General features: G+C 51.2%; 107 protein-coding genes, 1 tRNA gene, 2 pseudogenes and 2 riboswitches (2 of these 112 only partly in view). Of the genes and pseudogenes, 60 read left to right on the top strand and 50 right to left on the bottom strand.

Annotated features, from left to right (window positions below; genetic code table 11):
- Window positions 1-167: the final stretch of an aldo/keto reductase gene (locus PAEVO_RS23585; RefSeq protein WP_100539953.1), read on the top strand. 658 nt of this gene lie to the left of the window's left edge; 167 of the gene's 825 nt are visible here — the last part of the coding sequence; its start codon lies off the left edge, out of view; its stop codon occupies window positions 165-167.
- A 107-nt stretch (window positions 168-274) separates the two neighbouring features.
- Here PAEVO_RS23585 and PAEVO_RS23590 read toward each other — a convergent pair whose 3' ends face one another.
- The 4 genes from PAEVO_RS23590 to PAEVO_RS23605 all read right to left on the bottom strand — a co-directional run bounded on the left by PAEVO_RS23590 (window position 275) and on the right by PAEVO_RS23605 (window position 5,760).
- Window positions 275-856 (bottom strand): PadR family transcriptional regulator, encoded by a 582-nt coding sequence (locus PAEVO_RS23590; RefSeq protein WP_100539954.1) that lies wholly within the window; start codon window positions 854-856, stop codon window positions 275-277.
- 4 nt (window positions 857-860) lie between these two features.
- Window positions 861-2,363, bottom strand: coding sequence for an MDR family MFS transporter (locus tag PAEVO_RS23595; RefSeq protein ID WP_100539955.1), 1,503 nt, complete (start codon window positions 2,361-2,363; stop codon window positions 861-863).
- A gap of 246 nt (window positions 2,364-2,609) precedes the next feature.
- Entirely contained in the window at window positions 2,610-3,017 is a 408-nt protein-coding gene (locus tag PAEVO_RS23600; RefSeq protein WP_100539956.1) for a VOC family protein, read from the bottom strand.
- 274 nt (window positions 3,018-3,291) lie between these two features.
- On the bottom strand, window positions 3,292-5,760 hold the full coding sequence (locus PAEVO_RS23605; protein ID WP_100539957.1) for a UvrD-helicase domain-containing protein: 2,469 nt from the start codon (window positions 5,758-5,760) through the stop codon (window positions 3,292-3,294).
- A 290-nt stretch (window positions 5,761-6,050) separates the two neighbouring features.
- On the opposite strand from PAEVO_RS23605, the gene PAEVO_RS23610 reads away from it, so the two are divergent.
- Window positions 6,051-6,245: a hypothetical protein gene (locus PAEVO_RS23610; protein ID WP_100539958.1), complete on the top strand. Its 195-nt coding sequence runs from the start codon at window positions 6,051-6,053 to the stop codon at window positions 6,243-6,245.
- Between the two features lie 202 nt (window positions 6,246-6,447).
- On the opposite strand, the gene PAEVO_RS23615 is transcribed toward PAEVO_RS23610, so the two are convergent.
- Together PAEVO_RS23615 and PAEVO_RS23620 are read right to left on the bottom strand one after the other, a co-directional pair.
- Window positions 6,448-7,695 (bottom strand): anti-sigma factor, encoded by a 1,248-nt coding sequence (locus tag PAEVO_RS23615; protein WP_100539959.1) that lies wholly within the window; start codon window positions 7,693-7,695, stop codon window positions 6,448-6,450.
- Window positions 7,692-8,192: a sigma-70 family RNA polymerase sigma factor gene (locus PAEVO_RS23620; protein WP_100539960.1), complete on the bottom strand. Its 501-nt coding sequence runs from the start codon at window positions 8,190-8,192 to the stop codon at window positions 7,692-7,694. Before PAEVO_RS23620 ends, PAEVO_RS23615 begins: the two co-directional genes overlap by 4 nt.
- Before the next feature lie 167 nt (window positions 8,193-8,359).
- Here PAEVO_RS23620 and PAEVO_RS34705 point away from each other — a divergent pair, with 167 nt between their 5' ends.
- Complete coding sequence (locus PAEVO_RS34705; RefSeq protein ID WP_279300475.1) at window positions 8,360-8,488, top strand: hypothetical protein; 129 nt, start codon at window positions 8,360-8,362, stop codon at window positions 8,486-8,488.
- A 50-nt stretch (window positions 8,489-8,538) separates the two neighbouring features.
- On the opposite strand, the pseudogene PAEVO_RS34935 reads toward PAEVO_RS34705, so the two are convergent.
- The 6 genes and pseudogenes from PAEVO_RS34935 to PAEVO_RS23650 form a co-directional block, all read right to left on the bottom strand.
- Window positions 8,539-8,589 (bottom strand): annotated as a pseudogene (locus PAEVO_RS34935) (hypothetical protein); the annotation flags it as partial.
- Window positions 8,590-8,734: 145 nt separating this feature from the next.
- Window positions 8,735-9,361: a phage tail tape measure protein gene (locus PAEVO_RS23630; RefSeq protein ID WP_100539961.1), complete on the bottom strand. Its 627-nt coding sequence runs from the start codon at window positions 9,359-9,361 to the stop codon at window positions 8,735-8,737.
- Between the two features lie 173 nt (window positions 9,362-9,534).
- Window positions 9,535-10,662 carry an ArnT family glycosyltransferase gene (locus PAEVO_RS23635; protein ID WP_100539962.1) on the bottom strand — a complete coding sequence of 376 codons (1,128 nt, stop codon included), beginning with the start codon at window positions 10,660-10,662 and terminating at the stop codon, window positions 9,535-9,537.
- Window positions 10,663-10,813: 151 nt separating this feature from the next.
- Window positions 10,814-11,044, bottom strand: coding sequence for a hypothetical protein (locus tag PAEVO_RS23640; protein WP_100539963.1), 231 nt, complete (start codon window positions 11,042-11,044; stop codon window positions 10,814-10,816).
- Window positions 11,045-11,143: 99 nt separating this feature from the next.
- Window positions 11,144-13,000, bottom strand: a complete 1,857-nt coding sequence (locus tag PAEVO_RS23645) for a bifunctional diguanylate cyclase/phosphohydrolase (protein WP_100539964.1) — start codon at window positions 12,998-13,000, stop codon at window positions 11,144-11,146.
- Between the two features lie 268 nt (window positions 13,001-13,268).
- Window positions 13,269-13,886: a DUF5317 domain-containing protein gene (locus PAEVO_RS23650; RefSeq protein WP_100539965.1), complete on the bottom strand. Its 618-nt coding sequence runs from the start codon at window positions 13,884-13,886 to the stop codon at window positions 13,269-13,271.
- Window positions 13,887-14,184: 298 nt separating this feature from the next.
- Here PAEVO_RS23650 and PAEVO_RS23655 point away from each other — a divergent pair, with 298 nt between their 5' ends.
- The 3 genes from PAEVO_RS23655 to PAEVO_RS23665 all read left to right on the top strand — a co-directional run bounded on the left by PAEVO_RS23655 (window position 14,185) and on the right by PAEVO_RS23665 (window position 15,892).
- Window positions 14,185-14,388: a cation transporter gene (locus PAEVO_RS23655; protein WP_100539966.1), complete on the top strand. Its 204-nt coding sequence runs from the start codon at window positions 14,185-14,187 to the stop codon at window positions 14,386-14,388.
- Window positions 14,389-14,576: 188 nt separating this feature from the next.
- Window positions 14,577-15,317 carry an oxygen-insensitive NADPH nitroreductase gene (nfsA, locus tag PAEVO_RS23660; protein ID WP_100539967.1) on the top strand — a complete coding sequence of 247 codons (741 nt, stop codon included), beginning with the start codon at window positions 14,577-14,579 and terminating at the stop codon, window positions 15,315-15,317.
- Between the two features lie 215 nt (window positions 15,318-15,532).
- Window positions 15,533-15,892 carry a hypothetical protein gene (locus PAEVO_RS23665; RefSeq protein WP_100539968.1) on the top strand — a complete coding sequence of 120 codons (360 nt, stop codon included), beginning with the start codon at window positions 15,533-15,535 and terminating at the stop codon, window positions 15,890-15,892.
- 576 nt (window positions 15,893-16,468) lie between these two features.
- Here PAEVO_RS23665 and PAEVO_RS23670 read toward each other — a convergent pair.
- On the bottom strand, window positions 16,469-18,784 hold the full coding sequence (locus PAEVO_RS23670; RefSeq protein ID WP_100539969.1) for a helix-turn-helix domain-containing protein: 2,316 nt from the start codon (window positions 18,782-18,784) through the stop codon (window positions 16,469-16,471).
- A gap of 379 nt (window positions 18,785-19,163) precedes the next feature.
- Here PAEVO_RS23670 and PAEVO_RS23675 point away from each other — a divergent pair, with 379 nt between their 5' ends.
- From PAEVO_RS23675 to PAEVO_RS23690, 4 genes are all read left to right on the top strand, one after another.
- Complete coding sequence (locus PAEVO_RS23675; protein ID WP_100539970.1) at window positions 19,164-20,144, top strand: ABC transporter permease; 981 nt, start codon at window positions 19,164-19,166, stop codon at window positions 20,142-20,144.
- 30 nt (window positions 20,145-20,174) lie between these two features.
- Window positions 20,175-21,059, top strand: coding sequence for a carbohydrate ABC transporter permease (locus PAEVO_RS23680; RefSeq protein WP_100539971.1), 885 nt, complete (start codon window positions 20,175-20,177; stop codon window positions 21,057-21,059).
- 66 nt (window positions 21,060-21,125) lie between these two features.
- Entirely contained in the window at window positions 21,126-22,679 is a 1,554-nt protein-coding gene (locus tag PAEVO_RS23685; RefSeq protein WP_100539972.1) for an extracellular solute-binding protein, read from the top strand.
- A gap of 183 nt (window positions 22,680-22,862) precedes the next feature.
- A complete protein-coding gene (locus PAEVO_RS23690; RefSeq protein ID WP_100539973.1) occupies window positions 22,863-23,039 on the top strand; it encodes an aspartyl-phosphate phosphatase Spo0E family protein in 177 nt (58 codons plus the stop codon).
- A gap of 31 nt (window positions 23,040-23,070) precedes the next feature.
- On the opposite strand, the gene PAEVO_RS23695 is transcribed toward PAEVO_RS23690, so the two are convergent.
- The 6 genes from PAEVO_RS23695 to PAEVO_RS23720 form a co-directional block, all read right to left on the bottom strand.
- Window positions 23,071-23,886 (bottom strand): TatD family hydrolase, encoded by an 816-nt coding sequence (locus tag PAEVO_RS23695; protein ID WP_100540249.1) that lies wholly within the window; start codon window positions 23,884-23,886, stop codon window positions 23,071-23,073.
- 79 nt (window positions 23,887-23,965) lie between these two features.
- Window positions 23,966-24,799 carry an ABC transporter ATP-binding protein gene (locus PAEVO_RS23700; RefSeq protein ID WP_100539974.1) on the bottom strand — a complete coding sequence of 278 codons (834 nt, stop codon included), beginning with the start codon at window positions 24,797-24,799 and terminating at the stop codon, window positions 23,966-23,968.
- 54 nt (window positions 24,800-24,853) lie between these two features.
- Complete coding sequence (locus tag PAEVO_RS23705) at window positions 24,854-25,609, bottom strand: ABC transporter permease (RefSeq protein WP_100539975.1); 756 nt, start codon at window positions 25,607-25,609, stop codon at window positions 24,854-24,856.
- Window positions 25,606-25,899 (bottom strand): MTH1187 family thiamine-binding protein, encoded by a 294-nt coding sequence (locus PAEVO_RS23710; RefSeq protein WP_100539976.1) that lies wholly within the window; start codon window positions 25,897-25,899, stop codon window positions 25,606-25,608. Before PAEVO_RS23710 ends, PAEVO_RS23705 begins: the two co-directional genes overlap by 4 nt.
- 80 nt (window positions 25,900-25,979) lie before the next feature.
- Window positions 25,980-27,011: an ABC transporter substrate-binding protein gene (locus PAEVO_RS23715; protein ID WP_100539977.1), complete on the bottom strand. Its 1,032-nt coding sequence runs from the start codon at window positions 27,009-27,011 to the stop codon at window positions 25,980-25,982.
- 115 nt (window positions 27,012-27,126) lie between these two features.
- Window positions 27,127-27,238: riboswitch (TPP riboswitch) on the bottom strand.
- 178 nt (window positions 27,239-27,416) lie between these two features.
- The gene (locus PAEVO_RS23720) at window positions 27,417-27,800 is read right to left on the bottom strand and encodes a VOC family protein (RefSeq protein WP_279300476.1); all 384 of its coding nucleotides are present in this window, start codon (window positions 27,798-27,800) and stop codon (window positions 27,417-27,419) included.
- 259 nt (window positions 27,801-28,059) lie between these two features.
- Between PAEVO_RS23720 and PAEVO_RS23725 the strand changes: the two genes are divergently transcribed.
- Together PAEVO_RS23725 and PAEVO_RS23730 are read left to right on the top strand one after the other, a co-directional pair.
- Window positions 28,060-29,595 carry a GGDEF domain-containing protein gene (locus tag PAEVO_RS23725; RefSeq protein WP_100539979.1) on the top strand — a complete coding sequence of 512 codons (1,536 nt, stop codon included), beginning with the start codon at window positions 28,060-28,062 and terminating at the stop codon, window positions 29,593-29,595.
- A 209-nt stretch (window positions 29,596-29,804) separates the two neighbouring features.
- A complete protein-coding gene (locus tag PAEVO_RS23730) occupies window positions 29,805-30,851 on the top strand; it encodes an EAL domain-containing protein (RefSeq protein WP_100539980.1) in 1,047 nt (348 codons plus the stop codon).
- A 229-nt stretch (window positions 30,852-31,080) separates the two neighbouring features.
- On the opposite strand, the gene PAEVO_RS23735 is transcribed toward PAEVO_RS23730, so the two are convergent.
- The 3 genes from PAEVO_RS23735 to PAEVO_RS23745 form a co-directional block, all read right to left on the bottom strand.
- Complete coding sequence (locus PAEVO_RS23735) at window positions 31,081-33,384, bottom strand: glycoside hydrolase family 65 protein (RefSeq protein ID WP_100539981.1); 2,304 nt, start codon at window positions 33,382-33,384, stop codon at window positions 31,081-31,083.
- A 90-nt stretch (window positions 33,385-33,474) separates the two neighbouring features.
- Entirely contained in the window at window positions 33,475-34,125 is a 651-nt protein-coding gene (gene pgmB / locus PAEVO_RS23740) for a beta-phosphoglucomutase (RefSeq protein ID WP_100539982.1), read from the bottom strand.
- Window positions 34,126-34,246: 121 nt separating this feature from the next.
- On the bottom strand, window positions 34,247-35,281 hold the full coding sequence (locus PAEVO_RS23745) for a LacI family DNA-binding transcriptional regulator (protein WP_100539983.1): 1,035 nt from the start codon (window positions 35,279-35,281) through the stop codon (window positions 34,247-34,249).
- A 605-nt stretch (window positions 35,282-35,886) separates the two neighbouring features.
- Here PAEVO_RS23745 and PAEVO_RS23750 point away from each other — a divergent pair.
- Window positions 35,887-37,584 (top strand): alpha-amylase family glycosyl hydrolase, encoded by a 1,698-nt coding sequence (locus PAEVO_RS23750; RefSeq protein WP_100539984.1) that lies wholly within the window; start codon window positions 35,887-35,889, stop codon window positions 37,582-37,584.
- Between the two features lie 114 nt (window positions 37,585-37,698).
- Here PAEVO_RS23750 and PAEVO_RS23755 read toward each other — a convergent pair whose 3' ends face one another.
- Window positions 37,699-39,963 carry an ATP-binding cassette domain-containing protein gene (locus PAEVO_RS23755; protein ID WP_100539985.1) on the bottom strand — a complete coding sequence of 755 codons (2,265 nt, stop codon included), beginning with the start codon at window positions 39,961-39,963 and terminating at the stop codon, window positions 37,699-37,701.
- Window positions 39,964-40,065: 102 nt separating this feature from the next.
- Between PAEVO_RS23755 and PAEVO_RS23760 the strand changes: the two genes are divergently transcribed.
- From PAEVO_RS23760 to PAEVO_RS23790, 6 genes are all read left to right on the top strand, one after another.
- Window positions 40,066-41,010: a helix-turn-helix transcriptional regulator gene (locus PAEVO_RS23760; RefSeq protein ID WP_100539986.1), complete on the top strand. Its 945-nt coding sequence runs from the start codon at window positions 40,066-40,068 to the stop codon at window positions 41,008-41,010.
- A 247-nt stretch (window positions 41,011-41,257) separates the two neighbouring features.
- The gene (locus PAEVO_RS23765) at window positions 41,258-41,932 is read left to right on the top strand and encodes a response regulator transcription factor (protein WP_100539987.1); all 675 of its coding nucleotides are present in this window, start codon (window positions 41,258-41,260) and stop codon (window positions 41,930-41,932) included.
- A complete protein-coding gene (locus tag PAEVO_RS23770) occupies window positions 41,929-43,317 on the top strand; it encodes a sensor histidine kinase (protein ID WP_100539988.1) in 1,389 nt (462 codons plus the stop codon). Before PAEVO_RS23765 ends, PAEVO_RS23770 begins: the two co-directional genes overlap by 4 nt.
- A gap of 602 nt (window positions 43,318-43,919) precedes the next feature.
- The gene (locus PAEVO_RS23780) at window positions 43,920-44,840 is read left to right on the top strand and encodes an ABC transporter ATP-binding protein (RefSeq protein ID WP_394058340.1); all 921 of its coding nucleotides are present in this window, start codon (window positions 43,920-43,922) and stop codon (window positions 44,838-44,840) included.
- Window positions 44,837-45,553 (top strand): ABC transporter permease, encoded by a 717-nt coding sequence (locus PAEVO_RS23785; protein ID WP_100539990.1) that lies wholly within the window; start codon window positions 44,837-44,839, stop codon window positions 45,551-45,553. The genes PAEVO_RS23780 and PAEVO_RS23785 overlap by 4 nt, the downstream gene beginning before the upstream one ends.
- 1 nt (window position 45,554) lies before the next feature.
- Entirely contained in the window at window positions 45,555-46,289 is a 735-nt protein-coding gene (locus PAEVO_RS23790; RefSeq protein ID WP_100539991.1) for an ABC transporter permease, read from the top strand.
- 119 nt (window positions 46,290-46,408) lie between these two features.
- Here PAEVO_RS23790 and PAEVO_RS23795 read toward each other — a convergent pair whose 3' ends face one another.
- The 5 genes from PAEVO_RS23795 to PAEVO_RS23815 form a co-directional block, all read right to left on the bottom strand.
- On the bottom strand, window positions 46,409-47,248 hold the full coding sequence (locus PAEVO_RS23795) for a Gfo/Idh/MocA family protein (RefSeq protein WP_100539992.1): 840 nt from the start codon (window positions 47,246-47,248) through the stop codon (window positions 46,409-46,411).
- Window positions 47,249-47,282: 34 nt separating this feature from the next.
- A complete protein-coding gene (locus PAEVO_RS23800) occupies window positions 47,283-48,365 on the bottom strand; it encodes a Gfo/Idh/MocA family protein (protein WP_071222181.1) in 1,083 nt (360 codons plus the stop codon).
- A 150-nt stretch (window positions 48,366-48,515) separates the two neighbouring features.
- Window positions 48,516-49,463, bottom strand: coding sequence for a helix-turn-helix domain-containing protein (locus tag PAEVO_RS23805; protein WP_100539993.1), 948 nt, complete (start codon window positions 49,461-49,463; stop codon window positions 48,516-48,518).
- Between the two features lie 212 nt (window positions 49,464-49,675).
- The gene (locus tag PAEVO_RS23810; protein ID WP_100539994.1) at window positions 49,676-50,260 is read right to left on the bottom strand and encodes a TetR/AcrR family transcriptional regulator; all 585 of its coding nucleotides are present in this window, start codon (window positions 50,258-50,260) and stop codon (window positions 49,676-49,678) included.
- A 7-nt stretch (window positions 50,261-50,267) separates the two neighbouring features.
- Window positions 50,268-50,774, bottom strand: coding sequence for an alpha/beta fold hydrolase (locus PAEVO_RS23815; protein WP_100539995.1), 507 nt, complete (start codon window positions 50,772-50,774; stop codon window positions 50,268-50,270).
- Window positions 50,775-51,001: 227 nt separating this feature from the next.
- On the opposite strand from PAEVO_RS23815, the gene PAEVO_RS23820 reads away from it, so the two are divergent.
- From PAEVO_RS23820 to PAEVO_RS23830, 3 genes are all read left to right on the top strand, one after another.
- On the top strand, window positions 51,002-52,981 hold the full coding sequence (locus PAEVO_RS23820; RefSeq protein ID WP_100539996.1) for a peptidase U32 family protein: 1,980 nt from the start codon (window positions 51,002-51,004) through the stop codon (window positions 52,979-52,981).
- Window positions 52,982-53,096: 115 nt separating this feature from the next.
- Window positions 53,097-54,395: an aspartate aminotransferase family protein gene (locus PAEVO_RS23825; protein WP_100539997.1), complete on the top strand. Its 1,299-nt coding sequence runs from the start codon at window positions 53,097-53,099 to the stop codon at window positions 54,393-54,395.
- 20 nt (window positions 54,396-54,415) lie between these two features.
- A complete protein-coding gene (locus PAEVO_RS23830; protein ID WP_100539998.1) occupies window positions 54,416-55,291 on the top strand; it encodes a UbiA-like polyprenyltransferase in 876 nt (291 codons plus the stop codon).
- A 65-nt stretch (window positions 55,292-55,356) separates the two neighbouring features.
- Here the strand turns inward: PAEVO_RS23830 and PAEVO_RS23835 are convergent, their stop codons facing one another.
- On the bottom strand, window positions 55,357-57,105 hold the full coding sequence (locus PAEVO_RS23835; protein WP_100539999.1) for an alpha-glycosidase: 1,749 nt from the start codon (window positions 57,103-57,105) through the stop codon (window positions 55,357-55,359).
- A gap of 345 nt (window positions 57,106-57,450) precedes the next feature.
- On the opposite strand from PAEVO_RS23835, the gene PAEVO_RS23840 reads away from it, so the two are divergent.
- From PAEVO_RS23840 to PAEVO_RS23845, 3 genes are read left to right on the top strand one after another with little or no spacing between them, the layout of a single operon-like run.
- Window positions 57,451-57,711 carry a metal-sensitive transcriptional regulator gene (locus tag PAEVO_RS23840; RefSeq protein WP_012818820.1) on the top strand — a complete coding sequence of 87 codons (261 nt, stop codon included), beginning with the start codon at window positions 57,451-57,453 and terminating at the stop codon, window positions 57,709-57,711.
- Window positions 57,712-57,743: 32 nt separating this feature from the next.
- Complete coding sequence (locus tag PAEVO_RS33955; RefSeq protein ID WP_165789743.1) at window positions 57,744-57,884, top strand: hypothetical protein; 141 nt, start codon at window positions 57,744-57,746, stop codon at window positions 57,882-57,884.
- A gap of 56 nt (window positions 57,885-57,940) precedes the next feature.
- Entirely contained in the window at window positions 57,941-58,954 is a 1,014-nt protein-coding gene (locus PAEVO_RS23845; protein ID WP_100540000.1) for an NADP-dependent oxidoreductase, read from the top strand.
- 168 nt (window positions 58,955-59,122) lie between these two features.
- Here the strand turns inward: PAEVO_RS23845 and PAEVO_RS23850 are convergent, their stop codons facing one another.
- From PAEVO_RS23850 to PAEVO_RS23860, 3 genes are all read right to left on the bottom strand, one after another.
- A complete protein-coding gene (locus PAEVO_RS23850) occupies window positions 59,123-59,614 on the bottom strand; it encodes a cytochrome c biogenesis protein CcdC (RefSeq protein WP_100540001.1) in 492 nt (163 codons plus the stop codon).
- A gap of 110 nt (window positions 59,615-59,724) precedes the next feature.
- Complete coding sequence (locus PAEVO_RS23855) at window positions 59,725-60,300, bottom strand: TetR/AcrR family transcriptional regulator (protein ID WP_100540002.1); 576 nt, start codon at window positions 60,298-60,300, stop codon at window positions 59,725-59,727.
- On the bottom strand, window positions 60,297-61,016 hold the full coding sequence (locus PAEVO_RS23860; protein WP_100540003.1) for an MBL fold metallo-hydrolase: 720 nt from the start codon (window positions 61,014-61,016) through the stop codon (window positions 60,297-60,299). Before PAEVO_RS23860 ends, PAEVO_RS23855 begins: the two co-directional genes overlap by 4 nt.
- A gap of 229 nt (window positions 61,017-61,245) precedes the next feature.
- On the opposite strand from PAEVO_RS23860, the gene PAEVO_RS23865 reads away from it, so the two are divergent.
- From PAEVO_RS23865 to PAEVO_RS23875, 3 genes are all read left to right on the top strand, one after another.
- Window positions 61,246-61,437 (top strand): hypothetical protein, encoded by a 192-nt coding sequence (locus tag PAEVO_RS23865; protein ID WP_071222164.1) that lies wholly within the window; start codon window positions 61,246-61,248, stop codon window positions 61,435-61,437.
- Window positions 61,438-61,581: 144 nt separating this feature from the next.
- A complete protein-coding gene (locus tag PAEVO_RS23870; protein WP_207797521.1) occupies window positions 61,582-62,109 on the top strand; it encodes a sigma-70 family RNA polymerase sigma factor in 528 nt (175 codons plus the stop codon).
- Complete coding sequence (locus PAEVO_RS23875; protein WP_100540004.1) at window positions 62,102-63,505, top strand: DUF4179 domain-containing protein; 1,404 nt, start codon at window positions 62,102-62,104, stop codon at window positions 63,503-63,505. The genes PAEVO_RS23870 and PAEVO_RS23875 overlap by 8 nt, the downstream gene beginning before the upstream one ends.
- 2 nt (window positions 63,506-63,507) lie before the next feature.
- On the opposite strand, the gene PAEVO_RS23880 is transcribed toward PAEVO_RS23875, so the two are convergent.
- From PAEVO_RS23880 to PAEVO_RS23895, 4 genes are all read right to left on the bottom strand, one after another.
- Window positions 63,508-63,720, bottom strand: coding sequence for a DUF6199 family natural product biosynthesis protein (locus tag PAEVO_RS23880; protein ID WP_100540005.1), 213 nt, complete (start codon window positions 63,718-63,720; stop codon window positions 63,508-63,510).
- A 200-nt stretch (window positions 63,721-63,920) separates the two neighbouring features.
- Window positions 63,921-64,331 (bottom strand): hypothetical protein, encoded by a 411-nt coding sequence (locus PAEVO_RS23885; RefSeq protein WP_100540006.1) that lies wholly within the window; start codon window positions 64,329-64,331, stop codon window positions 63,921-63,923.
- A 159-nt stretch (window positions 64,332-64,490) separates the two neighbouring features.
- On the bottom strand, window positions 64,491-64,862 hold the full coding sequence (locus tag PAEVO_RS23890; protein WP_100540007.1) for a cytochrome-c oxidase: 372 nt from the start codon (window positions 64,860-64,862) through the stop codon (window positions 64,491-64,493).
- A 161-nt stretch (window positions 64,863-65,023) separates the two neighbouring features.
- Entirely contained in the window at window positions 65,024-66,184 is a 1,161-nt protein-coding gene (locus PAEVO_RS23895) for a copper amine oxidase N-terminal domain-containing protein (RefSeq protein ID WP_100540008.1), read from the bottom strand.
- Between the two features lie 237 nt (window positions 66,185-66,421).
- Here PAEVO_RS23895 and PAEVO_RS23900 point away from each other — a divergent pair, with 237 nt between their 5' ends.
- Complete coding sequence (locus tag PAEVO_RS23900) at window positions 66,422-67,495, top strand: lactonase family protein (protein WP_100540009.1); 1,074 nt, start codon at window positions 66,422-66,424, stop codon at window positions 67,493-67,495.
- Window positions 67,496-67,677: 182 nt separating this feature from the next.
- Here the strand turns inward: PAEVO_RS23900 and sleB are convergent, their stop codons facing one another.
- A complete protein-coding gene (sleB, locus tag PAEVO_RS23905; RefSeq protein ID WP_100540010.1) occupies window positions 67,678-68,337 on the bottom strand; it encodes a spore cortex-lytic enzyme in 660 nt (219 codons plus the stop codon).
- Window positions 68,338-68,696: 359 nt separating this feature from the next.
- Between sleB and PAEVO_RS23910 the strand changes: the two genes are divergently transcribed.
- The 4 genes from PAEVO_RS23910 (at window position 68,697) to PAEVO_RS23925 (ending at window position 71,907) form a co-directional block, all read left to right on the top strand.
- Window positions 68,697-69,773: a sulfate ABC transporter substrate-binding protein gene (locus tag PAEVO_RS23910; RefSeq protein WP_100540011.1), complete on the top strand. Its 1,077-nt coding sequence runs from the start codon at window positions 68,697-68,699 to the stop codon at window positions 69,771-69,773.
- A gap of 38 nt (window positions 69,774-69,811) precedes the next feature.
- Window positions 69,812-70,660, top strand: coding sequence for a sulfate ABC transporter permease subunit CysT (gene cysT / locus PAEVO_RS23915; RefSeq protein WP_100540012.1), 849 nt, complete (start codon window positions 69,812-69,814; stop codon window positions 70,658-70,660).
- A 12-nt stretch (window positions 70,661-70,672) separates the two neighbouring features.
- On the top strand, window positions 70,673-71,539 hold the full coding sequence (cysW, locus tag PAEVO_RS23920; protein ID WP_100540013.1) for a sulfate ABC transporter permease subunit CysW: 867 nt from the start codon (window positions 70,673-70,675) through the stop codon (window positions 71,537-71,539).
- Window positions 71,540-71,685: 146 nt separating this feature from the next.
- Entirely contained in the window at window positions 71,686-71,907 is a 222-nt protein-coding gene (locus PAEVO_RS23925; RefSeq protein WP_100540014.1) for a YezD family protein, read from the top strand.
- A 297-nt stretch (window positions 71,908-72,204) separates the two neighbouring features.
- Here PAEVO_RS23925 and PAEVO_RS23930 read toward each other — a convergent pair whose 3' ends face one another.
- Window positions 72,205-73,116 carry a hypothetical protein gene (locus PAEVO_RS23930; RefSeq protein ID WP_100540015.1) on the bottom strand — a complete coding sequence of 304 codons (912 nt, stop codon included), beginning with the start codon at window positions 73,114-73,116 and terminating at the stop codon, window positions 72,205-72,207.
- A 149-nt stretch (window positions 73,117-73,265) separates the two neighbouring features.
- On the opposite strand from PAEVO_RS23930, the gene PAEVO_RS23935 reads away from it, so the two are divergent.
- Window positions 73,266-74,249: an alpha/beta fold hydrolase gene (locus PAEVO_RS23935; RefSeq protein ID WP_100540016.1), complete on the top strand. Its 984-nt coding sequence runs from the start codon at window positions 73,266-73,268 to the stop codon at window positions 74,247-74,249.
- A 21-nt stretch (window positions 74,250-74,270) separates the two neighbouring features.
- Complete coding sequence (locus PAEVO_RS23940) at window positions 74,271-75,023, top strand: MerR family transcriptional regulator (RefSeq protein WP_100540017.1); 753 nt, start codon at window positions 74,271-74,273, stop codon at window positions 75,021-75,023.
- A 384-nt stretch (window positions 75,024-75,407) separates the two neighbouring features.
- Here the strand turns inward: PAEVO_RS23940 and PAEVO_RS23945 are convergent, their stop codons facing one another.
- A complete protein-coding gene (locus PAEVO_RS23945) occupies window positions 75,408-76,301 on the bottom strand; it encodes a hypothetical protein (protein ID WP_100540018.1) in 894 nt (297 codons plus the stop codon).
- Between the two features lie 361 nt (window positions 76,302-76,662).
- Here PAEVO_RS23945 and PAEVO_RS23950 point away from each other — a divergent pair, with 361 nt between their 5' ends.
- A complete protein-coding gene (locus PAEVO_RS23950) occupies window positions 76,663-77,295 on the top strand; it encodes an NAD(P)-dependent oxidoreductase (RefSeq protein WP_100540019.1) in 633 nt (210 codons plus the stop codon).
- A 66-nt stretch (window positions 77,296-77,361) separates the two neighbouring features.
- Window positions 77,362-79,110 (top strand): NAD(P)H-hydrate dehydratase, encoded by a 1,749-nt coding sequence (locus PAEVO_RS23955; protein WP_100540020.1) that lies wholly within the window; start codon window positions 77,362-77,364, stop codon window positions 79,108-79,110.
- A gap of 65 nt (window positions 79,111-79,175) precedes the next feature.
- On the opposite strand, the gene PAEVO_RS23960 is transcribed toward PAEVO_RS23955, so the two are convergent.
- Both PAEVO_RS23960 and PAEVO_RS23965 read right to left on the bottom strand, forming a co-directional pair.
- Window positions 79,176-79,631: a hypothetical protein gene (locus PAEVO_RS23960; RefSeq protein ID WP_100540021.1), complete on the bottom strand. Its 456-nt coding sequence runs from the start codon at window positions 79,629-79,631 to the stop codon at window positions 79,176-79,178.
- A 56-nt stretch (window positions 79,632-79,687) separates the two neighbouring features.
- Window positions 79,688-80,596 (bottom strand): SDR family oxidoreductase, encoded by a 909-nt coding sequence (locus PAEVO_RS23965; RefSeq protein WP_100540022.1) that lies wholly within the window; start codon window positions 80,594-80,596, stop codon window positions 79,688-79,690.
- Window positions 80,597-81,262: 666 nt separating this feature from the next.
- Here PAEVO_RS23965 and ssuE point away from each other — a divergent pair.
- Both ssuE and PAEVO_RS23975 read left to right on the top strand, forming a co-directional pair.
- Window positions 81,263-81,808: an NADPH-dependent FMN reductase gene (gene ssuE / locus PAEVO_RS23970; RefSeq protein WP_100540023.1), complete on the top strand. Its 546-nt coding sequence runs from the start codon at window positions 81,263-81,265 to the stop codon at window positions 81,806-81,808.
- Window positions 81,809-81,866: 58 nt separating this feature from the next.
- Window positions 81,867-82,457, top strand: coding sequence for a P-loop nucleotide/nucleoside kinase family protein (locus tag PAEVO_RS23975; RefSeq protein ID WP_100540252.1), 591 nt, complete (start codon window positions 81,867-81,869; stop codon window positions 82,455-82,457).
- 63 nt (window positions 82,458-82,520) lie between these two features.
- Here PAEVO_RS23975 and PAEVO_RS34940 read toward each other — a convergent pair whose 3' ends face one another.
- Both PAEVO_RS34940 and PAEVO_RS34945 read right to left on the bottom strand, forming a co-directional pair.
- Window positions 82,521-83,774, bottom strand: coding sequence for a hypothetical protein (locus PAEVO_RS34940; protein ID WP_481856504.1), 1,254 nt, complete (start codon window positions 83,772-83,774; stop codon window positions 82,521-82,523).
- Window positions 83,775-83,792: 18 nt separating this feature from the next.
- A pseudogene (locus tag PAEVO_RS34945) lies at window positions 83,793-85,117 on the bottom strand (choice-of-anchor A family protein); the annotation flags it as partial.
- Between the two features lie 83 nt (window positions 85,118-85,200).
- Between PAEVO_RS34945 and PAEVO_RS23990 the strand changes: the two are divergent.
- The 8 genes from PAEVO_RS23990 to PAEVO_RS24015 all read left to right on the top strand — a co-directional run bounded on the left by PAEVO_RS23990 (window position 85,201) and on the right by PAEVO_RS24015 (window position 92,131).
- On the top strand, window positions 85,201-86,514 hold the full coding sequence (locus PAEVO_RS23990; RefSeq protein ID WP_100540026.1) for a glycosyltransferase: 1,314 nt from the start codon (window positions 85,201-85,203) through the stop codon (window positions 86,512-86,514).
- A 160-nt stretch (window positions 86,515-86,674) separates the two neighbouring features.
- Window positions 86,675-87,418, top strand: a complete 744-nt coding sequence (locus PAEVO_RS23995; protein WP_100540027.1) for an AAA family ATPase — start codon at window positions 86,675-86,677, stop codon at window positions 87,416-87,418.
- Between the two features lie 324 nt (window positions 87,419-87,742).
- Window positions 87,743-88,156: a MarR family winged helix-turn-helix transcriptional regulator gene (locus tag PAEVO_RS24000; RefSeq protein WP_100540028.1), complete on the top strand. Its 414-nt coding sequence runs from the start codon at window positions 87,743-87,745 to the stop codon at window positions 88,154-88,156.
- An 82-nt stretch (window positions 88,157-88,238) separates the two neighbouring features.
- The gene (locus PAEVO_RS24005) at window positions 88,239-89,657 is read left to right on the top strand and encodes an MDR family MFS transporter (RefSeq protein ID WP_100540029.1); all 1,419 of its coding nucleotides are present in this window, start codon (window positions 88,239-88,241) and stop codon (window positions 89,655-89,657) included.
- 17 nt (window positions 89,658-89,674) lie between these two features.
- Entirely contained in the window at window positions 89,675-89,821 is a 147-nt protein-coding gene (locus PAEVO_RS33960; protein WP_165789744.1) for a hypothetical protein, read from the top strand.
- Between the two features lie 143 nt (window positions 89,822-89,964).
- On the top strand, window positions 89,965-90,762 hold the full coding sequence (locus tag PAEVO_RS24010; RefSeq protein WP_100540030.1) for a DUF817 domain-containing protein: 798 nt from the start codon (window positions 89,965-89,967) through the stop codon (window positions 90,760-90,762).
- Between the two features lie 159 nt (window positions 90,763-90,921).
- Window positions 90,922-91,056 (top strand): hypothetical protein, encoded by a 135-nt coding sequence (locus PAEVO_RS34710; protein ID WP_256720505.1) that lies wholly within the window; start codon window positions 90,922-90,924, stop codon window positions 91,054-91,056.
- Between the two features lie 133 nt (window positions 91,057-91,189).
- The gene (locus PAEVO_RS24015) at window positions 91,190-92,131 is read left to right on the top strand and encodes a GNAT family N-acetyltransferase (RefSeq protein WP_100540031.1); all 942 of its coding nucleotides are present in this window, start codon (window positions 91,190-91,192) and stop codon (window positions 92,129-92,131) included.
- 115 nt (window positions 92,132-92,246) lie between these two features.
- Here the strand turns inward: PAEVO_RS24015 and PAEVO_RS24020 are convergent, their stop codons facing one another.
- Complete coding sequence (locus PAEVO_RS24020) at window positions 92,247-93,278, bottom strand: ribonucleotide-diphosphate reductase subunit beta (protein WP_100540032.1); 1,032 nt, start codon at window positions 93,276-93,278, stop codon at window positions 92,247-92,249.
- 872 nt (window positions 93,279-94,150) lie between these two features.
- Window positions 94,151-96,484 (bottom strand): ribonucleoside-diphosphate reductase subunit alpha, encoded by a 2,334-nt coding sequence (locus tag PAEVO_RS24025; RefSeq protein ID WP_100540033.1) that lies wholly within the window; start codon window positions 96,482-96,484, stop codon window positions 94,151-94,153.
- Window positions 96,485-96,679: 195 nt separating this feature from the next.
- A riboswitch (cobalamin riboswitch) is annotated at window positions 96,680-96,912 on the bottom strand.
- Between the two features lie 361 nt (window positions 96,913-97,273).
- Between PAEVO_RS24025 and PAEVO_RS24030 the strand changes: the two genes are divergently transcribed.
- Together PAEVO_RS24030 and PAEVO_RS24035 are read left to right on the top strand one after the other, a co-directional pair.
- Entirely contained in the window at window positions 97,274-97,579 is a 306-nt protein-coding gene (locus PAEVO_RS24030; protein ID WP_100540034.1) for an MTH1187 family thiamine-binding protein, read from the top strand.
- A 108-nt stretch (window positions 97,580-97,687) separates the two neighbouring features.
- Window positions 97,688-97,759 (top strand) — tRNA-Thr (locus PAEVO_RS24035).
- A 237-nt stretch (window positions 97,760-97,996) separates the two neighbouring features.
- On the opposite strand, the gene PAEVO_RS24040 is transcribed toward PAEVO_RS24035, so the two are convergent.
- Complete coding sequence (locus PAEVO_RS24040; RefSeq protein WP_165789745.1) at window positions 97,997-99,805, bottom strand: LamG-like jellyroll fold domain-containing protein; 1,809 nt, start codon at window positions 99,803-99,805, stop codon at window positions 97,997-97,999.
- Window positions 99,806-100,706: 901 nt separating this feature from the next.
- On the opposite strand from PAEVO_RS24040, the gene PAEVO_RS24045 reads away from it, so the two are divergent.
- On the top strand, window positions 100,707-101,435 hold the full coding sequence (locus tag PAEVO_RS24045) for an N-acetylmuramoyl-L-alanine amidase (RefSeq protein WP_100540253.1): 729 nt from the start codon (window positions 100,707-100,709) through the stop codon (window positions 101,433-101,435).
- Window positions 101,436-101,698: 263 nt separating this feature from the next.
- Here the strand turns inward: PAEVO_RS24045 and PAEVO_RS24050 are convergent, their stop codons facing one another.
- Window positions 101,699-102,031: a hypothetical protein gene (locus PAEVO_RS24050; protein ID WP_100540036.1), complete on the bottom strand. Its 333-nt coding sequence runs from the start codon at window positions 102,029-102,031 to the stop codon at window positions 101,699-101,701.
- A 246-nt stretch (window positions 102,032-102,277) separates the two neighbouring features.
- Between PAEVO_RS24050 and PAEVO_RS24055 the strand changes: the two genes are divergently transcribed.
- The 7 genes from PAEVO_RS24055 (at window position 102,278) to PAEVO_RS33965 (ending at window position 108,824) form a co-directional block, all read left to right on the top strand.
- Window positions 102,278-102,880: a DUF4352 domain-containing protein gene (locus PAEVO_RS24055; RefSeq protein WP_243390913.1), complete on the top strand. Its 603-nt coding sequence runs from the start codon at window positions 102,278-102,280 to the stop codon at window positions 102,878-102,880.
- Window positions 102,881-103,110: 230 nt separating this feature from the next.
- Complete coding sequence (locus PAEVO_RS24060) at window positions 103,111-104,856, top strand: ABC transporter ATP-binding protein (protein WP_100540037.1); 1,746 nt, start codon at window positions 103,111-103,113, stop codon at window positions 104,854-104,856.
- Window positions 104,853-106,658 carry an ABC transporter ATP-binding protein gene (locus tag PAEVO_RS24065; RefSeq protein WP_100540038.1) on the top strand — a complete coding sequence of 602 codons (1,806 nt, stop codon included), beginning with the start codon at window positions 104,853-104,855 and terminating at the stop codon, window positions 106,656-106,658. The genes PAEVO_RS24060 and PAEVO_RS24065 overlap by 4 nt, the downstream gene beginning before the upstream one ends.
- Before the next feature lie 142 nt (window positions 106,659-106,800).
- Entirely contained in the window at window positions 106,801-107,358 is a 558-nt protein-coding gene (locus PAEVO_RS24070; protein WP_165789746.1) for a hypothetical protein, read from the top strand.
- A gap of 211 nt (window positions 107,359-107,569) precedes the next feature.
- On the top strand, window positions 107,570-107,845 hold the full coding sequence (locus PAEVO_RS24075) for a phage holin family protein (RefSeq protein ID WP_100540040.1): 276 nt from the start codon (window positions 107,570-107,572) through the stop codon (window positions 107,843-107,845).
- 113 nt (window positions 107,846-107,958) lie between these two features.
- A complete protein-coding gene (locus tag PAEVO_RS24080) occupies window positions 107,959-108,477 on the top strand; it encodes a DinB family protein (protein WP_100540041.1) in 519 nt (172 codons plus the stop codon).
- A gap of 191 nt (window positions 108,478-108,668) precedes the next feature.
- Complete coding sequence (locus PAEVO_RS33965) at window positions 108,669-108,824, top strand: hypothetical protein (RefSeq protein ID WP_006208027.1); 156 nt, start codon at window positions 108,669-108,671, stop codon at window positions 108,822-108,824.
- Window positions 108,825-108,875: 51 nt separating this feature from the next.
- Here PAEVO_RS33965 and PAEVO_RS24085 read toward each other — a convergent pair whose 3' ends face one another.
- The gene (locus PAEVO_RS24085) at window positions 108,876-109,106 is read right to left on the bottom strand and encodes a hypothetical protein (RefSeq protein ID WP_071222107.1); all 231 of its coding nucleotides are present in this window, start codon (window positions 109,104-109,106) and stop codon (window positions 108,876-108,878) included.
- On the bottom strand, window positions 109,107-109,682 hold the full coding sequence (locus PAEVO_RS24090; RefSeq protein ID WP_071222106.1) for a 5' nucleotidase, NT5C type: 576 nt from the start codon (window positions 109,680-109,682) through the stop codon (window positions 109,107-109,109).
- Window positions 109,683-109,972: 290 nt separating this feature from the next.
- On the opposite strand from PAEVO_RS24090, the gene PAEVO_RS24095 reads away from it, so the two are divergent.
- The 3 genes from PAEVO_RS24095 to PAEVO_RS24105 all read left to right on the top strand — a co-directional run bounded on the left by PAEVO_RS24095 (window position 109,973) and on the right by PAEVO_RS24105 (window position 114,760).
- Complete coding sequence (locus PAEVO_RS24095) at window positions 109,973-112,225, top strand: ATP-binding cassette domain-containing protein (protein ID WP_100540042.1); 2,253 nt, start codon at window positions 109,973-109,975, stop codon at window positions 112,223-112,225.
- A 289-nt stretch (window positions 112,226-112,514) separates the two neighbouring features.
- Window positions 112,515-114,191, top strand: a complete 1,677-nt coding sequence (locus PAEVO_RS24100; RefSeq protein ID WP_100540043.1) for a glycoside hydrolase family 13 protein — start codon at window positions 112,515-112,517, stop codon at window positions 114,189-114,191.
- A 41-nt stretch (window positions 114,192-114,232) separates the two neighbouring features.
- Complete coding sequence (locus PAEVO_RS24105; RefSeq protein WP_100540044.1) at window positions 114,233-114,760, top strand: alcohol dehydrogenase catalytic domain-containing protein; 528 nt, start codon at window positions 114,233-114,235, stop codon at window positions 114,758-114,760.
- A 130-nt stretch (window positions 114,761-114,890) separates the two neighbouring features.
- On the opposite strand, the gene PAEVO_RS24110 is transcribed toward PAEVO_RS24105, so the two are convergent.
- Window positions 114,891-115,343, bottom strand: partial view of a hypothetical protein gene (locus PAEVO_RS24110; RefSeq protein ID WP_100540045.1) — the 3' portion only. Its footprint extends 396 nt past the window's final position; only the last 453 of its 849 coding nucleotides appear in the window; its start codon lies beyond the right edge, outside the window — the gene reads right to left on this strand; it ends in the stop codon at window positions 114,891-114,893.

Consider the following 115,343-nt stretch of genomic DNA (forward strand, 5'->3'; position numbering starts at 1 on the left):
ATATTCAAAACGGTGTCATCGTCATTCCGAAATCGATTAAAGAGCATCGTATTCGCGAAAATGCAGGCATCTTCGATTTTGAGCTTTCGGCGGAGGATATGGCAGCTATTGACGGCTTGAACCAAAACAAACGTTTTGGCTCCAATCCGGATGAAGTCCTGTTCTAAATTTCGTTTCCCTATAAAAAGAGCGAGCACAGCCCGGAATGAGGGAAGTGCCCGCTCTTTTTTTACGCATTCAGAGATTTCATTATCAGGATGGAGGGCTCTTACCGTTATCTTTCTTCGGGTCCATCCTCCGGAAACAAAGGTTCACCAATCGTACCGAGCTTTCCCTGTACTAGATCTTCGTGCAATCTTTTCAGCCAGTTCAGGTCGGTCTTGGCATGTTCATACATCCCGATCATCAGATGCTGGGCGCTGCGGGGTACGATATGTTGGTGTTCCACGTATAATTGATATGCCTGGTTCACCCGATGCTCTGCCTCCCGGATACGGGACTGCAGGATCGGGGCCAGAACGGCCGGGTCCGCGTGTCGCGAGAACGGCAGCGCAATATAGAGCGGGTGGTGCACGGGCTCGATGTCCCTGAATTTTTTGAGCAGCAGCTGCTCAAAAAGCTTTCGTCCGGCATCCGTGATCCGGTAGATGGTTTTGTCCGGGCGGCTATCGCTCTGTATGGTTTCCACTGCTTCAATATATCCGTCCTCGGCAAGCCGGTCTACCGCGTAATAGAGAGAGCCCATCTGGAGCTTCGTATACTGATCCATGCCGCGATCCTTCATCTTGATCCGGATCTCGTACGGATGATGGTCTCCTTCCAGCAGCAAGCCCAGGATGGCCAGCTTCATTGACATGCCATTAGGCTCCCTTGGCCTTGGCAGGAACGGTCACCCGTTCGTTGCCCATCATGAGCACGAACACCAGAGCCAGCACCGCCGGCACAAGCGCCCACAAGAACGTATTCGCAATGGAATCCGCCAAGGAAGCCGTGATCTGTTCACGCACGTTCGGCGGGAGCTGCCCCATCACTTCTGGTGAAAGGACGGCATCCGCATTTAACTCGGCACCGGCCGGCGCGTTTCCTCCGGCTTCCGCGAGCCGGTTGTTCAGGCCGTTGCGCTGGATGATCCCGAAGATCGTAATCCCCACCGTCATGCCGAAGGAGCGAAGGAAGGAGTTCGTCGATGTTGCCGCGCCGCGCTGTCTGGCATCAAAGTTATGGATGGAGGCCATGCTGAGCGTGGAGAACGAGAACCCGACGCCAAAGCCGGTCAGGACCATGAAGAGCGTTAACAGGTAGCGCGGCGTATCCGGGCTGATCGTGCTCAGGCAGAAAATGCCAGTGATAAAGCACAAGACGGACAGAATCATGATGTTTCTAAACGAAGTCCGGGTCGTCAGCATACCGCCGCCTTGGCTGCCGAATACGCTGCCGAGCATCATCGGCATCAGAATGAGGCCCGAATTGGTTGCCGATCCACCGTACACTCCGCTCACAAAAATCGGAATGTAGATGGTTGCCACGATAAAGGTTGCTCCATAGAACAATGCAACGATATTGCTCGAAGCAAACAGGCGTTTACGGAACATTTGGAACGAAATAATAGGTTCGGCTGCTCGGGTCTCTGCGAATAGAAACACGATAAACAAAGCAATGAATCCCCCGAACAAGCCCAGAATTTGCGGTGAATCCCATGGATAGGTTTGCCCGCCCAGCTCCAGACCGAACATCAGGCAGATGATCGCGCCTACAAGCGTTGCAGCCCCCGTCCAGTCAATCTTTTGCTTGGCATGGGAACGGGACTCCTTGTAGGAAGTCATGATGAAGATAAAGGATACGATCCCGATCGGAACATTGACATAGAATATCCATTCCCAGCCGATGCTGTCGGTAATAAAAGCACCCAGCAGCGGTCCCATAATGCTGGAGGTACCGAATACGGCACCGAGCAATCCCGTCATTTTACCGCGCTTCTCCGGCGGGAAGAGGTCAAAGACGATGGTAAACGCAATCGGCATAAGAGCACCGCCGCCGATTCCTTGAATCGCCCGGTAAATAATAAGCTCTGTCATGTTGTTTGCCATCCCGCAGAGGGCGGAACCAATCAGGAAGACAACCAGCCCGAATATAAAGAACCGCTTCCGTCCGTACATATCGGACAGCTTGCCGAAGATCGGCGTGCCGGCCATAACGGCAACCATGTAGATCGAGGTTACCCAGACGACTTGGTCGAAGCCCTGGAGATCGCGGATAATCGTCGATAACGCGGTCGCTACAATCGTGTTATCGATGGCGGCCATGAAAATGCCGAGCAGCAGACCAGCCACAACCAATTTGATGTTGCTTTGTTGTGCATTCATGTTAAGGATACTCCTTTTCCATATTCAACTATGTACATATTATTCAAATTTGAATAATTCGGTGGTTATATTGTAGCCGGATTAACAGATGTTGGCAAGATGTTTAATGACACAGCCTTTCTCTACATTCTGGACAAGAAAAAACAAGGCCAACCCAAAGCTTACGGGATGACCTTGCGATCATAAAGAGTCAGCTGCCGGAAAGCCTTCGCGCCAAACGCGCTGCTAGCTGTGCCAATTAAGGCTCTAACTGTTCATCTGCGGCGATTTGGGATCCAACTGCATGAATTCGATCCGGTTGCCGTCCGGATCCCTTGCCCAGCACTGCCAGTTGAAGTCTTTTCCTTGGACCGGCGGGACATCCAGCTTCACACCCTGATTGCGGAGATGCTCGGCGATACGCTCGATATGTTCCACCTCGAGGCAGAGATGGGAGAATCCGATGGGCCGCTCCACTTGCTCCGGTTTCTTTTGCCCACCGTAAAACAATTCGATAAACTGTCCTTCACGCACCTTAATGTATTCGATCCAGGGCTCGCCCTGATCGTTAGGAATATCAAAAGCACGGGTGAATCCAAGAATATCACAGTAAAAATGCAGAGACTTCTCCATATCGGCGACATCGAACGCTAGATGGGCGATACCTTTAATCATGACGGCATTCCTCCTTGGTATGTATTGAAGCTTAAGGATCAGACGTATTCATAAGTCTATTGTAGCTTATTCTGTATACGCTTCCATATATATTTACAAAATCGGGGTAATAAAACAATGAAGAGTAAAAGGACCGACCTGATACGTTCGATGAAGAACGAAAAGGGTCGGTCCTTATTTGTATATTGGATAGCAATCTACTAGGATACGAATTCATGATTGCAGAAAAATGATCGATGTCATGATTTTCGGTAATTCCAGGAACTACTGGTCCCTAACGCCTCTGATGCACCGGAACTTCTTTACGCCCATGTTTCATAGGCGACTGGCATAAAGGACAGGCCTTGCTCTCCCGATCCCGTGTACCAGCAGGGATTCTCTGGTTGACTCGCTGCCAGCCTTTGCAATTGGCGCTGGTGCATAACCACACGTCGACGATCTCCGTCGCAGCGGGTGCAGCCTGATGCTGTGAGCTGGGAGAGGAGCCTGTACCGATGGGTTGGCTCCTCTGACTGGCTGCGCTCACCGTTGCCCGCCCAGCAGATGAAGGCAGGGATGAGCGCTTGGCTGAGGTTGAGGCTGAGGTAGGGGTCTCTATGCGGATTGTGCGTTTTGGCGTAAACGACGAGCGGGCCGTCGACCCGCCGCCCTTGCTTTGTATGCTGTTGCCTTGTTTGCTTTGCTCGTCCGTGACAAACACATCGCGGAAGAAGCGGGAAACCTCCGCTTTTCGCCCCCGATAAAAGCCCGGCGAACTGACAATCAGTTCATCCCGTGCCCTCGTGATAGCGACATAAGCTAATCTGCGCTCCTCTTCCAGCGCATCCAGTGCCTTATCCTCTTTGTCCGACAGCGGACGCTGATCGTCCCTGCGCTCGGCGTCCAAAGCGGACGTATGCGGCAGAATGCCCTCGCTTGCCCCGATCAGGCATACCGAGGGAAACTCCAGCCCTTTGGATTTATGGATCGTCATTAACCGGACGGCATCGGCCTGCTCGTCCCGTTTCATAGCCGCCATTTCCTTATGAATGATGATCAGTCGATCAACAAATTCGACGAACTCAGCTATATTGCCAAAGCGCTTCGCCGAAGCCTCCAACTCATCCAGGCCTTCCTGTATGAACTCCTTATGGAGGGTGATCTCCTGCCGCTCGTCTGCTTCCAGAAACTTGTCATAGAATTGCCGTCTCATCTCCTGTATAGCCTGAAGGGGCTCCATCGCCTTTATTCCCTTAATGAGCTTTGTGCGATCTCTAATATTCTCGACCTGGAAATCCTTCAGGCCAGGAAAGGATAGAAGATGAGATAGAGGGCCCTTCTTGGGACGCGGAGCATCCTGCTGCCGGATGAAAGCCATGCCTTTGTCCCGGTTCATGTACAGCGTATGGAGCATGCCCTCCATTGCCGTGAAATTCCGCCGGTCCAGCGACAGCCGCAGATGGTCCATGAGCGGTTTGACAATCCACTGCTCGTAGAACAGATCTCCATTTTCGTAATGAATGAACGGAATCTCCCGCATCACGAGCTGTTCGAAAATAGCTCGGCTGTTGTTCGCGGTTCGGTACAGAATCGCATGATCGCGGTACTGCTTTCCGTGCTCCCGGACCTGTTCGGTAATATGGGTCAGCAGCAGCTCCGCTTCTTGGTCGGGATCGCCTGGACGAAGGTATAGCGGTACACTGCTGCTCTTGCGGGTAGACCGCAGCTGTTTGGGACGGCGGCGTTCATTGACGCGGATTATTTCATTCCCCAGCCCGACAATCGAGGAGAGGGAACGATAATTGATATCCAATGTCACCACCTTGGCCCCGGGAAACGTCTGGTCGAATTCGAGAATGAATTCGTTACGCGCCCCGTTGAAGCCATATATGGTCTGGTCATCGTCACCGACAACCATCAGGTTGCGATGCGGGGCGACCATCTTCTTCAGCAGCTCATAGGGCAGCAGTCCCGTATCCTGAAACTCGTCGACCATCACATAACGGTACCGCCTTTGAAGGGAGGCCAGCAATCCGGGATCCTGAGACAGCAGACGGTGGGACATGACCAGAATATCATCGAAATCCATCTGGCCGTGGTCTTGCTTCCACGCTTCATAACGGGCGAAGATTTGCCTTTGCTCCACTTCCGCAGGTGTTTTGACAGGCAGCTCGTCAAGTCCGGTCATACTCATTCGATGGGCCGACCAGAGCGATAGCAGCGTCTCGGCTTCGTAGCTATCCTGCAAGCCCATTTCCCGCAGGATCCGCTTCATAATAAATTGCTGATGTCTGGCGCTGCTCAGGATTTCCTGCCTGTAGCCGCGGGTGCGCAGCAAGTATAAGAAGAAAGAGTGGAAGGTTCTTGCCGTTACTTTGGCGGTTTCGCTAGCCCGTAAGCCGGGAAGCGCCATGATGCGTTCCTTCATCTCGGCTGCCGCCTTGGATGAGAAGGTGACAAGCAGGATGGAAGACGGATCGATCTTCTTGGCCGCAATGAGGTAGCCTGTCCGGCTGACCAGCACGGAGGTCTTCCCGGAACCCGCGCCTGCAAGCGTAAGCAGCGGTCCTTGCGTATGTCGTACAGCCTGAATTTGGGCGCGATTAAGCAGCAGCCCCTGTGATTCCAAGCCGCGAAAAAAAGCCGCATCCGGCGCGTCATTGCTGATCAGGTCCTGGCTGTTCTCGAAGGTAGCCAGCTTGGCAAACGGAATATCCTGACGCTCACCGCCGTATGGGCGTTTATAAAAGGGTATGGATGTCATGAAATTCACCAATCATTTCGTATTTCGGTTATCGTTCTACCAGTTTACCGGATTCTCGGAAGTCTGGCAAAGCGCAGGATATGGATATGAACCCCGGGATGCGAACACTTATGAATTCATGATGTGAATTTCAGAGGCGCACGCCAGAATTGAGCTGATTTGTTCCGACACATCTGTCAGCCCAACCCATGGATACGAACCAACTTTACACCCGGGGAAAGTGTTATATCATTTAGGAATGCTTTTAGAAGAGCAAAAAAAAGAACAGACCATGTTCAAGGAGGACTCTTATGCTGGTTGTTATTGCTATTTTGCAGCTCATTATGATAGGCATTTTGCTGAACATCAACGGGAAGCTGAAGCCGCGAGACTATATGGCTGAAGCGATGGAGAGGGACCGCCGAATCCGGGAGGAGCGGGAGAGGAAGCAGCAAATGGAGTTATGGTCACATGAGGCAAGCGCAGGCAGCGCAGATCATTCATGACCTGAATCATTTATATGAATAACAAAAATCCCGGGCTCAAAATAGGGGAGTCCGGGATAGCTGTTGCCTTTATGTGATTTGCCACATCGTGTGCACGGCTCCCTGTGGTGCAAGGTGCGTGGTCGGGGGGAGGCCTGGATGGCTGTTGACATTATTTATGTCAGCAAGCCTGTTGAAGTATACGGCATTCGCCAGAAGACCATCACTCGGTCCAGTTCCACAGCCGCACTTCTCCGACCCGCAGGTCGCGGACCCAGGATACCTCACGCAGGGTCAACAGCTCCTTAACAGGGCCGGTAATGACGGCACCATAAAGACGAACGCCGTTTTGTTCCACGTAAGCTAACGAAGCATCTACGTCAACAAACGGAGCCACCCCGTTGGCAATCAGGTCATACTCTTGCAGCAGCCGCAGCGATTTGATGAAGTGTTCATTCCGCAGTTCCCCGTCTCCATAGGTTTCTATTGAAGGGTAATGTCCGCCGCTGGACACGATTTTGCCAAACCAACCGCGTTTTTCTTCCTTATAGGAGGTAATCGTCAAATCATCATGATGCCAGACGGGATAAGACGGAAAGCCGACAGGATTGGAGATCACATCGTCTCCGCCGCCGAATCGTTCATCCGGTCCGGTATCTACGGCAAACCAGACGGCCTCCATATTCCGGTTCTCGAACTGCTTCAGCAGCTCGTCGGTCGTGAAGAAGCGGTTAAACGATACATAAGCCTCGGCCACGGTACCCTCGGGGAGCTTTTCAAGCCTGGCCCAGTCCCCGCTCTTGGCGGAAGAGGAATCCGGTTGTTCTTTTGACTGTTCTTTACGAGCTTTCTCCGGGTTCGCAGACGAAGTCTCCGGTTGACTATTCGGACGGTAGAAAATCTGCGATGAACCCGAGCTGCCATTATTCCAATTCACATCGACGGTGGGAAGCCCGAACAGGAAGTTGACGGTGTATTCGCCGATAGTTACTCGTTCGCTCCCCACCTGTTTGTCCATGTCCCCGTACACTTCCTGACGGAAGAAAGTTCTGACCTGACTGTTTAGACGAACGTCGATATTAGGTTTTGAGATTGAGATGGCGGAAGCAATGGCATCCCGGTATTTATCGTTGCGGCTGGGATCGCCGACCCCGTAAAACAGCGCCGTAATGATCGAGCTGATGACCAATATAGCCAGAAACGCCGAAATCACGGTCATCGTATTAGAGATCCGAGCTCGCCATTTGCCCCGGCGTACGATTCGCTTTTCTCTCTTGGGCGAAAGGCCGGTCTGATCGTCAGCGGCATGCGGGGGTCTGACATCGCTCGAACGTTCGCTATCCATCATTTCGTTCACGTAAGTCTGGTATTCCTCCAGCTTCTCCATTTCCCGTTCGATTTCGTTTTTTTCCTCGTCAGTCAGCTTGCCATCCGCATAATCCTTCAGCCGCTGCTTGAATTCTTCGCTCATAACGTTCCGTCCTTTCGTTTCATGTCCCGCAGCCGCTGCCTGGCCCGAAATAACGTGATTTTGATATGGGATAAGGTGATGCCCATAATATCCGCCGCCTCCTGGTATGAGAACTGATGAAAATCCACCAGAAGCACCGCTTGCCGCTGCTTCTCCGGAATATCGGTTAACATCTGTCCGATTTCTCTTTGGACTTCTTGCTGGAGCAGCGCATTCTCCGGGGTGTTCCGGTCAACCATCTGCTCGAAAAAAACAGCATCCTTGACGATGCTTCGGCTCGCTTTGCGCTGATAATCCACATAAGCGTTATGGGCAACCCGAAATAGCCATGGCTTGATTCGTTCTTCCTTCCAATCCTCGAGATACAGATATGCCCGGTAAAAGGTTTCCTGTACCATGTCTTCGGCCGTATGGTGATCGTAAGAGAGGGAGTATAAGTAACGATAAACGTCTTTCACATAATATTGATAAATCGATTCCAGACTGTTCAGTTTCATGGCCTCCCCTCTATGTAATAACACGTATAACCAGGGCATAAAGTTACAGTTAGGCTGTGAAACATGGTACTGGGTTTTAGCCCGAAAACCGCAAAAGTAAAAGCCCGCCAGGTGAGCGGGCTTCCGATAGAATATGAAGTGCTGCATCGAAAGGGGGAATGCGGTAAATGGTGGGGCTCACGCGCCGTGCAGCATTCGGAAATCACTTGCTGTTCTTGTTTATGTATGCTGTTGCCTCTCCATTCAAGGATTTGGGAATCATCCCGATCGCATCGGCACCGACAGAGCCGATCTGATATTCAAGCGCTTCCGAGAAGTCCCGCAAGGGGACGTAGAGCTTGTTCTGAATGACAACGGGGGACTCGGACAGCTTGGCTTCCGATCCGTTGACCAGGATTTTGGAATGGGACGGTACGGCTTTTAGAAAACAGCAGCAGCGCCAACGGCCGTGCCGGCTGTCACCGCCACGCCGACAAGAAACGTTTTTTCATATTATCCTCCCATGGCGGTAGACTTTTACACCATTATATACCAATTCGGCGTTACCTCAATTGAATATCTGGATCCAACACGATAATCCGCTGTTCATCCAACGCGGTGTGCAGCAGTTCATCCTTCAGTTGCTGTGTGCTGGTTATGACGTCAGGCTGGTTTGTCTTCATATCCGTCGTCAGTTTATTCACTAATCGTTCGATCGATAACATATCCCGATATTCCGGCGGAGAGTAGTCTTCCCAGTACTGATCTTCGCTGATGCCCATCGTATCCAGTATGCGCAGGTGCTGTTCTTGCACCTGTCGCGGCTGGGTCTGGAGCGTTTGCCGAAGCGCGTTGGCCCTTTGAATTCCATCCTCCAGACTCGCCGCGACGCCTTGTTCGTCGGCCAATTGAAGCATCAATTCCTTTGTTGCCATTTCTTTAAGAAGCGTGGAGTCATCAGGAAGGGGCGCGGTGCTATGCGCGAGGTTATTCTTATAGGCAGTTAAATTGGTATGCGTGATGTAGGTGGAACCGACTTGAATCAGCGCCTGTCCGTTCATAGTGTCGTTCATGCGGTCATTCTGGCCCGAGCGATGCGAAGCATCCGTAAAGAATAGTATGATGCTTACCGTCAGGACGCTTGCCACAGCGATGCTGAGAATGGTGATATATTTACGGTTTATTTTCATACCTACCTGACACCTCTCTTGGCTGGGATATATGAAAACGAAGTTATATTATAGACGTTTCATCAGCCTGAAAGGTTCTGGATAAATATGAAAAAACGCCTGAAGGCACGGATCAAAGTGCTTTCAGGCGCAGAAGGCTCATGATGATGGAATGATAGACTTCGCGTTGAAGCTTACTTACGAAGCAGGCGGGTCTTATGTGCATAGATAATCGCTTTGTCCGTGAGAAAAGCAGCGTAGAGGAGCAGGAAGACCGAATAAGGAAATCCGGTACCGTCCAGGCTGGGAACCAACCATTCGGCGGCAATAAAATACAGTAGGGTCAGCAGCACCGGGAGCTGCCGTTTCAGACGATATTTCCAAACCGACCAGATAACGCCGGCAACCCCGGCAAACAGCATGACGAGACGGACGGCGTCCAATGCGGATTGTACGACCTTTCTTGCCTCCTCATTTCCGATCGCTGCTGCATATTTGGAGGTACGGCCGGCAAATATGCTCCGGAAGAGATGAACCAGAGGGTTGCCTTCGATGTATCTCGATTCCAGCCACAGCGAGGCAAGGTTCCACGGACCGGACATATACATCAAACGATTGAACAGCGGGATGTTCAGCCACCATGGAGACAAGATGAGCAAATAACCCGCGCTAATAAGAACGAGCCCGCCGGTTACGATTTTGACCGGACTGCGGTACTTGATCCAAAAGGGAATGAACAGTACAGGGTACAGCAGCGCCTGAAGGTTGTAGCAAGCCATAAGCGCCGTAAGCGCGCCGGCAGCCGCGTACCAGCCAGCCTGCTTCAATTCAAGCGCTCCGATGACGGCGCAAACCAGAAGCAGCATCAAGGTTTGCATGGTCGTATCCGGCAGGATCAGCCGGACTGCGCCGTAAGCCGGCCAGAACAGCGCGTAAATCAAACATGACAGAAAAGCGATTCGCGTATTAAACATGTAGCGGGACAGCACGAAAACCAAGTAGACGGAAATTGCATGAAAGACGCATTGGAGCAGCTGGTAGGCAATCAGGGCAGCATCCATGCTTCCGAATAAGGCGGTAAGTCCGGCAATCATAAGCGGCACACCGGGCATGACGCTGGAGGCATGGACTTCCAGGTCTCCACCGGGGTGGCTGATCATGGCCGCACTTTGAATATATCGTTCTTCAATCACGCTGCTTATGCTCGGGGAACGTTCATGAAGACCAGTAAGAACCAGCAGACATGACATAACCAGAACCGCTGCAATCAGTACCAGCAGCATCCTTCGCTGCACACGGTTTAACGTCCATATGGAAAACAAAGGGTCCACTCCACTCTTTTATATAATCTCTAGGGTTCAAATCATCATACATACTCTTATATATTAAAGAAAAAACGATGAAATAAAAAGGCTCCGCCAAAACGGAGCCCATAAGTTCAAGTTAAGCTGCAGCGACAGGGTCAGCCCACTATTAAAAGCCGCTGTGATACTTATCGTTACTGGATGAACGATTCTTTGACGTCCCGTCCCGCTGCTTCTCTTCCTGGCGCTCCAGCCTGGCGTCCTCCATCGGAATGGGGTCCACATGCTGCTCGCTCTCGTGCATATCGAACAGGCTTTCTTGTTCCGTCGGATATTGTTCAGGGTGATCCATGTTGCCGGGACCGTTGTGAAGCGGTAGATCCTTTTTCTTGTCAGCCACCGTTGCTCACCTCATTTATCGTTGTGATACTACCTTTATACCTTATTTGGGGAAGTATCAAACATGAAGAGGTGATAACGGGAGGGGGCATAGGTCTTATTAAGACGTCTCCGAACCGGCTGCAGGCTGCTGCTGCGCTTCTGCTTTGAGTCTTAAATAACGGATAAACAGCTCAACAAGCTCCGGGTCGAATTGCGTGCCCGAGCAGCGGAGCAATTCCTCAATTCCCTCCTCGAAGGTTTTCGTTTTTTGGTAAGGCCGTTCCGTTGTCATCGCGTCAAAGGAATCGATAATGGTCAGCATCCGGCACAGCTTGGGGATTTGGCTGCCTTTGAAGCCGTGCGGATATCCGCCGCCATCATATCTTTCATGGTGCAATTCGATATAAGGAACCAGTTCCTTGAATTTCTCGTTCGTTTCCGCAATGCGTTTACCCCAGCTGACATGTCGTTTGACGGTTTCCCATTCGCCGGCCGTGAGCTTGTCCCGTTTGTTCAAGATCCCCCAAGGAATCTCCAGCTTGCCGATATCGTGAATGAGTGCGCCGAGTACAAAATTGCGTCGCTCCACACTATCAAGCCCGAGCACTTCGCTGATGTCCATGGCATAGCGGAATACCCGTTTGGAGTGTTTGAACGTATCTACATCTTTATACAAGAACAGCTTCAGCTGCTGCTCAATATCGCGGACATCTTCCGCGAAGTCGATCTCGGATTCCTTTTCGGCGCCGCTCCCGTATACATGCACATTATTCTTACCCTGCTTCTTGGCATAGTACAGCGCCTGATCGGCAAGCTCGACAAGCTGTGACTTGTCATGGATATCGATCCGATAGGACGCAACGCCGGCAGAGAAGGAGAGACACCCGGAGGGGAAAATCTCGACGCCGTCAAAATAGGTATCGTTCAGTTTTTTGCGGAGCCTGTTAATGAAGGAACGGGCCTTATTGTCATCGTAACCCGGCATTAGAATCGTGAATTCCTCACCGCCGAAACGGGAAGCCACCACCTCGGCCGTTTCGGATTCCACCTTGAGGTAATTGCCGAGAAATCCTAGCAGCATGTCCCCTTTCAGGTGTCCGAATTGATCGTTGTATTTCTTGAAATCATCGATATCGATCATAGCCAGCGACAATGGCGTCTCATTAGCCTTGGCTTTCTTGATCTCGTCTTCCAGCAGGCTTTCAAAATAACTGTGATTATACAGGCTCGTCCGTTGATCCTTGATTGCTTTTTCCTGTACTTCGTTATACATCGTGAATAGCTGTTTAAAGGAATAAGAGAGCATCACGCTCAGGCCTATGAATAAGGTGAGACCGAATACGCCGTTATGTACGATAAGAACGGAGAGGACCAGCGACAGTATGAGTGTACTCAAATACACGAGCAGGGTGTCCTTAATGAAGGACTTCAGAATGTCGTATAAAGATCCCCGATATAACAAGTAATAATAAAATCCAAGCAGAAACACGTTAATAATAAAATAGACGAGCAGGGCGCCAAGATAAGCACCAAAATGATCATTGATGATGGGGCCCGGTTGTCCTCCTGCAGCCTTAAAAACAAGCGAGGAACCAACGATCATGAGTGTATATATGGAGAAGTTGACAAAATGCTTCCAAAAAGGGATCTTCCTGTCATACAGTGCTGTTGCTAGAGTATTGAATAGGATTACCGAAAGAGCAAAGGGGGCGCCATATATAAATATGCAAGCTAAATAAACGGAAGAATCCATAGATTGCAAATTACCCTCAGGCGGCAGCTGGAAGGTGAAGTAATTTAATATTAGGGCGGCGCCTAACATTGCATAAACCCATACCCACTGTGAAGGAGAGTAGTATATAAATTCTCCTTGATGTACTAGTAGAAAGGTTATACAGCCCATAAGTGAAATGAACACAAAGTACAGCTGTCCCGGAAGTTCCCTGGAAATCTTAGGACGCTTGAATATGGACATAACGGTTTCTCCTCAATTAAAAAAGCATGGTGTGTATTCTCCACATTTTAAGATATATTGCGTCGCAAAACAACGAAAAAGATGTAAAAAAACAGGCTGAGCATTCCAGCCTGTTTTTTTACATGTTTATGTTATCCCAATCTGTATCCGGAAGTCAGAGCGACAACAACGGAAGCAACGATGATCGCATTCAATACGATGCGGGAATACTTAATTTTATCAGTTTTCTTCATAGTTCTCCCTCCTTTCCAGGTGGTATGATGTATGATTAATTTTGCGGTTCAGCATGTTCAGTCGTATCGGATTTGCGCATTAAGGTTTGAACATTGGTATTCTTCCCGGAAGTCATAAAGTGGACAATGTAGAGGAATATACCGATATTCATGATAATATCTCCGATACTGATTACCTGCGTTCTTGGATAGGGTGGAGATAATGGAATGATGTCACCAAGAAGGGACAGGCGGGTAGAAGCGTCCATAAGATAGTGCTTGGTAGTAGCTGTGGCATCCATTAGCATGTCCACATAAACGGGATCCAGCACGGAAGCTGCGCTCATGGAAACGGGCATTCTGCCACCGTTCACTGCCATGACAAGGAAATTCAGAAAGACACCTGCCAAGATGCTGCCAAAACCTTTCTGATCCCGGTTCATCCAGAGAAAGATCATGCCGGCAACATAGATGAACATAAAGACGTAGCCGCTTGCGGCTGCCAACCAATCAGAGTTCACTTGAAAGCGGAATATCAGCAGCTGCACAATCAGGAGTATAGGGAAGATTAAGCCGCCCTTCAGACGAATCTTACTGAATTGCTGCAGTCCATGACGGAGTCCGCCACGTATCAGTCCGACAATTAACCCGAGTATAATGCCGTCAAATACCATGATAGAATTCCTACTTTCATAGTTCATTATCTCTGTAATTAAGATAGTTCGACAGCGAATTGGAAATTCCTTCAACAAAAATCAAATTTTATGAAAAAATGTAAGGGTCTGATAAAAAGCTTGTCCCTTCCTGTATGAATCTAATGAATTATGTACATTATAACAGATTAAAAGGATAAATCTTCCTACTTTTTTCGTGTTTCTGTTGCAGAAAAGAGCAAATTCTTGAACTTTACATACCTATGGGGGGTATAGTAAGGTTAAATGGTACAACATTATATGATAGGAGGACGACAATATGAAACAAGTGACATTGACAGTGGAAGGCATGTCCTGCAACCATTGCGTGAACTCGGTGGAAGGCGCGCTGAAGAATGCGGGAGCTTCTGGTAAAGTCGATCTTGCATCCAATACAGTGGCCGTCGAATACGACGAAACCAAGGTCACCCTTGAAGCATTGAAAGAAGCGATTGAAGAGCAAGGCTACGATATCGTGTCCTAACGAAAGATTCCCTGGAATACTCCAAAGCCGCGAGTTTTGGCTAAAATAGGAGCCGGCTGCTGAAGGCGATCGACAGCAAGCCGGTTTTTTTGCGCTTCGATGGCTGGCCGACTTAAGCTTGCACTGCCCAAGCCGAAGTTTCATAATAGATGGAACAATTCTTTAAGAGCCTAAGGAGTGGATACCCGATGAATGATACCATATCACTTCTGATGAACCATCGATCGATTCGTAAATATTCGGATCGGCCCGTGTCCGAGGAGCAGCTAAGGACAGTTGTGGCAGCAGGTCAGATGGCATCAACCTCAAGCAACGTCCAGGCATACAGCGTGATTGCCGTTACCAATCCGGAGAAGAAGCAGCGGTTGGCCGCTTTAGCGGGAAATCAGGCGTATATTGTGGAATCCCCGGTATTTCTGGTGTGGTGCGCGGATCTGTATCGTTTGAAAAAAAGCGCAGAGGCGCACGCGGTTGATCAAGAGACGTATGAAGATTCGACCGAGAATTTCATCGTGGCCACGGTGGATGCCGCTTTGGCTGCGCAGAATGCCGCGATTGCTGCGGAATCGCTTGGTCTTGGCATCGTGTACATAGGTGGGGTCCGCAACTCCATTGCCGAATTCTCCGAGGCTTTGGAACTGCCGGAGCTGGTCTATCCGGTATTTGGCATGTGCCTGGGCTACCCGGATCAGGAGCCGGGGCTTCGTCCCCGGCTTCCGGTGGAGGCTGTTTTGCACCGCGACAGCTACGATCCGGCGGCCTTGGAAGAAGTGAAGAGTTACGATCAAATCTCTTCCGATTATTTGTCCAAACGCACCCATGGCAAGAACAACACGCCGTGGTCGGCGCTTATGGCTAAACGCCTGGCAGAGCCGGTAAGGCTGCACATGAAGGACTTCCTGAGGGGGAAGGGGTTTATGGGGCGTTAGACATGAATAGAGAAAGCGGGTACGGCTGCTCTCGTAAAACAATAGAGAGCAGGTACGGTGACTCTCGTAAATCAATAGAGTGAGCGGGTACGGCTGCTCTGTGGGGAATACTCCGGAGGGCACGGCGCTAGGAACTAAGACCGGCCGCGTAACCGAAGCCGGCACGCAACCAAGCCCGGCCGCGTAACCAAGCCCGGCTGGCGTGGATTGGTGGCGTGGGAGACGCAGCGCTCCGAAAGTTTGCCGTAGCTTCCAGCTGCAAGCCGGAACGAGTTACGGCCTGGCAGCAAAGCAAGCCCGGCTGGCGTGGGATTGGTGGCGTGGGAGACGCAGTGTTCCGAAAGTTTGCCGTAGCATCCAGCTGCAAGCCGGAACGCGTTACGGTCCGGCCGCGTAGCAAGCCCGGCTGGCGTGGGATTGGTGGCGTAGGGGACGCAGTGTTCCGAAAGTTTGCCGTAGCTTCCAGCTGCAAGCCGGAACGCGTTACGGTCTGGCAGCAGCAGGATCGGACCTCAGATCCGTTATTTTCGCTATGGGCTCGTTTTTGCCGATCTATCGGACACCCGTTCCGTTAATTAGCGTATAATCCGAAAAATAAGGGCCATATTCGGTGAATAACGGACCTCATGTCCGTCACCATTCGAGAAATGGTGCTTTTGATCAAAATAAGGTCCGCTGAGTCCGCTAAAATATGCAACTCGCTAAGCGTGCCGCCATGTACGAGCTTGAACGTAAGTCATAACACAGGAAGCGTGCCGCCATGTACGACCCTTGAACGTAAGTCATAACATAGGAAGCGTGCCGCCATGTACGACGCTTGAACGTAAGTCATAACATAGGAAGCGTGCCGCCATGTACGACGCTTGAACGTAAGTCATAACACAGGAAGCGTGCCGTCATGTACGACGCTTGAACGTAAGTCATAACATAGGAAGCGTGCCGCCATGTACGACGCTTGAACGCAAGTCATAACATAGGAAGCGTGCCGCCATGTACGACCCTTGAACGTAAGTCATAACATAGGAAGCGTGCCGCCATGTACGACGCTTGAACGTAACTCATAACACAGAAACGGGGCTGTCCCAAGGGACAGCCCTTTTTTCAGTCTGCCCCTATTATACGGAGATTGCTGATCAGGATGACATGCCGAGTCATTTGCCGATGCCCTGCTGACGGTATTGTCCGGGCGTGATCCCTTCCAGCTTCTTGAACATTCGATTGAAGTAGGGAGGCTGATATCCTGCGGCTTCCGCAATCTCGTGAATGCGAAGATCGGTGGTCAGCAGCAGTTCTTTGCAGCGGTTCATGCGCACGGTGGTCAAGTAGTCTATATAATTCGTGCCCGTCATCTGCTTAAACGCTTTGCTCAGCTGGGATACACTGACACCGGCTTCCATGGCCATGGTATCCAGGGACAGGTCTTGCATCCCGTTTTGCTCGATTTGCTCCAGTACGTTTTCGACCAGCGATTTCATGGAACTGTTGAAGTTCTTGGTTAACTGATCGAGGTAGGGTTCGATGATTTCTTTCTGGAACCAGGTCACGCAGGCCTTCGGATCCCGAAGCAGGGACAGCTGTTCCTGCAGATTGGAGAAATCGTACACCTGGTATGGATTCAAGCCAGCCTGCAGCATAGACCGGTGAACGCTGGTAATTAACCGCATGAGGCCGTGGTGGACATGCCACTCCGAGCCTCCTCCGGCTTGAAGCGCCGTTACGAAGCGGCTTAGGGAGCGCAGCGCATCCCCTTGAAGCCCAAGATTCAAGGTGTGAATGAAATCCTGCTCCAATTCCAGCGGAAAGTCGATCCAGTCGTTTTTCTGGGAAAGCACGGTTTCTGCTTCCAGCAGCTGACTGCCCGCGTCAAAGGAGCGGTAATGCAGCGCCCGCTTGGCCTGTTCAAGAATATGGGGAACATCGGTCCAGGTTGAGCTTGGTCCGCCCAATACGATGGTTGCCGACATGCGGAGTGTATCGCGCAAAGCCCGCATGACCTGATCGCACAGCTGCCTCATCATACGCGTCTGTTCATCGGTTTTATGGGAAGCCGGAACGATCAAGATGACGCCGAAGGAGCCGTCGAAGAAATTGATGGGATGCATATATGCGCTTATGTCCTCTGCCAGCTCCTGGATCACGTTCAGAGCGGCATAGGTGAGAAGATGCTGGTCATTTTCCGTCAGCGGCGTCCGATCCTCCCCGTGGGTATGCTGCTGAAGCACGATGGCCGAGAACTGCTTATCGGTAATGTCAAGATCCATCTCCTGCAGCTTGAGCACGTATTCGGGCTCCGTCAGGTGGGCGGCTTGTCCACTCAAAAATTGATTGATATAAGCCTCCCTGATCGCGGGCAAGGATCGCTTCCACTGGCTTTGCAGCGTATCATGCGAGAACCGGTACTGCTTCCACTCGTGTTCAATATAATCCAGCTCATTGTATCGCGAGCTCGGTTTGGCCTGATCGCCGCCAATCATATTCAGCATTTTGCGAATAGGACGATACATGCTCTTAGAGGCAAACCAGCTTACAGCCAATGATGCCGCGAGCGCAAAAGCAAAGCAAATCAGAATGATATGGGTGTACGGCTTCGTTGGAGCAATGATCTTGGATTGCGGCGTGCCTGAAACATAGGTCCAACTTTGCTGCATCTTTTCGAATTGAACGGTATTCACCAGCAATACATCCTGGTCGACCGGAACCTTCAACCGCAAATTCGTACTCCGGGCATTCTCGGGAAGCTTCAGCTGCTCCTGAATCGCGCTCATCGCCTTCGGCATGCTGCGGCTCATCCCCGACTCCCCGATGACATGACCATGGTCGTCCAGCAGGAACGAGAGATTCTCGCTATTGCGAATGACGTGCAGCTTCGACGGATCAATATAGATGACGATCGCGCCGTAGGGTGTATGACCGTTGAAGGGAAGTCGCATGACAAGCGCATGGGAAGATTTGTCCTTGTTAAAAGGCCGCTCCAGGTCATGGACCCAGAACATGTCCGTATCTCCTTCCATGAGCTTGTTGAAGTTTAACGCATCCTGTTCCTGATTCAGCGTCCGCAGCCCGAGATCAGGCTCCATGATTTTATTTTGCTTTTTGATATAGAGATAGACCTGATCCACCAGGGGATCGGCATTCTCCACCAGGTTCAGCGTACTGAACAGCTCGTTTGTCTCCTCGATATTCGATACAAAGTCCATATCGGACAAGGAAGGCTTGAAATGGGGTTTCACCACCATATTGAGGGCGTAGTGGACCAACTGGGTGAATTGCTCGTCTACTTGTCTCGCTGCGTCAACCAAAGCTTCCTCGTTCCGCTGCTGATATTGGTTAATCATATGCTGGTTGCCCACATAAAGGTAAACGGCCGTTATGGCCGAGATGGGGAGGCATGTTAACAACACGGCAAGCGCGATGCTTCTCCAATACATAATACCTTTGAAAACGGATTCAGGATTCTGTTGCCTCATTACTTTAACCCCCTGTTGGCATAAACAAATCAAAGGCTTGATCGAAACGAGCCGGTAAATGATTACATACTATCATAGCGAAAGAGTGGATGAGTTGAAAAGATCATATCTTCCCAATTGAGGTCGGGTCAACGTTAGCGATGAACCGAATCGGACGTTCATTCGCCGTGGAAAAAAAGTGCAATGCAAGGAAACGAAAGGTTCCTCAATACCTTAGAGACCCAAGCATTTCCCTGTGTTGTGCAGCGAACGGACAAGGGATTGGAGTCGGCGGAAAAAAAGTGGAATTGCATGGAATGTTGCAACCGTTTACATTAGGACTACATTCCGTGAACGGTATGTTGAACGAGATGACAAGGCTGAAAGTGAGGGAGTATCGATGAAAGCACAAGAAACCGTTCAGTCGGCAAAAGGAAACGGGAGCCCCCCCATTAGCGTGAAATCCAAAACGAAGTGGGGGCGGATATGGTCGGATGTTGTGCGCGACAAGTATTTGTACGTGCTGGCCTTGCCGGGACTGATCTTTTTTATCATTTTCAAATATATTCCGATTACGAATCTCGTGATTGCCTTCCAGGAGTATTCTCCATACTTTGGAGTGTTCGGAAGCCCCTGGGTTGGGTTCGAGCATTTCACCAGGTTTTTCTCCAATGATGATTTCTGGATGCTGCTGCGCAATACGCTGGCGATCAGTTTTCTAAGCTTGATTTTCTTTTTCCCGGCACCGATCATTTTATCTTTGATGCTGAATGAAGTGCGAAGCTCCTTCTATAAGCGGACCATTCAATCCCTGGTGTATATCCCCCACTTTTTATCCTGGGTATTGATCTACGGCCTGACCTACCTTATGTTTTCGCAATCGGAGGGCTTGTTTAATAAGTGGCTTATCTCCATGGATTGGGAGACGATCGATATTCTCTCCAACCCGAACTACTTCTGGGGTATGCTGACGGGACAATCCATCTGGAAGGAAGTCGGCTGGGGAACCATCATCTTTCTCGCGGCCATCGCGGGAGTGGACCCGCAATTATATGAAGCAGCCGTCATGGACGGTGCGGGCCGTATGAGACGGATGTGGCATATTACCCTGCCCGCGATGCGCAACGTGATCCTGATTCTGTTGATCCTCCGTCTGGGAACGATTCTGGATACGGGATTCGAACAGATTTATCTGATGATGAATGCACCTGTTACCAATGTAGCCGAAGTGTTCGATACCTATGTATACCGGGTAGGGATTCGGCAGGGAGAGTTCAGCTACAGTACGGCCATCGGATTATTCAAATCGATTGTCGGCGTCATTCTGGTGGTCACGGCCAACCGGTTGGCGAGGCGGTACGGTCAAGAAAGCTTGTACTAATGGATGGGCGAAGACAAGGAGGAGTAAGACATGCATGAGAAAGGATGGAAAACCAGGCTGTTCGGGCTTGTGAATAACGGACTGCTGCTGATCATCGGTTTGGCAACGATATTTCCGATTTATTATACCGTTATTTTGTCGTTTACCGATCCGGTGGAGTATTATCAACGAAGCTTGATATTATGGCCGCGGGTTTGGACGCTGGATGCTTATAAGCATTTGCTCTCCAACGGATTGTTTGTCACCTCGATTTCAGTGAGCGTGTTCCTGGCTACGGTCGGCACGCTGCTCAGTCTGCTCGTTACCGGGGGCATGGCTTACGCGGTGTCCCGCAAACGCCTTCGGTTTCGCAAGGCGATCATGATTATGGTGTTAATCACCTTTCTCTTCACGCCGGGGCTGGTTCCGCTGTATCTGGTCGTCCGAAATGTGGGACTCATTGACAGCGTCTGGTCGCTGATCCTGCCCAGCTTGACCAGCGCATGGTATGTGCTGCTCATGAAGGGATTCTTCGACAGCATTCCGGACAGTCTGGAGGAAGCCGCGATGATTGACGGCTCCAATGATATCGGCGTGTTCTGGCGAATCATTCTGCCGTTGTCGCTGCCGGCGCTGGTGGCTTTCGGATTGTTCTTTGCGGTCGGCTATTGGAATACGTACTTCAACGCACTGATGTTTATTAACGACCAGAAGATGTGGCCGCTGCAAGTGCTGCTCCAAAATATGCTTGTGGATCCGACGACAATGGGATCGGGAAGCGGCGGAGGCTTTGCCTTCCAAGTGAACCGGCCCGTCCCGACGGAAACGTTGAAGATGGCGGCGGTCGTTATTGCAACCGTTCCTATCATGTTAGTGTATCCATTCCTGCAGAAGCACTTCGCCAAAGGAGCGATGGTAGGCTCTGTCAAGGAATGAATCGATATACGGTCTATCTGCCATCATGATCAGTCAGGCGAGATGTATCATTATAAGGGAGGTCTAATGATGAGAAAAATGGAAACAAAGCCGGGCAAGTCGTTTTTAAAAATGTCGGGGGTGCTGCTCTTGGCAAGTTCGCTCTTGCTAAGCGCATGCGGCAGCCGAGAAGGAAGTGCACCTGGCGATAACGAAGGCGGAACAGACAGCAGTGAACCTACAAGCATTACGATACAGACCCTGAATTATGCCACCGAATTCATAGACAATACCAATGCACTATGGAAAGAGCTTGAGAAACGCACCAACACCAAGCTGAATATTACGTGGCTGTCGCCGTCCACGGCCGAAGAGAAGATCAATGTCATGCTGGCATCCGGCGATCTTCCAGAGGTTACTTTCGTGGAAACGATGCAGAACCCGCAGCTGCAGAAAATGCTGAAGCAGGGAGTCTTCTGGGATCTGACGCCGTTTCTTAAAGACTACCCGAATTTGAACCGCGAAGAACTGAAGGAAATGTGGGAAATCACCAAGATGGATGGCAAGAACATCGTCATTCCTCGTTATTATCCGAGCTATGGCGGAGGCGTGTTCCCGATGATCCGCAAAGACTGGCTGGATGCCCTACAGCTGGAAACACCCAAAACGCTGGATGAGTTCCATAACGTGTTAAAGGCTTTTAAAGAACAGGATCCGAATGGTAACGGACAGGCCGATGAGATTCCATATGCCGCAAATCCGGGGGCCCTCGCTTATATTTATAATATATTTAATGAAACGCAAGGGTCCTGGAAGCTTCAACCCGATAATACTCTGACTCCGATTATGACATCGGACGAGTCAAGGGAGGCCATGTTGTGGATCAAAAAGGCTTATGACGAGGGCTTATTCCCCAAAGACTTCGCAATCATGAAGTTCTCGCAGGTGATGGATACGATGCGAAGCGCCAAGGCAGGGGTAGGGGGCATGTCCATGAACCATGCCTGGGTGACCGGCGAAGCCGTGAAAGGCGTTGATCCCAAGGCGGATCTGATGCCGCTTGCTTACTTGGAGAATGCTAACGGGGTGAAGTATACGCCTTCAGGATCGCCGTACTACGGCGTGTACCTGATTCCGAAGAAAGTGCCGGAGGCGAAAGTGAAGAAAATCCTCGAGTTTTTCGATTACGGTTATAGTCAAGAAGGCAATGAAATGCTGACCTACGGAATCGAAGGTGTCCATTACAATGTGGAGAACGGGAAGAAGGTTGCAACCCCGCAGGCCGCTGTAGATAAGACGGGTGACGGCAACTTGAACAATATGATTCACCTCGTCAGCGACGATATGGCCATCAGCGCGGTAGGGATGCCGGATGAAGTATACGAGCGGAACGTAGAGATCGTCACAGAGCGAAAGACGGTCAAGGTTCCGAATCCTTCGGGAGAGCTGTATTCGGAAGCCTATAACAAATACTATCCCGAGCTTTCCAAGAAAGTGGAGGATATGCGGGTCATGGTCATCACGGGCAAAGAACCGGTTGAATCGTACGATAAACTGATCGAAACGATCAAGAGTGATCCGAAGATGAAGGAAATTACAGAAGAGATGTCAAAGGCATATCAGGAGAAGTACGTTAAATAAGTATGTTAAATAAGTACGTTAAATAAGGGAATCCAAAACCACAATGCTGCAGCTTGCATTGTGGTTTTTTGGCGTGAATAACAGAAATAGCCCCTCCATGTTATATTTCTGATGTCTAATATTAAACATCCTATAATTTTACATTAAAGCATAAAATATTACATGAGGGGAGGATATAAAGTCATGGAAACGAAGGAAGGCATAAAGTTTAATATCGAGCAAGAACGGCATAAGCTTCATAAGATGAAGCAGCGGTATCGTGATTTTAATCATCCCAAAGTCCTCAGACAATCAATCGTGCTCGATGAGTTGATTAATCAATATAACCGATTTCTTAAAGAGAACAAGCCGATTGCCTAAACAACCGACTTGAGCTGAATGTAGATTCTTTTTATAGATCGTAAAGTCTCGCGGCGTTCTCATACAAAATCCTGCGGGCCTCGGATATGGACAACCCCTGAAGCTCAGCCCATGCCGCAGCCACAGAAGCCGTCATCCGTGGATGGGTCATCTGTCCGGTGAACGGACCCTCGAACGGCCAAGGACCATCGGTTTCGGTCATGACGAGATGATCCGGATATTTACATGCCATATCACGAATTTCTTCCTCATAGAGGATGTCAGGCGTAAAGGAAATATAGTATCCGTTACCCGCCATCCGCTGCAAGTTGTCGCGTGAGCCCTTGAACCAATGAAAATGGGCACGAGTGACGCCGTATTTTTCGAGCAAATCACATGCGATATCCGCATCTTCATATACAGCGTGCAGAATGACCGGTTTATGATGCTTTTTAGCAAATGCTATAAATTGCTCCAGCAGATCGGCGTAAGGACGGTTATCCCAGGGACGGCCCTCCGATTCAGCCTCCAGCCTGGCGTAATAGGGGAGACCCACCTCTCCTACGGCAACCATCTCATCGGCATGCTCTACCATCCAATCCAGCAGTTCTTCGGTTTCGTCAGAGGAAGGGAGGGGCTGCTCCGGATGATAACCGAAAGCTGGCCGCACCATCGGTCCGTACTGCCTGGCCAGCTCCAGGTTTCGCTTGCAGGAAGCCAGATGCATGGAGACGGAGATGAGGGATTGAACCTCATGATGGCGGATATCCGCCAGAATCGCTTGTTGATCGGATAACGAATAACTATCCAGATGAATATGAGTGTCCATCAGTGGGAAATCCGCTTCACGCTGCATGAATGATTTCATCGTTACATAACCTCGCTTGTAAGCTTCCATGAAGCATTTTGCTGATCATGGATGTATGTATTCCGCTGGCCTTCATCGGTCAGCGTTTGTGCTGTTCTTCCCGCATGATGGCGGAAATTTCGGTTTTTAATGCAATGAAGGACGGATCCATCAGGATATTTTCCCGGCGTGGACGGGAAAAAGGGACTTCTACCCTTTTCAAGATGGTTCCGGGCCGTGCCGACAGGATATAGATGCTGTCCGAGAGGAGCAGCGCCTCCTCGATATGATGGGTGATCATCAGCACTGAACGGCGCGTATCCTCCCAGATATCGAGCAGCCAACGCTGCATATCGCTGCGCGTCAGCGCATCCAATGCGCTGAACGGTTCGTCCAGGCACATGACTTCCCGTGGACTCATCAGTGCGCGCAGAAAAGCCGCCCGCTGCTGCATTCCGCCTGAAAGGGTGTGCGGATACGCTTTTTCGAAGCCGGAGAGTCCGGCCCGTTCCATCCAGCTGCGGGCATGTTCCCTGGCGGCGGCTTTCGAGGTGCCCCTCAGCTCCTCGGGAAGAAGCACGTTGTCCTCCACCGTACGCCAAGGGAAGAGTGCCGGCTGTTGAGGCATATAGGCGATGCGGCCTTTTTCCCCGGTCACGTCCTGACCATCCATGAGAACGGAGCCCGCATCCGGAGCCGTTAACCCCCCGATGATATGGAAGAGCGTGCTCTTTCCGCTGCCTGAAGGACCAATCAAGGAGACGAATTCCCCGGGCTGCACCTGGAGCGAAAGATCATCCAGCACATGCACTTCGCTGCGCCGCTCGCGGAAGGTTTTACGAAGGCTGCGAACCTCAAGGGCAGGCGCTGGCGGGACCGCTGCAGAGGATCGGCCAAGCCTGTCATGATCCGACAGGGATACTTGATGTGTCATATCGCAAAGCAGCCTCCTTTTATATATGTTGGAAAATGTCCATTCACAATGGTTTTAACCTTTTCGATTCCAGCGAATCAGCCGCTTCTCCAGCAGGGTGATCAGCAGCACCATCAGCAGGCTGAGCAGGACGATGACCAGGATGGCAACAAACACCCGGTCCGTGCGGTAGCCGGATTTTTGCAGCATCATGTAGTAGCCGATTCCCCGGTCCGAGCCGATCCATTCCCCGATCACCGCACCCATGACCGAATAGGTGGCCGCAATGCGAATCCCGGAGAAGATGGAGGGAAGGGCATGCGGCAGCTCCAGCTTGGTGAAAATTTGCCACGAGGTAGCTCCCGCCATCTGCATATAATTCATCATGGTGCGGTCAGTACGGGCGAGTCCGTCCAGGGCCGCAACAGCGACAGGGAAGAAGCAGACCAGCGTAATCACGATAACCTTGGGCAGCATGCCGAAGCCGAACCAAATCATGAGAAGCGGGGCAAGGGCGATGGTCGGCACATTCTGGCTAAGAATAAGAAGCGGATAAAGGGCGGTTTTGAGAAAAGGCACCATGTGCAGAGCCAGCGAGATGACAAGACCGATCGCCGTGCCGATCATAAATCCGATCAGGGTTAATTGCAGGGTGGCCGCTGTATGCTGGAAGAGACCGGAAGCTCCGGTAACGGCCTCATGCCCGATGGCCGTCGGCGCAGGCAAAATAAAGGGTTCAATGTCGAATACGGATACTGCGGCCTGCCAAACCATCAAAAAGAAGAGGACCGCCACAACGGGCGGCCAAACAGAACTCCACCAGCTTTTCATGGACGGTATTTCTCAGTCAGCTTATCCATGCTGATGCCGGTCGGATGATGCGCGATTTTGACTTGGGATATGATGCTGGGACTTCCCGCATTCACCAGCGCCTCGTGCATGCGCTCAACGATCTTGAGCAGCTCGGAGAGCTCTCCTTCCATGGTCGTTTCGAGTGCATGGACCTCATATTTTACGCCCGATTCCTGAATGACCTTGATCGCTTCATCCACATAAGGGATGCTGTCGGCCCCGTTTGGCGTTCTCGGTATTACTTGAATGCTTAAGAGTGTATTCGCCATATAAACTCATCCTTTCGTGCAAGCTATATTGTAATGGAAGAGAGGCGGCCTGCTGTCTCTCCTCTTAAATAGAAATAACCTTATGGCTGCTCCGGTAAAAATTCATTGGTAAATGCGCGGTCCGCGTCAAGTTCCTTCTCCAGCAGCTTGCGCTCAAACATCCAGTCGGCATACCCCGACCATACTTCGGCTTTCTGCTCGCCCCAGCGGGGTGCATCATCCTGATAACGGGGGCTCAGCCATTTCTGGCTGGCGAGAACCAGTTCGGCATCCAAGTCAGGAACAGCCTTCGTAAGCAGGGCTGCCGCATCTTCAGGATGTTGAATCGCAAAGTCATATCCTTTTGAAGTCGCCCGCATGAACGCTTTGACAAGCTCGGGGTCCTCCTGGATCTGCTTCTCGTTCGTTACGATCACCGGTGTGTAATAATCAAGCTGCTCCGAGTAGTCCTTCACATAAATCATGTCAAGCGGCTCATTGCGAAGCTCGGCTTCAATCCCCGTCCAAGCATAGAAGATCCAGGCAAAATCAATGTCGCGTTTCACGGCCGTAAAATAATCGGCATCGCCCATATTGACCATATTCACCTTGCTGACATCGGCGCCATCAATCTCCATGATGGATTTCATGACGGCTTCCTCCACAGGCGAGCCCCAGCCTCCATAGGATTTTCCTTCAAAATCGCCTGCCTTCACGATGCCCTTATCCTTGGGGGCGGCAAAGCCGGATGTATTATGCTGAATGATCGCTGCAATGGAAACGAGCGGCAATCCTTGCGTTCTGGCCAGCGTTACGCCTTCCTGATAGCTGATGCCAAACGGGACGTTTCCGGATGCGACCAGCGTATCGGTTCCGCCTGCTCCCGGCTGGACGATCTGGACATTAAGCCCTTCTTCCTCATAATACCCAAGCTCCTTCGCTGCATACAGGCCGGTGTGATTCGTATTGGCGGACCAATCGAGCATCAGCTGTACGTCACGGAGTTTCCCGGGAGTCTGACTGTCTTCGCCTTCGGCACCTGTCTTCTTGTTCTGTCCGCTTGTGCCGCATCCAGACGCAACCATCAGCAGGACGCAAGCAAGAAGCAGCGGAATCCATGTTCCCTTCTTCATCGTTTCTTCTCTCCTTTGAATTCTCTTTCTATAACCTCGTTAACTCCACAAAAAAAGCGCCCTGATGATATCAGGACGCATGACGGCGTAAGTGTATACCACGGCAAATGAACAGCTGCCGCAAACATGGGCTTCCTACGCTGGCATTACCCAGATCAGGTGTAAGGGTCAGTATCATATCGGATACACTCTCAGCCGGCCAAATTCCAGCTCCCCCGGTATTTATGAAGTTTCGATCATTACATCCGCTATTATAGTCCTAACACACCAGACCTGTCTAGTTCGAAGGGGCACGAACGAGGCAGGTCTTGGTTTAGAACACGTATGCAATTGGAAGAATGAATGGAGCTATGAACCTTTCACAAGATAAAGGATTTGAATAAGGCTTCTACCGTACGTAAGAGGTTAGCGCTGGAAAAACTCAATCCACTCCCCTTCGGGACCGTGAACGAAGAAATAGCGATACCCATTCGGGAGCGTCACGATTTCCTCATCCAAGTGAGGTACGTCCAGTCCCTGAACGCGAGCATATTCCTCTTCGATGTTATCCGTGCTGACGGCAAAATGATGAACGGTCCCTTCTGCGGGCAGCGTGTCGCTGTAACCCTGAATAAGCTCGACCTCCGTTTCGTCGCTGCCGTTAAATCCGAGGAATGCCAGCTGGATGACGCCATTGGTATGGGTAAGGCGATCCTTCAGTTCAAGTCCGACGACGGCGGTGTAAAAGGCGATCGTGGTTTCAAGGTCCCGGACGACAATGCCGACATGATCCAATCGTTTCTGTGACAAGGCTAAACACCCTTTCCGATTCATATGAGATATGAATGAAATATTATCACATAATTCCTATACGTCAAGTGGGTCTTGAAGGCGGTAACTTTTCGGAGTGTTACGGGTTTCATAGAGTAGAATCCGTGGTTTTTCTTTCATTTCCTCATCTTTACTTTTGGGTGGGTAAAAAGTATCATGAGAACTAGAAGTATTAATTCTAAAGACCTAACAAACAAGTGTTGAAAAAAGCTTACCTTTTGGCCGAGGAGGAATGCTTATGAGTCCAACTCCAGCAGATCATCTGTGGATTCGACTCGCCATGATATATGCATTCATTCAGATAATGATCGCTCTGTGGATGCCTGACGCTTTATCGCTTCAGCGTGTTCTAGTCATTATTCCTCCTGCAGCCGCCTCCGTTTATTTAATGCGGATTAGTCGGCGCTATGAGGTGCATCTTCGCAGGTTTTGGTTTATTGTGAGTCTCGGATTGATGGGGGATGCAGCGGCCCGAATCATTTACGCATGTCATGTTTGGTTTGGAAAAGAGAGCGCTTTCTCTCCAGCTCTAACCCATTTCTTCTGGGGGCTCGAACTCATCCTGTTCGCAAGTTCTCTCATTTATTTATTCCGGCATGTACAGGGTTCGTTTCGGGGGCTCCGGTTTATGCTGGACATCGTGATTGTTGGCATAACGGTCATGACGGTAGGATGGGAGTATTTCATCAAACCTGAGCTTGAGGGTCTGGCCCATGAGGCAGTATGGGGAAACATTTGGGTGGACATGCTGTATCCGCTGTGCGCAATGGTACTTATTTTTTTTACGCTGGTGTTGTATTTTAATACCGGACAGTTAAGGAAATGGTCGGCCATTCTGTTATGTCTTGGCGGGAGTACTTATATTGCAGGAGATGTTCTATACATCTATCTTGTTGATCTTATGGGTATCGAGGCACGTCCCTACCTGTATCCACTCTATTCATTATCGGTATTTTTTATTAGTTTCGCAGGTGGGCAGTCTGCCCCTGATTCCCGTAAGCCCTCTGTTGGCGAGCGGGAGCCGCGTTCGATCGGAAACCTGATCGTAAGGTACCTGCTTCCCTACAGCGTGCTTGGCGGGATGTTTGCCCTTATGGCGCAGCGTTTTGGAGGGTGGAATGGACTGTTTACCGGCCTATCCCTGTGCGTTATCCTGATTTTGTTCAGGCAGATTTTGATTCAGTTCGAGAACGACCGTTTGTTTGCCCGACTGCATGAAAGTCTGATGCAGAGTGAATCCCTGGCACATCGCGATGATCTTACGGGGCTGTATAATCGCCGTTATTTTAATGCAAGGCTGTCGAGTTCGCTGAAGGAGGCGGACCGCAAAGGTTCCCGCGTAGGCTTGCTGTATATGGATATGAACCGTTTCAAACGAGTCAATGACCGATACGGCCACCGTGCCGGCGATTTGTTGATACGAAAGGTTGCAGACCGGCTTCAAACTCTCGAATCCAAGGGAATCTTGGTTTCCCGATTAGGAGGAGACGAATTCACCGTCATGATCCATCCAGCCGGCGAAGATCAGGAGCTGATCTGGATGGCGGAGGAGATTTGGACGATGCTTAGCGAGCCGTACGACCTGGAAGGACATGAGGTTCGAACCACGCCGAGTATCGGCATTGCGGTTTACCCGGATCATGCCAGAAATGACCAGGAGCTGATTGGCCGCGCGGATGCAGCGATGTATGCGGCAAAGGAACGGAACGCCCCTTGGCATTTTGATGTGGAGCGGACGATGCTGCTGCAGCTTTTAGATCAAAAGGTTGAGTAGAAGAATGTATGACGATAGTATCGACAATAGGTTGTTAAAAGCAATATAAGTCGATTTTTGTAGAATTTGGCGCAATCATTGCACGAATCTTGCGCATTTCTCCTAAAATAGGTCATAACTTCGATATAAAATCCATAAAATGCAAAGAAATCATATTCAAAATGCCGATAAGAAGCATAGTGAGAGCTAGCTTGCCAAGGAGGACGAACATGATTTGCGACAATTGCAGCACCTTTGAACCGATTGAGGACCAGGGGACCATTCATATGAAGCCTGCAAGTGGCGAGCTTATTCAGTTGCTGGCAGTGAACGGCTACACGGTACATGAAAACAATGAGGGTTGTGCTGTGAACTACAAGGTACGTGCGGACCTGATCTCCATGATGAAGTGTCTGCAGCCCCTTCCGCTGAAGATTCGTCAAGAGCTGTCCTTCTGTGTTACCGGTGGAGAAACTCCGCAAATCCGGCATTCGTGGACCCCTATGCAAAAGTTCGAACTGCAGATGGAGCATTACGATATGGTAAGTATCATTTTACATAAGCAGTTTACGAGCTACATGCAGCCCATCGTGGATTCATCCGAGCAGATCGTTGCCTACGAATTTCTCCTTCGTCCGGTAGAGTGGGGAGCCAGCTTCCAGCCGTATGAGCTGTTTGAGACAGCCCGTAAAACCGGATTGCATGCTTTCCTGGACCGGGCAGCACGAACCAGCGCCATTGAGACCAGTGCCGAGTGGCTTCCTATCGGCGTGAAGCGATTCGTGAACTTCCTGCCATCCTCCATATATGATGCGCAGATGTGTCTAAGCCACACGTTTAATACCATTGACAGGCTCCATCTGGATCCGAGGGATTTCGTATTTGAGGTTGTGGAAACCGAGAAGATTGATGATGTTGAGCATTTGCAATCGATTTTCGAGGTGTATCGCAGTCATGGAATCTCGGTAGCCATGGATGACGTTGGTGCAGGTTATTCCACATTGGAGCAGATGATTAAGCTTAAGCCGGATTATGTAAAGATCGACCGGAGTCTGATCGACCATTGCGATCGTAATCCCGCCCAGCAGAAGCAGCTCGAAATGATCACGAACATGGCTCATGATTTTGGGGCGATGGTGCTGGCTGAAGGCATTGAGAGACGGGAGGAGTTTCATTTTTGCCGAGATATCGGGATCGAGCTCGCACAGGGGTATTTGTTTGGGAAGCCATCTGAACGACCTCCGCGTGATCCCCATTCTCAACTCATCTATTCATAGCATACATAATCGGTATTTCCCCGCCATATTGATGCGGAGCTTTCACATCTGATTGCCGCAGCCTTCGGCTGAGTTCGGACAATACAGATGCTAGGCATGGTGAAGACAGGTCCTTCTGAATGAGTAATGATGCCTGAAGGAGCCCATTTTCTGTAAAAACAAGAGCCCTGGAATGTTATCCAGGGCTCTTGCTTTTATATAAGTTGGTGCATTTGAAGACGCATGCCTGTTATCTTGCGGCTTTTACCTCTCCAAATCCGTCGATGCTGTATTCCTTGCCATTCACGTTCAGGACAGCCGGCGTATCCGTTTCGTTCACGATGATGGTTTCCTTTCCTTTTACGTTGACCTTCAGGCGGGATCCGCGGAACATCACCTTGAAGGAGAAGGAAGACCAGTGACCTGGAATGAATGGATTCAAATGCAATACGCCGTCCTTCACGCGCAAGCCGCCGAACCCATGCACAACGGACATCCAGGTACCCGCCATACTGGTTGTATGACAGCCGTCCTCGGTATCGTTGTTGTAGTTGTCCAGATCCAGGCGAGCTGTACGGAGGTACATCTCGTACGCCTTCTCCTGGTACCCAAGCTCGCAGGCGAGAATGGAGTGTACGCATGGCGAAAGGGAGGACTCGTGTACCGTGAACGGTTCATAAAAGTCGAAGTTGCGTTTTTTCGTAGCCAAGTCGTACTGGTCGCCAAGGAAGAACAATCCTTGCAGCACGTCAGCCTGCTTAATGTATACCGAACGCAGAATGCGGTCCCAGGACCAGTTCTGATTCAGGGGCAGGTGGGCTGGATCCAATTCCTTCACCGGAACAAGCTCCTTGTTGAGGAACCCGTCCTGCTGCAGGAATACGCCGAGCTCATCATCTACCGGGTAGTACATTTTGCTGATGATATCCTGCCATTTGGAGGTTTCGACATCCTGCAGCGCAAGCTTCGCCGTAAGCTCGGCATAGCGGGAATTCTCGTTCTCTTTCAAGTATTCGAGCACGTCGAGCGTGTATTCCATCGTCCAGCTGGCAATACGGTTGGTGTACCAGTTGTTGTTCACGTTGTTCTCGTACTCGTTCGGACCGGTAACGCCCAGCATCATATACTGATCCTTCGCCGGTACGTAATTCACGCGCTCTTCCCAGAAACGGGAGATTTCCACGAGCACTTCCAGACCGTATTGGCCGAGGTAAGAGAAGTCGCCGGTATAATTTACATAGTTATAAATGGCATAGGCAATCGCGCCGTTACGGTGGATTTCCTCAAAGGTAATCTCCCACTCGTTATGGCATTCCTCGCCGTTCATTGTCACCATAGGATAGAGGGCGCCTTTGGTAAAGCCGAGCTTCTTGGCGTTTTCCTTCGCCTTTTTCAGATGCTTATAACGATAAATCAGCAAGTTGCGGGAGATGCTGGCATCCGCGGTGCTCAGGTAGAACGGAAGGCAATAAGCCTCGGTATCCCAGTAGGTGCTGCCGCCGTATTTCTCCCCGGTGAAGCCCTTCGGCCCGATATTCAGACGGTCGTCTTCGCCGCTGTAGGTTTGGTTCAGCTGGAAGATGTTAAAGCGGATCGCTTGCTGGGCCGCTACATCGCCTTCAATGACGATATCGCTTTCCTTCCATTTATCACCCCATGCATCGGCCTGCTCCTTCAGGAGCTGCTCGAATCCGGTCCGCACCGCCGGCTCCAGCAGAGCACGTGCAGCATCCACCAATTCGCCGAATCCATAATTGCGGGAAGTAACGTTAGCGACATATTTATAGATGGTGATGGCTTCGCCTTCAGATACCGGCACGCTTACGCGGTTCCCCGCATATTTCTCTTTCTCCACCAGTTCGGCTTGAAGTTCCAGCTTCTCGCCGTTCTTTAAAATGGTATAAGACATGACAGAGGTTACGTGGAAATCGAGTTTTTTGGTCTTCACGGTCAACGCAGCAGAACCTTGCGCCGCTTCCTTGAATACCTCTAGCCAGAATTTCTCGTCATAGTTGGAGTCCTTGTTCTTCACATCGCCATCGAGATATGGCGTTATCGTAAGCTCTCCAGCGAAATTGAGCGGAGTTACGGCATATCGAATGGCGCCGATCTCGTGGCGTACAATGCTGACAAAACGAACAGCTTCAACCTTGAGCTCTTTGCCGTCTTCCATGACAGCAGTGAAGCTGCGGGAGAGGAAGCCTTCCTTCATATTCAACTCACGCACAAAATCCTTCACCGTGCATTGGGCCAGATCAAGCGGCGCGCCGTCGATTTCAATGCCGATGCCAATCCAATTGGTGCTGTTCAGCACTTTGGCAAAATATTCAGGATAACCGTTCTTCCACCAGCCTACACGGGTTTTATCCGGATAATACACACCGGCCATATAACTGCCCTGCAGGGAGGAGCCGCTGTAGGATTCCTCGAAGTTGGCGCGCTGGCCCATAAATCCGTTCCCGATACTGAAGATACTCTCCGAGATCTCATGCGTGTGAGGATCAAAGCCCTCCTCAATAATTGACCATTCATCAAGCTTTAAATATTGTTTCACAATCATCGGCTCCTTTGTTTTTAGGAAAAATGGTTGCAGATCTATATGGGATGAAACTACTGGATGCCGTAAGCATGTGTACGCATTCGCTTACAACTCCTGTAGACGATCCACTGTGAATCCTTCCAGGGAGGGAAGAACGATGTTGGCCCGCCCCAAGGTTTCAGGCGAACCGATGCCGACGCTGCGCATGCCCGCGCGCGTGGCAGCCTCGATTCCGGCTTCGGCATCCTCGAATACGACGCAGGCGTCAGGCCGGACGCCAAGCTCATGAGCACCCATCGTAAATACCTCTGGATCCGGTTTCGCTTGGGCAGTCTTCGTTCCATCGATAATGGCGTCGAAGTAAGGCGTGAGGCCGGTATTGTTCAGGATCAGCATCGCGTTTTTGCTGGCAGAGCCCAGCGCAACCTTGATGCCGCGGTCCTTTAGCGCTTGGATAAATTCGAGGGCTCCAGGCAAAATCTCGGATTCATCCATGTTGGAAATATACTCGACATACCAGGCGTTCTTCTTCTCGGCCAGTGCCAGCTTCGCGCTTTCATCCAGCGTCACTCCGCCAACCTCGAGCAGAATATCGAGGGAGGCCATGCGGCTTACTCCCTTCAGGCGTTCATTGTCCTGCTCCGTGAATTCAAAGCCGAGTTCCCCGGCAAGACGCTTCCAGGCAATGTAGTGGTACTTGGCGGTATCCACCAGAACGCCGTCAAGATCAAATAAACAAGCGGATATGGATGACATGAACATCCTCCTTAACGAATTAGTGCAAACGTTTGAACCAAACTGCAAAAATAAAGGAAGCACCACGATGCTTCTTTATTTTGAAAATACTTCGTGTATCTTCCGCGACTCGATCGGGACCTTAAGGCTTCGGCAGCGAAAACATCGAGGATTCGCGGATCATCAACCGGTGCGGAATGATATAGCGGTGCGGCAGTATCGTATTATCATCGTTACGAATGGTCTGGATTAGGGCTTGAGAGGCGGTATAACCCAGGTTATAAATCCCGATGTCCACACTGCTCAGCGGCGGGGTCGATAGTTCGGTCAATGAGATGTTGTTGAAACTGATAATAGACACATCTTCGGGCACCTTATACCCTAGCTCATGCAGTCCCCGCAGCACGCCGAAAGAGACAATATCGTCAACAATGACAAGCGCCGTCGGACGTTCAGGCAGGTTCATGAAAAAGGACATGGCGCGATAGCCGCTCTCCTGGAGGAACTCGCCTTCGACAATCCATTCTTTTCTCATCTCCAGACCCGCATCGGCAAGCGCTTTGCCATAGCCTTTCATCCGGTCCTGAGATACGATCAGGTTTGGCGGGCCGCTGACAAAGCCGATTCGTTGATGTCCAAGAGAGATCAGATGCTTGGTTGCATCATAGGCAGCCTGCACATTATCCGTATCGACGGATAACAGATCCGGGTATTTCTCGCTCCGGCCGACAAGCACGAACGGATAGTTGTTGGACTTGAGAAAATCGACCACCTTATCGTCCTGCCTGGAGTACAGCAAAATGGCTCCATCGACGCGGCGACCGTTAAGCAGCCGGGATACGGCTTCGACTTCTTCCTTCTCGTTGCCGCCCGAACTGAGAACGACGTCGTATCCGGAGCGGTTCGCTTGGGTGACGATACCGCGGATCAGTTCCATGAAGAATAAGTTGAGGAACAATTCTTCCGCAGGTTTCGGCAGAATGACGCATATGCTTTCCGTCGTTTTGGAAACAAGGCTCTTGGCCATAATATTGGGATGGTAGCCCATTTCCTCCATGATCTCTTTCACCTTACGCGAGGTTTCGCGACTGATTCTAGGATGATTGGATAGCACCCGTGAGACGGTGGAGGGGGATACGCCCGCTCGTTTTGCAACATCTTTAATCGTTACAGACATAATAGGACCTCCAGTGGAACCGTTTGCGTTTTTTTGAAAATAAGAAAGCGACTACTGGAGTTCTCTCTTAATTCAGAAGAGTAACTTCCGCTAATCGCGGACCGTTCTTCTTTATTTAATTGTGGGTCTGTCAGGCCCTGAGTATACATGATACCTATTGATTTAAAGCCATATTGATCCGGTATGTTAAACGGTTTCACACTGCTATATTAACGTTAATCGATAGGCTTGTAAATACGTATCCAAGTCAGTCCAGCGCAATTATTTCACAAATGCATCAAAAAGGAAGCAAGGGTTAGAAAACGGGAGAAAGGGCGTTATTATGGCCAGAAAAGCCCGACAAACAACTCAAAACGGCATTGTGCAAACGATTTAACAAAGAAAAGAAGTGGGTTATGATATGGATGGATAAAAACGAGTCCTCACCTACGAAAGAAGATGAATTTTAAGTTGAACCACAGAACGTAACCGTTTTACTGGAAAACAATAGTGGAATCGAATACAAACGTTTGCGCTAATCTAAATTGCTGTAGAGATCCATTTGAATAGATAAGTGCAGTAACTGGATGAACTTCAGCTGCTGCAACGAACAGGAGGTAAACAACGTGATACGTAATCAATGGGGAAAACGCAGGGGGCTGCCTCTTTGGCTCGCCGCCATTGCGCTTACGGGAAGTCTGCTGGCAGGCTGCAGCGACACAGCGGCTCCACCGCAAGAGGAAGCTAAGCCGCCAGCGGCACCGGAAACGAAACAGCCGGATCCGAAAGCGCCCGCAACAATGGAAACAGCGGAGGTGGACGAGCAGCCCTCCGATGTCTATTATGAAATTTTTGTACGCTCATTCTATGATTCCGATGGGGATGGGATCGGTGATTTACAAGGCGTCATTGAGAAGCTGGATTATCTGAATGACGGAAATCCGGAAACTTCAGAGGATCTTGGCGTGACGGGGATTTGGCTGATGCCGATCAATCCTTCGCCAAGCTATCATGGCTATGATGTGACCGACTATCGTTCCATCCATACGGAGTACGGAACAATGGATGACTTCAAGACGCTGCTTGCTGAAGCGGATAAGCGCGGAATCAAAATTATTGTGGATTTGGTAGTCAATCACACAAGCACGGAGCATGCCTGGTTTAAGCAGGCTGCGAAAGACAAGGCTTCGGCGACCCGCGATTGGTACATCTGGGCTGAGGATCAAGGGAAGTCCCCTTCGGGGGCCAGCGCGGCAGGCAGTGGTTCGCCTTGGCACGAGATGAACGGAGCCCATTACATGGGCACGTTTTGGGGCGGAATGCCGGACCTGAACTTCGATCATCCCCAGGTCCGCGAGGAGATGAAGGAGATCGGGAGGTTCTGGCTGGAGCTCGGTGTTGATGGGTTCCGGATCGATGCAGCCAAACATATTTATGAGGATCTGATGTCCGATAAAGGCGAGGCGACAACGGCCAAGAATACAGCATGGTGGCAGGAATTCCGCGCCAGCATGAGTGAGGTGAATCCGGACGCGTATATTGTCGGTGAAATTTGGGATAATTCCGCTGCGGTCATTGCGCCGTATCTGGATAACGCGTTTGATTCCGGGTTCAACTTCGGACTGGGCGAGAGCATCATCGGTGCTGTGATGAACGAGAAGGATAACAATCTGGCCTTTACCTTGGAGCGGACTTATGGTTTGTTCAGCCAGGTATCGGGCGGCAGGTTTACGGATGCCGCATTCTTGACAAATCATGACATGAACCGTGTCATATCGCAGCTGAAGGACAATGAGAACCACGCCAAGATGGCCGCGGGCATTCTACTGACCATGCCGGGCAATCCGTTTATCTATTACGGAGAAGAGATCGGGATGAAGGGAGCGAAGCCGGACGAACAAATCCGCGAGCCGATGATCTGGTCCAATACGGGCAGCGATAAGGGACAGACGACCTGGGAGCCGCTTAAGCATAACCGGGGCGATCAGGTACAGGGCGTGGAGCAGCAGACGGGAGACCCGGACTCTTTGTTATCCCGTTACCGCACGTTGATCCGTTGGCGGCATGATATGCCTGCGCTGAACAGCGGTACGATTGAATCCTTTGCTTCCGGCAATGGGCAGGTGATGGCTTATATCCGCCGTACAAACGATAGCGGTGCCCTAGTGGTTCATAACCTATCGGGTACGGAGCAGGCGGTGGACCTGGCATCGAAGAACGGATCTGCGGTATTCCAGTCATTGGCGAGAACAACCGACGACAGCGCGGCATTGGATGGTAACAGCTTAACGCTGCCGCCCTATACGACCGTCATATTGGAGTAGGCCCTTTCCTGACTAATACAGCGAAACATGGCAAGACCCCGAGCCCCTAAGGGGTGCTCGGGGTCTTTTTGACCGTTAGGGTCTTCCGTATGAGAGCCTGGAAGGCCTAGATGTCTAGCCTTGAAACTGCCGTAAATATCTGGCCGTTAGGGAATGCGGGTGTTTCAGCAGATCGGCCGGTTTGCCGGAGAACAGGACATTTCCGCCGTCTTGCCCCGCGCCGGGTCCCATGTCGATAATCCAATCGGCCTGGCTGATGATGTCCAGATTATGCTCGATCACAATGACCGTGCTGTTCTGAGCGACAAGTCGGTTGATGATGGACATTAGCCGCTCGCAATCGGACAGATGGAGACCGGTTGAGGGTTCGTCCAGCACGTAAATCTCACCTGTATTATCGAGCTCCGCTGCCAGTTTCACCCGCTGCCGTTCCCCTCCCGACAGCGTGCTTAAGGGCTGACCGAGCGTCAAATAACCCAGTCCAACATGCTGAATACGCTGAAGCGCGGATACGATGCCCTTTTCCGCAAAATAATCCAGCGCTTCGTCGGTGGTCATGGCGAGCACGTCACTGATGGTTTTACCGCGAAGTTGATAGCCCAGAACGTCATCATGAAAGCGGCGGCCCCGGCAGGCTTCGCAAACCGTAACCAGGCTGTCCATAAAAGCCAGATCCATCGTAATCGTGCCGGAGCCGTTACACACCGGACAAGCCCCCTTGGCATTAAAGCTGAACAGGGATGGACTTACCTGATTCTCGTCGGCGAACAGCTTGCGGATGGCATCAAAAATGCCCGTAAACGTCGCGATATTGGAGCGGTTGGACGCCTGAATCATATCCTGGTTCATAATGTTGGCTTCTGGATAAATGTTTGGCAGCACCTGGTTAATGAGCGTGCTTTTACCTGAGCCGGCAACGCCTGTTACCACCGTGAGCACTCCGGCCGGAATGCTCACGGACACCTGCTTCAGATTGTGAAGGGAGGCGTCTTTTATGTGCAGCCATCCGGCCGGCTCCCGGACCGCGGACTTTAACCGGGCGCGTTGACTGAGATATTTTCCTGTCAGGGTGTTGGCGTGCCGCAACCCTTCCGGGTCTCCCTCATATACAATCGTACCGCCAGCGGTGCCGGCTCGCGGCCCCATATCGACAATATGATCCGCAATCCCGATGACGTCGGGATCATGCTCCACGATGATGACCGTGTTTCCCTTATCCCGAAGCTGTCGCAGCAGGCGGTTCATGTTGTGCACATCGTGCGGATGCAGGCCGATGCTGGGCTCGTCAAAAATATACGTCAAATCCGTCAAGCTGCTCCCCAACTGGCGCACCATTTTGATGCGCTGGGACTCGCCGCCGGACAGGGTCGAGGTTTCCCGGTCCATCGTCAGGTAGCCGATCCCGACCAGAAGCAGCTGCTCCAGCCGAGTTATGCAGGTTTCCACGATGGTTGCTGCCGCCGAATCCCGGATTGTCTGCAAAAAGGCGATCAGCTCATTGACCTGCATCCGTGCACAGTCGGCGATGGAGGTTCCGTTGATTTTGCAGGAGAGCACCTCCTGATTCAGTCTTCCGCCGTGGCATAACGGGCAGGCGGTCTCGGCCACCACTTGATCGATGGCTTCCCTATAAGTCCTCGCATCCCGTGAATCCTTGCTCAGGAATGTCCGCTCGAATCGCGGGATAATGCCTTCATAATACGAGGTGGGCGGCCATTCCTCCGTCGGGTTCGGCGGTTTAAAGCCAGTTTTATACAGCAGCGTGTCCCATTCTTCCTCGGTGTAATCCTTCAGTTTCTTATCATTATCAAACAGGCCTGTGGCGACATAACGCTTCCAGCGGAACTCCCCCGGGCGGAATGTCGGGAACCGGATGGGGCCTTCGTTCAGCGATTTCTCCTTGTCGATCAAGTTCTCGATCCGAAAGCTGTTCACTTTGCCCAGCCCCTCGCAATGAGGGCACATGCCTTGCGGGTTGTTAAAGGAAAACACATCCGAATATCCGACAAAAGGCTGGCCTATCCGGGAGAATAACAAGCGCAGCAAGGAATGGATATCGGTGATGGTTCCTACGGTGGAACGGGCATTGCCGCCGATTCTTTTCTGATTGACTACGATCGCGACCGACAGGTTCTCAACCGAATCGACCTCCGGCTGCCCGTAATGCGGGAGGCGATGACGGATAAAGCTGGAATACGTCTCATTCAGCTGACGCTGGGATTCCGCGGCAATCGTATCGAAGACCATGGCGGATTTGCCGGAACCCGACACACCGGTGAATACCGTGATTTGTTTTTTGGGAATAGACAGGCTTACGTTACGCAGGTTTTTGTTTCGGGCACCGTTTACCTTGATGGCCCGTTCCATGTGGTCGCTCATCATGAGGGCTCCTTTCTTGTATCGTTTTGACCTTGACACAGCAATAGCATATCTTATAAACATGACAATTATTGTCTAGTTATTGTGTGTAAGGAGGGTATTATGTCAAAAGCGAAGCAGCTTATGGATGTCATGATGTATGTCAATGCCAAAAGGAGCTTTACCGCTCAGGAAGTGGCCGATGAGTTCGGCGTTTCCGTTCGCACGGCGCACCGGTATTTAACCGAGATCAGCGATATGGGCGTTCCTTTATATACCGAGCAAGGGCGGCACGGGGGATACCGTACGTTGAAGAGTCGCGTTCTTCCGCCGATCCTGTTCGATGAAGATGAAGTGTTTGCTATTTTTTTTGCCTTCCAAGCCTTGAAGCGTTATACCTCGTTACCGTTTGAGCTGAATATCGGCTCTGCCTCACGCAAGCTGCTGGCCGGATTTCCGGAGGATACCAAAATGATGATCAGCCGTCTGGAATCGGTGCTGACATTCTGGAGTCCAAGCAGAACGGCAGGCTCCCCCTATCTAAAAGACGTCATTGAAGCCGCTCTACATCAGCGGGCTGTACGGATCAGCTATCGTTCCAAATCGGGTACGAGCGACCGGGAAGTGCTGCCGATCGGCGTTTATGCCCAGGATGGTTTATGGTATATGCCCGCCGTGGAGCACGAGAAAGAGGGGGTGCGCCTGTTCCGCATGGACCGGATGGAATCCTTAGTCCTAACCGATAACATCTGTGTGGCGGACATTAGCATGCAGGAATGGCTTGAGGACTATCCCATTCGGGAGCCTGTTCGATTATACGCCGAGCTGACTAGGGAAGGGGCAAGACAGTGCGAGAGCATTCCGTGGCTGGAGGACGAGGTGGCCATGCAAGATGAGCACCGGGGCGTTGTGGATACCGTCGTCGATCGCAATGATGTTGAATATGTCGCTCAAGTCTTCCTGCGTCTGGGTATGGAGGCGAAAGTCATTGAACCTCCGGAGATCGTTGATATGCTAAGGGAGAAGGCAAGGCAGCTGAGCCTGCATTACGGAGTATTGGATACATAGGGTGCCCGGATCACGCAAGGGCCGTAAGATAAAGTGGCGTGGAGTGCACGGAGTTAGATTCAGAGAAAGGCGATGGAGGATCAAGGCAGGTTAGCGAATCAGATGCCTGCACGCTTGGTATCCCATGATACAATGACAAATGATGGAATCATGTATAGCTAAATAGATACGGTTTTTTTGTCTTAAAGGATCTAGGGAGCCCCTTCTCAGGGGAGATGAATATTAGCACGAGAAAGGAAGATGGCTTATGAGCGCATGCATTCTATATATCGAGGACGACCGGGAGATCGGCGGATGGGTCAGTGAGTTTCTTAGGGACAAGGGGTATGAGGTGCGGTGGCTGCTGAGCGGAGAGAAGGCCGTGGAGGAAGCGGCTCCGTGTGCGGTCGTTGTTCTGGACGTCATGCTCCCGGGGCTTGACGGCTTCACGGTCGGGCAGCGTCTCAAAAAGGCCTATCCCGGACTGCCTATCCTGATGCTGTCGGCCCGAACCTCCATTGACGATAAGCTGCAGGGGCTCGAGTTTGCCGATGATTACTTGACAAAGCCTTTCCATCCGGACGAGCTGGCTGCCCGTCTGGAGGTGCTTCTGCGCCGATCTGTCGTGAAGTCCGCGGAGCCCATGAGAGTAAAGCACTTATCCGTATATGAAGCCGAGAATCGGATCGTGAACGAAGATACCGGCGAGGAGACGCTGCTCACAGGCAAGCAGCATCAAATCTTTATGTACTTGCTCCAGCACCAGGGGCGTGTCATGACCAAGGAGCAAATCTACGAATCGGTTTGGGGAGAGTCTTATATCGAAGGAGACAAGACGCTCATGGTCCACATCCGGTACCTTCGGGAGAAGCTCGAGCGGGATCCTGCCACCCCGGAGATTATTGAGACCGTTCGCGGGCTTGGTTACCGGGTGAGAGCATGAGATGGAAAAGGAAGCAGGGAAGGTTCCGCAATTCGCTGACCAACCGGTATTTGCTGTTAATTTCGATGGCCATGATATTCATGCCGATCATGTTTCCGTTAGCGTCGATTTTCTACTGGTTCGTGAACGATACGTTCTCGGATCGGCCGCCGGCCCCTGTCGGGAAGTATACCAGCGGTGCCGCGTTAGAGAAAATGTGGCACGAGGAAGCAGCCGGATTAAGCGGAGCTTCGCGGGAAGCCATTGAACAGAAGCTGAATTCAATACGGCAGGAGTATCCGGAAATCTCCATGTTCTGGGTGGATGGAGGCAATGAGACCAGGCTGCAGCTGCCGGTGCAGCCTAACGTTCCCGAGGTATGGAGCGCGCTCTACACCGTGCAATTTATGAAAAGCTCCCTGGATGGCGATCCGTTCACCTCCGTGGCTTTTATTGGAGGAGAGGGATCGGGAGAAGGATTCATGGTCATGCAGCTGCCGAGAAAATACCTCCATGTCCAGCAGCCTATTGCGAGCGAAACGGCCCTGTACGGCCTGTTTATGGCCTCGATGTCGGGACTGTTCATTCTGGTCTCCTGGCTGTTCTTCGTGCGCATCCGCAAGCGGCTGCTGCGACTTCGCTTTGCCATGACGTCACCTCATACGGTGAAGGGCATACCGCAGCCGGTTACGTTAACCAAGCATGACGAGATTGGACAGCTGGAAGAGGGCTATAACGATATGGTCATCCAATTAGTGGAGGGGCAGCGCCGCCAGCGCGAGGAAGAAGAGCTGCGCAAATCCCTGATCGCCAATTTGTCCCATGATCTCAGAACCCCGCTGACGGTGATTCGAAGCCATATTTTCTCCATGGAGCGGGAGCCGCTGAGCGAGAAGGGGAAAGAATCGTTGTCCCTCATCGAATCGAAAATCTCGGATTTAAGCGGCCTGATCGACAACTTGTTGTCCTACAACTTGCTCACCAGCGGCAGGGTGCAGCTGAGCATGGAGCCGACCGACGTTCTGCGAATCGTCAAGGAAAGCGCGGCGGCCTGGTATCCCGTATGGGAGAAGGCGGGGATCGAGCCCGATATCCAGGTGCGTGACGAGCCGCTGAGCTGGACCGTGGACGTGCTGTGGTTCCGAAGGCTTCTTGATAATCTGTTCCAAAATGTCGTCCGCCACGCCCAATCCGGGCAGTACATCGGAATTCATACCGAGGAGAGAGAGGGGCATGAGGGCATGCTTGTCATTTCGGATCGCGGACCGGGAATCGAAAGCGACTCCGGCAACAAAGGCACAGGCATCGGCCTGGCCATCGTGGAGCACCTGACAAGGGAAATGGGACTTGGATGCCATGTGGAAAGCTCGGACGAGGGGACGAGGATCCGCATCTGGAAGCGGTGAGTAAACAAAGGGTGTACATGCGGGCGAAGAGCGAGGTCATTTCTAGCGGGAGTCATATGCAATTCAGGTGACTTTTCTCTGTTATGAGCACTTAGGCTGAGAAGTGAAGGATTCAAACCGCTTGAGGCTGTCATAGAAAGTGATTACGAACCACTGGATATACGAGAAGGAATCGGAATTTGCCGGTTCCTTTTTTGGTTGCGGAATTACACAAGCGTTCGTGTTCCTGGGTATTCTTGGAATGGCTGTCGACCATATATGATTTAAAAGTGGCGGGGGAGGCATTTATGGTTTTGGGTACGTCCGATTTTTACTATGAACATTCCACGTGTACACCAGCGAAGGGGACGGAATCGTTGCTGGAGAAGCGAAGCGTTCGCCAATAAATCCGGGAAACCCCCGCTGGGCAAATTCCGGTTTTCTGGATTTAACAGCGATCGGAAGAAAGATCCGGCACCGGAGCGGCCTTAGCTGCACCAAGTGACTCATAGCTCTTTTCACGAAATAACCGTTTGGATAGGCTGCCAGTTTTTTTAAAGTAAATTTAAACTTGGGGTCGACCGGCATTTAACCTTGGACATGTAGGATATATACCTGAGGTGATGAACGTGACGGAACTCGTCATTCAAACGAAAGGCTTATATAAAATATACAAAAAACGCGCGGCAGTCGTGGATTTGAACCTGGAGATCGCCCGCGGCGATATTTATGGCTTCCTGGGACCGAACGGTGCCGGAAAAACAACCACCATCCGCATGCTGCTTGGACTCATTCAACCAACGCGTGGCGCGATTCATTTGTTCGGCAAGGATTTGAAGAGTGAAAAAATGGACATTTTACGCCGGACCGGATCGCTCGTGGAGTACCCATCGTATTACGGCCACTTGACGGCCGTAGAGAATCTGGAAGCGATTCGCCGGATTACCGGCGGCCCGAAGTCCCGCATCGCGGAAGTGCTGGAGATCGTCTCCTTGACGAAGGAGGCCAAGCGTCCGGTCAAGGGATACTCGCTCGGGATGAAGCAGCGTCTTGGCATCGCGGCCGCCCTGCTGAACCATCCGGAGCTGCTCATTCTGGATGAGCCGACCAACGGCCTGGATCCGTCCGGGATACATGAAATCCGGGAGCTGATCAAGAATATGCCGCGCCAATACGGCATTACCGTGCTGGTATCCAGTCACCTGCTGGGCGAGGTCGAGCAGATGGCGGACAAAGTCGGCATTATCCGTGAAGGAAGGATGGTGTTCCAGGATACGATCGACAATCTGGTATCCACGGCTTCCAGCGGTTTCCGCTTATCGGTATCCGAGCCGGAGGCAGCGCTCGGATTGGCGCTGGACCTGGGCTGTGAAGGAGTTCTTCGTAATCAGATGCTGGAACTGGAGAGCATGCAGGATGCCAAGATCGCGCAACTCGTGAAGCGCTTGGTGGAGAACCAGCATGCGGTATACCGGGTGGAAGAGCAGCGGAGGTCGCTCGAGGATATCTTCATGCAGATCGTAGGGGAGGGAAGCCGGGTATGATGTTCCGTGCGCTTTCTGCCGATTGGCTGAAAATCCGGGGCAAAGGCATCTGGTTTCTCGCTGCGCTCGGTCCCATTGGACTGGCAGCAATGCAAGGGCTGAACTTCGGACTTCGCTATGATTACCTGATGAAATCCTACGCGGCAGATCCCTGGGGCGGGCTGCTGGAGAACGTGCTGTTTTTCGTGCCGATTGCCCTTTTTCTCGGGATTACGCTGGTCTGTTCGCTGATGGCCAACGTGGAGCATCAGCTGAGCTCATGGAAACAGCTTCTGGCATTGCCTATTTCCAGAACGGCAGTATTTAGTGCCAAGTTCCTGCAGGCCTTCCTAATTCTCTGCGTATCCTGTCTCCTTCTGTCGATCAGTACCGCCGTGCTTGGCATCCTACTGGGGATGGGCGCAGATCAAATGCCGTATCTGGATCTGCTGCGCATCGGTTTTGTGCAATTATTTGCTGCGCTTCCCATGCTGGCCTTTCAGCTGTGGATGTCATTGACCCTCAAGAACCAGGGAATCGCGGTTGGAATCGGGATTACCGCCTCCGTTGTATCGATGTTTGCCATGCAATTCCCTGATTGGATGCCGTTAAAGTGGCCGCTGCTGGCTTATATGGGGCCAGGAGAAGCCAAGGTCATCGGAGCGGGCTTGCTGCTGGGTGCAGTGATAACGTGCGCGGGCCTGATTCATTTTAACCGAAAGGATGTGGATTAAGATGACATCCTATATAAGAGCGGTGTCTGCCGAGTGGCTTAAGCTGTCCAAATCCAAATTGTGGCCGCAGATTTTCCTGTGCGCGATTCTGGTCATGATGCTGGGCATATTGAATGGGAAGCCTGAGGAGCTTGCGCCATGGGAGCATCTGATCAGCATTATGATCATTTTGCATGCCATGCTGCTGCTCCCGATTCTAACAGGTATTTTTAGTGCGATGGTGTGCCGGTATGAGCATTCGGGCGGGGGATGGAAGCAGCTGCTCGTCCTGCCGGTTTCTCGCGGAGCCGTCTATTTTGCGAAGTTCTCGGTGGTAGCCATGCTGCTTGCCGTGGTGCAGTTACTGTTCATGGGAGCCGTGTTGGGAGCCGGTTTGATCCACAAGGTGGATGCTCCGATTCCGTGGGAAATGCTGCTGCGCTGCGTGCTTGGTGGCTGGATTGCCTGCTTGCCGCTGGCCGCCCTGCAGCTTGGAGTCTCCACGGCATGGAGCAGCTTTGCCGCTCCGCTGGCATTGAACGTTGTGTTTACCATACCGAACATGCTGGTGGCCAACTCGCAGACGTATGCTCCATACTATCCGTGGACACAGCCGTTTCTGGCGATGATGCCCGTGGGTCAAGCCGATTTTGGCGCCTTCAACCTGCCGTTTCAGAATCTCATGACCGTGGTGGTGGGCGGGTTTCTACTATTCTTTCTCGCGGGCTTCGTCTATTTTCAGCGGAAAGAAGTGTAACCTTCAGAACTGAATTTCCGGCTTGCTTGGTTTCATGAAAAGGAGCTGCTCCTGGCCTTTACGGCCTGTTGGAGCAGCTCTTTTTTTATATTCCTATGTGTAACGAACCCTTGGTTTCGCTATTGAGGCAATTCTACCCAGACATAAGGGGTATTCGCCGCCTTTAATCCGTACTCAATAATCGTGATGACAGCAATGGTTTCCGCCGAGTTGACGGCAGGCTCGCCCGTTTCGAAGAAATTCACCAGATTCTCGATGAACAGGGCGAAGAAATTCGAATTCGCGGTGACCTGCTTGAAGCCCCCGTCGCCATTCTTAATCCCCAAGGTAAAAGGACAGTTATCCCCAAGATGATTCACGGTGGCTTGCCGTCCGTTCCCGAAATCGATCAGCAGGGCAGGGGAGTCAGGCGTTCCGATATACATCACCCGCTTCGGGCTGGTCCCCATCAGGCTGACGATCGGCTCGATCTGATGGATCGAATAATTGGCGAAGGCACCCGGTCCCCAGCTGCTGATCGTTTGAATATCGCTTCGGTCCAGCTCCGTGTATTCGCTGGCAAAACGAAGGGCGGACGTCGAATACATCGGCGTTCCGTGCTTTGCCGCCAGGTCGAACAGGCGGATGGCCGTTTCGCGGTCAGGCGCGAACGTTTTATCGATATAAGTCGGCTTGCCCGATTGCAGCGGCAGCTGGGACAGCTCCTCATGGAATTCCGGGTTATCCGGCGACAGCACGATCAGGTAATCGCTGCGCTCCACCACCTCTTCAATCGTGGGCAGCAGCTCAATGCCAAACTCCTGACTCCAGGCAGCGTTCGTGAGCCCGTTCTCTTTGTCTCTTTTGCCGTAGGCGTACACGACCTTCATGGCATGTTCCGATGCCTGCTCAATCCACCCGGGGTATTTATTCGCGTGGAATTGGTCCAGATGCAGGTCGATGAATCCGATTTTTTTCATGATAAAAGGGCCTCCCCGGCGTTCGAACTATAGGTTATAGGCTGTTCTGGGCAACGGGCTGCAGCGAAACCTCCGCGCCTTGGTCGGACGAGTCGTAAATCGCCTGGATGATCTGAGAGGAGAGGATGACCGTATCGATATGCGAAGGCTGCTTCTCCCCGGTTTGAATGCAGCGGATGAACCCGTCGATCTCATTCTGGAACATGCTGCCGAGATTGAATTTCGGCGTGGTTTCGATCAATGCGCCGTCCTCCGTAGTGTAGAAGGTGAAGTCCGCTCCGTATTTCAGCCGGATGCCGCCTTTGTCGCCGAGGAAGTCGATGAACATCTCTTCGGCGCCGATATTTTGCGCCCATGCGCCGTTCAGGGAAATGGTCGGGCCTTCCGTGCGGACGAGAGCCGTGACAAAATCGTCGACGTCATACGTGCCGTCATATTTCGGCGGACCTGCCCACATCTTGAGGAAGGTGTAATTCTCCATGTCTTTGCCCAGCTTGCAGTAGGCCTGGCCGGAGACGGTCTTCGGCTTCGGATCGCCCGTACAGTACATCACGACATCGAGGAAGTGAACGCCCCAATCGATCAGCGCGCCGCCGCCGGCAATGGCTTTGGTCGTGAAGGCGCCGCCGAGACCCGGGATCGAACGGTGGGAACGGAAGCTGGCATATACGTGATACAGCTCGCCAAGATCGCCGTTTTGGATCATTTTTCGGATTCTGTTTACGCTTTCATTGTAACGGTTGACCACCCCGATATTGAGCGTTTTGCCCGTTTCGTGCTGAACCTTCTGCATTTCCAGCGCTTCCGCGTAGGTACGGGCTGCCGGTTTTTCGCATAATACATGCTTTCCTGCCCGCAAGCAATCGATGGCGATGGAAGCATGAACGTCATTCGGCGTACAGATCGATACGGCGTCGACCTCAGGGTCGTTCAGGATCTGGTTGTAATCTTCGATGGCTTGGCCGCATTCGTATTTGGCAACGGCGGCATCGGCCCGATCCTTCACGATATCGCAGAAATATTTGATCTCAGCGTCTTCGTTGGCCATGTAGGCCGGAATATGGGCGCTGTTCGCAATCGTGCCGCAGCCAATCACGGCAATTGTAATTTTGTTCATCGGTTCTCCTCCAAAATCGTGGATTGATGATGCAGTGATGACATGAGCCTGTCAGTTGATTCTTCGTTATTGCTTGCCCCGAGTATAGCATGTGAGCGATCGCTTCGATTTCACTATCGTGTTTATTTATTGGATTATCGTACCGAGGCGCTAGTCCACGGTTTTAAAAGCGTTCTTTTTATAGTAAGCGGGGGTCGTTCCCGTGTATTTCTTGAAAATACGACAGAAGTAGGGAAGCTCGTTAAACCCGACCTTGAAGCACACATCGGTTACCGTGAGTTCAGGCTCCGTGAGCAGCCGCATGGCCATCCGTATGCGGTAGTTAGCCAAGTACTGGCTGAAGGTCCAGCCGGTCACTTCTTTGAACCGTCGGCAAAAATTCGTTCGGGACATCATCGTCATCGCGCAGAGATCCTCCAGCCACAGAGGCTGGTCGTAATGGTCGTGAATATATTGAACGGATTCCAAAATGGGCTCCCGGTACGGGGCGCTGCCCGCGGTTACCGATATATGCTTGCCTTGCTCGGCATGCTCGCGGTTCACAATCGCCAGCAGCTTCAGCAGATTGGCCTTCAGCAGAATATCGTAGAATGGCCCCCGGCTTCCGTATTCGGCCAGCATTTCGGCCAAGAGCTCCTTTACGGCGAGGTCGCTGCCTCCGGTCAAGGTGATTTTGAGCGGGACGCGGTCTTCGGTCGTAATAAAAGGCTTGATGAAGGAAAGGTCGAACAGCTGCGGCTCGGTCGGCATTCCCTCCAATCGTTCGTTGATGAAGGCCGGCATGAATTCGCACCCCAGCACCTCCATTTCTTTCCCGGGTATCATCTCCACGCGATGGACGCTATAAGGAGGGAGGACGAATATATTGCCCTGGATCATTCGGTATTTTTGACCATAGAGCGTATGGATGAATTCGCCTTTGCTGACATACCAGATTTGAAGATAGTCGTGCATATGATCGGATAAACTCCCGAACTGTTCGGTAATGCGGTACATTTTGCAGGGCAGGCCGTTCGCCATCTCCAGCTCCGACGTAAAGTAGGCGATTCCTCTTCGGGTGCACTCGGCGATATCCGGTTCCAGCCAGTGAATAGCCATCGTTCATTTCCTCCTCACGCTCGTGTCGATCCTGTTATTAACAGCATAACTGATTAAGGACATGAAGGAAGAGAAAAAGTTGAAAAAGTTAATCGAATTCTGCGTTCAAGGAGAGAAGCGATATCATAAGGAGATTTATTTGGAGGGAGTCAGTATGTGCAGCAAAGAGCCGAGGCGTCCTGAAACACAGGAGTAACCTCGGCTCTTTTTCGTTACGGGCAAAACTCCTTCAGCATCTGCTCCTTCACTTCTTCAATGGGGAAGTGCTGGGGATAAGTGGATATCATCAGCATGATGCCCTGCAGGGTAGAAGAAAAGTACAAGGAGCGTTTGTGCGGCTCGGGAACTCCGAGGTCTTCGAATATACGGCATTGAATCTCAAACTGTCGTGCAGCCTCTTCCACAAGACGCTTGCTGTAGGGAAACAGCTCTTGATCCGCTTCGGGCTGGGTTTGAAGATGCAAGTAAAAACGGAATACTTCCGGCTGCCGATAGACGTTGTCGATGGCTTGCTCCAGAATAAATTTCAACTGATCTGCGGGTGCTTGGAGTGAAGCGGCATTTTCTATGACTTCGGCCACGCCTGCGATTCGTTCCTCGACCATAGCGGCCAGCAGTCCTTCCTTGCCTGAAAAGTAGTTATAGAGCAGCCCTTTGGATATTCCGGCTTGCTTGGCTACATCGCTAATGGAAGTGGCGTGGTAGCCCTGATGGATAAACAAATCCATGGCGGCTTCTAAAATTTTGTCTTTCGCCATCTGGCGTATGCGTTCATTTTCGCTAGGTGTGCGCGGCATGAAATCTTCATTCCTTCACGAATGGGGTGATATCGCGGGATAACTCCTCCGGATGCGTTAATGTGACCATGTGATCCGCTCCCGCGATGGTGGTAAAGCGAACGTTCGGAACTCTCCGAAATTGTTCCCCTACCTGCTGGTTATCGGGCAGTTCATGATCTCCTATGATAAAGAGCGTGTTGACCGAGATATCCTGTAATCGCTCCCTTTTTGAACACGCATTTTCAGGATAATGGATTATGAACTCCGTGGCAATCCGGCCGCCCATAGAATGTCCAATAACCGCAGCTTGCGAAATATTCAGATGATCAAGAAGAGACAACAGATCTTCAACAAAGTTTGGCGGCTGAACGGGAGATGGGGAGCGTCCGGCTCCGCGGCCATCAAAGGCAATCACGTAAAAGTTCTCAGATAAGGAAGGAACAAGAAAGCTCCAATCCCGCATATCGGCTCCACCGCTGTGAACAAGGACAACAGGCTTACCACTACCGTGCACTTCATAGTGCAGATCCAATAGAATACCCTCCAATCGATCATCGATTTCCAATGATTGCAGCCCTTGATCCGCTTTACTTTATTATTAAATGAATGGTTGGTCAATATGAAACGGGAACGGTTGTTGAAATGCTATCGGCATTGGAATCTTACTGTAAAAATCGCTGTGAATTAATTCACTAATGTTATTTGTGAATTATGTTACAATCGAAAAAAATAAACTTGGCGGATGAGGAGGAACGGACGATGGCTCGTTATTTTAACGGTAAAGAAGTGGAACTGCTGGCTCCTGCCGGAACATTCGAGATATTCAAAACCGTCATTGACGCAAAGTGCGATGCCGTATATTTCGGGGGACCATCCTTGAACATGCGCATGATGCGCAAAGGCTATAACTTAAGTTATGAGGAAGTCAGAGAAGCCGTCCAATTGGCCCATGAGCGCGGTAAACGTGCCTACATTACAGTGAACAACCTGATGAATGAAGAGGACCTGGAGGAAGCGAAGCGTTATTTCGCCTTTTTGAACGAGATTGGCCCGGATGCCATTATCGCGCAGGATCTGGCCGTGTTTCCTCTGATTCAAGAGATGAACTATACGAATATACCGGTTCACTCCTCGGTCATGATGAACGTGCACAATCTGGAGATGATTGAAGCCGTCAAAGCATTGGGCGTTTCCCGTGTCGTGGCTTCGCGGGAGATGGACTTGAAGACAGCGGAGGTGCTCCAGGCTAGGAGCGGAATGGAGTTCGAGTACTTCGTGCACGGCGATATGTGCACCGTTCATGGCGCTAACTGCCTGTACAGCTCCATGCTGTTCGGCAACAGCTCCAACCGGGGGCGATGCATGAAACCTTGCCGCTGGGATTATCGGGTGAAAAAAGACGGCTACCTCTATCCTACCGAGTACCCGCTTGCGGCGAAAGATATGTATATGTACGAGCATATTCCGGAGCTGATCAAGTCCGGCATTACCAGCTTCAAAATTGAAGGACGCATGAGAGACATCGAATTTTTGCTGATGGTCGTTAATTCTTACGGGGATGCCATCGATCGTTACATTGCGGATCCACTGGGCTATAACCGCGAGGACGGGGCGGATACGCTGCATAAAAACCGGAAGCGCGATTTCACGACAGCTTATGCCTTTGGCAAGCCGGGACTGGAGTTCATCAATCGCCGTTATGAAGGAACAGGCAAGTTTTACAGTACGGGGAAGGTGTTCAGCACGCCTACCGCGGAACGCGAGATGAAGGAGGAACGGGTGCTCCAGGTGAAGGAATCGCTTCTTCTTGCGAAGCGGGAGCAGCCGGGCACGTCGATTCCGCAAATTACGGTGCATGTCAACACGGTGGAGCAGGCCCGTGCGGCAATAGAAGAAGGGGCGGATGTCATCTACCTGACCGGCGACGTGTTCCAGCCGGATCGTCCGTTTGGACGTGAAGATATCGAAGCCTTGACGGCGGATAAACGAAACGCGGAGATCATCCTTGGCATGCCCCGCATGATGAATGAGCTTCAGATGGAGCAGTATCATCAGTTCCTCAGCGCAGGCAAGGAGTATAACCATTATGGCCTGGACGGCCTGCTTGCGACCAACATCGGTGCCATGCACAAGTTCCAATCCCTAGGGTTGCCGCTGATTGCCGATTTCAGCCTGAACATATACAACCATACGGCGGCCTCGTTTTATAAGGACCATTTTGGCATATCCCGAATCAATCCGTCCCTTGAGCTTCAGCTCCATGATTTGACGAAGTTGCTGCGTCATCCGGAGATTCCCGTCGAGATCATCGTTCACGGCTCGCCCATTGTGATGTATCTGGAGCATGATTTATATGCCAATGCGGCAGAGTTCGAGCCCATAGCGGAAGAGGACAACCGGTTCGTGGATAACCGTCATCTCGTGCTGCTTACGGATAAAGGGGAGAACCCCGTATACCGGGATGCCGCAGGGCGTAACCACTTGGCGCTGGCGAAGGAGCTATGCTGCATGCCGTTCTTGAAGGAGCTGCACGAAGCGGGCGTGAATCATTTCCGTATTGAAGGAAAAACGTATACGACGGAGCAGCTTCGCGGCCTGGTGCGGACATATCGTCAAGCTGCGCTGAACCTGGATGCATGCGGCAGGCTGTATCAAGGGATGGCACCCATTTACGCCGGGTTCACGCTCGGTTCGCTCCAATTTGGCCATTCCCTGGAACTGGAGCTGACTGAAGTATAAGATCCGCTTTGAGACGGAGTATCAAGATGAACCCGATGTGTGCCATTTTCCTTGGTCTATTTTCACGGAACAGAACATGGGAGAAACGAAAACAATTCAAAAGAGGTGAATATCCATGACGCATGCAGAACTGACGTATATCGGTCCGGAAGCCATCGTGGCAAAGCGTCGGGAGTACGGTTACCCTTGCACAGCCAATTTCTATAAAGAACCGCCCCAGATCGTCAGCGGCAAGATGTATAAGCTTTACGGCCATGATGGCAAAGGGTATGTCGACTTCTTCACGGGGGTGTCGGTTGTCGCCTGCGGTCACTGCAATGAAGCTATTACGGCAAGAACAATCGAACAGTTGCAGACGCTCCAGCATACGTCAACCATTTACCTTACCCAGCCGATGGCAGATCTGGCGGAGCGGTTGGCAAACGGCGTTTTGCCTGGCAGCCTAAAGCGAACGTTCTTTGTGAACAGCGGCTCCGAAGCGAATGAAGGCGCGCTGCTTGTCGCCCGTCTGCACACAAAACGCCGCAATTTTCTGGCGCTGGAATACGGCCTTCATGGCCGCACCTTCCTGACGATGAACGTGACCGGCATCCCGATGTGGCGTACTGATGATTTCCTGGACCAGGAGGTGACTACGTTTATTCCGCGTCCCTATGATCCTGCCATGGATCAAGATGCTGCCGCTCGCCGCTCCCTGGATGCCTTGGCGAGTGTGCTCGCGGCGAAGGGAGACACCTTCGCCGCAATGATCGTGGAGCCGATCCAAGGCAATGGGGGGATGATCGTGCCGCCGGATTGGTATTTCCGTGAGCTGAAGGCGATGCTGGAGCGGTACGGCATCCTTCTGATTGCCGATGAAATCCAGACAGGCTGCGGCCGCACGGGACGCATGTTCGCGATCGAGCATTACGGCATTGTACCGGACATTCTGACCATGGCGAAGGCACTAGGCAATGGCGTGCCCATCGGTGCTTTCTCCACGACGGATGATATTGCCGCCAGTCTAAACCGACCATCCGCCTCCACTTTCGGCGGCAACCCGGTGTCATCCGCCACGGCGCTTGCCGTATTGGATTACATCGAGCAGGAAGGCTTGGTCGAACGTTCTCTGCGTGTCGGCGGGCAGCTTATCGAAGGATTGAGGGAGCTGCAGGGCCGATACGGGCTTATCGCCGATGTCCGAGGCAAGGGTTTTATGGCCGGGGCCGAAATCCGTGGAGCGACCGATGAGGAAAGTGCTGCATGGACGGATATCATTCTGGAGCGCATGAAGGAAGAAGGATTCATGATCGGCAAAAATGGCATCGGCCGAAACGTGCTGGCTTTCCAGCCGGCCATGATGATCCCGGAAGAAGAGATTGAAGCGATGCTCCGCGCCTTGGATAAGGTGCTGGCAGGGTTATCCCAAACGTAAACGAATGAGGTTGGATCCATATGCAGATGATGTATAAAGTCGTTCATAAGACCAAAATGTTCGGAGAACTGGTGATGTTCTCCCACACGCTGTTCTCGCTGCCCTTTGCGATCATTTCCATGATCTGGGCCGCCGGCGGCGTACCGTCATGGCATGTCATGCTGTGGTCGTTGATTGCGCTGGTTGCCGCGCGCAATGGGGCCAATGCCTTCAACCGCATCGCCGATTTGAAGTTCGATGCTGCGAACCCGCGAACCGCAAATCGCCATATGCCGAGAAAGCTCCTGCTGCCTCGCGAAGTATACGTATTTGTGGTCGTTAACTTTGCCATCTTCATTCTCGCGGCAGGGATGCTGAATCCACTCTGCTTGGGACTTTCGCCGGCAGCGATCGTGCTGATCTGCACGTACTCGTACACGAAGCGCTTCACCTGGCTGTGCCATCTGTACCTGGGCTTCACGATTGCTTCGGCTCCGATCGGGGCATGGTTTGCCGTCACGGGGCAATTTGCCTTCATTCCCTTTATCATCGGTACCGTCGTGATGCTCTGGATTGCTGGCTTTGATATCATTTACGCCACGCAGGATATCGAATTCGATCGCAGCACCGGCTTATGGAGCATTCCCCGCGTGTTTGGGTTAGAGGGCGGACTGCTCATTTCCAGAATGCTGCACGGGATTATGGTCATGCTGCTGCTTTCCCTTTACTTTATCCAAGGTTTGGGCTGGCTCTACTTGACGGGAATTGCCATCTCGGTGTTACTGCTGGCTGTGGAGCATCGCATCATCAAGCCTTCCAGCCGCAGACGGATGCATCTCGCCTCCTACAACCTGAATCAGGTGATTAGTTTGACGATTCTGCTGTTTACTTTGGCGGATCAGTTTTTGCTCGGATAAAAAAACTCCCTTCGACTGCCGGCCCGCATACACGGGCCATATGGCATTCAAAGGGAGTTTGATGTTTATTGCCCGGCTTTCAAGATCGCAAAGCCGTATGCAGGCAGCTTCACGGTCAGCTGGCCGTGCTTCGCGCTAAGGCTTTCGCCGTTCCACAAGTTCGTCCACTGGCTGTCCAGCACAGGGAGGGTCATCGTGTTGCCCGCCTTGTCATTGTTGACGGCAATGAGGATCGTTTCATTGTCGTCCTCGCGCAGGTAAGCGATTTTGCCGCCGTTCTTCTCGGCCTTCAAAAATTTGAAGGTTCCCGTGCGAAGAGCGGAATGCTCTTTGCGGAGCTTAATGAGCGTTTGGTAGAAATGGAACAGGTCCTTGTCATGCTTGGACTCATCCCATTCCATGCATTTGCGGCAGCCCGGATCGTGTCCGCCGTCCATGCCGATTTCGTCGCCGTAATAGATGCAAGGCGTGCCGAAGTACGTGAACTGGAACATCGACGCGAGTTTCATCAGGCGTTTGTCTCCGTTCGCCTGCGTTAACAATCTTGCGGTGTCATGGCTGTCCAGCAGATTAAACATGACTTCGCTGGCTTGTCTTGGGTAACCGGCAAGCTGCTTGCCGAGCATGAAAGAGAATTTCTCGGCATCGGCGGTACGGTTGATGAAGAAATCCAGTACGGCATTTGTGAACGGGTAGTTCATGACGGCGTCAAACTGGTCGCCTTCCAGCCAGATGGAGGATTCATGCCACACTTCGCCAAGGATATAAGCATCCGGGTTGGCTTTTTTCACGACTTGGCGGAATTCGCGCCAGAAGCTGTGCCCCACCTCGTTGGCTACATCCAGACGCCAGCCGTCAATGCCCGTTTCCTTGATCCAGTACTCGGCGGCCTTGAGCAGATAAGTCCGGACTTCCGGATTCTCCGTGTTCAGCTTTGGCATCAGCGGCTCGAATGCAAAGGTATCGTAAGTCGGAATGCCATCCACCACTTCCAGCGGCAGGGAGCGAACGTAGAACCAATCCTTATATTTGGAGTTCATGCCGTTCTTCTGCACGTCAACAAACGGCGCAAACGTTCTGCCGGAATGATTGAAGACCGCATCCAGCAGGACGCGGATTCCGCGCGCGTGGCACAGATCGACCAGTTTCTTCAGCGTGTCCTTGTCGCCGAACTGCGGATCGATTTCCATATAGTCTTCGGTATCGTATTTATGGTTCGTCGTTGCCGTGAACAGCGGCGTAAAATAGATCGCGTTAATGCCCAGCTCGCTTAGATGATCGAGATGGTCGATAACCCCCTGAAGGTCACCGCCGAAGAAGTTCTTCGGCGTCGGTTCGGCACTGCCCCAAGGCAAGGCGCCTTCCGGGTCATTGCTTGTGTCCCCATTCGCGAAGCGTTCCGGGAAGATTTGATAGAAGATCGCGTCTTTGACCCATGCCGGCGGGTGGAACACGTCATCCGGATTGATGAACGGGTATTCGAACAGGCGGTCCGGATTGGCCGGCGGCTCCGTCAGGAAATCATATTCGGTCATCCAGCGTTTCTCGTCGCCCTGTTGGAGCAGGAAGCCGTATTTCAAGCGGCGGTAGGGAGGGGTTGCCTCGCACTCCCAATAATCGAACATTTCATCCGAGGACAGCTTGGTCATCGGAATATATTCCATCGTTTGATCCCACAGGTACTTGTCCCCTGCAAGAGCGTACACTTCGGTAAGGTCGTCTTTTTTAGTGCGGATTCTGAGGTGGATGGTCGTGCCGTTATAAGCATAGGACCAGTTTTTGCGCGGACGGTGATAGATGGCTTCCAAGAACATCGATAATTCCTCCTTAAGTAGGTAAATTAAAAAAAGGCACAGCCAGGACTATGAATAGCCGAGGTTGTACCTTTGTAAGATAACATTGCCTTTAAATTATGAGGTTTGGATCTGGGTGACTATGATTTCATTCGTTATTTAAAAATATACCATGGGCTCTTAGCGTATACAAGTCCTATATCGAAGTCGCTGATCCTGTGCGGCAACGAGGCAGCAGGGTGCGGATTTTCAAGCGGGATTCTGCCGGGCGGGGCAGGTCGTAAGGAAAGCGCGGGTGTTTGTTGTATAATATAGGGACAAGGACAAGCCTGACAGTGCAGATACGTAGTATAGGAGGACAGTCACATGCAATACGACGATCAGATGAAAAACCGAATCAAGCGGATTGAAGGACAGCTTCGCGGCATCCTAAAAATGATGGAGGAGAACAAGGACTGCAGGGAGGTCATCACGCAATTATCCGCTTCGCGTACGGCAATCGACCGGACGATTGGCGTTGTCGTCAGCTCCAACCTGGTGGATTGTGTACGGAAGGCCGAAGCGAATGGTGAGGATACGGAGAAGCTTGTGCAGGATGCCGTTAATTTGCTCGTAAAGAGCAGATAAAGGTTAGGATAGCAGGCAGGGTAAAATCCTGAATGAACCAATCCCCTCAGGTATTCAACCCATGGCGGAAGCACTTGGACTTTGAGTGGAACTTCTCGGAATTGAAAATGGCATCCAAAAGTGAAGGATACGGGTCGTTAACGGGTCTGGCGTTCGGGCTAGGAAATTTGTAAACGGACAAAATGGGTAAAGATAAAGATGACGGTTTTACTAAAAGGAGGGTACTCAGATGTCTGTGAACGAACAAATTATACTAACCAAAAGGCCGCAAGGCATGCCGGATGAGTCGGATTTTACATTTGAGGAGCAGCCTTTGCCCGTTCCGCAAGCTGGAGAAGTCTTGGTACGGACCGTATACTTGTCGGTGGATCCGTATATGCGGGGCAGAATGAGCGATGCCAAGAGTTATGCGAAACCTTACGAGGTAGGAGAGGTTATCGCTGGAGGCGCAGTAGGGCAGGTGATGGAATCGACGGATCCGACCTATCGGGAAGGCGATTTTGTTGCAGGAACATGGGGCTGGCAGCGCTTTGCCGCCGTGCGGACCGGCACGCTGCGTAAGGTCAACCCGGATCTGGCGCCTGTATCGACCGCCCTGGGCGTACTGGGAATGACCGGTTTGACTGCCTATTTCGGACTGCTGGATATCGGTCAGCCGAAGGAAGGCGAGACGGTGGTGATATCGGGTGCCGCAGGTGCTGTTGGCATGATTGTCGGACAGATTGCCAAGATCAAAGGGACTCGCGTGATCGGTATTGCCGGTTCTGACGAGAAAACCAAGTACCTGACGGAAAAGCTGGGGTTTGATGCAGCGATCAATTACCAGACCGAAGATCTGGCCTCGGCTTTAGCGGAAGCTTGCCCGAATGGGGTGGACGTCTATTTCGATAATGTCGGCGGTGAGGTTTCCGATGCGGTGCTGCGTCTTATCAACAAAAATGCACGGATCCCGATTTGCGGCCAGATCGCACTCTATAACCTGGAAAAACCCGATACGGGTCCGAGAATTCAGAGCCTGCTGCTGACCAATACGGCACTGATGAAGGGCTTCCTGGTCGGCGACTACGCCAATCGGTACAATGAGGCATTGCATGAACTGGCCGAATGGCTGAGGGATGGTAACATTCAGTACGCCGAACATATCGTCGACGGTTTCGAGAAGACCATTGAGGCATTTCTGGGGCTCTTCTCCGGGGAGAATCTCGGGAAACAGCTGGTGAAGGTAAGCGAAGAGCAAAGTTAGTCTTTGGATATATATAATAAAAGAGTGTCGAATTCACGCGCTTCGTGAAACTCCTCCTAAGGGAGTTTCGCGACCGGGACGGGTACAACCGTCCGGTTTGCGTGAACATCGGCACTCTTTTTTTGCGCTTATTAAGTTTCATGACTAGTTAACGATGGAACATGTCCGCTATATAGCCGCTCCTGGTGTCGTAAATTGCTGATACTGGCGATACATCGAGATGCGCCAGTGGACAATCATGCCGTAAGCCAGCATGAAGAACAACGCCGCGGTCTGCGGGATGGAAATATGCTGCTCAATGTAACCGTGGAGCAGGAGCCGGACAGTCAGCAGGCCGAGCAGAATGTAAACAAAGCTTTTCGATTTCTGCATGAAGATCTGGCCATCGACCTTCTCGAATTTGGTGCTGCGAATCAGTGGATAGGAGAAGATGAACCAGCCTACCAGAAAGGCAATTCCCGCCCACCATATCGGGATGCGTACCTGCGGCTCAACGAACATCAGAAACCCGGTGCTCATCGCTAGCGGAGGGATGATGATCTTCTTGACGGTGACGGGGCGGTGACTCGCTTTCATTCGAATGAAAATAACGGTCAGTGCCATAACCAGCATCGCAATCGTAGAGCCTATTTGAAGAATTGGGGAATCGAAATTAACCACAATTCAGAACCTCTTTCCATAAATAAAGTGACATGAAATGTGCTGCCTTTTGATTATAGCACATTCTGATGCCAGGCAAAATCAGGCAGGTGCGGGAGGTAAGGCGCTTTTTAACGCCGTCTGTCTTGAAGCTGGAGCCCAGCGACGAAACTGCGGATCATGAAATCCAGACTTTCATCTACATTCAAATCCATGGCGAATTGGCCTGCACGTTCCAGGGATGAGAAGCCGTGGCATAGGCTGCGAAAGGTCCGTACGGCATGCAATGCATCCGCCTCGCTGAACTGGTACGGAGCTAAAATTTGAAGCAGAAGCTCGACAATCTGATTGCCTACTTGCTGCGCCTCCTCCTGTTCCGGACGGAGAGGCTGCAATGCGGCTTCGTACAATCCGGGGTGAGATCGGGCAAAGTCGACATAGGTAAGGCATACATAACGCAGGGCATCCTCGCCTGACCGGCCGGCGACAGCCTTCAGCAGCCGATCATGCAATGTCTGGAGGCCATACAGCATCAGGGCAGCATGCAGACCGGGCAGGCCGTCTACATGGTTATACAGGGAAGGCGACCGAACGCCAAGCTTACCTGCAAGTGCGGCCAAAGTCACGGTATGAAGTCCATCCTGATCCGCTAGTTCGGCAGCGGTTTGAAGCAGTTGAAGCCGGTCGATTCCGGGTCTCGGACTCATTTTGCATTCCTCCTGATCGTAGATTCCGCATGGGCAACGGCCTGCTGCATGGCACCCACCGGATTCTCTAGCATCCGTCCATGGCCGACAGCCAGAACGGAGGGCTTCCGTGCGGTTAGTGTTTTGGCGCTTTCCAAGGCGAGCTCCTTGCTCCAGGTCGCCATGGCAGGGAAGGGAAACCAGGGCTTGAGCACACCGGATACGGCTAATCCGCCCCGTGTTTGCCAAGCATCGCCGGCAATCAGAATACCGCTGCGCTCATCGAGAAATGCCATATGCCCCGGCGTGTGCCCGGGAGTGGCGATGGCCTTGAGCGAACCAATGGAATCCCCGTCACCCAGAAGCACATCCGGAACGGTGGTTATGTTCTTGGGAATATCTCCGCGAATCGGAGTTTGCAGTTCTCCAGGCTGGAGCTCGGCATTTCCCTTAAGCAGCAGCGCATCTCGCCGCGAGATGTAGACCGAAGCATTCGGAAGCTCTTTCTTTAACCCGTCGAGCGCTCCGACATGGTCGCCGTGGGCATGGGTCAGCACGATTCGGGTGATGGGTTTGCCTATAGCGGCTGCCGCTTGAAGGATTCCCTGCTGGGAAAATGACATGCCTGTATCAATCAGCGTAACCCCGTCGCTTTCTTCTACAAGATAGACATTTACCGGGAAAAGACGAGGAAGAAAAGAAATTTGAGTTACGTGCTCAATCGTCGTTTTTAACATAATAACATTCCCCTCTCACTTAAAACTAATGATGTTAGTATAATAACTAATAATATTAGTTTTATCAAGCCCGAATTTTAACATTTTCATGAAATGGATCTTCTAACCACTAAAATTTTTATATATTTACCAAATTTTGAGTGCAATTTTCATCATTTTACGTTACCATAAAGATAGATATACGGAAAAAAATGTAGATTATTGAGATGAAGGGTGAGGGGCGGACGACATGGATATTTTCAAACGCATCGTACTTCTGATGGTGATGTATGCCTTCTCCGCAGTACTGTTGTATGTAGCCAGTCAGCACACGCCATATCTGCTTCCTGTCATCTGGATTTCTGCTCTTATGCTACTGTTATGCGGCATCGGCTATCTGGGATACCATTACTTCTTTAAAGGACGCAGAAAACGAAGTTAATCGAGAAATACGTTACAAGTCTGCCTAACCGGGCGGGCTTTTTTTGTGCGAAAAATAAAAAAACCGTTTGAATCGCTTCGCAGTCTTATATACAGTGATGTAAATAAGCGAGACAGGTCGGATAAGGGGAAGGGTAATCGGATAATGGATAATAAAGAGCTTGCGGCGGCTGCCTGCAGCGGGGACGAGGAAGCGTTCTATGCACTCGTTACGGAGCACCGGAGGCGCCTATACGGAATTGCATATAGTTATTTGCATAACGAGAGTGACGCACTGGAGGTATTGCAGGAGACGGTATGCCGGGCGTGGATGAAGTGCCGGAAGCTGAAGCATCCGGAGGCCTTTGTTCCTTGGCTTATTCGGATCCTGATTAACTGCTGCGTGGATGAGCAGAAACGGAAAAAACGCATGGTTCCGGTTGAAGAAATTCGCAGCCAGGAGACGGCTGCCGAGATGGTCAGTGACAGCAAGCTGGATCTGGAGCGTGCGCTCAGCCGCATGAAACCCAAATACCGCCATGTGCTGATTTTGAAATACTATCAGGACATGACGATCATCGATATCGCCAATATTCTCGAGGTTCCGGAAGGGACGGTCAAAACCCGTCTGCATCAAGGATTAAAGCTGCTTCGGCAAAAAATCGAGCCAGGAGGTGCCATATTCCATGTTTGAGAAGGAAGAGCGAATGCTGAACGAGATGAATAAAGATACGGAGATCAGCGCAGCGGTTGTATCCGATGAAGCATTGGATGCGGCGGTTCGAAGCGGGATGCGAAGAGGTCGGCGCACGCAGCGGAGCCGGGCACGAATAGCCACCGTCTCTGCCGTGGTTGTAACCGTAGCGGCTGCGCTGCTGTTTGTAGTATGGGGCGGGAGCGGAGAGCTGGTGAATCCCAAAAAGCAAATGGCGGCTCAAGGGCCGTATCCGCCATTGACCGGATTTGATTTCGGAGAAGATATTACGCTGAATACAGCCAACAAATACGGCATGATTCAACCGGTGAATCAATCGGTAACCAAGGGGGATTATACGGTAACGGTGAACGGGATACTTGTAGGCTCCCAGCAGATGGAGGTGTTCTATACGGTCCAAAACCATGCGGAGAATCCCGCAGACTTAAAGAGAGTGGAGATGAAGCGCCGGGGATCCAGCGAACCGCTGCCTTACAGTATTGGGTCGTCGGGTGGAACCGATATTAAGCCCGGCGCCGGCAAGCTGTTCCATTCCCGATCGTACATTCATATGGGCGAGAATCATCCTATACCTGAAGAGCTGACGTTATCTTTTAAGATTGCCCCCTATTCAACGAATACGGCTTATGAATCCTCTACAGAGAACGAGCAGGTGCTCGATCTTAACGTATCCGTTGATATGGAGACAGTCCGGAAGTATATTAGCACGATTCCGCTCAACAAAATGCTGCAGATTGAGAGCCAGAGGTTCTATTTGAAAGAAGCCGTGTTGTCTCCTGCCGGAATCGTCTTGAAAGCTAACATCCCTTCCAGCAATACGATGAAGGTATCCGGTTTATGGGATGTGTATTTGGAAGCCGTGGTTAACGGAGAAAAGGTCAGATTGAACAGTGATTCCGCGTTTTTGCCCGGTGCAGGCGGTGGAGAGATGACCTACTTCTTCGACAGCAATATTTTGGAGAAGCCGGAATCCATCACGCTGAAAGCGAGCGGTTTCCAGGCCGTGGATCCCTCCAAGATGAAACTGGTGGTGGATACGGATAAGAAGGAGATCATCTATTCACCGGACGGCGACCTTCGGTTCGGAGAGTACACGGGGCATACGCTGACATTTGAATACGAAGAGCAGGCTGACCGGCATATGGGCAGCGTATCGATTGAGCCGGAATTCGTGGACGGGGAGGGGAAAAAGCATAAAATTAATGAGGATGCGGGCGGGCTCAGTTCCTCGTCCCGTTCTTCATCGGATACCGAGGAAAGCCTCATCACGCAGTATATCCACCTTAAACCCGGGGATTACCCGCAGCCGCTTACGTTTACGTTAAGCAGCTACCCTGGTGTCATGGAGCAGGCATTCGAGGTGCCGATTCAATAAAGTTAGAGATGCTGAAGGCTCATCAGGATAACCACAACGCCGATTGCGATGGTTATTTTGCCGGCGAATTTTAGATACCATATTCTCAAATCGCTGAGTTCAATATCATCCCTCGTTCTTCTGAACCACCAAGAATGCGGATTTCGGATGGCGTATAGACCAATCGCGATGAATGCGATACCTATGAATGCTGTAGATATGAAGTTGATGAACATGCGTTAATCGGCTCCTTTCTTTAGTGATAATACGTATGGTTAATCAATAAAGTTCTAACATATGTATAACGAAGGAGCATTCCTTCTTAAAGTTATGCTCCCGAATTAAGGGCGCAAAAAAGGAATCGCCCCCGACCATGATGGCCGGAGGCGGCTCCTTTTTTTCATTTATGATATCTTGAATCATGGGCTTGATTACGCTATCCCTTATGTTCGGTAGGGGAGCTGCCTTCGGGTCCCTTGGCATCCAGGAGCTCAATTAGAGCTTTGGGCACCCCGTTGAGCATCAGCCACTCACGAAGCGTTTCGATGGCGCGGATATGTCCATTCCCCTCATCCCGCCAGGTCAGCAGCTCGACGACCTTAATGACGAGGAGCATGAGCTCCATTTTGTCATGCTCGGTTTGGTCCGCACGGATTTTTTGGAATACGGCTTCTTTCTCCCAATCCAGCAGGATCTCTTCACCAATGGTTGGTCTCATGAGTGAATAGCTGTAATCGCACTGCGGGCAGAGTACGGTGGTGAACTGTTCTGATTTGAACGTAACCCCGATATCCGCTTGACACTGACGGCAGTGAAATTGGACTTCAATTGCTGAGTTCGTTTCCATATCTATGATGCCTCCTTCGAAGAGAAAGGTATCTACTAATACCCAATAGTCGGTAACTATGACCCATCATCCGATGAAAGAGGTGCAAGAAACCTGAAAAAAGAACCGCCTGTTAAGGGCGATTCTTTAAGGCTGGAGCATATGAGTCAATGTTAACGTCTACCGCGTGCTTTTAACATAGGTTAGCACATTATAGAGGAAAGCCAGAATGCCCAGCGTTACCAGAACGCCTCCAACGGCAATGACCGGCTCTACCGATTCCATGCCGCTTACCAGCAGTGCGAGACCAATCATCATGACAGGCAGTCCGATATTGTGCAGCCAGAAATGCACTTTGCCTGCGGTGGATTCCCCGGCTGCGGGGAACTGAACATAAATAACACCTGCTAGAGCCAGGGATGCCCAGCCCAGAAGGTTGACGTGTGCATGAACTGAGGTGTAATCGTAGCTGTGGGATATCGACATGTACATGCCGAGTAAGATCCCGAGCACGAAGTAAACAGCGGCGATCTTAATTAATTTGACACCCATAAAACCCCTCCTTATGGATTACTACTATGATATATGTCTGCTATGGTGAAGTAGACCAAGAGGGAAGAAGATTTCATAATGAACCATGCAAAAAAAGAAACCGTGAATCCCTGGCCAGGGATTCACGGTTCATCGTTATAGACACTCATTGTGCCAATGACCTATTCAAGCTCCAGCACATCATAGATCAGCCATTTGCCTTCGGCTTTCTTGAGCCAATACAGGGAGGTCGAATGGATGATTTCACCGTCTGCATCATCGCTTTCTTCAGCATAGACGACGGCGTCTTCCCCTTGGAAAAAGACTGTCCGGAGCTCCTCTGACTTGAGGTTGAAATTCACCTCATCGAAGATGCCTTCCGCAATGCTGGTTTGGAACAATTTGTGGAAGTCCGATTCCGGATGAATAACCGACATGAGCAGCGGGCCATTCTCCTCGTTGAAGCCCTTGGACTGGGTGTCAAGGGTTGCCACTATGGCTTTTTGTTCCGCTTCCGGTACTTCCGGTCGAGCTTCGAGCAGTTCATCTCCGACCAGATATTCCGTCTCGTAATGGCCCAGATCATAGATTTTCCATGCTCCCGAAGCATCCTTCTTCAGGAGATTCTCGTAATGTAGTGTAACATCCCAAGCAAAAGGTCCACCGGTGCGGTCGAGGGTCACGCTGGTGTAGGCATGGATCGACGTTCCGGCTACCGTTACTTCCCATATGTCAGCGGATACCTGCTGATCGTTCTTGAATTGGTTCTGATAATGTTCTTGGATTTCCGCAAAAAAAGGAGATTTCGGATGGAAGGCACTCATGACAGCATCCAGTTTCTTGGCACTTCCAGCTTCTTCAATCGTATGGTAAAGCTTCTTCACCTCGTCGGTGGCTTTATCGACTGCACCCTCGCGGTCGATCTTGATGGTACGTGCCTTGGAATCCCACTTCACGGGCAGTCCGGTGGCTTCAGCTACGAAACGAAGGGGAACCAGTGTGTTGCCGCCCTCGGTGAATGGGGCAATCTGAAGCGCGGTTTTTGCGCCATTGACATAAGCGGTCTTCTGTCCGATAGTCATCTGCAGCTTCTGATCGAGGTATGTACCCGTCACCTGTTTACTTCCGCTGTTCCAATTGACTTTATAATCCAATGCCTGGAACAGAGGGCGGAATTGCACGAAGGTAACCCCATTTTTCATAATAGGCGCTGCCTGAAATTTGATTTCCTGGTTATCGAGGTAGACTCGGATATTCCCTTGATTCTTTGCCGGGGCGGCTTGCGCCGCACTTGCAAACAGGAGCAGGAAAGCAAACGTGATTAGGCTGATTTTTTTCTTCAATTGGCTGTCAACTCCTTCAACGAATGATAGAATAGAGAGGTAATTGTGGTAATCGTACATGATAAAACCAATGCTAGCAATAGATTTCTTAGTGAGTAATAATTGGCAGGGCAACACGGGTGACGGCTTGCCGGATCGAATTGAAAAAAAGCGGTAAGCACGAAGCCCTGATGGGTAATACATAATAAGAATCAGGCCGGGTCACCGGAGCATTCATTAGACAAAGGAGTGGATCACATGACAGCAGATCAGGAACTGATATTTTACATAGGAACCTATGGTTCGGAGGAAGAAAATCGAATTCATTGGGGGACGATGGATCGGGGTACGGGCGAGCTGCGTCTTTTAGGCGGTACGGCTGGTATAGAAAACCCTACCTATTTGGATTTCGATGATTCGATCTCCGTATTGTATGCAGCCAGCGAGAAGGGCGAAAGCGATGTGTCGGCGTATTCAGCCAATCTGGTAACCGGTGAATTAACGCTGTTGAATGTTCAGTCTACCGGCTCGTCCGGTGCATGTCATGTATCCCGTACATCGGACGGGAAGTATCTGCTTACGACAGGGTACAGCGATGGACATATATCGGTGCTGGCATTAGAACAAGATGGCCGGGTTGGAGAACTGACCTCCAAGATTAAGCACAGCGGACGCGGTCTTCGCGATGACCGTCAATCGGAAGCGCATCCGCATTCGATATTTGAAGACCCTGTCAACAAGTATATCGTGGTCAGTGACCTGGGCATGGATGATGTCAACCTGTATCGGCTGGAGGAAGGCAAGCTGGTGACCCACCGCGAGATCAGTCTGCCGCCAGGCTCGGGCCCGAGGCATGTGGCCTTTCATCCATCAGGCAAGTGGGTGTATGGCACCAACGAGCTGAACAGCACGGTAACGGCTTACGCAAACGATGGAACATTTGGGGATTTGAAAATATTGCAGCATATATCGACGCTGCCGGAGGACGTCGTGATGGATAACAACACATCCTCCCATCTGCTGGTATCTCCTTGCGGCCGTTATCTGTACGCTTCCAACCGGGGACATGACAGCATCGTTCAATATGTGATCGATCAGGAGACCGGTACGCTCCGCGCAGTCAACTGGGTGTCTTCCGGCGGTAAAACGCCGCGCCATTTCAATATCATGCCGGACGGCTTCCTGCTGACGGCGAATCAGGACAATGGTTTGATCGCAAGTTATCGGATCGATCCGGACACGGGCAACCTGGTCTCTACGGGTTATACACTAGAAGTCACGCGCCCGGTATGCATCTGTCCCGTAGAGAAGGCAAAGGCTAATCAACGTTAAACGTATATAAAGCAGAAGCAGCTCGAAGACCCTGAAATGGGACTCGAGCTGCTTCTTTTTGTTAAGCGTCCCCCGCCCGTAGCAATGGACAAGGAACACGGTGTTCAACCTCCGCTATAGCGAGGAAGCGGGTTAGCAAGGTCATAGGAATTCATTGGTTTAAAGATTCATTCGATGAATAATTAATGCGCAAAGATATGATTGCCAATCTGCAGCACTTGCGGTCTGGACCAGATCCATTGGCTGGTCGCTGTTTTGGGATTGAAATAATAAAGAGATTCATAAGTCGGATCCCAGCCGCGAACGGCATCCAATGCGGCAACATAGGCCGCCCGGTTCGGGGTCAGCCAGTATTGTCCATCATCTACGGCAGTAAAGGCCCCTTTTTGAAAAACGACGCCCCGAATATCATTCGGAAATTCGCTGGATTGAATGCGGTTCATGACAACAGCACCGACGGCAACTTGTCCTTTGTAAGGCTCACCGCGGGCTTCGCTGTAAATGACTCTGGCCATGACGTCCATTTCGGATTGATTTAACGTATATTTTTTCAGCTGTCTCCAGGTTTGCGCGCCGGTAACTCCATCGGCTGGCACACCGTATTCTTTTTGGAAACGGATAACGGCTGTTTTTGTGTTTGCGCCATATTTGCCATCCAGCTGCTGCGTGTAGAAGTCCAGCGTTTTCAGGCGGTATTGAAGCTCCCAGACATCCCCGTTTTCACTGCCCGGCTTTAACAGCGGAGCTGCCTCCGTTGTATGGGCGAATGCAGGCATGAACAGAAGAATACTCAGGAAAAGTGCAGAAATTATTTTCCATGCGGGCTTTCTTATGGTGATCATCTCCTTTGGAGTTGAATTATAAGGATGGAAGCGGGTTCATACAACCCACAGTAAATGGTAAACCGCGCTGTGACTGCGTTCGCCGTACCAAAAATGGTTCTATGGACCGAGTGGTCCCAAACTTGTAATTATTTGAAAAAAAGGTTTGACAGGAGGAGATGGGCTTATTACAATAGCAACATAACATACTAAACAGGTAGGAATTATAATATTTTGTTCTCACCGTATCGACGGAGGAACGCTCAAGGATCAAGAGCAGGCACGGCAGCAAACCGGCTTGACTCTGTTCTGATGAGCTTTCCTCCGTCTTTTTTTGCCATACGGCCTGTTTAGTAGAGAATCTAGGGGGAGTGATCCATATGAAAAAGGTGTTGAAGCAAGGGGTTCTCATCGGATTAACCGTGATGCTGACGGCGGCGCTTACGGCTTGCGGGACAGAGAAAACAGAGACAGTCGCAACCGCCAATGGAGAAGCGCCTGCTTCGGGCTCAAGCAAGCCGAGCGTGGAACTTCTCAATGTTTCTTACGATCCGACCCGGGAGTTATATGACCAGTACAACAAAGCATTCGCGGCACATTGGGAAAAGGAAGAAGGCCAGAAGGTAACGTTTAAGCAATCGCACGGGGGTTCAGGCAAGCAAAGCCGTTCGGTTATCGACGGTTTGGAGGCAGATGTGGTGACACTGGCCCTCGGATACGATATCGATGCGATCCGCCAGGCGGGATTGATCCATGAAGGTTGGGAGAGCAAGTTTGAGCATAACAGTGCGCCTTACACCTCAACGATCGTTTTCCTCGTTCGTAAAGGCAACCCGAAAGGCATCAAGGATTGGCCGGACCTGATCAAGGAGGGCGTGGAGGTTATCACGCCGAATCCTCAGACCTCCGGCGGTGCACGGTGGAACTACTTGGCGGCATGGGGCTACGCGCTTAAAGTTAACAATAATGATGAAGCGAAGGCACAGGAGTTCGTGAAAGAGCTGTTCACTCACGTACCGGTGCTGGACAGCGGTGCACGCGGCGCAACAACCACTTTTGTTGAACGTGGAATCGGGGACGTGCTGCTGGCTTGGGAGAATGAAGCTTATCTCTCGATTAACGAGCTGGGTCCTGACAAATTTGAAATCGTAAACCCGTCCGTCAGCATTTTGGCGGAACCGCCGGTTGCCGTCGTGGATAAGAACGTCGACAAGCGGGGGACCCGCGAGGTAGCGGAAGCCTATCTGTTATATCTATACAGTGAAGAGGGGCAGACGATTGCGGCGGAGAATTACTACCGTCCGACGCTTGCCAGCGTGGCTGACAAGTACAAGGAGAAGTTCCCGGCTATCGAATTGTTTACGCTCAAGGATGTGTTTGGAACATGGGAAGAGACGCAAACGAAGCATTTCAACGACGGCGGCATTTTTAATCAGATTTACGTGCCAGGCAGCTGATCGGCAGAACCGCCGAAGGCAGGAAAGGATGAGAGGATATGGCAGTACTCCCCGTACAGAAGCAACGCAGAAATCATCGCAGCGTGCTCCCGGGATTTGGAATCGGCATGGGACTGACCGTCCTTTATATGAGTTTGGTTGTGATCGTGCCGCTGTCGGCGCTGCTTCTCAATCAAACCGGACTAACCTGGGGGAAGTTCTGGTCGGTTGCAACCGATCCGAGGGTGCTGGCCTCCTACCGGGTTAGTCTGACAACAGCGGCGCTGGCCGCATTCGCGGATACGATACTGGGGCTGCTGCTGGCTTGGGTGCTGGTGCGGTATGATTTCCCCGGGAAAAAGTTGTGGGATGCCCTGATCGATCTGCCCTTCGCGCTGCCAACGGCCGTGGCGGGGGTGGCTTTAACCGCGATTTATTCCGCTAATGGCTGGATCGGGTCGCTGCTGGAGCCGCTGGGGATTAAGGCGGCATTCTCTCCCTTAGGCATCACGCTGGCCCTCATGTTCATCGGCATACCGTTCGTCGTGCGGACGGTACAGCCGGTTCTGGAGGACGCGGAGCGGGATACGGAAGAGGCGGCTGCCACGCTAGGGGCAGGCCGATGGCGAACGTTTTGCACCATCATTCTGCCGACCCTGATTCCGCCGCTGTTGACCGGATTTGCGCTCGCTTTTGCCCGGGGGATCGGAGAATACGGCTCCGTCGTCTTCATATCGGGGAATATGCCGATGAAGACGGAGATTGCGCCGCTGCTGATCATGACGAAGCTGGAGCAGTTTGATTATGCCGGCGCGACGGCGGTTGCCCTGATCCTGCTGCTCATCTCTTTCGGACTGCTGCTCGGCATCAATATTTTACAACATTGGACGCGGAAAACCGCGCGTTAAGGAGGGGATACCATGGCTGGAACTGTACCCGCTGCCGTCCCTGCAGCGAAACGAAACACGCCGTCCTCTCCGGCTGCAGCGGAGAAGCCGTGGGTGAAATGGACATTCATTAGTTTGGCTGGGCTTGTGCTGCTGTGGCTTATAGTGCTGCCTCTGGTTACGGTGATGTCCGAAGCGCTTAAGAAGGGATGGGACGTCTATCTAGCAGCCTTATCCGATCCTGATGCTCTATCTGCGCTTCAGCTGACTTTACTGGTGGCGGCCATTGCGGTACCGCTGAATTCGATATTCGGCGTCATCGCGGCATGGACCATAACGAAGTTCCGCTTCAAAGGCAAAAATCTGCTGATTACGCTGCTGGATTTACCGTTCGCGGTATCGCCGGTCATCGGAGGTTTAATCTTCGTGCTGATCTTCGGTCGGCAGGGATGGTTTGGCCCTTGGCTTGAAAGCCATGATATCAAGATTATTTTTGCCGTGCCCGGCATTGTTCTGGCTACGTTATTTGTCACGTTTCCCTTTGTGGCCAAGGAATTGATTCCACTGATGGAAGACCAAGGGACGAAGGAAGAGGAGGCGGCAGTAACACTGGGCGCCAAGGGCTGGCAAATCTTCTGGAGGGTCACCCTGCCCAATATCAAGTGGGGGCTATTGTACGGCATCATTCTGTGCAACGCCAGAGCCATGGGCGAGTTTGGGGCGGTGTCCGTCGTATCCGGCCATATCCGCGGCGAGACCAATACGCTGCCCCTTCATGTCGAAATTTTGTACAATGAATATCAGTTTTCGGCATCGTTTGCGGTGGCCTCGTTATTGCTGTTATTAGCCGTCGTAACACTGCTTCTGAAACATTGGTTTACGCGAAAAAATGCCCATTGACAGTCGTTTCCAACCCATGCTAATGTTAATTCATACTATAAAGGTTGGAAAAGAATGAATAATGATCGTTTACCATTAGAATGTCACTTCGGCTTATGATGATGGAGTGAATATATTTGGGCTTTGCCCGGTGAGGAGGCGTATCCATGGCTAAACCATTAAAAGTGGATGAAATGTGGCTCGAACGCATAGCAAGCCTGCTGAACGACATGGAATTCGGTTCGCTGCAAATCGTAGTGCATGAGGGTCAGATCGTTCAGATGGAACGAACGGAGCGCAAGCGTTTCGAGAATACGGCCTCCGGAGCGGTCAAGACGTCAGGACCGCCCCGGGCATCCGGCCAACAGCGAAGAACGAATGCAAGATGATTCCATATGGTTATCGAGTACCGAGATAAGACTTCCGTCGATGCCTTGAAGTGCACCTTATCCAGTAGACTTCGGAAAAACACCCTGGAGTGTGAACCGATGTAGACTGAGGGAGTGCGCTTCAGCATTCATGCGGGAGTTCTTTTCTTTTTTTTGTATAAACACAGGGATACGGCATTTAAGAGCGTAATATCGGATAATGACGACCTCCCGCACAAGGATCGCGATGATAAAAAAACAGCCCGGCCGTTCAAGTCGGCACGGGCTGTATCTCGTAATATTCATGTCGCTGCTATCTTATCTGGACCGCAGAGGGCTGTTGCCGATCTCCGGCTCGCCTGTGCCTGTTGTTTCGCTTAGAGGATCGTGGTCTCCCGTAGGATGAAGGAATTGCTCCATTAGCTCCGGGTGACCGGCATAGGGCCGCTCACGCCGCTGGCGGGTGGCCGTCACCCGGAAACCCGCCAGATACAACAAGCATTGGGTAGCCAAAACGTAAGGCGAGGCTTCGTTCCAGATCAGATTAAACAGGGCCGAAGCCACAATCAGCAGATGCAGCACGGTATAGATAACGCCATGCGTTCTTCTTCTGGAATCCATCAACAGTCGGTAGAAAGAGATCGTGGCAATCATGTTGGAGAGCCATAGACACCATACTTCAGGGCTTGTCCAGGTAGAGGATTGCCTTAGTTCTTGGACAAGAAGCGTCGTCCATAGGATCGCGGCACCCAGTGAAAGGGCAGGTACGGCAGGTTTCAAGAGCAGCCACAATCCCATACCCCAACCGGGTTTCTCGAGCCGCCCAACCAGTTCGTCGCGCTCCTTCATAAGTCTGTGGATCTCGCGGTCCAGCAGCTTGTGAAGCGTTGTGAGTCTGGATTCATCGCGATCGCTTAGAAAGGTATCAATCTGTTCGTGGAGCTCCCGAGTCAACAGATCAGCGGATTTGCATTCCTGCAGAAGCCGGATCAGCAGATCCTCAGGGACAGCCGTTCGGGTCGGTCGATTGATAAGGGTTCCCAGAGGCCCAGCCAGTCTGGTGTAAATCGTCAAGGACTGACGAATGCGAGCAAGTGAATCCTTGCGTGCACCCAATAGCCGGGATGCACTGTATATGTACAGGCCCGAAAATACCGCAGTGGCAAGAAGCACGGCCACGAGCGTGTCCAGTGAGCCAAAGATATCAACCATCCATTCCGTAAGGGACAAGCGGATCCCTCCTTCTATATTCTACCTTTCACTATTGCACAACAAGGGAGGGATTTCAAGCCGATTCGGTAACAGACAGCTATAGAGCGCATGGGGGGTTGCGTATAACGTTACGTCATATCTTATAGTCGCCTTAGGAGGGGATTGAAGTGAAACGAAGAAAAGGATGGGTGATCTTGGGTAGCATTCTCATTGCGATGCTAGCTATACTGACGGTAATAGGCTTTCTATTCAGAGATGACGGGTCGTTAAGCGGTTTTGTTACAGAGGATGGGCGGAAGGAATATGCGGCAGCTTATGAAGAGGCGATGAGTCACTTACCAGAACCGGTTGAATCGATTCAGGTTCATACCGATTATGGCGTGGTGCAGCTCTACAAGTTCCAGGGGAGCGATACACCACATGAAACACCCTTGTTGCTGCTTCCCGGAAAAGGATCTGCTACTCCTATGTGGGAGGCCAATCTAAGCGGCTTTCTAGAACACCGGCCTGTATACACCGTTGATTTGATAGGAGAGCCGGGTTTAAGCATGGAAATCAGACGGATTGAAACCGCTGCGGACCAAGCAGCATGGTTAGGGCAAGTATTGGATCAACTGCCGGAATCAGAGATCCACCTATTAGGGCTGTCGTTTGGCGGGTGGAGTGCGGCGAATCTGGCGCTCAAGCATCCGGAGAAGATTCACTCGCTCATATTGCTGGACCCTGTCTATGTGTTCGGCCCCATTCCATTGAAAATGATACTGGCATCCATTCCGGCGACGGTGCCCATGGTGCCCAAACCGATCCGGGAGAAAATGCTCAGCTATATATCCGGCGGGGCTGAAGTCGATGACAGCGACCCGACCGCTAAATTAATCGAAACCGGGATGCGGACATTCAAGAGCAAGCTGCCCATGCCGGAAGCCATCCAGCCGGAACAATTAGCTGAACTGACGATACCGGTGCTCGGTATTTTAGCTGGGCAATCGACGATGCACCATGCTGAAAAGTCGTATCGAACAGGGATGGATGCCCTGAAAGATCCTAATAGCGAGATGGTCGTATTTGAAGATGCCTCGCATGCAATTAACGGGGAATACCCTAAAGAGTTACTGGAAACGATAGAAGCTTTTTTAGCGAAAGTCGAGTAAGGGACAGGAAGGGATGGGCTCATGGGAAAAAAATATTCCGTAAAAGAAATCAGTCAATTGTCGGGTATAACTCCACGAACCATTCAGTATTACGATAATGAAGGCATTCTTAAGGCGGAGCGAGATGAGCTGGGACATAGAGTATATTATGATAAACAGTTGTATGTACTTGAACAGATTATGTTCTATAGAGCCATCGGTTTCTCTTTAAGCAAGATCAAAGAACAACTGATCGTGGGGACCGAGGAGCAGGATATCGAGAACATTCTAGATTACCAGGTATCGGTCCTTTATTCACAGAAAGAGAGCATCCAAGCCAAGCTTGACGGATTGCATGTGGCAAAAGAAATGATGAAAGAAGGGTACAACATACCCTGGGAGCTGTTAGCCCATCTCATGCGTTCGTTGAATGAGGTCGATATGTCGGCTTGGAAAGAATACGAATTTTCGGAGGAAGACTCGCGGCTATTTCAAAAAGTATTTAATTCTGAGCAGGCGGCCTTGGATTTTTACAATACGTTCAGAAAAATATCGCTGCAAGCTGCAGCTTATAAGGCCTCAAACGTTCCCATCGAGTCCCGTTTAGCCAGGGCCTTAGCCCAAGAATGGCAGCAGATGGTTCAACGTGTGACCCATGGCGACGAACGGATTCTTGCTGCCTTTTTAGCGGTCGATAACAATCGGGAGCAATGGAACGCTGGGGAGCGTCAGCTTGTAATGGAAGCAGAACAATATTTGCAAGACGTCTTAAAGCACTATGTTGATCGTAAATGAGCTGCATGTTGCCCGGGTTCTACTTCCAGGCAGGAAGCTTGATCGTATTTTACTGTTTATATGACAAATCGGTTTTTCTCTTGGTAAACAATGTTTCCTCGAGGTAACATAAAAAGGCCGAGCCGCATATAGTATATGAAGAAGCCAGCGAAACGAAGGAGGGGCCTGGGGATGGAAGTGCAGGTGAAAAAGGCGCCGCTTCAGCGCGCGAAATTGACGGTCGGTTATGTACTGCTTCTCATGTTGACGGTTTGAAAGGGATCAGGATGTTTACCCGATGGAGAGGATAAGTTCCTTCATCAAAACATAAAAGATGGCGCCAGAGAGGAAACACCCTCTTGAAACGCCATCTTTTTTTAATGACATAATGTAAGGATCGCAATGTTACCGATCGGAGTCATGCAGTGCCTTCCAGTATCTGTAGTCATGAATGGCAAACCCGGAGAACGAAGGGTGCTTCTCTGCTTTAGTACATACCTTGGACAGTTGTTCTTCCATATAGGACGTGCCTTCCTCAAAAAAGGTAATGTAAGCTCCCTCATTGCTCGATTTGGTCTCTACGGCAATCAGAGCTTCCTTGCCAAGTTCATCGGCTTCCTTAAGCTCGGCAGCAGCAACGTTATAAATGTTATCTGCTTGATCGCGATAGGCCATAATGACGACCTGGTCGAACTGCTGGATCATCCACCGGCTGATTGACATCGACTGGTCCGGCAGCTGGTAGCCGTGCAGCCAGAATGTCATGTCGGAACCGATGGGCAGATTCAGTGTGTGCGCTTCATGGACCAGATAGCGGACGCTCGCTTGCCATTGCTTGACCAAGGAGGCCTGGTTTGTTTTCCACTCGCTCAGCACATGCGGCTCGATATCGACATGAATGCCGGTGAAGCGCTCATTCGGTGCAGCGGAAGCCTGATATTCAGCGGTCCATTGAATGAAAGTCTCCAATCGGTGACGCTCCGTTTCCAGCGCCCAGTTAGGCGCGCCGCCAAGGATATGAACCTCAATCCCCTGTTTGCCTGCTTGGCGGATAAAGCTGCGGTAATATTCGGGCCGGACATCGCGGTTCATCTGCAGATAGAGTACATTGACGCCTTGATTGGCGGCAAAATCAAGAATGTCGTCAGCCGAATCTTGAATCTGCGGCGTATCCCAGAACCAGGTTGCCTTCTGGCGGGATTCGGCTGTAGCCGCATCAGGCTGAAGGGAGAGGCTGCTTAGCAGCAGCAGACTGCCTGCGAGACAAAGGGCCAGCCAGCGGACGTATTTTTTTTTCATTGTATGGATAATCTCCTTTACATTTCGATTACGTCATAGAAAAACGACAAATTCCAGCAAACACACAACCTTAGTAATGCGAATTAAGTCATTATGCAAGATATATATTCGTAAAAATGCATCTATGTATTCTATCGGTGAAAATAATTTAGTGATACATAGGTCTAAAGATCTATTATTTTGAGGAAAAATGAACGAGTGGAGTTTGAAGAGGTCTGCATGGGGATAAGTAAATAGGAGGTGCGACAGCCCGAACGGCTATAGACGGCACCAGGTGTTTATAATACTACTTAAGATTCAAGAAGAGCCATTCATCACCAGGGGTGATGTAGTATAATTTTTAAGCGAAGGAGCGATGAACATGAAGGTAGCATTAATTGGAGCAAGCGGAACGATCGGGAGACGAATGACGGAGGAAGCGCTGCGCCGGGGCCACGAAGTCACGGCGGTATTGCGAAATCCGGATCGATTGGATTCAGAGCATGAGCGTTTAAACAAAGTCAAAGCGGATGTCATGGATCCTTCATCATTAGAAGAGGCGATTCAAGGGCATGATGCCGTCATAAGCGCTTTCGGTCCAAAGTTCGGCCGGGAAGAGGAACTCGTTGCAGCCGCACGGACGATTGTGGAGGGAACGAGACGCGGCGGCGTAACCCGTCTGTTGATCGTTGGCGGCGCTGGCAGCTTGATCGCCGACAGCGGCGTACCGCTTATGGATACCCCGGAATTTCCGGAGGAGATCAGGCCGCTTGCCCGTGCGCATGCGGATGCTTACGATCTGTACAAGGAAAGCGATCTGGATTGGACGTATGTCAGTCCGGCGGCCATCATCGAGCCAGGGAAACGTACCGGACAGTTCCGGATCGGCATGGATCGACTGGTGACCGACGAGAGCGGAAGCAGCCGAATTTCGGTTGAGGATTTCGCGGTAGCTGTGATTGATGAGCTGGATGATCCGCAGTTTATTCAGTCCCGTTTTACCGTTGCTTATTAATCGACAGGCATCCTGAGTCGCCAGAGTGTTTGCGTAGGATATATCGAAGCAAAGGGGAGAGCTTGGATGTATGTTGTGACGTCTGAACAGATGAGGGCACTCGACAACCATACGATTCATCAAATCGGCATCCCGGCGATTGCGCTGATGGAAAATGCGGGTAAAGCGATTGCCGAGGAAGTCCTGAAGTTATGCCTTGAGCGTGTTAGAACGAGCCGTTCCCATTGCGCAGCAGCTGCTGGTACAGCAGGAAAGGCTCCGTCCTTCATGCCGGAGGACGAGCGGGGGGAACAGCGGCTATCCTTACCGGAGGATTCGGCAGCGGCGGAGGCTCGTACCTCCGGGAATGACCGCGCTCTGGAGATGAGCCGCCCGTCGCCTGTCATCGACGGAGAGGCTCGGCTGCCCACCGCGCTGGCGGCGCGTGAGCACTGGCTCATTCTGGTGGGCAAGGGCAATAACGGCGGCGACGGGGTGGTCGCCGCCCGGCATTTGCGTGACGCCGGTATACGCGTCACGCTGCTCTATGCCGCTGAGCCGTCGGCGTTAGCCGGCGAGGCGGCGGTGCAGCGGGATGCCGCGGCAGCGCTCGGCATCCCGTCTCTGGTCCACGGCCGTGATGCCGTGGACTACGGCGCGTACACCGGCATCGTGGACGCGCTGCTCGGCACGGGCGCGACGGGCGCGCCCCGCGGCGCTTACGTCGCGCTGATCCAGGCCGCCAATGACAGCGGCCTGCCGATTGTGTCCGCGGATATTCCGAGCGGACTGGACGCCGATACCGGCGCGCGGCATGAGCCGTGCATCTTGGCCGCGGTGACGGTATGCCTCGCCTTCCTGAAGCGAGGCCTGGTGCAGTACCCCGGCGCCGAGGCGGCTGGCCGGGTCGTGGTCCGCTCCATCGGCATCCCGGCATCGCTGTGCCGGGAGCAGGGCGTCCGCACGCATCTGCTCACCCCGCATGTCCTTCGGACCGAGCTGGGTGCGGACGTATCGCGCCACCGCTCGCCGGACGGACATAAGGGCACCTACGGTCACGTGCTGACCGTAGGGGGCAGCCGCACGATGAGCGGTGCAGGTCAACTCGCTTCCCGGGCAGCGCTTCGCGCCGGCTGCGGCCTGGTGACCTGGGCGCTCCCTGCAAGCCTGGTGCTGCCGCTGAGCGGAGCCGCACCCGAGGTGATGCTCGCCCCCGCCACAGGCGAAGAGAGCGGCGGCTACTGGGATGAGGCCTCTGCGGAGCAGGTGCTGGAACTTGCCAAAACCCGCGATGTGCTGGCCGTAGGTCCGGGACTAGGCCGTTTTGAAGGAGATGCCAGATGGCTCCGCCGGTTGTGGGAAGAATGGGAAGGGCCGCTGGTGGTGGATGCCGATGCGCTGAATATGCTGTCCGCCGCCGGTGATTTCGGCACCTGGAAGCCGCGCGGTGCGGCAACGGTCCTGACCCCGCATCCGGGGGAGATGTCCCGGCTGTTGGGTATTCCGACCGCCGAGCTGCAGCGGGACCGGATCGGTGCCGCCGCAGGATTCGCGACCGAGCACGGAGTTACCCTCGTGCTCAAGGGGGCGCATACCGTCGTGGCTTCGCCGGACGGACAAGCCTACATCAACACCACCGGTACCTCCGGCATGGCGACCGGAGGCACCGGGGACGTACTGACCGGCATCATTGCCAGCCTGCTGGCGCAAGGATATGCCGGTCCGTCTGCAGCCGCGCTTGGCGTGTGGCTGCACGGCCGTGCCGGCGAACGGGCCGCGCGGCACCGGGGACATCCCGCCTCGGTCATCGCCGGGGATGTCATCGAAGCGCTTTGAAGCAAAGAGCAAGGGCCCTCATCGGAGGGCCCTTTTTTCATGGAAGAAAGCTATAGGCTCTTGCATCAGATCACCCAGCACAACAGGGGAACGGCCAAGGCAAAGAACGGGGTGGCCAGAGAATTGCTGGAGAACGTATGCTTCCCCCACAAGAAGATCAGCAGTGTTAAGGCTCCCGCTGCTGCGCGAAGCCAGAGCTGCTCCGGATTCCCGCCTGTAAATAAGGCAAAGAACAGAAAACCGACCGCTCCGTACACGGCGGCTTGTTTACCCTTATGCAGGGAAGGCAAAAACGAGAGAATGGCATCTGCCGCAAGAGACGCGGTCAGCGCGTAACCGTATACCCAATGCTCTTGCGGCAGATAGAGGCCTAACCATTCCGAAGCTCGATCAGCGCCGGGAGGCCACACCCAATCGAGCAGGCTCAGCAGCAGCACAACGACGCCGGCGCTGGCCAGCTTGTTTAATGCATAAAATCCCATGTCCATCCGGCCGGACCGTTTGGGAAATCCCGTGTTCATGGTACACATCCTCTGCTTGTTATTCGTAGCTTTTAAGAACGCTTGTGGCACCGCTCTTAACTGGTTACCATCTGTCCCCCGTTGACGTGAATAGCCTGACCCGTGACAAAAGAGGAACAGATGGACGAGGCCAAGTAAACATAGGCGGGTGCCAGCTCATAGGGTTGTGCGGCCCGTTTCATGGGTGAATCCGTTCCGAATACGGCTACCTCTTCGGCAGGGAAGCTGGATGGGATGAGCGGCGTCCAGACCGAGCCGGGAGCGACGGAGTTGACGCGGATGCCTTGATCGACGAGCGAAAGGGCCAGGGATCGGGTAAGGGAAACGATGGCGCCTTTGGTTGATGAATAGTCGATGAGTTCCTTAAATCCCTCATAGGCGGTAATGGAGGCCGTGTTAATGATCGACGCCCCGGATTTCATGTGGGGCAGCGCAGCCTGGATCATGAAGAAGAAGGGAAAGATATTCGTTTGATAGGTGTGATGCAGCTGTTCCTCCGTGATGTCCAAGATGCTGCGCTGTACATATTGGACGGCATGGTTGTTCACGAGAACATCCAGCTTGCCGAAGCGGGCGATCGTCTCGTTTACCACGGCTTCGCAGTTCTTTTTGTATCGCAGGTCGATCTTCATTAAGAGGCAGCGTCTGCCGAGCGACTCAATCCGTTGCTTCGTCACTTCCGCATCCGAAGTCTCATATAAGTATGGGATGACCAGATCGGCACCTTCCTTGGCAAAAGCAATGGCCGCCGCTTTGCCGATGCCGCTGTCCCCTCCGGTGACAATGGCGATTTTGCCATCCAGTTTACCGCTGCCCCGGTAGGCGGGATCCTCGCTGATCGGACGCGGCGACATCAGGCTTTCAAGACCGGGCTGGCAGTTTTGATGCTGGGGAGGGAAAGCGATGGGCTGTTCCTTGCATTCGGTTTTGGAGCCTACGTATGGAATGGGCTGCTGGGGATTCATTTCATTCCTCCTTTGGTGTACAGGGTGTTTTCGTTAAACGCCGATGCTTTATCTCTATGCATTCGCCCAGTCGGGGGTGCCGTTTATGATCAGAATAGGAGAAAGGTCGTGCGTAAACGCGCGGGTTACAGATTTTCCACGCTCTTTTTGAGTGAATGTGGTAAAATACTTCCAATTGCAGCGCATGACCAAGGGATGACGGTCACCGGACAAAACCCGTCAAACGTTCGAATTCCGCCTGTGGGCAGGCCGTATTTTTACATACGGGGGTTATTGGGAATGGATGAGGAAGAGGGGCGGTAATACCGCCAGTACGCGAAGCCCTGAGCCGCTGCGAAATCCAGTATTCGGACACTCAACCCGGTTGAGGCGCTAAGTGTAATGGTTCACGAAAGGCTAAGGTTCAATTGCGGTGTGGCTGCATTGACAAAAGCGCGAACACATTGATACGATGATACTAATTCTGACAAGTTTGCTCTGATTTATATTGGTTAACGTTGGATTTAAGAGCGACTGCTTACAGAAGACTTTGCCATACCTTGTAAAGTTTTTTTATCTACAGATGCAGGCTATGGCCGTCTGACTCTAAGCCGAGAGGACCTTACATAGCGATCTTATGGAATGGATGAGATGGCAACACTATAAGATAAGCCGAGGTGAATGATTATGGCGAAAGCTGTTATTATTAACGGGAGTCCCACAGCCGGATCCCGATTGAATGCGGTTATGGATTTTGCGGAGCAAGCATTGACGGCTGCGAATTTCGAGGTTAGCCGGATCGATGTGGCCGGACTCCCGCCTGAGGATTTGATTCATACCAAGTTTGAGAGTGAGCATATTGTCAAAGCGAACGGGCTTGTGGCCGAGGCCGATGCCGTGATTGTGGCAAGTCCGGTTTATAAAGCTTCGTTTACCGGTGTTCTGAAAACATTTTTAGACCTGATTCCGCAAAAAGGATTGGCCGGCAAAATTGTGCTTCCGATGTTCATCGGCGGCAGTCTCGCACATCTGCTGGCGATTGATTATTCGCTCAAGCCCGTGCTTTCTTCGATTGGGGCCCGTCATATTCTGGGCGGTGTGTACGCGGTGGATGCCCAAGTGGCCCGTACCGAGGATGGCGGATTTGATGTAGCGGAAGTGCTTCAGGAACGCTTGACCTCCGCGATGGAGGAATTAATTGAAGAAACCCGTTACCGGACAGAACGTGTTTAAGGACAAGAGTGAACGGCAGGGATATGGAAGCGATAGAGATCATATGGAGGGATACCATTTGCAAAAGCTAGTGTTTTTTGTCGGCGTGGCCGGTACAGGCAAGACTACCGTAGCCAAGAAGCTTGCAGTCCGCATACCGGCTGCATTTCTCGACCGTGATACGGTGGGGGGACGCTTTGTTGAGAAGTTCCTGGAAAGTAACGGACTGGATCCGAACGATCGCGACTCTTCCTTCTATAAAGAGAACCTGCGCGATCTGGAATATGATACGACCAAGGACATTTGCATCGAGAACCTGGGTGCCGGACAAAATGTTTTTATGATCTCGCCGTTCACGGCGGAGCTCAAGAACCGCGAATGGATTGAAGAAGTCATCGCATCGGCAGGGTTAACGAAGAACGACGTAGACGTGAAGGTCATTGTGGTCGCGCTCAAGGACATGGATTTGCAGAAGGAACGGATTATTGACAGACAGACCGAGCGGGATCAGTGGAAGCTGGATCATTGGGACGACTTCAAGAAGCGCGTCGATTTCGTTCCGGAAGTGAACTGGGACATTCCGCAAGGCTCGATTAAGGTTTTTGATAACAGCGGTACACTTACCGATGAAAAAGTGGAAGAATTGTATCAGTTTATCGTAAGCGAATAATATGTTCCGCACAAAAAAACGGCGGCTTCACCGACTAATGTGGTGAAGCCGCCGTTTTCGGTTTTATTCCTCTTGTTCAGGTTCCGTCCGGACCATCTTCTGATTGGATATAAAGGCGCCGGGTATACATTTGCCGTCAAAAATAAATTCGAAGAACGCGGCGGCCTGATTCACGATCCGGTTTGCATCCGGGTCATATTGGACCCGAACCCGGAAGGAGACCGTTGTCACGGATCCTGGGGCCAGCGTACCCAAAAATACGGCGATTCTGGGATCCGGCTGCGGGACGCCGTTCAGCCTCAGGCTGCCTGATACAAATTGGGCGGCATCCGAAATCGTATCGAACAAGAAAACATTTCGGGCCGCAAGAGAGGACGAGCGATTGCGCACCACGATGCTGTACTCGTATATTTCCCCGACGTTGACCAGGGATGCAGTTGCCTGCTTGGCGACTTGGATGATATTTCCTGTTGCTGTGGTTTGGACTTTATTACGGACGGGATTAGACCTGAAGTTGATGACAGACACGCGATTTGGGTTCTTGACAAATTCGGCCCGGACCCTAGACGTATTGAGTAAATATTTTCCCTGACTAACGATGCAGTCAAACCGGATTTCGATGCCTTGGTTTGGGGAAATCGAGCCTGCCTGAATACCGGCCCGGGGATCAGCGCGAAGGCGAAGCTCCCGGCCGACCACAACCGTTCCCGGAATGAATTCATATCCGGAAGGCAGCACATCCGTGAGGATGGTGTCTCCTGAAACAGTGGAGCTCAGATTGACGATAACGATACTAAAAGTAACCCGCTGCAGTACAACAACATCATCTGCATTCACGCTTTTAACAACAGTCAACTGTTCATCCTTTTCAAAACGAAGCTTTCCGATAATATCATGCGTCTGGATGATGTCGGAAGAGTTGCCGCCAAGGACCGGCAGAGTGAACCCAAGCCTTGGCGCAATCGTAATCCCAGGGATAACCGGGGGGAGCGGCAGCGCCGTATCGCCATCCGGCAGGACAACAGGACCGCTGGTTTGGTTTTCACCAGGCAAAGGTGTAAAGCCAGGGCGGATCACCGGAGATACCGGAAGAAGCTGGCCGGGGGCAGGCGAGACGCCGGGCGGTCCGGTCAGGGACCGTTGAAACGGGCTGCAGGTTGGAGGCAGAGAGCCCTGGGGGAAAGAAATGATGCTGCCGGAGTTCAGAATGTGTCCGTCCTCCGGAATGGAGACCACTATGGCTTTGAAGCAAATTTCAATCGTTTGTCTAGGCGAAAGGGCCCCCAGAAGAATCTCCTGAATTTCAAGTCTTGGCATATGCTTTCCATTGATGCTTACACTGCCGAGCAGGAAGAGCAAGGATGACGGCAGTACATCCGCGAGCACAGTTTCCACGGGTTCGCTGCTGTTATTGGTAACAATAATTCTAAATGTGATAATATCCCCGAGATGTACATGCTTTTTATCCGCTTCCTTGACCGCTGTTATAAGCGCGCTTGGTACAGCTGATGTCGTAGAAATGGTGGTAGTGGCCGGGACTCGGGTAGTCGTTGTGGTAGGTGTCGGTACAGTCGTGGTTGTTGTTGTGGTGGATGTTGTGACAGGAGTCGTGGTCGTGGTTGTTGTCGTTGTCGTGGGAGCAGGCGCGGTCGTTGAGGTAGTGGATGTCGTGACAGGAGTCGTGGATGTGGTTGTGCTCGCGGTTGTCGTCGTTGTCGTCGTTGGAGATGGTGTGGTTGTTGTAGTCTCTGTTGTGGTTGTTGTACTGGTCGATGTCGTGGTGGTTGTTGTTGGGGTAGGTCCGACTTCCGGTAGGCATCCGGTAAAAATTACGTTATGTTCCTCCAGGCTTCCGGTCAGGTTAGTGAGCGAGGTTGCAATGATGGTACCGTCAATATTGCCGAATCCGCGGGCTTCCCAGTTGGCATATGGAGCCAGCACCGAACCGGATATCGTCAGGTTCTGGTTAAAGGCAGTAGTGGCCTGAAAAAGGTTCCACACAATCAGCGTGGAGTCCTCTCGAGTGGCGGCGGTCCCGTTCCGGAAAATCTGGTAGCTTCCGAAGCCTACGTTTTCTCCTCCCACATTAATGAGAATGGTGGAACCGGAAGGAGCGACGATTTGGACCCCGTTGGCTGTATCCAGTCTAAGACCGCTGCCGTCCACGTTATTACCGTTGAAGGTAAAAACATTCAGGAGAGGATCTTCACCGGTGAGCAAAATTTGTCCAAAATTATTGGCTACCGTGCCGTTTGGAGCAACAGCTCCCAGGTTAAGCGACAACTCGGCTAATTGACGCTGGGCCAGAGCAAAATCAAAATCGGGGTGCCGCGAAGCGGCTGACCGGTTACACCGTTGTTATTCGTCATAGTGTAATTAATTATGGTACTGGTCGGGTATATAATGGTATTTCCTGAAAAATTGGCGCCACGGGTAATGTCGATATTCCCTTGTACGATTAAATCCGCTCGGGCTGTGGACACCTCCAATCTGTCGCCTATTCCATAGTCGACATAAGTCGCGTTCCCTCCGACCGCAACTCTTCCTTCGGAATCTACGCTAAATTGAGTATGGTCGCCAAATACGAAAACATTGAAATCGTTGGCGATGCCTAAATTTCCACAAGCGATGACGATCTCCTCCCTTTCCAAAGCCTTCATACTCAATTTACTTCACAAACAGCGGTTCTATGCCGAATAGACGTCAGCGTAATGTAATTAAAAAGGCTGCTGGAGGTCTTAACGTGAATATTGCGGTGTTAACAATGTTTAACGGTTTGGCAAAGACCTACTCCCTTGTGCATGTCGTCGAGGAGCAACTGGCCATGATGCTGGATGAGGACGACCTCCATATTCGGATGCTGGTTAGCGAGGATTGTCCGGATCATGAGCGGAACGGGATATTTGCAGATCCTCGGATCGAGTGGGTGAAGGTGACCAACCGGTACCAGGGAAAGCTCATCCATTGGAAGGATTACGCCGGATCCTGCGGAGAGGTGCATGACACCTTTTTCGGAGAGGCTCATGCGATAGCAGATGATCTTGTGCGCAAGCTGAGGGGCATGGATGTTTGTATCATGCATGATATTTTGTATCAGGGCTGGCATCTGGTACATAACATAGCTGTTCGGCGGGCGCAGCTGGAGCTGCCGGGTCTTCGTTTTATTGCGGTTACCCATTCCCTCCCAGAAGCGAGGCCGTTCCGAACCGAATGGCCCTTTTCAGCTCGATATTCACCCATGCCAAATACGACTTGGGTCTATCCGACCGAGTCAGGCCTTCGGGCGCTGGCGCAGCAGTACAACATCTCCGAGGCGAATTGCCGGGCCGTTCATAACAGCTTCAATCCTCTGGCGGAAGGAAGTGCAGACCTGCTGACGCTTTCTCGCAGAGTTGATCTATTTACATCGGACGTTCTGATCGTTTATCCGGGGAGGCTGACGCCGGGCAAACAGTTCGAGAAGGCTGCGGCGTTAGCCGGCACCATACGAAGTATGAGCGGTCTGTCGGTCCAGTTGCTCTTCTGCGACTTTCCTTCCCTGGACATTCCACCGGCAACCTACAAAGCGATAATTAGAGAGCAGGGAAAGAGCCGGGGCCTATTGGATGGTGACATCGTTTTTACTTCAGACGAGGGGTGGCCGGGCGGTTATCCTCACCATGCCGTTATGGAACTGTTCGGGCTCAGCAATCTGTTCATTTGCAGCTCCTATTCAGAATCATTCGGATTGATTGTATTGGAGGCGGCAAGCCGTGGCAATCTGATTGTGCTGAATGAGGCGGTTCCGGCTTTGAAGGAGCTGGGGGCCTCACTTGGCGCTTATTTTATGCGTTGGAATGCAAGGAACTTCGGTTATGACACGAGGGAAAGTTACGAGCCCTCTGAGGAGGCTTATCTGAAGGATCATGCGTCAGTCATAGTAGAAAAACTGAAAAGTAACCCGGTCCTTGCAGCCAAAACCGCCGTACGCCAGCGGTATCATCCCAAGTGGGTGTGGAAGCAACAACTGGAGCCTTTGTTGAGAGAGGGCCGGGCCCCGAGAGATGAGACCCTATAACAGCGGAATCATGATTGGCCCAAGCCGTACGGGCTTGGCGGGCGTTTTTAAATAGAGGTGGATACGGTTTAGAAAGCCCCTTTGCTGTCTGTTTGGTTAACTCCCGGTTTGCCGTTATAATGGTGAAAATGGTATAGACGGGCGAGGGGAGAGATTGAATATGGTTGACGTCGGACTCCATGCTTATTTGAGATCGGTTTATTTGCAAAAGGAACGTGTGCCTTCCTTTCAGGAATACCCCTTTAATTTGCCGGCCGTAGCAGCTATGGACGGCCTTCATTTTCATCCGAAAGTTACTTATATTGTAGGCGAGAATGGTATGGGCAAATCCACACTGCTGGAGGGGATTGCCGCGGCCCTCGGGTTTAATCCGGAAGGAGGCACCATCAATTTCTCTTTTTCTACGGCGGAGACGCATTCTGTGCTGTATCAATATATCCGTACGGTTCGAGGAGTCCGGAAGCCGCGGGACGGCTTCTTTTTCAGGGCGGAAAGCTATTATAATGTGGCCTCCGAGGTCGATTCGCTGGGGCTTTGGCAGTCCTATGGCGGAAAGTCGCTGCATCATCAATCCCACGGGGAATCCTTCTTTGCGACGTTTCTGCACCGCTTCGTCGGCAAGGGGCTTTATATCATGGACGAGCCGGAAGCGGCGTTGTCCCCGTTTCGCCAAATGGCGCTGCTCAGACGCATCCATGACCTGGTCCAGGAAGACTCGCAGTTTATTATTTCCACGCATTCGCCGATTGTCATGGCCTATCCGGATTCCGTCATCTACAAGCTGACTTCCGAAGGGGTGGAAGAGTCGAGCTTGGAGGAAACGGATCATTATATGATCACGAAGGAATTTGTGAATCGCCGGGAAGCGATGCTTCATGAATTGTTTGCAGACGATGAGGATTAGCCATAATATAAGGGTTCCGAAGGCATAAGCTGCTTACGGGGCCCTTTTTTGTATAGCGGAGGATTTAGATTAGGTGAATCCTTTTAGAGGACATACCTTGAGGGGACGTTTCTGAAAGGTGTTTTCTTAATGGATTAAAGCAGCTGGATTCCCTGTCATAAACTTTGAATAATCTAAGTAATTCGACGATAAATCATGAATTAAGCAGGGGATCGGGAAATGAAAACGTGAAAATGGTGTTTACAAGTTAGAATCATTGAACTAAAATAGAAGCCGAGGTGAAATGCCCTGAAGAACGGAAGCGAAGCAAGCGTGGAGAGACTCATGGATATGTATCGTGAGTTATCGGATAAAATGACGAGGCATCGGGTCGTATCCTTTTTGAGTCACTTGAGAAAGAACGATTTAACGATGAATCAGTATAAAATCTTAAGTTTGATCGAGCAGCAGGGTCCGCTGCTTCCCAACCGGTTGGCTGAGCTTATGGAGCTTAAGGCTGCAACGATCACGTATTTGGTGGACGCTCTGGGACAGCGGGGATTGGTGGTTCGAACGCCAAATCCCAGTGATGGACGAAGCCACTATGTCAATCTTACGGCAGAAGGCCGGCAGCTTGTGCTCGATGCGCGCAGCGAGGGGGATTATGCCGTCATGGAATCCTTTAAGCAGTTGGATGAGGATGAGGCGGATAACCTATACATTTTATTGCGATTGCTTGGCAAAAAATTATTTCCATAACCTAAGACCATGCTCTTTCGAATCCCGCCTCCAGCTCTGTTAACCAGATCCGGGCGGGATTACTTTGTTTAGGAGGCTTCATGTGAATACACAAGATAAATCTTCATTTTGGCTTATTATGAGCGCTATCTTTTTCGGTAATTTTCTGGCGGTGCTCAGCATCACCACCATTAACGTGGCCTTTCCGGTGGTAATGGAGCAGTTCGATGCCACGCTGAGCACCACCCAATGGCTGATGGCCGGGTATCTGCTGGCAACGGGGATTGTGGCTCCTATCGTAGGTTACATGGGGGACCAGCTCAGTTATAAGAGGCTGTTTGTCCTCGCATTAATGGGTTTTACGCTCTCGTCGCTATTATGCGTCGTTGCTTGGAATATAGAGACCTTGATTGCGTTCCGGATTACGCAAGGCGTGTTCGGCGGGATGATTATCCCGATTACGATGACCATCATCTACCAGGTATTCCCCCGGGAGCGGCAAGCCTATGCCATGGGTCTATGGAGCCTGGCCTCCATGCTGGCACCGGTAATCGGACCGACACTTGGCGGATGGCTGGTGCAATATTTTGGATGGAAATCGATTTTCATTCTAAATATTCCGATCGGCCTGATCTCGATGGTCATCGTTAGCAAATTCATTCCATTTTACCGACTGACCGGGAAGAAGACATTCGATTTCCTCGGATTCTTGACGGTGGTGGCCGGCAGTACTCTTTTGCTGCTCTCCTTCAGCCATGGTAACGACTGGGGCTGGGGATCCTGGAAGACGCTGTCCCTGCTCCTTTCCGGCATCTTACTGCTGCTGTTCTTCATTAATTGGGAACTGCGGATTTCATCCCCGTTATTGCAGCTTAAAGTGTTTAAATTCCCCCGATTTCGGTACAGCTTAATCCTGAACTGCATCGTGACGATATCCCTGTATACGGGAACCTTGCTGGTGCCGCTCTATTTGCAGACCGTGCTGAAGCTGTCTCCGATGGATACCGGATTGATCATGCTGCCGGGCGCGATTGTCATGGCAGCTGCGTCGCCGATTATCGGAAAATTTTATGATCGGATCGGTCCGTTCCGGCTGGTGATCACGGGAGTTCTCATCATTGTGGCAGCCACGCTCGCTTTCAGCGGAATCGGCACCAACACGTCGGTTATGTACATTTCCTTGCTGCAGCTGGTTCGCTGCCTTGGCATAGCATTATGCAATATGCCGTTAACGAACGCAGCGATGAGCGCGGTGTCCAGCGAATATTCAGGTCACGCATCGTCCATCACGAACTGGGCCCGCCAAGGGCTCGCTTCGTTATCCATCGGCATATTCAGCGCGCTGGTGGTATCCAGAACGTCCTATTACATGGGCGCGGGGGCTTCGACCCAGCGTGCCGCGACAACGATGGGCATTGATGACGTGTTTATGATCGGAACGATGGTGGCGGTTATTGCCATACCTCTTACATTTTTGTTACGGGTCAAAAAGAAAAAATCGGCTCACCCTGTCGCGCTCTGATCCGGCGTTCGTCGGCCATGTGGAGAAGAGGATCCTTCGAGCTGTTGAAGCTTAGCGCAAGACAGGGTAACCCGAAAGGGATCAAGCGATTGGACGGGTTGGTTGAACTGCATCATTGGCGTTATGCGAAAACCCCAAGCATGGTCAAAAAGGACGTAAACTGATGAGAGAGCGGCTGAAGGGCTGCTCTCTTTTTTTGCTTTACGCCCGTCAATGGCTGGGACTAATTATGACAACGCTGTTCTTTTATTCCATTCGCGGTCTGTGGTAGGGTGAAGTATACGAATGCAGGTGGTAGGAGGAGCTTATGGAATTTATACGGAAGCTGTGGGTGTTCGGTTATCATCAGGCCTTGTCCTGCATATTTCCGGTTATGATCTTCGGCGCGCTGGGACTGACCAAGGTGGTTGAGATTCCGGGTTTGCCGCGGTATGACCTCATCCTTTTCATATGCGTCTTGGCCCAAATCGGGATGCTGGTGAGCAAGCTGGAGACATGGGATGAGCTGAAGGTCATCTGCGTCTTTCACGTCATCGGTTTGATGCTGGAGCTGTATAAAGTGCATATGGGCTCGTGGTCTTACCCGGAGGAGGGCTGGAGCAAAATTGGCGGGGTCCCGCTGTACAGCGGCTTCATGTACGCCAGTGTAGCCAGTTATATATGCCAGGCTTGGCGTCGAATGAATTTGCGCATTACCGGCTGGCCGCTGCCTGTGCTGACCGTGCTGATCAGCGCAGCGATCTATGCCAATTTCTTTACCCATCACTACGTGTGGGATGCACGCTGGCTTCTCACGGCACTGCTATTCGTGGTTTTCGGCAGAACCATGGTGTATTTTGACGTGGACGGAAAAACCTTGCGGATGCCGCTGGTGCTGTCGTTTCTGCTGATTGGCTTTTTCATCTGGATTGCTGAGAATATTTCCACATTTCTCGGAGCCTGGACTTATCCGGGTCAGGAGCGGACATGGAGTCTGGTGCATATCGGCAAAATCAGCTCGTGGTTTCTGCTGGTGGTGATCAGTGTCATCATTGTTGCCCAACTGAAGCATCTGAAGCAGGGCAGAGGACCGGCCAAAAACAATCCGAAGGGAACGGTCATGTGAATCCAGTTGGATTTGATCATTCATGCCAAATCATGTATCCTATGGTTCATTAGATTATGTAAAGCTAACGTTGCGACTCGAGCTGTAAGGCGAGCGATTTTTGCATGAACATAGATGTTTAGCATAGATGAACCGCGCGAAGCAGAAGGGGGTATTCACATGAAAAAAAGATCATTGGCGTCTTTGGCAAAAGGCATGGGATACTCCACCGCTGTTTTCTTTGATCCGTCCGATTATGGGAGAAGTGTGTCCAAAATCGGATATTCAGCGATCAAGGATCCTTCCATTCGGTGACCGAATGAGGATGCAGTGGAATTGAACACCACAGGTCGCTTGCTTGTGGTTGCATAGATCGGCATGTACACCACAGGTGCGCTGTGGTGTTTTTTTGCATTTCTAAATGATTCGAACAAAGGAGAGGTGTACCATGTTCATGCAAGGGAAACAGATTTATGTCAGGTCGGTAGAGGAATCGGATGTAGAGGCACTGCTGAAGCTTGAGCTGGATAACCGGGATTTTTTCCAACGGTTCACGGGCTTAAGAGGAGACGAATTCTACACCAGTGAAGGACAACTCGAACGGATTCGAAAGGCCCGGGAATCCAGCGAGGCGGATCAGGGGTATCTCTATGTGATTGGACTGCGGGACACCGGAGTGTTGATCGGCGAGATTATGCTGACCGAAGTGGTGCGGGGGAATCTGCAGAGCTGCTGGATCGGTTATTTTCTGGACCAAGACCATAACGGAAAGGGCTATATGACCGAGGCGGTTCAATTGGTAGTGAAGTTTGCCTTTCAGGAATTGAAGTTTCACCGGATTGAGGCCGGCGTGATGCCGCACAACCTGGGCTCGATCCAAGTGCTTTTGAAAGCCGGATTCCATAAGGAGGGCATTGCCAGGAAAAACGTAAAGATTAACGGAAAGTGGGAGGACCATCAGACGCTGGCTATTTTGAATGAAGCCGATGAGGAGCAGCCGTCTCCAATTCAGCGGTATAATCCGCCTGTTATCGCCCCGCCGATCGGGCCTTATACCCATGTAACCCAGGTTCCGAGAGGGGCCGGGCTGGTGGTCTTCTCCGGTCAGGTGGGAACCGATAGGGAAGGGAACTTGCCGGAAGATATGAAGCAGCAGGTGGAGAATACCTTGGCGAACATTGAGAGGTTATTGGCTGCGGAAGCGATGTCGGCGGATCATATCGTCAAAATCAACATTTGGGCGGCTCAGGAGGTCGACTGGGATCACTTCCACCAGGTATGGGAGAAATTCCACGGGGGGAAGGCGCCGGCCATGACGATGGCCTACGTGCCGGCACTGGCGATGCCGTCCATTCAGGTAGAGATCGAGGTATGGGCAGCCAAGGGGTAGCACTTATAAACCGTAAGTAAGAGAAATGGACTGTGGCCGATCATATGTAGTAATAAAAAAACCTCCGTGGATTCCTGTTAAGGGATCACGGAGGTTTGTGTTTATGGAGAGGAGCTTATAGATCGTCAAAACCGTTGTCGTCGCCAACTTTGCCGTAGTTACGGGATTTAGCTTCGAAGAAGTCGGTCTTCGTTGCGTTGAGGGCTTCATCGGAGAAAGGCTTGATCCACGGCATGCAGTTAACGTCCACGCCTTCGTAGGCTTTTTCCAGACCCATCATGGTGATGCGACGGTTTGCGATGTACTTGATGTAATCGCCCAATTCGTTCAGATCGATGCCGCGCACATTGCTGAGCGTGTAGTGGGCCCAGTTGGTTTCGAGCTCGACGGCACGGTCGATGGTGCGGTACAGGTAGTCGATGTTCTCTTTGGAGTTCAGCTCAGGGAAATCCTTGAGCAGCTGCTTGAACACTTCGGCGAAGAAGTAGCAGTGCTGGTTCTCATCACGCTGAATATAGGAGATCATCTGGCTGGTTGCCATCATCTTCTGGTCACGAGCCAAGTTGTAGAAGAAGGCAAACGTGCTGTAGAAGAAGATGCCTTCCAGGATCAGGTCCGCTACCATCGCTTCGAAGAAGGATTGCGGCGACGGATTGTCGCGGAAGTTCTGGTAAATGTTCGAGATGAACTGGTTGCGCTCCAGAAGTACCGGATCATGCTTCCAGTATTCAAAGATTTCCTTCTGCTCTTGCTCCGACACGATGGAGGAAAGAACATAGGAATAGGATTGGTTGTGAACCACCTCTTGCTGACCGATGATGGCTGAGATGGCTTCGAGCGACGAATCGGTGAAATAACGCTTCACGTCGCTTACAAACATCGTCTGCATGGAATCCAGAACAGCGAGCAGGGAGATGTTGATCTTGAAGGTGCGCTGCTCTTCAGGGTCCAGGCGGGGGAATTGCTGCGCATCCTTGGACATCGGAATCTCGTCTGCGATCCAGTGGTTCAGCAGCAGGACCTTATACAGCTTATACATATGAGGCATCCGAATGTCGTTCCAGTTCAAGATCCCGGAGCATTCACCTTCAATGACGCGAGTGGAGCGGTTGGGTGCTTCGGTGTTAAATATCTTTTGCATTTGCATGCCGATTTTCTCTCCTTGTATATCATGATAGGGCGGCGAATAGGCAAAGCTGAGGGACAATTCCCAGCATATTCACGGGACGGGTATCCATCTCCAGCCGCTTGTTGTCCGCCCTTTGCCTGAATGTATTTTTAAGGTTGCAAAGGACTCCCAAATGCGGACGTAAACTCTTCCGATTGGATACCCTTACCCTTGTAGTCTTCTATTTAGAAAGCTTATACACTCCTGCTATGCGGGGAACACCCGCATGCAGCCGTTTGATGCTTGTTTGCACCGCATGAGAAGCGATTCCCGAAGGGAGAGCGATCCACGCAGGCAGTAACTCAACAAAACGCACGAAGTAGCTCAGTAGTCCCGCACCGCATGAGAAGCGATTCTCAAGGGGAGAGCGATCCCAGCAGACAGCAGCTCAACCAAACGCATGAAGTAACACATGGTCCCTGCACCGCATGAGAAGCGATTCCCAAGGGGAGAGCGATCCCAGCAGACAGCAGCTCAACAAAACGCACGAAGTAACACATGGTCCCTGCACCGCATGAGAAGCGATTCCCAAGGGGAGAGCGATCCCAGCAGGCAGAAGCTCAACCAAACGCACGAAGTAACACATGGTCCCTGCACCGCATGAGAAGCGATTCCCAAGGGGAGAGCGATCCCAGCAGACAGCAGCTCAATTAAACGCACGAAGTAACTCATTAGCCTCCGCACTACATTCCAGCGTTCCCGAAGGGAGAAAGCGCTCCTAGCCACCAGAATAACGTAGAAGCGCCTCATTCACACCATGCACACCTTGCGGGTGTCCAGAGGGCAGAGCCCTTGGGGCCCTCCCTTGGAAGGGAGGGTTTGGGTGGGTTCGAAATTAGGTCTATCGACAGTTAGCTAGCACAGCTTTCGCACTCTTCAATCGTCAGCGCACGGCTGCGTACATAGTACGTGGACTTGATGCCGGCTTTCCAGGCATGCAGGTGCAGCTCCAGGAATTCCGAAGCCCGGATATCAGGGCGGACATACAGGTTAAAGCTTTGCGCCTGGTCAACGTGACGCTGACGGGCGGCAGCCATTTTGATGGACCAATGCTGGTCGATCAAGAAAGCCGTTTTATAGTACCAGATCGTTTTTTCGGACAGATCCGGAGCCGGGTTAGCCACTTTATAGGTGGTTTTTTCTTCATAAGACAGAAGTTCGTACAACGGATCGATGCTCGCCGTGGAACCCGCGATGATCGAAGTGGAGCCGTTCGGCGCAATGGCAAACAGCCATGCGTTTCGGACACCGTTCGCTTGTACTTCTTGCTGCAATTCGCGCCATTGTTCGGTGGTTACGAATTTACCTTCATGCTCGCCGTCGGTGTAACCGCGGAACGTGAAGTACTCGCCGCTCTCCCAGTCGGAGCCTTTGAACTTCGGATAGTGGCCTTTTTCCTTGGCCAGCTCCATGCTGGATTTGACGAGCAGGTAGTTGATGTGCTCATACAGGTTGTCATTATAGGCAACGGCTTCGTCGGATTCCCAGCGGATGCCTTCCAGCGCCAGCAAGTGGTGCAGACCAAAGGTACCGAGACCGACCGCACGATATTGGCTGTTGGTGTATTGAGCTTGCAGAACTTCAATATTGTTAATGTCGATGACGTTATCCAGCATGCGAACCTGGATCGGAACGAGACGCTCCAGCACACCGGCAGGTACAGCACGAGCCAAATGGATGGAGTTCAGGTTGCAGACAACGAAATCGCCAGGGATTTTGGAAATCACGATCCGGGTTTGGCCGTCTTTCGTAACCAGCTCCTCTTGCTCAACGACCGTCGGAGATTGGTTCTGCATGATCTCGGTGCACAGGTTGGAAGAGTAGATCATGCCATGCGCAGAGTTCGGGTTCGCACGGTTGACCGTGTCGCGGTAGAACATGTACGGCGTGCCCGTCTCAAGCTGGGATTTCATGATGCGCTTCATAATGTCGATGGCTTGTACCGTAATGCGCGGCAGCAGCGGGTTCGCCACGGCTTCAGCATACTTTTGACGGAATTCGCCTTCGCCTTGACCTTGATCATAGAAGTCTTCCAAGCCCAGCGGACGGCCGCTCTCGTCTTTCCAGCCCATGATTTTCTTCACTTCATGCGGACAGAACAGGCTCCACTCTTCACGTGCTTCTACAGCCTCCATGAACAGGTCAGGTAGACATACACCGTGGAACACGTCATGTGCTCTCATGCGCTCGTCACCGTTGTTCAACTTCAGATCGAGGAAGGACAGGATGTCTTTGTGGAACACATCCAGGTAAACGGCGATTGCGCCTTTACGAGTTCCCAATTGGTCAACGCTAACAGCGGTGTTGTTCAACTGGCGAATCCAAGGGATAACGCCGGAGCTGGTGTTCTTGTGACCGCGGATGTCAGAGCCGCGTGCACGGACTTTACCGAGGTAGACCCCGATGCCGCCGCCCATTTTGCTGAGACGAGCGATATCCGTGTTGGAATCGAAGATTCCTTCCAGGGAGTCGTCCACGGTATCGATGAAGCAGCTGGAAAGCTGGCCGGCTACTTTTTTGCCTGCATTAGACATGGTCGGCGTAGCAGCCGTCATGTACAGGTTGCTCATGGCCCAGTAGGCTTCTTTGACAAGGTCAAGACGCTTGTCGGCAGGCTCGTTGTGCATGAGGAACATCGCGATGACCATATAGCGTTCTTGCGGAAGTTCCATGACGCGACCGTCAAAGTCGTTTGCCAGGTAACGCTCAGCCAGCGTCAACAGACCGATGTAATCAAACAGCAGATCGCGGCTTGGATCGATGTATTCGCCGAGCTCTTCGATTTGTTCTTTGGTGTAGCTGGTCAGAAGATCCTCGCGATAGATGCCTTTCTGTACAAGCTCCGTAATGAGCGGGTAGAAGGCACCGTACGGTTCCTCCGGATAGGCTTTGTATCGGCGGTTGGTGGCCGCTTTTTTATATAAAGAGGTCAGAAACGAACGCGCAGCTGCAAACTTCCAATTCGGCTCTTCCTTGGTTACAAGCTCAAGGGCGGACATCGTGAAGGCACTGCTGATTTCTTCGCCGGTAACTTGCTCACCGCGCAATTTGGCATTGACGCCGCGAAGCAGACGCTCCTTATCGAGCATGTCCAATCCTTTTAGAGTCCGGTCGGCATAGACGGAGAGACGAATTTCATCAAAGGCGAGCTGACGGTTGTTCGGTTTAACTACGAGCTGGGGCATGAATAAATTCCTCGCTTTCTTCGGGGGAAATATGAAAAAGGACATCAAAAAAACATTTTCTAAAACCCGCGGGCAGGCTTGAAAATGTCCGTGCGCTGTGTTTCGAAAATGACGTTTGCCATAAGCCCGTGAACGGGCAAGATGTTATGTACAGACGCAAGTTTAACGAACACTTACCTAAAACCCCGTAGGTTGGTGTCTATCTGTATATAGGCAGGTCTCCTGACTTGGGCTTCTTCCCTCGACATTGCCTTCCCCGGGACCTTGCTCCGGTTCCTCGGTGGCATATGTCGTATGCGGATGGCAGATGTTCATAAACAGCCTAAGAGCCCTTACAGTGGCGGGACCGTGATGGATTTACACCATGCTTCCCTATTAAGCCGGACTGCCTTATAGGTTGATCCGGCACCTACATACACTATATTTGGTTGTTGTTAATCTAATTTAACCCAATATATTGTGTTTGTAAACCATATTCTTAAAATTGAACGCAAAAAGAATTATAGCAAACGAGCGGTCATTGTGCCAGTTAAGAAACTGCCAAAAGGCCATAACATTTCCTGAATTGTGACCAAATGCGACCTTTTCTGCGCTGATACCACGTATATTATCGTTTTGACAAAATAAGATGTATTCGTATGGACGAGACAAGGAAGGAACACCATATCTTGTGTGGAGCTAAAGACGGACGGACTTTGATATGAAGGGCTAGAATTGATATGATAACTGTATCCGGAAGTTTAAAGCATTCCATAACAGATGAGATGGGAACGAGGGAGGTTTTAAAAGATGGCTATAGCGGAGGTAACGGTGATTCCGATCGGAACCGCAACAACGAGTTTAAGCTCTTATGTTGCCGAGATGCAGCGTATATTGAAACAGCAGGATGGAATATCCTATGAGCTGACTTCGATGAGTACCATCATCGAGGGAGAGCTCAGCATGATCTGGCGGGCGATTGAGGCTTTGCATGAAGCACCTTTTCTGTCCGGTGCCCAGCGCGTATCGACTTCCGTGAAGATCGACGACCGCAGGGACCAAGTTTCCTCGAGCAAACAGAAGATCCAGTCCGTGCAGGAGAAGTTAGGCGGGTAATGCCGCCATTTTCGGAGGATATTTCCGTAAGAATAGGGCTTGCATTTTGTTGCTGAAGTATTATAATAATTTTTGTTGTTTCGTGAGGAATAACATCGAACCACATTTGCTGGTGTAGCTCAGGGGTAGAGCAACGCACTCGTAATGCGTAGGTCGGGGGTTCAATTCCCTTCACCAGCATCTTCATAAACATAAGTACAGCGCGGCTTCCCGTTTTTTCGGGGCCGCGCTGTTTTTGTGATCATTGTTAAAGATAGTTTTAAATTCGCCTCCAAGAATGAATTTCCCGTAGCTTTTATATATTGATCAACCTTAGCAGTAGCAACTCAAATATCTCTGGCAGAAAAACTCAGAATAAAAGCGAGCAGGAGCACTGCAAGCGCCGGGAATCATCCCGGCGCTTGCGCATGCGTCTAGCTAGGGTAAGAAATCTTTTTTCTCCAGTGCATGGTCGACGATACGAATTTCGCTGATCCATCCGTTAAATACGCCGTCCAGCTTATTGGCATACTGGCTCGCGCCGATAATCCACGGTTTGCCGATCGTGGCAATGCCCCGCGGCTTCGTGTCGGGATTGCGCAGTACTTCCACGCCGTCGATATACATCTTCGTTGATTGCCCCTCGTTGACCAGCGCGATATGGTGCCAGCTGTCGTCCATTTCCCAGGACCAACTCGTTTGCTCGCTTCCATAATTGAGCGGGAAGGACGCCCATTGAATTTCACGCAAGCTTGAGACAGCCAACGTTGCTAGCGGAGCCTCGGCGTCGCCTTCTTTCTTGCCAACGTCCTGTCCGGTGCCGTACCGGCCCAGAATGCCCATCCAGGAATGCTTGTCGGCGTCAAAATCAGGCCCGATCTTCACGACCGCTTCAATCGTATATCCGTTCGGGAATGTCAATGCATTGATAGGTGCTTGATCGGACGTTTGCAAATACGAGCCTTTCTCTTCCGATTTGTTGTTGAAGAAGCGAATGCCCGAATTGCTTTGCGGATTTTGCGCATTTCCTTTGTACCAGACCAAATCGCCTGGCTTGGCGTCGCCTTCGTCGATACGGTACAAATCGTTGCCTTTTCCGGAAAGATCTTTGACCGCTGCTCCCTTGCCTGCCACAGCTTGTCCTTCAGCGGCCGAACGGTTGTCCATTTGCCAGTAAGCGACTGTACCTTCTACTTTCGGTACTTCTTTATTGACAGAAATGTTGGGCTGAAATCCGGAGAACCGTTCTTCAAAATCCATCGCGACTGTAAAATCGTTAAAATCGTCTACTAATCTCTCCTCATCGAACGGGGTTCTTTGTTTCTCCGGCATTCCCATAACCCATGGGGAGAAGGAGGATGTATGAATGCGGTTTTTCTCCATATCGAATTCAAATGTTCGTAACATTCCGTTGCCGCCATGGAAGGCGCTCTGATAATCAACGACCATCATAACGACGTCGTGACCTTTGTTATTTTTCTTGATCGTGTGAGCATAACCATGATGATGACCGTTTACGGTGAGGAAGATTTGATCGTTCTTCGCGATCAGCTTGTCCCATAGAAATTGCCCGTGATCTGTCATGACGGCTGATTTTTTGTCGTTGGAAATGTTCAGCAGTTGGTGGGTGAACACCATGACCGGGTACGTTGGATGTTTGTCGATTGCTTTTTGAGCCCACTTCAACGTCTCTTCGGACGCTCTCCAATCCAGGAAGAGTGCCATGTACTTTTTCCCGGCCCCATCAAAAATATAGTAGGAATTAAATCCGTTCTCAGAATGGCCGGTAAAACCCGGAATGTTCTTCATCCGGTCTGTCGAAAAATAGTTCAAAAACGGTTCCTTGGCCAAATCCCGCTCGTTGTCGTATTGCTGCGAGTTGAGCACGTCATGGTTTCCTGCCAAAAAACCGTACGAAAGCTTGGCTTTATCAAGTACTTTCATCGCTTCGTCGGCGTTGCGCCATTCGTAATCTTCATCAGCACGATCGACCAAATCTCCTAAATGTGCGGTGAAAACAATATTTTGTTTTTGCGCGTTCTTTGCAATCCAATTCGTTTGCGACAGCCAAAGCTCGTTTTTGTAGCGCGCATACTTTTGCGTATCCGGCAGTATGGCCATCTTGAAGCTATTGTCGATATCTGGGGAAGCGGCCGGACTTGCGGACGCTTCGAAACCGGACAGCAGTGCCGCAATCATCGTGACCGGCAACAGCAGCGCGAGTATTTTCTTGAATTTCTTCTTCATTTTGTCATATCCCTTCATCGATGTAATGGGTTGCGATAGGGACATTGTACGGAATGTGTGTTACCGGGATGTTAGGAGAGAAACCACTTTGTGTAAAGTGTGAATCATGGTCTGTGCTGATTAAATTTTCATTGGCAGTCAGCTGTCTGTCGCTTCCAGTGCGGACCCATCGGCAGTATATCGATCTCGGGAAACGGCGAGGACCTGGACAAACCGCCATATAAAAGATGCTCAAAGAACTAAAACTAGAATTCCAGCCACGAATAAAATGGATCCCAGAATCAGCAGAGGAAGTCCACTGGATTTGATATATTGAATGTAGTCCGAACCTGGTTCAGACTCGTACTTTATTCTCCAGATTCTATATAAGGAACCCCATGTGGGTTTGCGTATTCGCAATAAACCACGTATAAGAAACACGACAGCAAACACGATAAGTACAAAACCAGACATATAATCCGCCCCTCACCAAAGGCTCAATGAAAATAAAATGGTATTCATCCCAATTCATTCGGATTGCCATTTCTTCGGAATATCTGAATATGAATAGACCAAGCCAGATATGAATGGCACCGACGAACATGGTAAACCGTAGAATCAATCCCTTACACGACAATACGCAAATTTCAATTTCGGGGTTCCATTAAATGTAAAACAAGAGGCTTGTGCCTATGCTCAAAAGGTGACTTGAAACTGTATCTAGGCCCTTCAATATAGGCTCAAGCAAACACCGAATGCACCAGAGTGGAGTATCTTATATATTATACTCGTCCTTGCAGTAGGACTTACAGTTGCTTGCCTAATATAAGCGTGGAAGCATTAGTGGAAGAAATTGCTGCAGTTGCCTTCGCTGTAATGGATCACCGGGCTATTCAACAACCTACAAAGGCGGTGAATGATCGTGAAAAAGGTTTGGATTGACGCAGGGCATGGCGGGAAGGATTCCGGAGCAACCGGAAACGGCCTACAGGAGAAGGAAATCGTGTTAGCCGTATCTCTTGCTGTGAAGAAACGATTGGAAGCTGAATATGGCAATGTCCAAGTACTACTCTCCCGGTCTTCAGATGTGTTCCTTGAATTAGCCGAGCGGACTCGTAAGGCAAACGCCGCTGGTGCCGATATCCTAGTTAGCATCCATTGTAACGCGGGTGGCGGTGCCGGGGGCTTTGAGTCATATCGATATACCTCGGCAAACTCTGGTTCGGTAAAATTGCAGAATGTTATTCATACGGAGGTCATGAGTGCCATTAAACCCTTTGGAGTCATCGATCGGGGGGAGAAGGCCGCTAACTTGCATATGGTCCGTGAATCTAAGATGCCTGCTGTCTTAACCGAAAACTTGTTTATCGATGTGGCGGCTGATGCAGCCAAGCTTAAACGGCAGGATGTTATGGATTCTATTGTGCTCGGACATGTGAATGGCATTGGTAAGTATTTGGGGCTTCAGAAGAAAGAGGGGGCTGTTACGGTGGAGGATAAAGTAAATGTCATCGTAAACGGGAAGCAGATCGCGGATGGCAAGCTTGAGCATGGCGTGACCTATGTGCCGCTTCGGGCCATCGGTGAGGCATTAGGTGCCAAGGTGGTCTGGGATAACAAGACCAAGACGGCAACAGTTACAACCGAATAAAATACACCTGATTATTTTGAAATAGGAAGGAACAGTACTCCTCCATGCACATGCAAACCACCATTGGTGGGGGGAGTATATTTTGTGCCCCATCGAACAATTTATGTCCCTTTAATCATAATTTAAGCTCCCATTAATATTCGGAGTTTATGATAAAAGCACCCCTTAAAAAATATATCAGAAGCCCCTCTAACATTTCGGTTAGAGGGGCTTCTTTGGTTATCTTCCCTCGCCTGTGCAAAGGCGGATGTTGGATTGAATATTTAGAGTCCCAGCCATTTCGTGATATAAGCGGATACGGCTAGCTCCTGAAAATCCTGCCAGCTGCGAAATGGGGTATGTTCAACGATAAATGGATTAATCGTGTGTCCTAGTATGAATTCGTCAAACTCTTCATCTGTGCTTCCCTCATAACCTGCAGCTTTCAGCAAGTGACCGATCGAAGAAAACTTGGTATGTCTTTGAATAAATGATTCCGAGAACAGTTCTTCCACGGGCACTTCTTGTTTCATGTCCGAGAGCCTTGCGGCATTTTCGCGAATTTCTGATAGCTTCTCTTCATCCAGTCCGTCTAATCCACTGATCCCAGTATTCATTATGCCCACCTCCAAAAAGTTGCACGTCACTCTATTATACATATACGAGTATGCTGAATTATCGGATTCGCTTTTTTTTGAAGCAGGTATTGACTTGCTAGATTTATATAGGAAGAAAAGATGGAAATTCCCTAAAAAATGCTTTAAATCTTGCATAAGACAAAATGTCGAAATATTAAGAAAATAATAGAAAAATCATATATGGTATGATAATGTGGTATATATTACCTACACGGAGGTCAGTAAATGAGAACAAAGTTTGGTTTGATTTTGATGATTTGTGCATTTTTAGTTATTTCGGCATGCGGAAATAATCCTAGTAGCAGCGACTCGGCCAAGCAGAACGAAAGTGCAAATGCAGCTGGGGAGACTGTTAAGGATGAGCCGAGCAAAGAAGCAACAACAGAGCCAGCCAAAGAGGAGCCAAAAGAGGAACCAAAAGAGGTTTCTAACAAACCTGGAGAAAAATTCACCTTAGGTGATTGGGAAGTCGTGCTAGATTCGTTTGAGTTTGATCAAAAAGTAAGCGCAGATATGTTTTCATCAAGTGCTGATGAAGGGAACAAGTTCCTTATTCTAAATTACACGGTCACCAATAATGGTAAAGAGGCAAAGGATTTCACATCCATAATTGGTGGCGTAAGTATGAAAGCCATATTCAAAGAGGAATATGAGTATAACTATACGGTAACCATGATCGATGGGGATCTGGGAACAGGCAGCATCAAGCCTTTGGCTAAGAAATCCGGATTTGTTGTCATAGAAGTACCCGATAGCGTAGCTGATTCTAAAGAAAGCTTGGTAATCAAGCTTGAAGATCAGGACAAGGCACAAATCACATTACGATAACAACGAGAGAATGACCAACGCTATATTCTAGCACAATAAACGAACGCCAGCTCTGCATAGATGCAGAAGTTAGGCGTTCGTTTGCTTTTTTTACTTGCATATTATAATTATTCTTTACCTAGGAATGACTGTGGATTTCATGTAGACTGGTAATGATTTACTGCCGCCACGCCTTGCTAAATGGGGAATGGAGGTCCGTATATACTTGCTTGCATATGGGGGTGGGCACTGTGCCCAAACAAGAAAAGGTTTCAATGTCATGGCTGCTGCGGTATTTGAAACCGGTTAAAGGGCGGCTGATACTGCTACTCGTGATGCTGCTGACGTCGACAGGCTTGCAGCTTCTGAATCCGCAGATTGTCAAACGGTTTATTGACACGGCAGCCGAAGGCGGCGTTATAGCCACGCTGATTCAGCTGGCGGGTTTGTTTCTGGTCGTGGCTGTCTTTAACCAGCTGATTACCGTAGCTGTCAGCTATATGGGGAACGATATTTCATGGCGCGCGACCAACCGGCTTCGCGGCGATCTTTTGAAGCATTGCTTGCGGCTGGATATGCGATTTCATAATGTGAAAACGCCAGGCGAGATGATTGAACGGGTTGACGGCGACGTGACGAATATTTCGAATTTTTTCGCGATGTTCATCGTGCAGGTCATCGGAAGTTTTGTGCTGCTTGCCGGCATACTAGGATTTATGTTCACGGTGAATCTGCCGATTGCGATCGTCATGACGGTGTTTACACTGCTGTCCATTTTGTTCATGGTGTTCATCCGGAATATGGGCGTCAATTCTTCGAAGAATGAACGTGAAGCCAGCGCTTCGCTGTTCGGATTAATTGAGGAACGCATTGCCGGCATTGAGGATGTACAGGCGAACGGCAATGTGCCGTATGTGATGAATCGGTTTCATCGCATGATGCGCAGCGTGTTCCTGAAAGGAAGAAAAGCCTGGATGCTTCGCGTCGTCCCTTGGAATACCACGGTGATTCTGTTTGCCCTTGCGGTTACGGCTGTCCTGTTACTAGGAGTTCGCTATTATTTGATCGGTGAAATTACGCTGGGGACTCTCTTCCTAATCTATCAATATACGCAGATGCTGAATGACCCGATCGAAATGCTTGGTGACCAGGTGCAGGAGTTCCAAAAGGCAAAATCCGGCATGCTGCGTTCCAGAGAGCTGCTGTCCAATAAGAGCGAGATTGTAGACGGAGAACAAGAAGAGCTTCCGGAGGGAGCGCTCGGTTTGGAATTTGAGGGCGTCAACTTCAGTTATAACGAGGATAAACCGGTGCTAAAAGACATCAACTTTGAAGTCAAACCAGGCGAACGCCTGGGCATTATCGGACGTACCGGCAGCGGAAAGTCGAGTCTCAGCCGTATTCTGCTTCGATTGTATAACATCGACAGCGGTGTGATTCGCGTTGGGGGGACGGATATTACGAAGCTGAAGCTGCCTGCGCTTTACCGCCGGGTGGGGATGGTCACGCAGGATGTGCAGCTGTTTGATGGCTCGCTGCGTGACAACCTGACGCTGTTCGATCATGGCGTGTCGGATGCGTTCATTCTGGAAACGACGGAGCGCTTGGGGCTTCGGCAATGGATCGATGCGCAGCCGGAAGGTCTGGATACGCATTTGACCACAGGCGGAGCATCGCTATCCGCGGGGGAAGCGCAGCTATTCGCTTTAACCCGGGTATTTTTGACGCAGCCGAGCCTGGTGATTCTGGATGAACCGTCTTCACGCCTAGACGCCGCAACGGAAGCGATGCTGCAGTTAGCCGTGGATCAGCTGATGAGCCGCTGTACAGGCATCATCATCGCGCACCGGCTGGCTACGCTGGAGCAGGTGGATAAAATTATGGTGCTGGGTGACGGGCGAATGTTGGAATTCGGCGCACGGGAAGCACTTGCACAAGATCCGGCATCTCATTATGCCAGGCTGCTGAGCACGGGCAGAGAGGAGGAACTGGCATGACCATCACGGGTTTTATAGGGCGCCTATTTCGTTTCAAGCCTTCATTATTTTTATTCAACGGTCTGTTGTGGTGCATATTTCATTCCTTGCCGCTATTGATCGGGCTTGGGATGCAGTGGTTTTTTGACCGGGCTACATCGAATTCGACGGATTATGTATGGCTGGCCGTTCCTTTGATCTTCATTGCCGTAGTAAGGGTTGCGCGGGTGGGGACATTCTTTGCGGCCTTTTATCAATGGGTAACGTATATTTACCACATTCAGGCCATTCTGCGCACGAACATGCTGGCTGGGATCATGCGCTGGCCGGGGCGGAATTTGCCGGCTTCTCCAGGGGAGGCGATGAGCCGCTTCCGCGATGACGTGGAAGAAGTTGTGGAATACGTGGAATCCTGGGTGGATTTCTGGGGGCGCCTCGTTTTTGCCCTCGTCTCCGTAGTCATTATGGCGAGCATTAACTGGAAGATTATGCTGGTGGCCGTGCTGCCACTCGTAGTGGTCACACTCCTGAACAATCTGTCCGGCAACCGCGCGCGTCGTTACGGGCTAAAGAACCGGGAAGCTACGGGGCGCATTACCAGCTTTATCGCGGAAACCTTCGGTGCGGTTCAAGCCTTGAAGCTCGGGCAGGCCGAGGATCATGTTCATGAGCGCTTCATGAAGCTGAACGAAGACCGCCGGCAGGCAGCGCTGAAGGATAATCTGTTCAAACAATGGATGCGATCCTTGAATCAGCATGTGCTTAGCATTTGTACGGGCCTAATTCTGCTGATGTGCGCTGCTGAAATGCAGGCCGGGCATTTTACCGTCGGGGATTTCGCTTTGTTTACGTCTTACCTGGCTAATATCGGCTTCAGTATTTCCTTGTTCGGGTATATGGTGTTCCAGCACAAGCGGCTGAAGGTTTCCTTTGACCGGATGCGCTCGCTGTTCCGTCCTGGTGAGGAAGACCGGATTATTGAGGCACGGGAAACGTATCTGAACGAAGAGCCGCCGGAACTGCCCGTTATTCACAGAGAACCGGGGGAGAAGCTGCAGGAGCTGGAAGTCAAGAATTTATCATATCATTACCCGAATTCGGAGAATGGCATATCGGATATTAATTTCCGCTTGGAGCGCGGCAAGTTTCTGGTGGTGACAGGACGAATCGGAGCGGGGAAATCGACGCTTGTCCGGACATTGCTGGGTCTGCTGCCGAAGCAGGAAGGGACGATCCGCTGGAACGGGGAAGAGGTGGATCCGGCAACCTTCCTTATGCCTCCTCGGGCGGCGTATACACCGCAGGTTCCTAGGCTGTTTAGTGATCCCTTGAGAGAGAACATTGTTCAAGGGAAGAAAGAGCGGACGGAGGAAGCTCTGGAACGGGCCATCCGTCTGGCCGTCATGGAGAAGGATATCGAGAATCTGGATCAGGGACTGGAGACGTTGGTCGGTCCGAGGGGCGTTATGCTGTCGGGCGGACAAATCCAGCGGGCGGCTACGGCACGCATGCTGATTACGGGCGCGGATTTATTCGTTTTTGATGATCTGTCCAGCGCGCTGGACGTGGAGACGGAGCAGCTGGTATGGGATGGGTTGTTCAAGGAGCAGGGCGTCACTTGCATCGCGGTATCGCATCGCAGGGCAGCCCTTTCGAAGGCCGATCATATCATCGTCATGAAGGATGGCCGGATCGAAGCGGAGGGCAGCTTGTCTGAGCTGCTCGCCACGAGCGAAGAGATGCAGCTGTTATGGCAGGGCGAGCAGTCCGCTGTCGAGGCTCAGGCCGTCGTAGAGGACGGAGCTGAGGTTAGCAAGGTATAACATCAAGTTTGGTTTGGAATTGGGGATGTTAGAACAGGTTTCGAGCAAGGCAGCTTCCGTTGGTGTGGAGGCTGTCTTTTTTTGTATAATACACATGGAAAATAATGGGTCAATCATTCTGATGTACTGGGGGGAGTTCTATGTGAAGAATCGCAAGTTCTTGGTAACCTACGGTTATAACCTGGACCATAGCAATATCGATCACCTGGTGTCAGATCGCCTGTCCCGCCATAAGGGCTGGATTCAGAAGGATTACTTCGATCCGGTGCTGCACCAAGGGGCTGCGTTTATTCTAAACTACCAGATCATCGACACGAATGTTGCCAGAGTCTCGCAGCGGTATTACTTGGATGATTACCACGTCACGGAAGCCCAACTGCAAGGCTTTCTTTACTCGCTAAACAAGCTGAAGGGCACGCATGTGTTGTGCAATCCCACGAAGCAGGGACATCACTGGACCGTGATCGACGAAATCGAGTACAGTTGTTATGCCTATCAGACATTGGATGGAAGGGATCTCCGTTTTATAGAATACAATAACGATACCAGGGCGGATGCCAACATGAAGAAGGGGATACCCCGGATTCCCGAGCATCAGCGTTACCTAACCTTTCCCTCAGACTGCAGTCAAGAAGAGAAGGATCGGCGGTTGACCGATTGGTTCAAAGGGATAATAGAAGCGGGGAGGCAGCAGCCTTAAGAGCCACCGCCATTCATATTGGATACTCACTGCGTATTTCCTTTACCCAGGAATACCGCGATTTGTGCTGCGTCCGCTCATCGTCAAACCTATCGCAAATTCCATTTCGCAGATTCTATTATTTTGCTTGCGAGAATAAGGATATAAATACAAGCCGATCGATTGGCTCGAGGAATAGGATGTAGAAGATGAATGGAAAGGTGGGTTTACCATGGAATGGAGCGTCATTTTTCAATTGATTGACCCGCGGCTCTTCATGGTCGTTGCTGCCTGTTGGGTAATCGGATATGTGCTGAAGCAAACGCCCAAGGTTCCGAATTGGAGCATTGTATATCTGGTTATGGTCGTATCGATTCTGCTCACAACCGGCTTGATCGGGTGGAGTGTGGAAAATATCATTCAAGGCATACTCGCAGGGGCGTTCGCGGTATTCGGGCATCAGGCTGTTAAACAAACGGCGGAGGCGATTGCGATTAGAAAGAAGTAAGAATGACTGAAGGGCCCAGGATCATTTTTGTTTAAACCGAACTTTACCTGGCACACTTACGCTTGAGCCTGTTACTCTTAGATTCATGAGATAATTTAAGGGAGCGTGAAGATTTGCAGAGGAAAACGTTGACGGTTGAGGCACTGCCTGGGTTTGAGCCGGAGATCGGCCGCTGGATATGGGGGCTGGAGGACGTACGCCGAACGATATTGAAACGGCTGGAAGGGGTCCGCCATGAACATTTGAATCATAGGGCAGACGGCCGACAGTCCATCGGCTCGCTGTTGTACCATATTGCTCTCATTGAAGCGGACTGGCTGTACGTCGAGGTGCTTGAATCCGATTGGGACCCGAAAATAAAGGCATGTTTTCCCTGGGATCACCGTACAGAGGATAACCATCTTTCTGAAGTGCCGGATCAGTCACTGGATGAACACCTTCACCGCATGCAGAGGGTACGTCATGAATTGCTTGCCCATTTCAAAGGCATGGACCTCTCGGACTGGAGGAGAGTCAGACAACTGGAACAATACGATGTGACACCGGAATGGGTCATCTATCATCTGATTGAGCATGAGTCCCATCATCGGGGACAGATATTTCAGCTGTTAAGAGAATTGGAGCAAGTTTAAGGATCGATGGTCCACTCAGAAGAGACTTGGGCCTCTGCAGCTAAAGCCGGAGCCCTTTGAGGCCACTGCTAGAAGCGTTATAATTGCCCGGGGCAGGGAGCATTCCTTGCTCTTTTTTGTATATCCTGCAACGATTCAGCTTGTCAAAACGTAATAAGCAGATAAAGAGTGCGGTATCGGAGGAGATAGGAATGAATAATGAATTCTACGTGGGATGGGGAACGCTGGCGTTAATTAATGCCGGATTGGCTCAAGGAAAAAACAGAACGGGATTAAACTGGTTTCTGTTATCCCTGTTGCTGGGTCCGCTCGCAACCCTGTTTCTTGTCCTGTCAGCTAAAAGGTAATTTGAGCAATAAAAGAGCCGCCTCCCGGCAAGGGAAGCGGCCTTTATCGGATTACATCCGTTGAAACATAGCGGTGTCACGGCTGTAGTGTGTCAGGTAACCTGTCTCTTCGTTGCGGATGCGGACGACATCCGGTGTGTAGCATTCAATGTAACCTCGCTCGATCTCCACGTATACGCTTGCGGGATCCTCTTCCCATACGGAAACCACCGTTTCCGATAATGCGGCCGCGAAAAAATGGATATCTTGCGATAGGTACCGGCTATTGCGGTCTGTGTTCATTTATTTCATATCCCCTTGATGGTTAGAATCGGATAAAATGCGGTCTACTAACTCGTTCATTCCCTTCCAGGAATCCTTCAGAATAAATTCATGCTGAATATGCGCGTTCCACGGACGCGGAATCAGAATGGTTTGTTTTCCGGCTTTTCTGGCGGCAATCGCATTATGGGGACCATCGTCAATCAGAAGATCAAATTCCACTAAATCCTTGCGCTTGGCCACGAAAAAATTCTCGAACGGAATAAAAGGCATATGCCGCTGCAGCCATCTCCACTTCTCGGGCACCGAGGAGGGACGGGCTGCGGTAACAACAATGACGTCATAATCATGCGTCATTCTGTGGACTTCGTCAATCGTATATTCATCAAATAGTTCAAGTTCTTCATATAAGCCCGGCTTTCCGAAGAAAAACTCTTCCGAGCATTCAGGATGCCAGATTTGATGCAGGTTATAATCGGTAATCTGATCCAGCGTCAGCTGAGGATCTTTGTACTGCAGATTGTGATAGTGAATGGCCTTGGGTATGAGATGGCAGATGGTATCATCCATATCGATGGCGACTATTTTTTTGCTCATATCGTCATTACTCTCCTGTAATCATGAATTCTAAGAAACGATGATGTTCCGTAATTGTAAGGGACAGGATGCTTATTGGCAAACTGAAATCAAAAATGGGAGGATGTAACATTTTCTTTCCCCTGACTCATTATAAACTAAGTATAGCATTAATAGGGCTAACAACCTTCCTGATATTTCCCACTTACGGGAATATCCTAAAAGACAGATGCCTTCATCCATTATGACAGTACATGTCATGATTGCCCTTTTATAATAAGAACACTACAGGGCATAAGGGAGGAAAGGCCATGGTTCAAGAATATATCAACATCCGTGGAGCCAGGGAGAATAATCTGAAGAATGTTTCGCTGCAAATTCCAAAACGAAAAATCACGGTCTTTACCGGCGTATCCGGCTCGGGTAAATCGTCCATCGTGTTCGATACCATCAGTTCCGAAGCCCAGCGATTACTGAATGAGACGTTTACCGCATTTGTTCGTAACCGACTTCCACGGCATAGCCAACCGGACGTCGATTCGATCGAGAACTTGTCGACGGCTATCGTCATCGACCAGAAGCGTCTGGGGGGCCATTCGCGGTCCACGCTAGGCACGATCACCGATCTGTACGCCATACTCCGTCTGTTGTTTTCCAGGGTGGGACAGCCATTTGTGGGATACTCCAACGTCTTTTCTTTTAACGATCCTCAAGGCATGTGTCCGGAATGTCAGGGAATCGGCAGGAAGGTCGAGCTGGATCTAAATAAACTGCTGGATACGAGCAAATCATTGAATGAGGGAGCGGTCCGATTTCCTATTTTCTCCGTAGATAGCTGGTATATGAAAAATTACACCATGTCCGGGTTCTTTGATAATGACAAGAAGCTGGCCGACTATTCGGAAGCCGAATGGGATCTCTTTCTTTACGGCAAGGAGGGAAAAGTGACGTTCCCGTCCAAGGGGGGGCCGGTACAGTCCGACTTCGAGGGCCTCGCGCTGAAGTTCAACCGGCTGTATATTCAGAGAGACAGCAGTGAATTGTCCGAACGCACTTTAAATCACGTCAAAAATTTTATTACGCATGGCACATGCCCGTTATGCGAGGGAACACGGCTCAGTCAAGCGGCATTAAGCTGCAGGATCAACGGATATAATATCGCCGAGTGCGCGGCTATGGAGATTGGGGAGTTAAGAGAGGTCATCCTGAATATCAAGCAGCCGGTGGCTGCCAGTATGGTGGCCAGCTTGGCGGAGCGGCTGCAGCACTTGATGGATATGGGGCTGGATTACTTAACGCTGAATCGGGAGACGACCACGCTCTCCGGGGGTGAATCGCAGCGGGTGAAGATGGTGAGGCATTTGGGCAGCAGTCTGACGGACATGATGTATGTTTTTGATGAGCCTAGCGTTGGTTTGCATCCACGGGATGTTCACCGCCTGAACGACATGCTCAGGAAGCTTCGGGACAAGGGCAACACGGTGCTGGTCGTAGAGCATGACCGGGACGTGATTGAAATTGCCGACCATGTGGTGGATGTGGGGCCGAATGCCGGTACCCGGGGAGGAAAAATTGTCTTCGAGGGCACGGTTGAGCAGCTGTGCAGCCAAACATCTACGTTAACCGGGCAGTATATGAAGCGCTGCATGCCGATGAAAGAACAGTTCCGCGTACCCACAGGGCTAATGCGCATTGCCAATGCCAATCATCATAACCTGAACAATGTGACGGTGGATATCCCGGAAGGCGTATTGACTGTGGTCACGGGCGTAGCGGGGTCAGGGAAGAGCTCGCTCATTCACCATGCCTTCCTGTCCCAGCATCCCGAGGCTGTTGTCATCGACCAGTCCGCCGTCAGCACCTCGATCCGTTCCAATCCTGCTACCTACACGGGGATTATGGATGACATCCGGAGCATGTTTGCCAAAGCTAATGATCAGAGTCCATCCCTGTTCAGCTTCAATTCCAAAGGGGCTTGTCCCGACTGCCACGGTCTCGGGTTCATCTATACGGACCTGGCGTTTATGGAAGGCGTTAAGTCTCTGTGCGACACCTGCGACGGCAGGCGCTTTAAGGATGATGTGCTGCAGTATAAGCTCCATGGAAAAATGATTACCGATGTGCTGGATATGACCGTGCTGCAGGCGCTTGATTTTTTCGAGAAAAAAGAAATCAGGCGGCGGCTGGAAGCCCTGCACGATGTGGGCTTGCACTATCTAACGCTCGGACAGCCGCTAAGCACCCTGTCCGGAGGCGAAAGCCAGCGCATCAAGCTGGCCAGCGAGCTGCACAAGCAGGGGAAGATTTATGTCATGGACGAGCCGACGACCGGGCTGCATATGTCAGATGTCGGGCATTTACTGAACATGATGAATCGGCTCGTCGATAACGGCAGCTCGGTGATTGTCATCGAGCACAATCTGGACGTGATTCGTCAGGCGGATTGGATCATTGACCTCGGACCCGAGGGCGGCAGCAGGGGAGGCCGGGTCATGTTCGAAGGAACACCTGCTGAACTGATCATGGCAGAACACTCCTTGACCGGGAAGTATGTACGGGGGTAATGGGGGAATTACGGGAGTGAGCGGCCGATCCTTACCGGAGCGCGACCAAACCCATGCAGTATGCTGCATGGGAGCTGGGACGAATTCGTTTTCGTAGTTTCATGGTAGACTTGCAATGGCCGTGCCGCATCCCCGCGGTACGGCCATTCTATGGTTGTTAGGCTTATAAGATCGCTTTAACGGCAATACTGTATGCTGCGACAGACGAAGTTGGTTAATGAAGTACGTGTAATGACTCGGTCTGCATTCTTAATAAGCAGCATTCTTATTGTAAACGGGGGATACGACAATGCAGAAAGTATGGTGGAAAGAAGCCGTTGCTTACGAGATCTATCCGCGCAGTTTTATGGATTCGAATGAAGACGGCATCGGGGATCTGCAAGGGGTTATATCCCGTCTGGATTATTTGAAGGATCTTGGGATTGATGTTATATGGGTATGTCCCGTCTATCGATCATCCAATAACGATAACGGTTACGATATCAGCGATTATCAGGATATTATGACGGAGTTCGGTTCCATGGCCGACTTCGATCAGCTGCTGGCCGAAATCCATAACCGCGGCATGCGGCTTATTATGGACCTGGTGCTCAATCATACCTCGGATGAACATCCGTGGTTTATGGAATCCCGTTCCTCCCGAACCAATCCGAAGCGGGATTACTACATCTGGCGGGATGCGAGGGATGGGGCTGAGCCGAACAATTGGGAATCCGTCTTCACCGGCTCCGCTTGGGAATATGACGAGTTAACGGATCAATATTATCTCCACCTCTATTCCAAGAAGCAGCCTGACTTAAATATGGAGAATCCGGCGGTCAGAGATGATCTGGTCAGGATGATCCGTTGGTGGCTGGATAAAGGAATCGACGGTTTTCGCGTGGATGCGATTACCCATATAAAGAAGCTGCCGGGTTTGCCGGATATGCCGAATCCGAATCACCTTCGATATGTTGACTCGAATCCAGGACATCGGAATATAGCGGGAATCCATGATTTTCTTCAACAATTCAAACGTGAAGCGTTCGCTCATTATGACATTATGACGGTTGGCGAAGCGAGCGGCATTCCGATCAGCGAAGCAGACCGATGGATCGGGGAAGAGAACGGGGCCTTGAACATGATTTTTCAATTTGAGCACGTCAATCTTGATTTCGGACTCGAGGGACGCTGGGATTATGCGATCTGGGACTTGGCCGAATTGAAGCAGATTATGCATAAATGGCAGACGGGTCTTGAAGGCGTGGGCTGGAATGCCCTTTACATGGAGAATCACGATCAGCCGCGCTCCGTATCCCGTTTTGGCGATCCGGTCCACTATCATAAGGAATCGTCCAAGATGCTGGCTACTTTTTTTATGCTGATGCAGGGGACGCCGTTTATTTACCAGGGGCAGGAAATCGGAATGACGAATGTCGAGTTCGCGGAGCTGAGTGATTATCGGGATGTGGAGATCTACAATTATTACCGCGAGCGGCTTCTGGATGGGAAAGACGTGTCGGAGACGATGCGCAGAATCGCGTACCGGGCTAGGGACAATGCAAGAACGCCGATGCAGTGGGATGACACGCTCTATGGCGGCTTCTCAACGGTTGTGCCGTGGATCCGCTGCAATCCGAATTACCATGAAATCAACGTAGAGCAGCAGCTAACAGATCCCGATTCCATTCTGAATTACTATAAAGCCTTGATCCGACTGCGCAAATCCAGTGAGGCTCTGATCTACGGAAAATATGAAGCCGTGCTTCAGGAGCATCCGGAAATTTTCGCTTATTCCAGGTCATTAGAGAATGAGACGTACTTGGTCGTACTCAACTTCTATGGCGGAACGCCGGATTTTCAATTCCCGGCAGAATGGCGTGAGCATCATCCTGAAGTTATACTCTCGAATTACGAACGCTCGGACCGAAGTTTCGGCGAATTCGCTCTACACCCATATGAAGCAATAGTTTATCGTGTAAACTAAGTTGGTAAGCGATTTCTTGAGATAAGAGGTGCGGTTCGGATGTGCACTGCTACGAGCATGGACGTATTGGCAGGTATGAGGTGAAGGAACCGTTGATTCTGGGGCATGAGCTTGCCGGCGTTGTCGTAAGGACGGGGGAGAAGGTAAGAAATGTCTCCGCCCGTGACCGCGTGGCCGTGGAACCGGGTGTTACGTGCGGGCGCTGCTCTTATTGTAAAAGCGGACGTTACAACCTGTGTCCGGATGTTGTATTTATGGCGACCCCGCCGGTTGACGGAGCTTGGACCGAATACGTCGCGGTGCGAAGCGACTTCCTGTTCCGGCTGCCGGATGAAATGTCCTTTGAGGAAGGCGCTTTGGTTGACGCCGAGCTGGATATATACGGCGTGTTCCGCTACGCGAACACGTACCCGGCGGCTATTCAGATGCTGCAAAACAAGGGCAGCCGCATACGCGATATCATCACCCACGAGTTTTCCTTGGATCAGATCGAGGAAGCCATAGAGCTTGCCCGCACGCAAAGGGACACCAGTGTAAAAGTCATGATCTATCCTCATCAAAACGCATAACATTCTTCGCTGCCGGGAGAGTCGCTTCCGAAAGCTTGCGGTACAATCGCACCAAAACAACGTCATGGATCTTCACAAAGAAAGCACCGCTCCAACACTTGTCGGAGCGGTGCTTTCTTTGTGTTACGGGTTAGTCCGGGCGCTCATTGCTCATCCAGCTGTCGATGCGAAGATCATCGCCGTAGGTCTCGCGCGACGAAATTTCGCTGAGCTTCTGCTCGGCAGCCTCGCGGGTATCGAACCCGCCGATGACCGCGATGAAGTCGCCGCTGGCCGTCTTAATGAAAGTCACGTCGTCTTCCATATAAATCTCTTCCAGAATGGCAAGGGATTCCCCTTGCGGCATGGCTTCACTGCGGATATAGAAGACCTCGCGCGGGGTTGCCGACTCACCGGTCGAAGTGAGCTTCAGCTCAATATAGCCGGGATCTCTATATTCGGATACGGTATGCTTCACGCCGTCCTTCAGTTCAACGACAAAACGCATGGCCGAGTCGTCCAGAATCACATTTTCATAGACATCCTTTACCAGCGGGAGAGCCAGCATGTCTTTCTTGAGGGTTTCATAATCAAAGTTTCGTAC

This window comes from Paenibacillus sp. GM2FR (assembly GCF_002803325.1).
GTDB classification, from domain to species: Bacteria; Bacillota; Bacilli; order Paenibacillales; family Paenibacillaceae; genus Paenibacillus_AQ; species Paenibacillus_AQ lautus.

Coding starts and splice junctions, on each gene's coding strand:
- PAEVO_RS23590 (WP_100539954.1), bottom strand. CDS start 856: ATGTCAATGAAGCTGGCCATCCTGGGCTTGCTGCTGGAAGGAGACCAT.
- PAEVO_RS23595 (WP_100539955.1), bottom strand. CDS start 2,363: ATGAATGCACAACAAAGCAACATCAAATTGGTTGTGGCTGGTCTGCTG.
- PAEVO_RS23600 (WP_100539956.1), bottom strand. CDS start 3,017: ATGATTAAAGGTATCGCCCATCTAGCGTTCGATGTCGCCGATATGGAG.
- PAEVO_RS23605 (WP_100539957.1), bottom strand. CDS start 5,760: ATGACATCCATACCCTTTTATAAACGCCCATACGGCGGTGAGCGTCAG.
- PAEVO_RS23610 (WP_100539958.1), top strand. CDS start 6,051: ATGCTGGTTGTTATTGCTATTTTGCAGCTCATTATGATAGGCATTTTG.
- PAEVO_RS23615 (WP_100539959.1), bottom strand. CDS start 7,695: ATGAGCGAAGAATTCAAGCAGCGGCTGAAGGATTATGCGGATGGCAAG.
- PAEVO_RS23620 (WP_100539960.1), bottom strand. CDS start 8,192: ATGAAACTGAACAGTCTGGAATCGATTTATCAATATTATGTGAAAGAC.
- PAEVO_RS34705 (WP_279300475.1), top strand. CDS start 8,360: ATGGTGGGGCTCACGCGCCGTGCAGCATTCGGAAATCACTTGCTGTTC.
- PAEVO_RS23630 (WP_100539961.1), bottom strand. CDS start 9,361: ATGAAAATAAACCGTAAATATATCACCATTCTCAGCATCGCTGTGGCA.
- PAEVO_RS23645 (WP_100539964.1), bottom strand. CDS start 13,000: ATGTCCATATTCAAGCGTCCTAAGATTTCCAGGGAACTTCCGGGACAG.
- PAEVO_RS23650 (WP_100539965.1), bottom strand. CDS start 13,886: ATGGTATTTGACGGCATTATACTCGGGTTAATTGTCGGACTGATACGT.
- PAEVO_RS23655 (WP_100539966.1), top strand. CDS start 14,185: ATGAAACAAGTGACATTGACAGTGGAAGGCATGTCCTGCAACCATTGC.
- nfsA (WP_100539967.1), top strand. CDS start 14,577: ATGAATGATACCATATCACTTCTGATGAACCATCGATCGATTCGTAAA.
- PAEVO_RS23670 (WP_100539969.1), bottom strand. CDS start 18,784: ATGAGGCAACAGAATCCTGAATCCGTTTTCAAAGGTATTATGTATTGG.
- PAEVO_RS23675 (WP_100539970.1), top strand. CDS start 19,164: ATGAAAGCACAAGAAACCGTTCAGTCGGCAAAAGGAAACGGGAGCCCC.
- PAEVO_RS23680 (WP_100539971.1), top strand. CDS start 20,175: ATGCATGAGAAAGGATGGAAAACCAGGCTGTTCGGGCTTGTGAATAAC.
- PAEVO_RS23685 (WP_100539972.1), top strand. CDS start 21,126: ATGATGAGAAAAATGGAAACAAAGCCGGGCAAGTCGTTTTTAAAAATG.
- PAEVO_RS23690 (WP_100539973.1), top strand. CDS start 22,863: ATGGAAACGAAGGAAGGCATAAAGTTTAATATCGAGCAAGAACGGCAT.
- PAEVO_RS23695 (WP_100540249.1), bottom strand. CDS start 23,886: ATGAAATCATTCATGCAGCGTGAAGCGGATTTCCCACTGATGGACACT.
- PAEVO_RS23700 (WP_100539974.1), bottom strand. CDS start 24,799: ATGACACATCAAGTATCCCTGTCGGATCATGACAGGCTTGGCCGATCC.
- PAEVO_RS23705 (WP_100539975.1), bottom strand. CDS start 25,609: ATGAAAAGCTGGTGGAGTTCTGTTTGGCCGCCCGTTGTGGCGGTCCTC.
- PAEVO_RS23710 (WP_100539976.1), bottom strand. CDS start 25,899: ATGGCGAATACACTCTTAAGCATTCAAGTAATACCGAGAACGCCAAAC.
- PAEVO_RS23715 (WP_100539977.1), bottom strand. CDS start 27,011: ATGAAGAAGGGAACATGGATTCCGCTGCTTCTTGCTTGCGTCCTGCTG.
- PAEVO_RS23725 (WP_100539979.1), top strand. CDS start 28,060: ATGAGTCCAACTCCAGCAGATCATCTGTGGATTCGACTCGCCATGATA.
- PAEVO_RS23730 (WP_100539980.1), top strand. CDS start 29,805: ATGATTTGCGACAATTGCAGCACCTTTGAACCGATTGAGGACCAGGGG.
- pgmB (WP_100539982.1), bottom strand. CDS start 34,125: ATGTCATCCATATCCGCTTGTTTATTTGATCTTGACGGCGTTCTGGTG.
- PAEVO_RS23745 (WP_100539983.1), bottom strand. CDS start 35,281: ATGTCTGTAACGATTAAAGATGTTGCAAAACGAGCGGGCGTATCCCCC.
- PAEVO_RS23755 (WP_100539985.1), bottom strand. CDS start 39,963: ATGAGCGACCACATGGAACGGGCCATCAAGGTAAACGGTGCCCGAAAC.
- PAEVO_RS23760 (WP_100539986.1), top strand. CDS start 40,066: ATGTCAAAAGCGAAGCAGCTTATGGATGTCATGATGTATGTCAATGCC.
- PAEVO_RS23765 (WP_100539987.1), top strand. CDS start 41,258: ATGAGCGCATGCATTCTATATATCGAGGACGACCGGGAGATCGGCGGA.
- PAEVO_RS23770 (WP_100539988.1), top strand. CDS start 41,929: ATGAGATGGAAAAGGAAGCAGGGAAGGTTCCGCAATTCGCTGACCAAC.
- PAEVO_RS23780 (WP_394058340.1), top strand. CDS start 43,920: ATGAACGTGACGGAACTCGTCATTCAAACGAAAGGCTTATATAAAATA.
- PAEVO_RS23785 (WP_100539990.1), top strand. CDS start 44,837: ATGATGTTCCGTGCGCTTTCTGCCGATTGGCTGAAAATCCGGGGCAAA.
- PAEVO_RS23790 (WP_100539991.1), top strand. CDS start 45,555: ATGACATCCTATATAAGAGCGGTGTCTGCCGAGTGGCTTAAGCTGTCC.
- PAEVO_RS23795 (WP_100539992.1), bottom strand. CDS start 47,248: ATGAAAAAAATCGGATTCATCGACCTGCATCTGGACCAATTCCACGCG.
- PAEVO_RS23800 (WP_071222181.1), bottom strand. CDS start 48,365: ATGAACAAAATTACAATTGCCGTGATTGGCTGCGGCACGATTGCGAAC.
- PAEVO_RS23805 (WP_100539993.1), bottom strand. CDS start 49,463: ATGGCTATTCACTGGCTGGAACCGGATATCGCCGAGTGCACCCGAAGA.
- PAEVO_RS23810 (WP_100539994.1), bottom strand. CDS start 50,260: ATGCCGCGCACACCTAGCGAAAATGAACGCATACGCCAGATGGCGAAA.
- PAEVO_RS23820 (WP_100539996.1), top strand. CDS start 51,002: ATGGCTCGTTATTTTAACGGTAAAGAAGTGGAACTGCTGGCTCCTGCC.
- PAEVO_RS23825 (WP_100539997.1), top strand. CDS start 53,097: ATGACGCATGCAGAACTGACGTATATCGGTCCGGAAGCCATCGTGGCA.
- PAEVO_RS23830 (WP_100539998.1), top strand. CDS start 54,416: ATGCAGATGATGTATAAAGTCGTTCATAAGACCAAAATGTTCGGAGAA.
- PAEVO_RS23835 (WP_100539999.1), bottom strand. CDS start 57,105: ATGTTCTTGGAAGCCATCTATCACCGTCCGCGCAAAAACTGGTCCTAT.
- PAEVO_RS23840 (WP_012818820.1), top strand. CDS start 57,451: ATGCAATACGACGATCAGATGAAAAACCGAATCAAGCGGATTGAAGGA.
- PAEVO_RS33955 (WP_165789743.1), top strand. CDS start 57,744: ATGAACCAATCCCCTCAGGTATTCAACCCATGGCGGAAGCACTTGGAC.
- PAEVO_RS23845 (WP_100540000.1), top strand. CDS start 57,941: ATGTCTGTGAACGAACAAATTATACTAACCAAAAGGCCGCAAGGCATG.
- PAEVO_RS23855 (WP_100540002.1), bottom strand. CDS start 60,300: ATGAGTCCGAGACCCGGAATCGACCGGCTTCAACTGCTTCAAACCGCT.
- PAEVO_RS23860 (WP_100540003.1), bottom strand. CDS start 61,016: ATGTTAAAAACGACGATTGAGCACGTAACTCAAATTTCTTTTCTTCCT.
- PAEVO_RS23865 (WP_071222164.1), top strand. CDS start 61,246: ATGGATATTTTCAAACGCATCGTACTTCTGATGGTGATGTATGCCTTC.
- PAEVO_RS23870 (WP_207797521.1), top strand. CDS start 61,582: ATGGATAATAAAGAGCTTGCGGCGGCTGCCTGCAGCGGGGACGAGGAA.
- PAEVO_RS23875 (WP_100540004.1), top strand. CDS start 62,102: ATGTTTGAGAAGGAAGAGCGAATGCTGAACGAGATGAATAAAGATACG.
- PAEVO_RS23880 (WP_100540005.1), bottom strand. CDS start 63,720: ATGTTCATCAACTTCATATCTACAGCATTCATAGGTATCGCATTCATC.
- PAEVO_RS23885 (WP_100540006.1), bottom strand. CDS start 64,331: ATGGAAACGAACTCAGCAATTGAAGTCCAATTTCACTGCCGTCAGTGT.
- PAEVO_RS23890 (WP_100540007.1), bottom strand. CDS start 64,862: ATGGGTGTCAAATTAATTAAGATCGCCGCTGTTTACTTCGTGCTCGGG.
- PAEVO_RS23900 (WP_100540009.1), top strand. CDS start 66,422: ATGACAGCAGATCAGGAACTGATATTTTACATAGGAACCTATGGTTCG.
- sleB (WP_100540010.1), bottom strand. CDS start 68,337: ATGATCACCATAAGAAAGCCCGCATGGAAAATAATTTCTGCACTTTTC.
- PAEVO_RS23910 (WP_100540011.1), top strand. CDS start 68,697: ATGAAAAAGGTGTTGAAGCAAGGGGTTCTCATCGGATTAACCGTGATG.
- cysT (WP_100540012.1), top strand. CDS start 69,812: ATGGCAGTACTCCCCGTACAGAAGCAACGCAGAAATCATCGCAGCGTG.
- cysW (WP_100540013.1), top strand. CDS start 70,673: ATGGCTGGAACTGTACCCGCTGCCGTCCCTGCAGCGAAACGAAACACG.
- PAEVO_RS23925 (WP_100540014.1), top strand. CDS start 71,686: ATGGCTAAACCATTAAAAGTGGATGAAATGTGGCTCGAACGCATAGCA.
- PAEVO_RS23940 (WP_100540017.1), top strand. CDS start 74,271: ATGGGAAAAAAATATTCCGTAAAAGAAATCAGTCAATTGTCGGGTATA.
- PAEVO_RS23945 (WP_100540018.1), bottom strand. CDS start 76,301: ATGAAAAAAAAATACGTCCGCTGGCTGGCCCTTTGTCTCGCAGGCAGT.
- PAEVO_RS23950 (WP_100540019.1), top strand. CDS start 76,663: ATGAAGGTAGCATTAATTGGAGCAAGCGGAACGATCGGGAGACGAATG.
- PAEVO_RS23955 (WP_100540020.1), top strand. CDS start 77,362: ATGTATGTTGTGACGTCTGAACAGATGAGGGCACTCGACAACCATACG.
- PAEVO_RS23960 (WP_100540021.1), bottom strand. CDS start 79,631: ATGAACACGGGATTTCCCAAACGGTCCGGCCGGATGGACATGGGATTT.
- PAEVO_RS23965 (WP_100540022.1), bottom strand. CDS start 80,596: ATGAATCCCCAGCAGCCCATTCCATACGTAGGCTCCAAAACCGAATGC.
- ssuE (WP_100540023.1), top strand. CDS start 81,263: ATGGCGAAAGCTGTTATTATTAACGGGAGTCCCACAGCCGGATCCCGA.
- PAEVO_RS34940 (WP_481856504.1), bottom strand. CDS start 83,774: ATGCCAAGACTTGAAATTCAGGAGATTCTTCTGGGGGCCCTTTCGCCT.
- PAEVO_RS23995 (WP_100540027.1), top strand. CDS start 86,675: ATGGTTGACGTCGGACTCCATGCTTATTTGAGATCGGTTTATTTGCAA.
- PAEVO_RS24000 (WP_100540028.1), top strand. CDS start 87,743: ATGGATATGTATCGTGAGTTATCGGATAAAATGACGAGGCATCGGGTC.
- PAEVO_RS33960 (WP_165789744.1), top strand. CDS start 89,675: ATGTGGAGAAGAGGATCCTTCGAGCTGTTGAAGCTTAGCGCAAGACAG.
- PAEVO_RS24010 (WP_100540030.1), top strand. CDS start 89,965: ATGGAATTTATACGGAAGCTGTGGGTGTTCGGTTATCATCAGGCCTTG.
- PAEVO_RS34710 (WP_256720505.1), top strand. CDS start 90,922: ATGAAAAAAAGATCATTGGCGTCTTTGGCAAAAGGCATGGGATACTCC.
- PAEVO_RS24015 (WP_100540031.1), top strand. CDS start 91,190: ATGTTCATGCAAGGGAAACAGATTTATGTCAGGTCGGTAGAGGAATCG.
- PAEVO_RS24020 (WP_100540032.1), bottom strand. CDS start 93,278: ATGCAAATGCAAAAGATATTTAACACCGAAGCACCCAACCGCTCCACT.
- PAEVO_RS24025 (WP_100540033.1), bottom strand. CDS start 96,484: ATGCCCCAGCTCGTAGTTAAACCGAACAACCGTCAGCTCGCCTTTGAT.
- PAEVO_RS24030 (WP_100540034.1), top strand. CDS start 97,274: ATGGCTATAGCGGAGGTAACGGTGATTCCGATCGGAACCGCAACAACG.
- PAEVO_RS24040 (WP_165789745.1), bottom strand. CDS start 99,805: ATGAAGAAGAAATTCAAGAAAATACTCGCGCTGCTGTTGCCGGTCACG.
- PAEVO_RS24050 (WP_100540036.1), bottom strand. CDS start 102,031: ATGAATACTGGGATCAGTGGATTAGACGGACTGGATGAAGAGAAGCTA.
- PAEVO_RS24055 (WP_243390913.1), top strand. CDS start 102,278: ATGAGAACAAAGTTTGGTTTGATTTTGATGATTTGTGCATTTTTAGTT.
- PAEVO_RS24065 (WP_100540038.1), top strand. CDS start 104,853: ATGACCATCACGGGTTTTATAGGGCGCCTATTTCGTTTCAAGCCTTCA.
- PAEVO_RS24075 (WP_100540040.1), top strand. CDS start 107,570: ATGGAATGGAGCGTCATTTTTCAATTGATTGACCCGCGGCTCTTCATG.
- PAEVO_RS33965 (WP_006208027.1), top strand. CDS start 108,669: ATGAATAATGAATTCTACGTGGGATGGGGAACGCTGGCGTTAATTAAT.
- PAEVO_RS24085 (WP_071222107.1), bottom strand. CDS start 109,106: ATGAACACAGACCGCAATAGCCGGTACCTATCGCAAGATATCCATTTT.
- PAEVO_RS24090 (WP_071222106.1), bottom strand. CDS start 109,682: ATGAGCAAAAAAATAGTCGCCATCGATATGGATGATACCATCTGCCAT.
- PAEVO_RS24095 (WP_100540042.1), top strand. CDS start 109,973: ATGGTTCAAGAATATATCAACATCCGTGGAGCCAGGGAGAATAATCTG.
- PAEVO_RS24100 (WP_100540043.1), top strand. CDS start 112,515: ATGCAGAAAGTATGGTGGAAAGAAGCCGTTGCTTACGAGATCTATCCG.